The sequence below is a fragment of the Chryseolinea soli genome (assembly GCF_003589925.1).
In the GTDB taxonomy this organism is placed as follows: domain Bacteria; phylum Bacteroidota; class Bacteroidia; order Cytophagales; family Cyclobacteriaceae; genus Chryseolinea; species Chryseolinea soli.
In genome coordinates, this window is sequence record NZ_CP032382.1 from 2,648,988 (window position 1) to 2,764,330 (window position 115,343).

88 protein-coding genes and 1 riboswitch (2 of these 89 cut by a window edge) are annotated in these 115,343 nt (G+C 51.6%); of the genes, 40 read left to right on the forward strand and 48 right to left on the reverse strand.

Annotated elements, in window-relative coordinates:
* The 3 genes from D4L85_RS11480 to D4L85_RS11490 all read left to right on the forward strand — a co-directional run.
* A protein-coding gene (locus tag D4L85_RS11480) for a tail fiber domain-containing protein (protein WP_160143672.1) crosses the window boundary here: on the forward strand, positions 1 to 1,156 show its 3' portion. 959 nt of this gene lie to the left of the window's left edge; 1,156 of the gene's 2,115 nt are visible here — the last part of the coding sequence; its start codon lies off the left edge, out of view; the stop codon is at positions 1,154 to 1,156.
* 191 nt (positions 1,157 to 1,347) lie between these two features.
* Positions 1,348 to 2,487, forward strand: a complete 1,140-nt coding sequence (locus D4L85_RS11485) for a glycosyltransferase family 4 protein (protein WP_119754443.1) — start codon at positions 1,348 to 1,350, stop codon at positions 2,485 to 2,487.
* Positions 2,488 to 2,827: 340 nt separating this feature from the next.
* On the forward strand, positions 2,828 to 5,527 hold the full coding sequence (locus tag D4L85_RS11490) for a tail fiber domain-containing protein (protein WP_119754444.1): 2,700 nt from the start codon (positions 2,828 to 2,830) through the stop codon (positions 5,525 to 5,527).
* 124 nt (positions 5,528 to 5,651) lie between these two features.
* Here the strand turns inward: D4L85_RS11490 and D4L85_RS11495 are convergent, their stop codons facing one another.
* Genes D4L85_RS11495 through D4L85_RS11520 form a run of 6 tightly spaced genes read right to left on the reverse strand, consistent with a single transcriptional unit; the run spans position 5,652 to position 11,962 of the window.
* Positions 5,652 to 6,563, reverse strand: coding sequence for a flavin reductase family protein (locus D4L85_RS11495; RefSeq protein WP_119754445.1), 912 nt, complete (start codon positions 6,561 to 6,563; stop codon positions 5,652 to 5,654).
* Positions 6,560 to 7,243: a methyltransferase domain-containing protein gene (locus D4L85_RS11500; RefSeq protein ID WP_119754446.1), complete on the reverse strand. Its 684-nt coding sequence runs from the start codon at positions 7,241 to 7,243 to the stop codon at positions 6,560 to 6,562. The genes D4L85_RS11495 and D4L85_RS11500 overlap by 4 nt, the downstream gene beginning before the upstream one ends.
* Positions 7,244 to 7,253: 10 nt before the next feature.
* Positions 7,254 to 8,678 carry a B12-binding domain-containing radical SAM protein gene (locus D4L85_RS11505; RefSeq protein ID WP_119754447.1) on the reverse strand — a complete coding sequence of 475 codons (1,425 nt, stop codon included), beginning with the start codon at positions 8,676 to 8,678 and terminating at the stop codon, positions 7,254 to 7,256.
* Positions 8,679 to 8,714: 36 nt separating this feature from the next.
* Complete coding sequence (locus D4L85_RS11510; RefSeq protein ID WP_119754448.1) at positions 8,715 to 9,512, reverse strand: class I SAM-dependent DNA methyltransferase; 798 nt, start codon at positions 9,510 to 9,512, stop codon at positions 8,715 to 8,717.
* Between the two features lies 1 nt (position 9,513).
* Positions 9,514 to 10,986, reverse strand: coding sequence for a B12-binding domain-containing radical SAM protein (locus D4L85_RS11515; protein WP_119754449.1), 1,473 nt, complete (start codon positions 10,984 to 10,986; stop codon positions 9,514 to 9,516).
* 16 nt (positions 10,987 to 11,002) lie between these two features.
* Positions 11,003 to 11,962, reverse strand: coding sequence for a nucleotidyltransferase domain-containing protein (locus D4L85_RS11520; RefSeq protein ID WP_119754450.1), 960 nt, complete (start codon positions 11,960 to 11,962; stop codon positions 11,003 to 11,005).
* 481 nt (positions 11,963 to 12,443) lie between these two features.
* Here D4L85_RS11520 and D4L85_RS11525 point away from each other — a divergent pair, with 481 nt between their 5' ends.
* Positions 12,444 to 13,076, forward strand: a complete 633-nt coding sequence (locus D4L85_RS11525; protein ID WP_160143673.1) for a class I SAM-dependent methyltransferase — start codon at positions 12,444 to 12,446, stop codon at positions 13,074 to 13,076.
* Positions 13,077 to 13,408: 332 nt separating this feature from the next.
* Positions 13,409 to 15,304, forward strand: coding sequence for an acetate--CoA ligase (gene acs / locus D4L85_RS11530; protein ID WP_119754452.1), 1,896 nt, complete (start codon positions 13,409 to 13,411; stop codon positions 15,302 to 15,304).
* A gap of 80 nt (positions 15,305 to 15,384) precedes the next feature.
* Here acs and D4L85_RS11535 read toward each other — a convergent pair whose 3' ends face one another.
* Positions 15,385 to 16,383 (reverse strand): 2-hydroxyacid dehydrogenase, encoded by a 999-nt coding sequence (locus D4L85_RS11535; RefSeq protein ID WP_119758749.1) that lies wholly within the window; start codon positions 16,381 to 16,383, stop codon positions 15,385 to 15,387.
* A 308-nt stretch (positions 16,384 to 16,691) separates the two neighbouring features.
* Between D4L85_RS11535 and D4L85_RS11540 the strand changes: the two genes are divergently transcribed.
* Together D4L85_RS11540 and D4L85_RS11545 are read left to right on the forward strand one after the other, a co-directional pair.
* Positions 16,692 to 18,722, forward strand: coding sequence for an OmpA family protein (locus D4L85_RS11540; RefSeq protein ID WP_119754453.1), 2,031 nt, complete (start codon positions 16,692 to 16,694; stop codon positions 18,720 to 18,722).
* A gap of 207 nt (positions 18,723 to 18,929) precedes the next feature.
* Positions 18,930 to 20,816: a mucoidy inhibitor MuiA family protein gene (locus tag D4L85_RS11545; RefSeq protein WP_119754454.1), complete on the forward strand. Its 1,887-nt coding sequence runs from the start codon at positions 18,930 to 18,932 to the stop codon at positions 20,814 to 20,816.
* On the opposite strand, the gene rlmB is transcribed toward D4L85_RS11545, so the two are convergent.
* The 9 genes from rlmB to D4L85_RS11585 all read right to left on the reverse strand — a co-directional run bounded on the left by rlmB (position 20,817) and on the right by D4L85_RS11585 (position 28,553).
* A complete protein-coding gene (gene rlmB, locus D4L85_RS11550) occupies positions 20,817 to 21,554 on the reverse strand; it encodes a 23S rRNA (guanosine(2251)-2'-O)-methyltransferase RlmB (RefSeq protein WP_119754455.1) in 738 nt (245 codons plus the stop codon).
* Between the two features lie 13 nt (positions 21,555 to 21,567).
* Complete coding sequence (locus D4L85_RS11555) at positions 21,568 to 21,810, reverse strand: 4a-hydroxytetrahydrobiopterin dehydratase (RefSeq protein WP_073133967.1); 243 nt, start codon at positions 21,808 to 21,810, stop codon at positions 21,568 to 21,570.
* Positions 21,811 to 21,877: 67 nt separating this feature from the next.
* Positions 21,878 to 22,183, reverse strand: coding sequence for a DUF493 family protein (locus tag D4L85_RS11560; protein ID WP_228450860.1), 306 nt, complete (start codon positions 22,181 to 22,183; stop codon positions 21,878 to 21,880).
* A gap of 17 nt (positions 22,184 to 22,200) precedes the next feature.
* Entirely contained in the window at positions 22,201 to 24,309 is a 2,109-nt protein-coding gene (locus tag D4L85_RS11565) for a peptidylprolyl isomerase (protein ID WP_119754458.1), read from the reverse strand.
* A 141-nt stretch (positions 24,310 to 24,450) separates the two neighbouring features.
* Positions 24,451 to 25,725, reverse strand: coding sequence for a hemolysin family protein (locus tag D4L85_RS11570; RefSeq protein ID WP_119754459.1), 1,275 nt, complete (start codon positions 25,723 to 25,725; stop codon positions 24,451 to 24,453).
* Between the two features lie 2 nt (positions 25,726 to 25,727).
* A complete protein-coding gene (locus D4L85_RS34400) occupies positions 25,728 to 25,886 on the reverse strand; it encodes a hypothetical protein (protein WP_160143674.1) in 159 nt (52 codons plus the stop codon).
* A gap of 75 nt (positions 25,887 to 25,961) precedes the next feature.
* Positions 25,962 to 26,558 carry an LPS export ABC transporter periplasmic protein LptC gene (lptC, locus tag D4L85_RS11575; RefSeq protein ID WP_228450861.1) on the reverse strand — a complete coding sequence of 199 codons (597 nt, stop codon included), beginning with the start codon at positions 26,556 to 26,558 and terminating at the stop codon, positions 25,962 to 25,964.
* Positions 26,559 to 26,560: 2 nt separating this feature from the next.
* Positions 26,561 to 27,832 carry a hypothetical protein gene (locus D4L85_RS11580; RefSeq protein ID WP_119754460.1) on the reverse strand — a complete coding sequence of 424 codons (1,272 nt, stop codon included), beginning with the start codon at positions 27,830 to 27,832 and terminating at the stop codon, positions 26,561 to 26,563.
* Positions 27,819 to 28,553 (reverse strand): type III pantothenate kinase, encoded by a 735-nt coding sequence (locus D4L85_RS11585; RefSeq protein ID WP_119754461.1) that lies wholly within the window; start codon positions 28,551 to 28,553, stop codon positions 27,819 to 27,821. The genes D4L85_RS11580 and D4L85_RS11585 overlap by 14 nt, the downstream gene beginning before the upstream one ends.
* 40 nt (positions 28,554 to 28,593) lie before the next feature.
* Here D4L85_RS11585 and D4L85_RS11590 point away from each other — a divergent pair, with 40 nt between their 5' ends.
* Positions 28,594 to 29,670, forward strand: a complete 1,077-nt coding sequence (locus tag D4L85_RS11590; protein ID WP_119754462.1) for an anhydro-N-acetylmuramic acid kinase — start codon at positions 28,594 to 28,596, stop codon at positions 29,668 to 29,670.
* 189 nt (positions 29,671 to 29,859) lie between these two features.
* Here the strand turns inward: D4L85_RS11590 and D4L85_RS11595 are convergent, their stop codons facing one another.
* The 6 genes from D4L85_RS11595 to D4L85_RS11620 all read right to left on the reverse strand — a co-directional run bounded on the left by D4L85_RS11595 (position 29,860) and on the right by D4L85_RS11620 (position 38,302).
* Positions 29,860 to 31,182, reverse strand: coding sequence for an aspartate kinase (locus D4L85_RS11595; protein WP_119754463.1), 1,323 nt, complete (start codon positions 31,180 to 31,182; stop codon positions 29,860 to 29,862).
* Between the two features lie 168 nt (positions 31,183 to 31,350).
* Positions 31,351 to 32,151: a hypothetical protein gene (locus D4L85_RS11600; protein WP_119754464.1), complete on the reverse strand. Its 801-nt coding sequence runs from the start codon at positions 32,149 to 32,151 to the stop codon at positions 31,351 to 31,353.
* Between the two features lie 282 nt (positions 32,152 to 32,433).
* Positions 32,434 to 35,277 (reverse strand): M16 family metallopeptidase, encoded by a 2,844-nt coding sequence (locus tag D4L85_RS11605; protein ID WP_228450862.1) that lies wholly within the window; start codon positions 35,275 to 35,277, stop codon positions 32,434 to 32,436.
* A gap of 144 nt (positions 35,278 to 35,421) precedes the next feature.
* Positions 35,422 to 36,219, reverse strand: a complete 798-nt coding sequence (locus tag D4L85_RS11610; protein WP_073133946.1) for an inositol monophosphatase family protein — start codon at positions 36,217 to 36,219, stop codon at positions 35,422 to 35,424.
* Between the two features lie 221 nt (positions 36,220 to 36,440).
* Positions 36,441 to 37,124: a 16S rRNA (cytidine(1402)-2'-O)-methyltransferase gene (rsmI, locus tag D4L85_RS11615; RefSeq protein WP_119754466.1), complete on the reverse strand. Its 684-nt coding sequence runs from the start codon at positions 37,122 to 37,124 to the stop codon at positions 36,441 to 36,443.
* Positions 37,125 to 37,132: 8 nt separating this feature from the next.
* A complete protein-coding gene (locus tag D4L85_RS11620) occupies positions 37,133 to 38,302 on the reverse strand; it encodes a GWxTD domain-containing protein (protein WP_119754467.1) in 1,170 nt (389 codons plus the stop codon).
* 169 nt (positions 38,303 to 38,471) lie between these two features.
* Between D4L85_RS11620 and D4L85_RS11625 the strand changes: the two genes are divergently transcribed.
* The 10 genes from D4L85_RS11625 to D4L85_RS11670 all read left to right on the forward strand — a co-directional run bounded on the left by D4L85_RS11625 (position 38,472) and on the right by D4L85_RS11670 (position 50,052).
* Positions 38,472 to 39,248, forward strand: a complete 777-nt coding sequence (locus D4L85_RS11625; protein ID WP_119754468.1) for a class I SAM-dependent methyltransferase — start codon at positions 38,472 to 38,474, stop codon at positions 39,246 to 39,248.
* Positions 39,249 to 39,522: 274 nt separating this feature from the next.
* The gene (locus D4L85_RS11630; protein WP_236849111.1) at positions 39,523 to 39,951 is read left to right on the forward strand and encodes an RNA polymerase sigma factor; all 429 of its coding nucleotides are present in this window, start codon (positions 39,523 to 39,525) and stop codon (positions 39,949 to 39,951) included.
* Entirely contained in the window at positions 39,948 to 40,757 is an 810-nt protein-coding gene (locus D4L85_RS11635) for an anti-sigma factor (protein ID WP_119754470.1), read from the forward strand. Before D4L85_RS11630 ends, D4L85_RS11635 begins: the two co-directional genes overlap by 4 nt.
* Before the next feature lie 339 nt (positions 40,758 to 41,096).
* Positions 41,097 to 44,573, forward strand: coding sequence for a tetratricopeptide repeat protein (locus tag D4L85_RS11640; protein WP_160143675.1), 3,477 nt, complete (start codon positions 41,097 to 41,099; stop codon positions 44,571 to 44,573).
* A 284-nt stretch (positions 44,574 to 44,857) separates the two neighbouring features.
* Complete coding sequence (locus D4L85_RS11645; protein ID WP_160143676.1) at positions 44,858 to 45,316, forward strand: thermonuclease family protein; 459 nt, start codon at positions 44,858 to 44,860, stop codon at positions 45,314 to 45,316.
* A gap of 200 nt (positions 45,317 to 45,516) precedes the next feature.
* Positions 45,517 to 45,894 (forward strand): hypothetical protein, encoded by a 378-nt coding sequence (locus D4L85_RS11650; RefSeq protein ID WP_160143677.1) that lies wholly within the window; start codon positions 45,517 to 45,519, stop codon positions 45,892 to 45,894.
* Positions 45,895 to 45,966: 72 nt separating this feature from the next.
* Complete coding sequence (deoC, locus tag D4L85_RS11655; RefSeq protein ID WP_119754474.1) at positions 45,967 to 46,632, forward strand: deoxyribose-phosphate aldolase; 666 nt, start codon at positions 45,967 to 45,969, stop codon at positions 46,630 to 46,632.
* Positions 46,629 to 48,248: an NADP-dependent glyceraldehyde-3-phosphate dehydrogenase gene (locus D4L85_RS11660; RefSeq protein WP_119754475.1), complete on the forward strand. Its 1,620-nt coding sequence runs from the start codon at positions 46,629 to 46,631 to the stop codon at positions 48,246 to 48,248. The genes deoC and D4L85_RS11660 overlap by 4 nt, the downstream gene beginning before the upstream one ends.
* A gap of 102 nt (positions 48,249 to 48,350) precedes the next feature.
* Complete coding sequence (locus tag D4L85_RS11665) at positions 48,351 to 48,620, forward strand: acylphosphatase (protein ID WP_119754476.1); 270 nt, start codon at positions 48,351 to 48,353, stop codon at positions 48,618 to 48,620.
* 34 nt (positions 48,621 to 48,654) lie between these two features.
* Positions 48,655 to 50,052 (forward strand): MBL fold metallo-hydrolase RNA specificity domain-containing protein, encoded by a 1,398-nt coding sequence (locus tag D4L85_RS11670; RefSeq protein WP_119754477.1) that lies wholly within the window; start codon positions 48,655 to 48,657, stop codon positions 50,050 to 50,052.
* Here the strand turns inward: D4L85_RS11670 and D4L85_RS11675 are convergent.
* From D4L85_RS11675 to D4L85_RS11700, 6 genes are all read right to left on the reverse strand, one after another.
* Positions 50,049 to 50,555 (reverse strand): hypothetical protein, encoded by a 507-nt coding sequence (locus D4L85_RS11675; protein ID WP_119754478.1) that lies wholly within the window; start codon positions 50,553 to 50,555, stop codon positions 50,049 to 50,051. The genes D4L85_RS11670 and D4L85_RS11675 overlap by 4 nt on opposite strands.
* Before the next feature lie 113 nt (positions 50,556 to 50,668).
* Positions 50,669 to 51,556: a lipoyl synthase gene (lipA, locus tag D4L85_RS11680; RefSeq protein WP_119754479.1), complete on the reverse strand. Its 888-nt coding sequence runs from the start codon at positions 51,554 to 51,556 to the stop codon at positions 50,669 to 50,671.
* Between the two features lie 66 nt (positions 51,557 to 51,622).
* Complete coding sequence (gcvH, locus tag D4L85_RS11685) at positions 51,623 to 51,997, reverse strand: glycine cleavage system protein GcvH (protein WP_119754480.1); 375 nt, start codon at positions 51,995 to 51,997, stop codon at positions 51,623 to 51,625.
* Between the two features lie 146 nt (positions 51,998 to 52,143).
* The gene (gene sov / locus D4L85_RS11690; protein WP_228450863.1) at positions 52,144 to 59,382 is read right to left on the reverse strand and encodes a T9SS outer membrane translocon Sov/SprA; all 7,239 of its coding nucleotides are present in this window, start codon (positions 59,380 to 59,382) and stop codon (positions 52,144 to 52,146) included.
* Positions 59,383 to 59,387: 5 nt separating this feature from the next.
* A complete protein-coding gene (gene ruvA / locus D4L85_RS11695; RefSeq protein ID WP_119754481.1) occupies positions 59,388 to 59,981 on the reverse strand; it encodes a Holliday junction branch migration protein RuvA in 594 nt (197 codons plus the stop codon).
* Between the two features lie 256 nt (positions 59,982 to 60,237).
* Positions 60,238 to 62,517 carry an NADP-dependent malic enzyme gene (locus tag D4L85_RS11700; protein ID WP_119754482.1) on the reverse strand — a complete coding sequence of 760 codons (2,280 nt, stop codon included), beginning with the start codon at positions 62,515 to 62,517 and terminating at the stop codon, positions 60,238 to 60,240.
* 280 nt (positions 62,518 to 62,797) lie between these two features.
* Between D4L85_RS11700 and D4L85_RS11705 the strand changes: the two genes are divergently transcribed.
* On the forward strand, positions 62,798 to 64,480 hold the full coding sequence (locus D4L85_RS11705; protein ID WP_119754483.1) for a sensor histidine kinase: 1,683 nt from the start codon (positions 62,798 to 62,800) through the stop codon (positions 64,478 to 64,480).
* Between the two features lie 30 nt (positions 64,481 to 64,510).
* Here D4L85_RS11705 and D4L85_RS11710 read toward each other — a convergent pair whose 3' ends face one another.
* The 9 genes from D4L85_RS11710 to D4L85_RS11750 form a co-directional block, all read right to left on the reverse strand.
* Complete coding sequence (locus D4L85_RS11710; protein WP_228450864.1) at positions 64,511 to 66,049, reverse strand: lytic transglycosylase domain-containing protein; 1,539 nt, start codon at positions 66,047 to 66,049, stop codon at positions 64,511 to 64,513.
* 6 nt (positions 66,050 to 66,055) lie between these two features.
* Positions 66,056 to 67,480 (reverse strand): Asp-tRNA(Asn)/Glu-tRNA(Gln) amidotransferase subunit GatA, encoded by a 1,425-nt coding sequence (gatA, locus tag D4L85_RS11715; protein ID WP_119758753.1) that lies wholly within the window; start codon positions 67,478 to 67,480, stop codon positions 66,056 to 66,058.
* A gap of 3 nt (positions 67,481 to 67,483) precedes the next feature.
* A complete protein-coding gene (locus D4L85_RS11720) occupies positions 67,484 to 67,696 on the reverse strand; it encodes a Sec-independent protein translocase subunit TatA/TatB (RefSeq protein WP_073133910.1) in 213 nt (70 codons plus the stop codon).
* Positions 67,697 to 67,956: 260 nt separating this feature from the next.
* Positions 67,957 to 69,141 carry a murein hydrolase activator EnvC family protein gene (locus D4L85_RS11725; RefSeq protein WP_119754484.1) on the reverse strand — a complete coding sequence of 395 codons (1,185 nt, stop codon included), beginning with the start codon at positions 69,139 to 69,141 and terminating at the stop codon, positions 67,957 to 67,959.
* On the reverse strand, positions 69,128 to 69,892 hold the full coding sequence (gene lolB1, locus D4L85_RS11730; RefSeq protein ID WP_119754485.1) for a lipoprotein insertase outer membrane protein LolB1: 765 nt from the start codon (positions 69,890 to 69,892) through the stop codon (positions 69,128 to 69,130). The genes D4L85_RS11725 and lolB1 overlap by 14 nt, the downstream gene beginning before the upstream one ends.
* On the reverse strand, positions 69,885 to 71,654 hold the full coding sequence (locus D4L85_RS11735) for a tetratricopeptide repeat protein (protein ID WP_160143678.1): 1,770 nt from the start codon (positions 71,652 to 71,654) through the stop codon (positions 69,885 to 69,887). The genes lolB1 and D4L85_RS11735 overlap by 8 nt, the downstream gene beginning before the upstream one ends.
* Before the next feature lie 2 nt (positions 71,655 to 71,656).
* Positions 71,657 to 72,661 (reverse strand): sugar phosphate nucleotidyltransferase, encoded by a 1,005-nt coding sequence (locus tag D4L85_RS11740; protein WP_119754487.1) that lies wholly within the window; start codon positions 72,659 to 72,661, stop codon positions 71,657 to 71,659.
* 44 nt (positions 72,662 to 72,705) lie between these two features.
* The gene (locus D4L85_RS11745; RefSeq protein ID WP_119754488.1) at positions 72,706 to 74,148 is read right to left on the reverse strand and encodes a lipopolysaccharide biosynthesis protein; all 1,443 of its coding nucleotides are present in this window, start codon (positions 74,146 to 74,148) and stop codon (positions 72,706 to 72,708) included.
* Positions 74,149 to 74,246: 98 nt separating this feature from the next.
* Positions 74,247 to 75,026 (reverse strand): enoyl-CoA hydratase/isomerase family protein, encoded by a 780-nt coding sequence (locus D4L85_RS11750; RefSeq protein ID WP_119754489.1) that lies wholly within the window; start codon positions 75,024 to 75,026, stop codon positions 74,247 to 74,249.
* Positions 75,027 to 75,091: 65 nt separating this feature from the next.
* On the opposite strand from D4L85_RS11750, the gene D4L85_RS11755 reads away from it, so the two are divergent.
* Positions 75,092 to 76,426 carry a T9SS type A sorting domain-containing protein gene (locus D4L85_RS11755; protein ID WP_119754490.1) on the forward strand — a complete coding sequence of 445 codons (1,335 nt, stop codon included), beginning with the start codon at positions 75,092 to 75,094 and terminating at the stop codon, positions 76,424 to 76,426.
* Between the two features lie 11 nt (positions 76,427 to 76,437).
* Here D4L85_RS11755 and D4L85_RS11760 read toward each other — a convergent pair whose 3' ends face one another.
* Complete coding sequence (locus D4L85_RS11760) at positions 76,438 to 77,394, reverse strand: NAD-dependent epimerase/dehydratase family protein (protein ID WP_119754491.1); 957 nt, start codon at positions 77,392 to 77,394, stop codon at positions 76,438 to 76,440.
* An 89-nt stretch (positions 77,395 to 77,483) separates the two neighbouring features.
* Here D4L85_RS11760 and D4L85_RS11765 point away from each other — a divergent pair, with 89 nt between their 5' ends.
* A complete protein-coding gene (locus D4L85_RS11765) occupies positions 77,484 to 77,864 on the forward strand; it encodes a hypothetical protein (RefSeq protein ID WP_119754492.1) in 381 nt (126 codons plus the stop codon).
* 15 nt (positions 77,865 to 77,879) lie between these two features.
* Positions 77,880 to 79,076 (forward strand): glycine C-acetyltransferase, encoded by a 1,197-nt coding sequence (gene kbl, locus D4L85_RS11770; protein WP_119754493.1) that lies wholly within the window; start codon positions 77,880 to 77,882, stop codon positions 79,074 to 79,076.
* A 99-nt stretch (positions 79,077 to 79,175) separates the two neighbouring features.
* Here kbl and D4L85_RS11775 read toward each other — a convergent pair whose 3' ends face one another.
* The 4 genes from D4L85_RS11775 to folP all read right to left on the reverse strand — a co-directional run bounded on the left by D4L85_RS11775 (position 79,176) and on the right by folP (position 84,765).
* On the reverse strand, positions 79,176 to 79,628 hold the full coding sequence (locus tag D4L85_RS11775) for a hypothetical protein (protein ID WP_073133889.1): 453 nt from the start codon (positions 79,626 to 79,628) through the stop codon (positions 79,176 to 79,178).
* 85 nt (positions 79,629 to 79,713) lie between these two features.
* Positions 79,714 to 82,926 carry a caspase family protein gene (locus D4L85_RS11780; RefSeq protein ID WP_119754494.1) on the reverse strand — a complete coding sequence of 1,071 codons (3,213 nt, stop codon included), beginning with the start codon at positions 82,924 to 82,926 and terminating at the stop codon, positions 79,714 to 79,716.
* A gap of 39 nt (positions 82,927 to 82,965) precedes the next feature.
* Positions 82,966 to 83,829: a diadenylate cyclase CdaA gene (cdaA, locus tag D4L85_RS11785; protein WP_119754495.1), complete on the reverse strand. Its 864-nt coding sequence runs from the start codon at positions 83,827 to 83,829 to the stop codon at positions 82,966 to 82,968.
* 60 nt (positions 83,830 to 83,889) lie between these two features.
* Entirely contained in the window at positions 83,890 to 84,765 is an 876-nt protein-coding gene (folP, locus tag D4L85_RS11790; RefSeq protein WP_119754496.1) for a dihydropteroate synthase, read from the reverse strand.
* 59 nt (positions 84,766 to 84,824) lie between these two features.
* Here folP and D4L85_RS11795 point away from each other — a divergent pair, with 59 nt between their 5' ends.
* Genes D4L85_RS11795 through D4L85_RS11805 form a run of 3 tightly spaced genes read left to right on the forward strand, consistent with a single transcriptional unit; the run spans position 84,825 to position 86,990 of the window.
* Positions 84,825 to 85,364, forward strand: coding sequence for a DUF1599 domain-containing protein (locus D4L85_RS11795; RefSeq protein WP_119754497.1), 540 nt, complete (start codon positions 84,825 to 84,827; stop codon positions 85,362 to 85,364).
* Between the two features lie 2 nt (positions 85,365 to 85,366).
* Positions 85,367 to 86,479, forward strand: coding sequence for a BT_3928 family protein (locus D4L85_RS11800; RefSeq protein ID WP_119754498.1), 1,113 nt, complete (start codon positions 85,367 to 85,369; stop codon positions 86,477 to 86,479).
* Between the two features lie 10 nt (positions 86,480 to 86,489).
* A complete protein-coding gene (locus D4L85_RS11805; protein ID WP_119754499.1) occupies positions 86,490 to 86,990 on the forward strand; it encodes a shikimate kinase in 501 nt (166 codons plus the stop codon).
* Here D4L85_RS11805 and D4L85_RS11810 read toward each other — a convergent pair.
* Both D4L85_RS11810 and D4L85_RS11815 read right to left on the reverse strand, forming a co-directional pair.
* The gene (locus D4L85_RS11810; RefSeq protein ID WP_160143679.1) at positions 86,980 to 88,521 is read right to left on the reverse strand and encodes an OmpP1/FadL family transporter; all 1,542 of its coding nucleotides are present in this window, start codon (positions 88,519 to 88,521) and stop codon (positions 86,980 to 86,982) included. The genes D4L85_RS11805 and D4L85_RS11810 overlap by 11 nt on opposite strands.
* Before the next feature lie 26 nt (positions 88,522 to 88,547).
* Entirely contained in the window at positions 88,548 to 89,690 is a 1,143-nt protein-coding gene (locus D4L85_RS11815) for a hypothetical protein (protein ID WP_119754501.1), read from the reverse strand.
* Between the two features lie 147 nt (positions 89,691 to 89,837).
* Between D4L85_RS11815 and proS the strand changes: the two genes are divergently transcribed.
* The 4 genes from proS to lspA all read left to right on the forward strand — a co-directional run bounded on the left by proS (position 89,838) and on the right by lspA (position 93,569).
* Positions 89,838 to 91,316, forward strand: a complete 1,479-nt coding sequence (proS, locus tag D4L85_RS11820; RefSeq protein ID WP_119754502.1) for a proline--tRNA ligase — start codon at positions 89,838 to 89,840, stop codon at positions 91,314 to 91,316.
* A 98-nt stretch (positions 91,317 to 91,414) separates the two neighbouring features.
* Positions 91,415 to 91,882, forward strand: a complete 468-nt coding sequence (locus D4L85_RS11825) for an NfeD family protein (RefSeq protein ID WP_119754503.1) — start codon at positions 91,415 to 91,417, stop codon at positions 91,880 to 91,882.
* A 13-nt stretch (positions 91,883 to 91,895) separates the two neighbouring features.
* Positions 91,896 to 92,891, forward strand: coding sequence for a flotillin-like protein FloA (floA, locus tag D4L85_RS11830; protein ID WP_073133866.1), 996 nt, complete (start codon positions 91,896 to 91,898; stop codon positions 92,889 to 92,891).
* 204 nt (positions 92,892 to 93,095) lie between these two features.
* Positions 93,096 to 93,569: a signal peptidase II gene (gene lspA / locus D4L85_RS11835; protein ID WP_236849101.1), complete on the forward strand. Its 474-nt coding sequence runs from the start codon at positions 93,096 to 93,098 to the stop codon at positions 93,567 to 93,569.
* Between the two features lie 10 nt (positions 93,570 to 93,579).
* On the opposite strand, the gene D4L85_RS11840 is transcribed toward lspA, so the two are convergent.
* Positions 93,580 to 95,493 carry an adenylate/guanylate cyclase domain-containing protein gene (locus D4L85_RS11840; protein WP_119754505.1) on the reverse strand — a complete coding sequence of 638 codons (1,914 nt, stop codon included), beginning with the start codon at positions 95,491 to 95,493 and terminating at the stop codon, positions 93,580 to 93,582.
* Between the two features lie 83 nt (positions 95,494 to 95,576).
* Positions 95,577 to 97,700, reverse strand: coding sequence for a WG repeat-containing protein (locus tag D4L85_RS11845; protein WP_119754506.1), 2,124 nt, complete (start codon positions 97,698 to 97,700; stop codon positions 95,577 to 95,579).
* Between the two features lie 111 nt (positions 97,701 to 97,811).
* Between D4L85_RS11845 and D4L85_RS11850 the strand changes: the two genes are divergently transcribed.
* From D4L85_RS11850 to D4L85_RS11865, 4 genes are all read left to right on the forward strand, one after another.
* Positions 97,812 to 99,188, forward strand: coding sequence for an MBL fold metallo-hydrolase (locus D4L85_RS11850; protein ID WP_119754507.1), 1,377 nt, complete (start codon positions 97,812 to 97,814; stop codon positions 99,186 to 99,188).
* A gap of 186 nt (positions 99,189 to 99,374) precedes the next feature.
* The gene (locus tag D4L85_RS11855) at positions 99,375 to 102,809 is read left to right on the forward strand and encodes a transglutaminase family protein (RefSeq protein ID WP_119754508.1); all 3,435 of its coding nucleotides are present in this window, start codon (positions 99,375 to 99,377) and stop codon (positions 102,807 to 102,809) included.
* Between the two features lie 13 nt (positions 102,810 to 102,822).
* Positions 102,823 to 105,384, forward strand: a complete 2,562-nt coding sequence (locus D4L85_RS11860; RefSeq protein WP_119754509.1) for a circularly permuted type 2 ATP-grasp protein — start codon at positions 102,823 to 102,825, stop codon at positions 105,382 to 105,384.
* Positions 105,385 to 105,394: 10 nt separating this feature from the next.
* Positions 105,395 to 106,273 (forward strand): transglutaminase family protein, encoded by an 879-nt coding sequence (locus tag D4L85_RS11865; RefSeq protein ID WP_119754510.1) that lies wholly within the window; start codon positions 105,395 to 105,397, stop codon positions 106,271 to 106,273.
* A gap of 73 nt (positions 106,274 to 106,346) precedes the next feature.
* Here D4L85_RS11865 and D4L85_RS11870 read toward each other — a convergent pair whose 3' ends face one another.
* Complete coding sequence (locus D4L85_RS11870; protein ID WP_119754511.1) at positions 106,347 to 107,483, reverse strand: ABC transporter substrate-binding protein; 1,137 nt, start codon at positions 107,481 to 107,483, stop codon at positions 106,347 to 106,349.
* Between the two features lie 57 nt (positions 107,484 to 107,540).
* Positions 107,541 to 107,754: riboswitch (cobalamin riboswitch) on the forward strand.
* 94 nt (positions 107,755 to 107,848) lie between these two features.
* On the opposite strand from D4L85_RS11870, the gene D4L85_RS11875 reads away from it, so the two are divergent.
* From D4L85_RS11875 to D4L85_RS11885, 4 genes are read left to right on the forward strand one after another with little or no spacing between them, the layout of a single operon-like run.
* Positions 107,849 to 109,717, forward strand: a complete 1,869-nt coding sequence (locus D4L85_RS11875) for a TonB-dependent receptor domain-containing protein (protein WP_119754512.1) — start codon at positions 107,849 to 107,851, stop codon at positions 109,715 to 109,717.
* Between the two features lie 59 nt (positions 109,718 to 109,776).
* Positions 109,777 to 110,820, forward strand: a complete 1,044-nt coding sequence (locus D4L85_RS11880; RefSeq protein WP_160143680.1) for a DUF5074 domain-containing protein — start codon at positions 109,777 to 109,779, stop codon at positions 110,818 to 110,820.
* 44 nt (positions 110,821 to 110,864) lie between these two features.
* A complete protein-coding gene (locus D4L85_RS34405; protein WP_236849112.1) occupies positions 110,865 to 110,993 on the forward strand; it encodes a DUF5522 domain-containing protein in 129 nt (42 codons plus the stop codon).
* Entirely contained in the window at positions 110,950 to 111,678 is a 729-nt protein-coding gene (locus D4L85_RS11885; RefSeq protein ID WP_119754514.1) for a Dph6-related ATP pyrophosphatase, read from the forward strand. The genes D4L85_RS34405 and D4L85_RS11885 overlap by 44 nt, the downstream gene beginning before the upstream one ends.
* Here D4L85_RS11885 and meaB read toward each other — a convergent pair.
* The gene (meaB, locus tag D4L85_RS11890; protein ID WP_119754515.1) at positions 111,651 to 112,667 is read right to left on the reverse strand and encodes a methylmalonyl Co-A mutase-associated GTPase MeaB; all 1,017 of its coding nucleotides are present in this window, start codon (positions 112,665 to 112,667) and stop codon (positions 111,651 to 111,653) included. The genes D4L85_RS11885 and meaB overlap by 28 nt on opposite strands.
* Before the next feature lie 56 nt (positions 112,668 to 112,723).
* Here meaB and D4L85_RS11895 point away from each other — a divergent pair, with 56 nt between their 5' ends.
* The 3 genes from D4L85_RS11895 to D4L85_RS11905 all read left to right on the forward strand — a co-directional run.
* Positions 112,724 to 114,025, forward strand: coding sequence for a CHASE2 domain-containing protein (locus D4L85_RS11895; RefSeq protein WP_160143682.1), 1,302 nt, complete (start codon positions 112,724 to 112,726; stop codon positions 114,023 to 114,025).
* A 49-nt stretch (positions 114,026 to 114,074) separates the two neighbouring features.
* Positions 114,075 to 114,971: a hypothetical protein gene (locus D4L85_RS11900; protein ID WP_119754517.1), complete on the forward strand. Its 897-nt coding sequence runs from the start codon at positions 114,075 to 114,077 to the stop codon at positions 114,969 to 114,971.
* A 133-nt stretch (positions 114,972 to 115,104) separates the two neighbouring features.
* Positions 115,105 to 115,343, forward strand: partial view of a hypothetical protein gene (locus D4L85_RS11905; protein WP_160143683.1) — the 5' end (the start) only. 646 nt of this gene lie beyond the right edge of the window; only the first 239 of its 885 coding nucleotides appear in the window; it begins with the start codon at positions 115,105 to 115,107; the stop codon falls past the right edge of the window.

Below are 115,343 nucleotides of genomic sequence, written 5' to 3' on the forward strand. Positions count from 1 at the left end.
GAGTGGAAGTTTTAACACTGCGGTTGGCTTTGAAGCCTTATATTCAGGAACGGATATTGGTTGGAGTACCGCGATTGGATTTAAGGCCCTTCATTCGATATCCACAGGAGAGGGAAACACCGCAGTTGGATATACATCTCAATATCTGACAAACATAGGTTACCACAATACATCCGTAGGTCATGCTGCGCTATACACGAATGCATTGGGTTATTATAATACAGCGATGGGTTATACCGCCTTATTTTCCAATTCTGCTGGTGTTCATAACACGGCTGTTGGGAACAATGCATTGTATAGCAATACAATTGGCTCCGCCAATAGTGCGTTTGGCAGCCTAGCGGGACCGACATCTACTTCCGGGTTGGAAAACACCACGGCTTTGGGATATAATGCAATTCCTACGATAAACAATATGGTTGCAGTAGGTAATACTTCTGTTACTAGAATAAGTGGGCAGGTTTCATGGTCTACTTTTTCGGATGGACGTTTTAAAAAGGATATAAAAGAGGATGTGGCAGGTCTTGATTTCATTAATCATCTCAGACCTGTCAGCTATTCAATTGATTTCGAGTCGCTGGATCGTTTTCTTGGTGCTACAAAAATACCGGCACAGAGTCAGTCGGCTAAAAAGGAGAAAATAGTTAGACAGACTGGTTTTGTCGCCCAAGAAGTACAGGACGTAATAGAAAAGTTGGGCGTTACCTTTAATGGCGTGGATTTGCCTCAAAACGACAATGATCACTACAGCATTCGATACTCTGATTTTGTAGTTCCTTTGGTTAAGGCAGTTCAAGAACTCACTCAAAAATTGGAGGACCAGCAACAAAAAATGGATATTTTGATGAATAAAATTGCCACAGCAGACTCAAAAGCGAATGATAGCGTATCGGTTGAAGCTGTTCTATTTCAAAATGTGCCGAATCCATTTTCAGTCGACACAGAGATCAAAATGAAATTGCCGGAATCGACGCTTCGCGCTGATGTTATGATATATGCGCTGGATGGAAAGGAACTAAAAGCGATCAATGTAAGAGAGCGGGGTGACGCGACGGTGAGAATTTCGGCTAATGAACTAGGAGCAGGCATGTATATATATGCCCTTTTATTGGACGGAAAAATTATAGACACGAAAAGAATGATTCTAACTAAGTGACCTTTGAAATGAGGGGATCGTTTATTTTCATTCGATCCCCTCATTGCTTTTTTGTGATTGATTCCTGATCTTGGAAAAAGTGCATAGTCCTCCCTTTGGGGACGAGCTGCCAGCCTGAAAATTGCGCGACGAGTGTCGCTTAATCCCTACGCGGGGCGATGTAACAAGCAGCGCACTTATGGCCCCAAATAATGGAATCACAGAAGCAAAAACCACGTATAGCGGTATTTGGCTTAGCCACCCTGGGTGGCGGCGCCAAAGGCATGGGAATCCCCGTTTTGGTCGATCTTTTTGAACGGCTTTCTATTCACTTTGACATTTGCTTCTACTCCCTTATCAACCACAACGCTGACGTCGCTTCTTCTTCCATCAAAATAAAACAACCAACTTCCTGGCGGATACCGGGACGGTTGAAATACTTCCAGGTGATGATGAAATGTTTTTTCGATCACCTGCATCAACCATGGGATGTGATTTTTGCGATTTCGCCCTATCCCGCAGGAGCGTACGCCGTCCGTCTTGGAAAATGGATCAGGCGTCCGGTTGTAGTTCAGATGATTGCTTATGAAGCGGCATCCCTACCCGGACTCGGTTGTATGGATCTCACCATTCCGTGGCTCGCAAAGGTTACGAGAAGAGTTTGTCACGAGACAGACTATCTCGTCACCGTGGCCCACATCCAAAAGGAAATTGCCAAACAGTGCTTGCCGACGCAACGTGATATTGACGTGCTTCCCCTCCGGATAAACAGCGAACGATTTCCATTTGTCCGCAAGTCCGTTTCTTTCCCCGTACATTTTATCCATATCGCGTACTATAGTTTGCTGAAGGACCAGGATACAATGTTTCGAGCGTTCGCCAAAATTGCTGACAAGATTGAATGCACCTTGACCATTATTGGTAGCGGATATGATATTCCCAAAGTTCAATCACTTCTTCAATCACTGGGAATCTCGACGAAGGTTCATTTTGTTAAGTTCGCAGCGCAGTCCGAACTACCAGGGTACTTTGACAAGGCACATATCCTTTTCCATCCCGCCAGATTTGAGACCGGCTGTGCCGTTATTCAAGAGGCAATGGCGAGTGGCGTTGTAGTATGTGGAACATCGGTGGGTATCTTGGCTGACCTAGGTGAAGACTATGCCGTTGCCGTGCCGCCGGGAGATGATGTTGCATTGGCGACGCAAACGTTGCAGCTGATAGCGGATAAGGCGCGTTATTCAGAATTTCAGCAAAGGGGACATCAATGGATTACCACCTATGGAGCAGTTTGGGCGGCAGACAATTATTTGCAATATCTTGATTCCATTGTAGATAAAGATTCGTCATGAAAAGTGGGTCAAGTCGTCCAACGCCTCACTGATCGTTGGCAATTAATGTTATTGGTGAACGTAAGCGCGCCGATTGTTGCGCGCTGACCCTCCCCATTGCATTTTTTATGTACCGTGCGCCGAACGACAAACATAATGTTGCTTTAGGATATTTTTGTCTTACGAGACACAACTACTGGTGTTCTTATCGATGACTTAATGTTAATACGATAACTATTTAATATACAGTTAAGATGGCAACTTGTGGTCGGTAAATAGAAATTACCTAGTTTAGTTGCACCAGCTCCGCTGGCGGTTACAATCGTTTTTTGAAATACGTTAATCTTAAACAAAACCCCTTATGAAAAAACTGAAACTTTCTATTGCATTCGCGCTTTTGTGCTTTTTATCATATGCACAAAACACAAATTATGGCACCTCGTCTGGGACGCTAGGTATTAGCAACAGCTTCTTTGGCTATTTTTCCGGTAACGCTGCGACAAGTACAAGTGAAGATAATTCTCTTTTTGGAAAATCTACGGGAAAATCTTTGACGACCGGCATTCGAAATACAGCAATGGGATCGGAAGCCTTCTTCTCAAATACCACCGGTAACTCAAATAGCGGATTCGGATATCGGTCACTTTATACTAATTCGTCAGGGTACTATAATTCTGCAATAGGAGCGTATTCTCTTTATCTCAGCACCACAGGACACGACAATACTGCGTTAGGTTATACATCACTCTACAACAATACGTCGGGAATTGGCAACGTGGCAGTCGGTACTTTTTCATTGTTTGCAAATACAACGGGATCCAACAATACCGCGTCAGGCACCAATTCACTTCAAAATAACTTGGCTTCAAACAATACAGCACATGGATCCATGTCATTATTTTCCAACACAACAGGAGCAGGAAATACCGCGATAGGATACCGTGGCCTGTACTTTAACACTGTAGGAAATTCAAATACTGCAAGTGGACAAGATGCACTATACTCTAACTCAACAGGTAGTTATAACACGGCCAGTGGACAGGAAGCGCTTTACGCCAATACCGCATCTAACAATACGGGAATTGGATACCGGGGATTATACTCCAACACCACCGGCACTCGTAACACGGCCGTTGGCTACCAGTCATTGTATTTTAATGTAAGCGGCAACGACAATACGGCTATCGGTATGAGTGCCCTTTCTAGCAATACAGCGGCGGCCAATACGGCGATCGGGTCTCTGGCCATGACGGTAAATACTACCGGTGCGGGTAATAGCGCTGTGGGCTACTGGGCTTTAACTTCAAACACAACGGGATCATACAATACGAGCTTGGGTCATCAGAGCTTGAAAGCGAACGATGTCGGATACCAAAACACTGCCGTTGGATATTTCGCGTTAGGCTCGAATACTGGCGGAACGTTTAACAGCGCGGTGGGTAATCAGGCGTTACAGGCAAATCTAGTTGGATCGAACAATACAGCCATTGGAAACTTCGCCCTAAAACTAAGCACCGCTGACCGTAATACGGCATTGGGAGCTTTTGCCCTATCCGCTAATTCAACGGCGAGCGATAACACGGCAGTGGGTTATAACGCGCTGACGTCAAATACCACCGGGATACACAATGTTGCCGTAGGGGCCAATGCCCTTAGGACCAATGTTACGGGGCAAGATAATGTGGCATTTGGTTTCAATGTATTGTGGCAAAGCACGGGCTCCAATAATACCGGTGTTGGTTCCAATGTGTTGCAAGCGGCTTCATCGGGGGCACACAACACAGCTTTGGGCAACAACGCACTTTTAGGTATTACCACAGGTTCTTTTAATACTGCGAGTGGCTCCGGAGCGCTGCGAACCATTGGCGCGGCCAATTATAATACGGCGTTCGGATATGAAGTTCTGGCCGTTAGCGTCGGCCACGACAATACCGGGTATGGAGCATTAGCGCTAAGCAAGAACACTTCCGGTTTGAACAACACCGCCAATGGAAAAGATGCCCTGCTGAACAACACGACGGGGTCAAGCAATACGGCTTTTGGAAAGTCTTCCCTGAGTGCGAATAGCATAGGCTCGGCGAACACGGCAGTTGGGAACTTAGCGCTGGCGGTGAATACAACGGGTTATAATACAGCCGTGGGCAGTGAAGCACTCAGTACGAATACCGGTGGCTCTTACAATACCGCCATTGGATATATGGCCATGACCGCCAACACTTCGGGTGTTAATAATACCTCTATCGGAAGCATGTCCAATGCCATTGGGGCCTCGGGGATCACTAACGCTACCGCGCTTGGATACCAGGCCACCAATACAGCATCAAACCAGGTAGTCATTGGAAGCCCGGCCGTTTCGGTGATTGGCGGCGCCGTGGGTTGGAGCGTAATTTCAGACGCACGGTTCAAAAAGGATATTCAGGAAAATGTAGCGGGTCTTCAATTTATCAACCAACTAAGACCTGTAAGTTATTATATGGATATGGAGGCCTACCGTAAATTTTTGGGTCTCACGAACGATAATAGTGGGGCAGAAAAGCAAGATCAAAAAACCAAACCTGCGAGACGAACCGGATTTATCGCGCAAGAAGTGGAAAAAGTCATTGATAAGATGGGTTTTGAATTTCAGGGCCTGCAACGCCCCAGCGGAGAAGCGGATCACTACCGGATCAGCTATGAAGCCTTTGTTGTGCCCCTGGTAAAAGCGGTTCAGGAATTGTCGACGAAAGTAGAAGAACAGCAGAAAACGATTGATCTACTGGAGAGCAAGCTTCAGGGATCAGAAAATGTGACAGCATCTGAAAGCGTCGAGCTTTTTCAAAATGTGCCCAATCCTTTTTCCGCTAGCACCGAAATTAAAATGTCATTGCCGGAAACGGTTTTTAAAGCGACTGTAATCGTATACGCGCTCGATGGTAAGCAAGTCAAAAGCTTCCCTGTAAAAGACCGCGGCGATGTTAGCATAACGATCGCCGGCAATGAGCTGTCGGCAGGAATGTATTTGTATAGCCTGATCGTGGATAACAAAGTTGTGGATACCAAGAGAATGGTTCTGACTGACTAAACATCTAATCCATGAGCATTGAGGGTTTTTCTACCGGCCCTCAATGCTCATGTAATCTTTCTTGCTGGCGGTTTGCGTTGACACAACACGAATTCTTCATCTGATCAAACCATATTTTTGATTGCTAAGCCGAAGTGTAATGCATTCCCAGGGACTGCAAGAAGCTAATGTGATAAAGGTAGCTTTGCTTTTCCCTCACTTCCCGGGCATTCACAATTTCCCCCACCAACATCGTATGCGTCCCCAGATTATAATGCCCGATTAGTCTGATCTCTTTGTATGATGCCGAGAAATCGGGAACGGGAAAATGAAATGCTTCACTAGCCGACACCGTAAATGGAAGCTGTTCTATGGAGGGCGGCTGAGAACTGTGGTTATTACCCAGCGCATAGATAACACTCAATTCAGCGCCGTCGGTGTCGCCGATGACAATTTTCTCAGATTGAATAATTTTTTGCAGCGTGATGTTTGTGGTTCGCAATCCCAGAACGTACAGGCCGCTTTGCGGGATATGACACTGAAAATCCATAGGAAAAATGTTATAATAAGATTCGTCCCGGAACGAAACCGCGATAACACGACGAGGATAGGAATACGCTGCCGCGTAAAACTTGTCCTCTTCTGCCGAATTTTTGTTTTTGAAATAACGTCGTATAAAATACTGAAACCATGCACTCTTCTGATGACAAAAAGCCTTTTCAGCTTTCACGACGACCAAAAAACCATTCGCAACATCAATTTTTTTTACAACCGCGGTGATCAACTCTGCATGGATCTTTTCCCCGGTGGTTACGGAAATCGTGGGGACGTTCGTTTCTACCCTTCTCCACTCCTCAGGGGTTAGCCAAACCGACAGGCAAAACGGCGCGTGGCATACGATGCAATGTCTTTCGCTTATATCGAGCCGGCCATCTGGCCACGACAAGAAAACTTTTTCTTCCACTTTTCCGATGGGGATCCTGACTGCGGGAAAACTCTTTGCCACGCGGTTCCCAAAAAGTACACGTTTTGCAATGGACTTCAGGAGGGCCTTCATTTTCTCGCAAAGATTACCAAAACAAAATCGGATGAAGGGATCGCTGTGGACGAAAGCATATCGAAATAGGGTGAAGAGGCGTTTTTGAGTTTTCGCAGGGTATGGACGAACGTCTTATGAAGGACACCCTCGCGTTGGTGGTGAATGGTTAACGTGTCTGACACCAGAATGCGCAGCGCAGAAAATACAGAATTCTTTTTGAGAATATGGTTCACGTGCGGATCCAGCAGGGCGGCCACCAGATGACATTGCCTGGAGGTGACCAACGCAAGCTTTTCAAAAAACGCTGGCATATTTTCGATGCAATTGAGCACTGCAAAATTGGCGAGGATGCCGTCCACCTTTTCCGGGAAAGGAAGCCGCTGCTCCGACCATTCAGTGAAGTCCGTATCCTGATCAACAAAACGAACATGTTCGGACGATGTCATTTTTTTCCGTGCTTCTCCTCTCATTTTTAATGAAGGTTCTAAAAACAGCACGGTTGAATAATGTTCCTGAAGCCAGGGAAGGTCCAGCCCGGTGCCGCCACCAAAATCCAGCACGACACCGCGGGGCACGGTTTCTTTGAAAACCTGCGCGATCACTTTGCGCGCTTTTGCATCGTGGTCGGTCAGAAATGCATCGTACTGCCCAGCGATGGCATCATAAAAAGAAGTGATGGTCTCTGTGCGTCTGGCCATAGCGTGAACGTTATTCTGTTGAGTTGCTGTAGTGAAGGGTCTTCGCCGGCCGTTGGCGGTGCCAGATCATGCCCAGCTTGGCCGTGACCGATTTTACTTTGAGGAGCATGTTGCTAATGTTCAAAGCATGCTGCGATCCCTTTGCCCACTGAACTTCGTTGATCACATGTCGCACTGCAAAATCATAATACCGCCTCGAATACGACCGCTTGAAATCGATCTCCCGGTCCGTGCTGGTGGCCCATTCCAAAGAAGTGGTTTGATCGGCTTCCACCTCCTGGTAAAGCTCCGTGCCCCGGATGGGATAAGCAACGGTGATGGTGAAATGATCCGGGTTGGATTCTTTGAGATGATGAATGGTTTCCTCGATGTCGGCTTCCGTTTCGCCGGGATAGCCCAACATGATGAAGGTGCCCGTTTCGATGCCATAATTTTTGGTGAGCCGGATCATGTCGCGCACCTGGTTCACGTCCACGCGGCGGTCCATGAGGTCGATCACTTTTTGGGAACCGCTTTCGGCGCCAATCCATACGCGGAAGCATCCCGTTTCTTTGAGCAACCGGATCACTTCATCGTTCATGCGATCGGCGCGCGTAATGCATTCGTAAGGAATGACGAGCTCTCTTTTTTGCAACTCGTCGCGAAAAGCGGTCAGCCATTTGTGACTGATGGTAAAAACATCATCTACAAACCAGAGGCTGTCAGGCCGGTACTCGCGTTGCAGCGTTTCCAGTTCGTCGGCAACTTTTTCAGGTGACCTTCTCCGGTAACTTAAGCCATAAACGGCACGGCTGCACCACTTACAGGTATACGGACAACCGCGCATCGTGCTCACCGAGATAGCATTGGTGCCATGCCGTTCCTTCCAGGCCTCGAGATAGCGATGAAGATCTATTTTGTGACGGGCCGGTACCAGCTCGTTGATGTCTTTGATCTTGTCGCGTTCCGGATTTTCAACAAAGCGATCGTCCTGAAGAAAGGCAATACCTTTTATGTCTTTAAGAAATGAGCCAGGAATGTACTGGTGTTCAGAAAGTGTTGTCACCAACTCCCTCATCGTTTCTTCGCCCTCGCCGATGGCGATGATGTCGGCGCCGGCACGCAGGAAATTCTCGGCGCTGTGTTTCACTTCGGGGCCGCCGAGGATGACGCGGGTAGCGGGTAAATTCTTTTTTACAAAGCGAATGGTCTCCAGGATATTCAGCTTGGTCATCAGATTCACATAAAGCGCCAGCAGGGGTGGCTTCGTATGCAAGAGGTGGTCCTGAAAATTTCTTTTAGAAGAGAAGGTGGTGTCGTAGACTTCGTTTTTGATCGCGTGCCTTTCCAGGTACGCCGCGATGTAGAGGATGCCCAGCGGCGGGTAGGGTCGCATGATGCGCTGCTCTTTCACATCGTCTTCTAAAAAATATCCATGCGAGAGCAGTACGTCCATGGCGGTTCGGTGCTTATGCTGCGGAGGAAGAAAATTTCATAGAAGCCGGAGGTCTATGAGGAAATGATCGGCCATGCTTCCCAGGAAAGAGAACCGGTCCAGCGCTTGCTCCATCCGGTTGAGTTGGAGCAGAAGTCCTTTTTTGCGCGAAAAGAAATTTTCAAAATAGGAGGGTGGAATGGCAAACCCCACTGGTTTGGTGGTCACGTGACGGAAGGCGTGCTTCGACCATTTTTTTATTTGCGCGGGGGTGTAGTACCAGGTTTTCATCTGCGTGCCTTGCAGATCGGCCATCACTTCTTTCTGGGTCATCCGGCGGAAAGCCCGCAGGAAACGGAGCTTCATCAGGAAGTAGTTGGTCTCCCAAAGACAAAATTTTGGCATGACCACGGCAACAAAGCGACCGCCGGGTGAAAGAATGGATGGAATTTTGGCCAGCAGCTTTTGCATGGCTTCGGGATTGATACAATTCAAACCGCCGAAGTTGGAGAAGACCAGGTCGAATTTTTTATCAAAAAGCGTATCGTCAAAACTATCGAGATCGAGGTATTGGGAGCTGATCTTGTTTTGCATGGAATATTGCTGGGCCTTTTGCATGGTCACCTTCAGCATTTCTTCCGAAACATCGGTGGCCACGATGTTGAAGCCCTTTTCGCTAAACAGCAAGGCATCTTCCCCCGTACCGCAATTCAATTCCAGGATTTCCAGCCCGTTCAATTCGGGGGTGATCTTTTCCAGGTACGACCAAACCCTTTTTCTTTGCAATTGGCCAATGGCGCTCCGGGTGAACTGGGAGTCGTAGGAGGTGGCGATATGATCGAAGGGGGCTGCCATGTTACCGCGAATTTGGGATGGTAGAGTCTTTTAAGATACGAAGTCTTTTGGATAAAAGTGTGACACGGGCTCCGAAATAAAACGTACCTAGGCCTTGTTTGAGGTCCTTATACGTAAGACGCAAAGGACTGCGCATAAGTTTCTTCAAACTGGCATAACCTTTTTGTTTTCGATACACGTAGTGCACGTACCGGTGTAACGCTTTATAATACGCATTGTTAAAAGTGCTTTTAAAGAGCATGGCCAAATCATCGGAATCGGACCAATTTTGCTTTTCCAGGAGCTGCCCTTTCACGTTTTCATAAAATTTTGTGCCCGGCAGGGGGTAGGAAATGGAAATCCCCACTTCTTCGGGCATCAATTCCAGCACCATCCGCAGGGTTGCCTGGATGTCGGTTTCCGTTTCGCCGGGGTAGCCGAATTGCAGAAAGAATCCCACGGCGATGCCATGCGTCTTTAACAGCCGGGTTGCCTCATAGATCTGTTCTACGGTCGTGCCCTTGTCCATGGCATCCAAAACGCTCTGTGACCCGGATTCAGCGCCCACCCAAACCGTTCGGGCGCCCGAGGCCGCCAGGGCGTCGATCACCTCGTCTTCCAGCAAGAGGTCCACACGGGACTGGATTTTGTAGGTAAAAGCCAGCTTTCGCTCCTTTACAAGGCGATTAAATTCCCGCACCCAACCCGGTCGCAGCCCGAAAATATCGTCGCTCATCCAAAAATGGTCAGGATGGTGGTGCTCCAATAAAAAAGCGATCTCATCCACTACATGTTGCGGCGACCGCGAGGTGTAGCGGTTTCCATAGATCGGTTTTGCGCACCAGTTGCATTTGAAAGGACATCCTCTGGTGGTGGCCAGGTTTAGCGAAAAATAGCCATGATGTTTTAGCCACAAGGCGCGGTAGGATTCCATATCCACCAGGTCCCACGCCGGCAGGGGCAGGGCATCCAGGTCGCGCAGCACGGGTCGGGCCGGGGTTAGGATGGTCGTTCCGTTTTCGCGAAAGGCCAGTCCTTGTACAGCCGACACGTCGCCTTGTTTTTCGAGCGTGTCGATCAGTTGTTTTAAGGTTTCTTCTCCTTCGCCACGGATCACGTAGTCCACGTGATGTTGAAAATATTTTTCGTAATGATCCGTTGCGTCAGAGCTGCAGATGATCACCGTGCACCCGCGCTTCCGGCTTTCTTCGGCCATCACAAAAGCGGCCTCGCGCATCACGGTGAGACACATTTTGGTGAGGTAGTTAAAACCGTCGTCATAGATCACCACATAGTTGGGGCGGTGCTCGGTCAGGGCCGGCACGATCGCGTCCGGGCCATCTTTCAAATTGTTGTCCAACAATGCGACGTCATGCCCTTGCGTGCGCATCACGGCTGCGGCCAGCAGGGTGCCCAACGGTGGGTATGGTTGTTTGAAGCGCCACTGTTTGGGGTCGCGCTTGTAGAAATATGAATGCGTGAACAGGATCTTCATGCGCCACTATCTTTTACTAGCCTTGTTCTTCTGCGCAACTCCGCAAGGGCGACAGGCCAAAGGCTTTCACTTTGTCGGCATACAGCTCCAGGACCTTGCGCTGATAATTGCGGGGATGATTTTTAGAAGCATGATCTTTCGTCTTGAACGCTACCTTGAAATCGGCATCGGAATATTCGCGCCGGTACAATTTTTCCCAGCGTTTCAACGTCATCCTTTTGAGATGATGGTCTAGCCTGGAAAACGGTGCGAGGTTGAAAAATGCTTCGAGTATCTTTTTTATGCCGCGACGATTCGAGCGCGCTACGTCTTCGGTTGCACGTGGCCGGAAGTTGGGGAAGAAGCCCGTCAGCCAGGGATTGGCCTTCAGAAGATGGTGGTAATGTTCCGCGCCATACAACGGCAGCGCGGTGGCCAGCTCGGTGGCCGTGAATAGATTTTTTTCCTCAATCTCCAAATGCTGCTCGTCAACAAAATAGTTCACACAAAAATATTTGTGCGAGTTGAAAAGAAAGATCCGCTTATACATCACCAGCAACGTCCGGGCAATCCATAGCCGGCCTGGCGCCGTGACGATAAAGAAGTCCAGGTCGGACTTCTCATCCATATAGCCTTTCGAGAGCGAACCGGAGGCCATGACACCACGAACAAACGGGAAGCTACCAATAAAGCGCCCCTTTTTGCGCGCAACGACCGTGAGCCGCTCGGCTTCCGCATTGCCTTTGGCCCGGCGCTTGGCATCGTGCTCGTTGTCCTGAATGCCAAAAAAATCTCCGAACTGTGAAATATAGCGATGCGCGGTAAGGGCTTTCAATCGCGAGTGGATATAGTCTTCGTGCTCCAGCGGTGCACCCAGGAAACGGTGGACTTCATCCGCCTTCAGTGGATAATGGAAGATGTCATAATAGAGCAGGGTACGCAGGATGTGTTCATCCACTGCGTTCAACACCATGCGGTCCGGCAGAGCTACGGTCATACGACGCAAGTTTTGAGTTTCTATCCTTCGTCCACGGGTGAAAACAGTGCAAACTACACAACTGTTATCCAGACCATGGAATAAGAATGTAAAAAACTAAAATGGGGTAAAACGTCAGGGGAGTTGACGGACGGTTTAAAGGTAATGAAATTTACGGCATAGCGGCGAGGCGAAAAGACAATATTTTTTCGAGAAAAGAGCAACTTGAGTTGTAACTTGACATAGCGACTCCGATAACGTTACGATTTTTCTTGTTATTGTTTCAAAACCTTTACAATAGTTAAACTAAGTTCCTGGTTCTTCCTTTTTCATTCCAATGAGACTTGCGGATATTCTTATAGATCCAGACCATTTTCGTGAGGAAGACAAATTGTATGTCACCAGGAACCCATCCACCTTTAATGACTTTGAAAGGTATTATAGTAAAGTAAGACATCAAGAGAAAAGGATATTGTCAATTGAGACCATTCGTAGACTTCCCATGGTACCAACGTCACATCCCCATTTTAAAGAGTGGCAAGTGCGGCAATTTTCTTCGCAAAAACTCATCTTCTATTTAAACAAGAAAAATAACTCCGTCGTACTGGAGTTGGGGTGTGGTAATGGCTGGCTCTCCGGCACGCTGGCAAGAAGTTTAGATGCCATGGTAGTCGGTGTCGATGTGCAACAGACTGAACTCAAACAAGCAGTCCATGCTTTTGGTGAGCAGCAGAATTTATATTTTATGTATGCCAATATTTTAGATGATCTGTTTAAAGAGCAATCGATAGATACTATCATTCTGGCGGCCTCGGTCCAGTATTTTAAAGATTTTAATAAACTGATTTTAAAATTACTCTCCCTCCTAAAGAACACAGGTGAAATACACATCATCGACAGCCCGTTTTACGAATCCCTAAACGATGTTTTGCTTGCCAAACAAAGAAGCGACCGTCATTTCTCTCTCATGGGCACGCCCGAAATGTGTGACAAGTATTTTCATCATTCGTTCCAACAACTGGCGCAGTACAATTATCAGGTCTTTTATAATCCCAAGTCTGTAATTTCTCGGGTCAAGAGAAGGGTACTTAAAATGTCGCAAGGCGTATTTCCTTGGATTTGCATTCGGAAATAGAAATCTTTTTTTGCGCCAGCTTTTCCATACACGAGATCAACTCTACTTCCCTGGTCAGTCAGACTTCGTCCGATAGATACCCAAGTCAAGTACATATGACAGGGTCAAAAAATCGGTGTGCGATGTGCGCGAGTTTTTGTGCCTGGGGAACCGGGACAAGGGGAGCTTCAGGTGAAATACGGAGGGGACAGCCCTGGAGCGTTGCCTGACATTAAAAAGATTTAAAATTTTCTAAATGTGCTCGCCACACATGAAAACAATATTTGAATTTCCAGAAAAAGAGTAGAATTTTATCACCCGTGTCTTTACAACATAAATCCGGACGCAACCCTATGAATACAACCCTTTCTTCCTTCGACGCCTACGCAGAACAGTACCAGAAAAGTATCGCAAACCCTGAAGATTTTTGGAGCAACATCGCCGCCGACTTCAAGTGGCGCAAAAAATGGGACAAGGTATTGGAGTGGGATTTTCACAAGGCCGAGGTGAAGTGGTTTGTCGGTGGCAAGCTGAACATCACTGAAAACTGTATCGACCGCCACCTGCCCCAGCGCGCAAACCAAACGGCCATTATCTGGGAACCCAACGACCCCAAAGACGAAGCCAAGCACATTACCTATAAGGAGCTGCACGAGCAAGTGAGCAAAGTCGGCAACATGCTTCGCGCGCAAGGCGTGAAGAAGGGCGACCGCGTGTGCATCTATATGCCCATGATCCCCGAACTAGCCTATGCAGTGTTAGCCTGTGCCCGCATTGGTGCTGTACACTCTGTTGTGTTTGCCGGGTTTTCGGCCGGCTCCATTGCCGACCGCATCCAGGATTCCGGTTGCAGCGTGGTGATCACCTCCGACGGTTCGTTCCGCGGTGAGAAAAAGCTCGACCTCAAAAGCATCGTCGACGAAGCCCTGGAGAAATGCCCCACGGTGAAGACGGCCATCGTTTTCCAAAAACTGAAGCTCGGCGTCAAAATGAAAGCCGGCCGCGATTTGTGGTGGCATGAAGAAATTGCCAAGGTCTCTGCCGACTGTCCGCCCGAAGAAATGGACGCCGAAGACATGCTGTTCATCCTTTATACTTCAGGCTCGACCGGCAAACCCAAAGGCATGGTGCATACCTGCGGTGGGTACATGGTCTATATAAACTATACGTTCCGGACCGCCTTCCAATACCGCGACGGCCAGGTATACTGGTGCACGGCCGACCTGGGATGGATCACGGGCCATTCCTATATTCTATACGGCCCGCTGTCGGCGGGTGGCACTACCGTGATCTTCGAAGGCATTCCGTCGTGGCCCGATATGGGGCGCTTCTGGCAGGCGATCGAGCGGCATAAGGTGAATATTTTTTATACGGCACCCACGGCCATTCGCTCCCTGGAAAAAGCGCCGTTGAGCTTTGTTGAGAAATATGACCTGTCTTCCCTGGAAGTATTGGGCTCCGTGGGTGAACCCATCAATGAAGAAGCCTGGCATTGGTACAACAAAAATATCGGCAAAGAAAAATGCCCCATCATCGACACATGGTGGCAAACCGAAACCGGCGGCTTCATGATCTCGCCCATTGCCAACGTAACAAAACTGAAACCCGCCCATGCCACGCTGCCCCTACCGGGCGTGCAACCGGCGGTGATGGACGAAAACGGAAAAGAGTTGACAACAAACGGCGTGGAAGGACGTCTCACCATAAAATTCCCCTGGCCCTCCATGGCCCGTACCATCTATGGCGACCACAAGCGTTTTTTTGAAACGTATTTTTCAACATTCCCCGGCAAATATTTCACCGGCGACGGTTGCAAACGCGATGAAGAAGGCTACTACAGAATAACGGGACGGGTAGACGACATCATCATCGTTTCCGGCCACAACATGGGCACAGCCGAAGTGGAGAGCGCCATCGACGAACATCACGAAGTATGCGAAACGGCCGTAGTGGGCTATCCCCACGACATCAAAGGTCAAGGCATCTATGCGTTCGTCATCCTTTATCATCCGCCGAAGGACGAGGAGAAACTTCGCGGCGAGATCAAGGAAACCGTTTCCAAGATCATTGGCCCCATCGCCAAACCGGACAAGATCCAGTTCGTGAGCGGGCTGCCCAAAACGCGTTCGGGGAAGATCATGCGCCGCATTTTGCGCAAGGTCGCGGAAGGCGATACCTCCAATTTGGGCGACACCACAACCCTGTTGGATCCGGCCGTGGTGGACGAGATCAAAGCAGGGGCGTTGTAGGTTTTACTGCAGTTAAGAAATAAAGTCCCTCGAATGGGTGCACAGAATTTTTAAACCGCAGAGCAAAACGCTTTCTAATTTTATTTATTCGGACGGACCGCGTTCGTCAAAGGTTTGCCTTCCGTGAAGGCTTTCAGATTGCCCAGGGTGACTTGGGCAATTTGCGTTAGGGCCTCCTGGGTGAAAAAACCCTGGTGGGCCGTGATCAACACGTTGGGGAAGCTCATGAGGCGCATGATCATGTCGTCGGTCACGATGTGGTCGGAGAGGTCGCGGAAGAAAAGGGATTCTTCTTGTTCATAGACATCCACACCCAGCGCGCCGAGGTGGCCCGATTTCAATGCCTGGATAACACTCCGGGTATCGATGAGCCCGCCGCGACTGGTGTTGATGAGCATGGCGCCGGGTTTCATGCGGGCCAGCGTTTTGTCATTGATCAGGTACTTGGTGTGTTCGTTTAGCGGACAATGGAGCGAGAGTACGTCGGCCTGGGGGAGCAAGGCATCGAGGGGCATGTAGATAACACCGGCTTGTTTCAGGGCATCCTGCTCAGCCACATCATAGGCCAGCACCCGGCATCCAAAGCCCAGCATGATCCTGCAGAACACCTGGCCAATGTTGCCGGTGCCGACGACGGCCACGGTCTTTCCAAAGAGGTCGAAGCCCAGCAGGCCGGCCAGGGAAAAATTTTGTTCGCGTATGCGGTTGTAGGCTTTGTGGGTTTTCCGGTTTAGCGTCAGCATCATGGCCACGGCGTGTTCGGCCACGGCATGGGGTGAGTAGGCCGGCACGCGCACCACGGGCAGGCTGTGCCGGGCGGCGGCTGCCAGGTCCACGTTGTTAAAGCCCGCGCAGCGCAGGGCAACGATGGCCACGCCCTGGGCGGCAAGCTTTTCCAATACCACGGCATTCACCCGGTCGTTCACAAAAACACAAACCGCCTGGGCGCCGGCGGCCAGGTTCACGGTTTGCTCGGTGAGGGGAACTTCAAAGAAATCGATGGCAAAATCAAAGTCCCGGTTGTGGTCTTCAAAGAAGGATTTGTCATAGGACTGCGTGCTGAAGAAGGCGATTTTCATAGTGGTAACATTAAGATCATGTGAAGCTGCCGTTCCGGGTTCCAAAGTGAAGCGCGTTTTGGTGATCCGCGGGATTTTCAGAATAAGATAGCGGTTTCCACCCGATTTTCGGGGGCTTCGTGTTGGTTTAGGATGATTATGCAAAATTCTTTGGGATGTATGATTTTCCCTGATTCTAAATAAAAGCGATTTCAACAGATGTTGCCGGCGCGTTACTTTTGAAATCGGTAAACGCACTCCACGTCGGACAGGATTTGTTTGGTTGACGCGATCGACGTGAATGCAAAAAAACCTCCCTCGTCGATCTTATGAAAAAAAATATATACGCTGTCTCCCTCTTCCTTTTGCTCACCGGCGCTGCGTGGGCACAATCGTCGTTCATCCCGAAGAACCTCGGACCCCAGATCAACTCCAATTACGATGAGATCAACCCCGTGCTCTCGGCCGACGGGAAAACACTTTACTTCTCACGCGTCAATCACCCTTCCAACACCTTCGGCGCCACCGACAGCCAGGACATCTGGTTCTCAACGCTTCAAACAGATGGTAGCTGGTCCGTTGCCGAACGCTTGCCCCGGTTCAACCAGGGTCGCTACAATGCCGTGCTGTCAACCTCCGCCGATGGCAACACGCTTTTGATCAATGGCGTGTATAGCGCCGACGGCATGACCTGGAAGAAGAACGGACTCTCCACCGCGTCGAAGACGGCCGATGGATGGTCAATACCCATGCCGTTGAAAGTATCCACCCGCGGCGCAAAAAGTCCCGCATCGATGAGTGCCGATGGCAAGTCGATCGTGTTCAGCTTTGCGAAAGGCAAAACCAGCAAGCTCTACGTGAGCGAACTCAACGAAAAAGGAAAATGGACCAAGCCGAAAAAGATCGAAGCCCTTTCGTCTGCCACCGCCAGCGAAGAAACGCCTTTCCTGCTGGCCGACAACAAGACAATGTATTTTTCCAGCAACCGCAGCACCAACGGTAGCTATAACATCTATAAGACCACCCGCACCGGATCGGACTGGATCACCTGGTCAGCACCCGTTGCCTTGAACGACACCATCAACACCGCTGGCTATGAGTCGTATTTCAAAACCAACGCCAACGGCAGCATGGGTTATTTTTCTTCTAATAACCAATCGCTGGGCGGCGCCGACATTTATAAGGTGAAAATTTATGAGGACAATCCTTTCATCATCGCCTCCGGTAAGATCCAAAATCAAAAGAGCAGCCGTACGCTGAAAGGCAAGGCCGCAAAAATTCTCGTAAACGGCCAACCCGCCGACAGCGTTTGGATAAATGCTGACTCCGGGACCTACCGGTTGAAACTGCCGATGCGCAAACGCTACGAGGTATCGGTGGTGGTGCCCGACTATAAAGAAGTGAAAGACGTGATCGATGCTTCCGAAATAAAAGAATACACCGAACTGAACAAAGATCTGAAGGCCGAACCGCTGACGTTCGTGACGGTGAAGGGTAAGCTGTTTATCAAAAACACCAACAGTATGCTTCCCCCAAAATCCAATGCAAAGATCGTCATCGACGGCGAACTGGTGGATTCTGCGCGCGTGGATAAAGACGCGGGAACCTATGAAGTGAAGCTCCCCCATGGCACACTCTATTACATGCAGGTGAGCGCCAAACATTTCGAATCCTTCCCCGAGCCCCTCGACCTGAACACCGTCGACGAATACCGAAGCATCACCTTGGATCTACTAGCCGACGCCGAAAAAATGGCCATCGTCTCCGGCAAAGTGATCAACAAAAAGACTGGCCGCCCCTGGTCAGGCAATCCTGGCCTGAGGATCATGGTAGAAGGCATCGACAATTCCGCAGCCGCCATCGATTCATTGTTGGGTACCTACGACCTGCGTGTGCCCCTGAAGGAAGCCTATGTGATCAGTGCTACCGCCCCAGGTTTTTACCCCATCGCCGAAACCATCGACGTAACACACGAAACCAACGAAATAACACTGAGCCGCGATCTGTTGGTAGTGCCCATCGAAGTGGGCCAATCCGTTCGCCTCAACACGATCTCGTTCGATCCGGATAAATCCGAACTAAAAGAAAGATCCTTCGCCGAACTTGACCGCCTGGCCGCGCTCCTGGAATCCGACAAAGCCATCCGCATCGAAATAGGCGACCACAGCGACAAAGCCGGAAAAGGAAAACTCTCCTCCGCCCGCGCCAAGACCGTCACCGAATACCTGATACAAAAAGGCATCGCCAAAGACCGCATCGTCTCCAAAGGCTACGGAGGATCCAAACCCCTGGCCTCCGCCAAAACCGAAGAAGGCAAAGCAAAAAATCAACGCGTAGAATTCACCATCCTCCGAAAATAACCTTTCGACAAGAGTCCACTTTCCGATTTTTTCAAATACACAAAACCCCGGCAGGCACCGGGGTTTACTTTTTATATCTATTCCCAAATTATTGACAACCGACTACTAATACTGGCTCCTGGCTTTCTGGCTCCTCTTTTTTTTTAACCCTCCTTATGGAATCCGACCGAACGCTGCATCCTAGCCATACACTTTAATCCCACGGCCATGAAAAGAATCTACACCATCGCCCTACTCTTCGTCTCCCTGATCCCCGCAGCGGCCCAGGAAGCTGAACAAAACGTTTCCTCCAAAATAAATCAAGTCGCCGTCTTTCTACAGGGCGCCCAGATCACGCGCCACGCTTCGGTTCCTTTGAAAGCCGGTGTCTCCATCCTGACCCTGACCGGAATTGCTCCAGCCATTCAGCAGCAAAGCATCCAGGTGGACGGCCCGGCGTCTGTAAAGATCCTTTCGGTTTCCTTCCGCATCAACTACATGGAAGAACACAAGAAACCCGAGAAGATCAAGCTCCTCGAAGGAGAACGCAAACGGCTTGCGGCTTTGATCACGCAGGAAAAATCCATCCAGGAAGTCTACACAGAAGAAGAAAATATTTTAAAAACAAATAAGTCCATTGGCGGCACGGAGAAAGGTGTGGAGGTAGCCGAGTTGAAGGCCGCCATGGACTATTTTCGTCAACGCTTGCTGGACATCAAGCAACAACTGATGCAGTCGGAGCGCACCATCCGTTCGTACCAGGAAGAGCTCGCCAAAGTGGATGCGCAATTAACAGAGCTTCGCGCCATCAAGGGACAACCCAGCGGCGAGATCGTGGTGAAAGTATCGACAAAGGCGGCCACCAACGCAGAGTTGGATGTGAATTATTTGGTGAACGAAGCGCGTTGGTTTCCTTCGTACGACATCCGCGCGAAGAACGTCAAAGCACCCGTTGGCATCACCTACAAAGCCAATGTGAGCCAGCAGTCGGGTGAAGATTGGGAAAATGTGAGCCTCACCATTTCGTCGGCCAATCCTTCGGAGCAAGGCGTGCGCCCGATCATCAAGCCTTGGATCGTGGGCTACAACAATGCTTTGTCTCGGCGAACGGTCTCCAATGCCATGATGGCGGTAACGGCCAACAATGAGGTACATGGGCGAGTGGTGGACGATGCAGGTCAACCCATTCCCGGTGTGAACATCGTCGTGAAGGGAACGAGTGTAGGCACGGTAACGGACGTGAACGGCAACTATTCAATACCCTTGACGTCCGACGCCGAAGTGGTCGTGTTTTCGTTTATCGGCTATAATGCCATTGAGAGAAGACTGGACAGGGCAAGCGAGGTCAATGTCCAAATGCTCCCGGACGTGTCTGCCCTGAGTGAGGTTGTGGTGATGGCCTACGGTTATACTAGCGATGCTGCTCCTTCAGAAGCGCGATCCGGAATTTACGGATCATCTGCGCAAAAAATGAAACGCGCCCAGGTGGCCACAGAGGTCATCCGGCAAACCAACGTGGAATTCAAATTGGACGAGCCATTCTCCATAAAGTCAGACGGCGAAGTGCGCGCAACGGATATGATAGAGTACGAATTGCCTGCGATCTATGAATACTACTGCGTGCCCAAGCTGGAGGAAGACGCGTTTCTTACAGCCAAGATCATGGACTGGGATCAGTATAATTTTCTGGAGGGTGAAGCCAGCCTCTTCTTTGAAGGTAAATACATCGGCAAGAGCATACTCGACACGCGCAACACATCCGACACGCTCATTGTTTCACTGGGCCGCGACAGCAACGTTTTGGTGAAACGTGAAAAGAAAAAAGAATATTCGTCACGACAATTCGTTGGATCCAATCAGAAAGTTGCCCTGGCGTATGAGATCTCCATCCGGAACAAAAAGGGATTGCCCATCAGCATCGTCATTGAAGACCAAATTCCCATTTCGAACGACAAAGAGATCACCGTGGACAAACTGGAAGACTCGCATGGCGAATACGATCACAACAGCGGCACGATCACCTGGAAAAAAGAAATTGCCTCGGGTAAAACGGAGATCATCAACCTGAAATATGCCGTGCGCTACCCGAAAGGAAACCGGATGTTTCTGGAGTGATCAGTTGCCGTGTTGACGGAGCACTTCATAGATCGCTACACCGGCAGCCACCGACACGTTGAGTGAACCGATCTTTCCTTTCAACGGAATGCGGGCCAACTCATCGGCTTCTTTCAAAAAGGCATCGCTGATGCCATCTTCTTCTGAGCCGAGGATGAGGGCGATGGGGCCAGTAAGCGTGAGGGAGTACAAGCTCTTCTCGGTTTTTTCCGTGCAGGCTACGATGCGGATACCATTGTCGTGCAACAACTGGATGGTTTTCTTCATGTCCTTCTCACGGCAGATCGGCAGGTGGTTCAACGCCCCTGCCGATGTTTTCATGGCATCGCTTGTTATCGGGGCACTTCCTTTTTCACCGACGATGATGCCCGTCATGCCGGCACATTCAGCAGTGCGCACGATGGCACCAAAATTTCGTACGTCGGTGATGCGGTCGAGGATGAGGAAAAAGGGTTCGCGTCCTTCCTGGTATGCTTTGTAGATAAGATCGTCAACGGAAGAATAGCTCACCGCGGAAAGAATGCAGATCACACCCTGGTGATTTTTCGTCGACAGGCGTTTGAGCTTTTCGGGAGGCACAAAGAGGATGGGCACATTGTTGTTGCGTGCCACGGCGATGAGCTCTTTCACCAGGTCGTTGGTGAGGCCCGACTGGATCATTACTTTGTCAATATCTTTTCCTGCCAGGATCGCCTCGATGACGGCCCGGGTGCCATAGATCATATCTGTTTTTTCCATTGCGAAATGTTGCTCAGCGGTTAGTGGCCAGCCGGTCGATCTCCTTGGCCAGCTTGCGGTCTTTGTCCGTCACGATGTTGCCGGCATCGTGGGTGGAAAGCGCAAAGCTAACGGTGTTGTAAGTGTTCGTCCAGGTGGGATGGTGATTCATTTTTTCGGCCGTTATAGCCACTTTGGTCATAAAGGCGAAGGCCTCCGTAAAATCGGCGAAGGTGAACGTCTTCTTCAGGGTGTTGTTGTCGGTAGTCCATTCCATAAGCCTTTGCATTTTTTTGTGATACGAAATTCTTTTTGCGCCGTCCGCCTGTGATCCACACAAGCGATCAAAGCGCCACGATACCTTCTATTTCCGCGGCCAGCTGGTATAATTCGATCACGGCATCGCTGGAGGGCATCATGGCCTGTATGGTAACGCTGGTGTAGTTGCCTTGTTTTGACAATTTTTCGGTGGCCGTGTTGTTCGGGAACAACTTCTTCACTTGTTCTTCCTTGCCGGTGGGTACGATGAATTTAAACACGTAGATCTCGGGCCAGGCATAGTGCTGGTCAAGCTTTTCCCGAAACGAATCGACCCAGTTTTGGTCCATATGAAATGGCAACGCCCCCCAATGGCTCGGGAGGCGTGGCATAAAGATTTTTGCAATACTTAAAAGAACCGGTAGCGCTTGTCTACAATGTCGGCATTTTCTTTAATGGCATCGGCGATGCCCGCGCTATTGCGATTCACGGCATTTTGTTCCAGTCCGGCTTTGTAGGTGGCGTAATCGCCAACGGCAGGAGCGATGGTCTTGTTTTGCAATTCCACGATCACCACACCGTTCTCACCGGCCAGGGGCTTGGAACGTTTTCCGTTCTCCAGTCCGAAGGCAACACCTACGGCTTGCGGATCGAATCCGACAGTAGGCAATGAGTTGCTGTTCAATTTCAGATCGCTGCTGGAATAAACATTGGCGTCGGTGCCAAAAGAAGCGGCGATCTCTTCCAGCGTGCCTTTGGCGGCGCTGAGTTTATCGATAATAACTTTTCCTTTCAGTTCATTGCGAACAGCGGGTGTGATCTCCGCTTTCACCGAGGCCAGGGGCTTGTAGCCTTTCTTGATCTCGTTGGTCATCACCACCACCACGTTCTCTTCCTGCAGGTCGAATACTTGCGAGATCTTGCCGACAGAAGCTTCTCTGAAAAGCCACTGCACGATCGAGCGGGCTTCACCCAGTGTGCCTATGCGACGGTCGCCGGCCACTACGTTCTTGGCTTCCTGCAACACGAGGCCTTGTTCTTTTGCGCGCTTCTCGAAATCGGCAACGCCACTCAGATCCGATGTGAAGGCTTCAGCCTTGCGGAAGGCTTCGTTCAGCGTGGCATCGGTCGGCACGATCTCGCGCTCGATGATGGCCAGCTTATAGGCTTTGTTGGTTTTGGGTTCTGTTACGGAAATGATGTGATAACCAAATTCGGTTTCCACCACGTCGTTCAGAACACCGGATTTGCTTGCACTGAACACGGCATCCTGGAAGGGCTTCACCATTTGTCCACTGCTGAACCAGCCCAGGTCGCCACCGCGGCTCGCGGTTCCGTCTGTACCAAATTCGGCAGCTTTTGCACCGAAGTTGGCGCCGGCTTTAATGTCTTTCAAAATGCCTTGGGCCTTGGCTTTGGCTTCTTTCTTGGCGGCTTCGCTGGCGTCGGCCCATTTAATGAGAATGTGGCTGGCGCGGGCGCTATATACGGTGTCGTTGAAGACCTTGGAAACTTTCACCACTTTATACACCTGGCCATCCAGGAAGGGTCCGATCACTTTGCCTTGCACGAGGCTGTCGGGCGAAAGAAATACCGGCATGGTCACCGCATTGTAAGTAGCATATGCATTTTTGCTGTCGGAGCTTTTTGCAGCATAAACCGAGTCTTCAGAAGAAGTTTTGAACTCGTTCACATCGCGGGCCAATTCTTCTTTCACGGTGAGGCTATCGGAAGCCGAGGCTACTACCGGGATCGACACAAACTTGATGTCGCGGCTTTCTTCAGTTTTGAATTTCTCTACATTCTTGTTGTAGTAAGCTTTCAACGCATCTTCGGTCACGTTCACGGCCGAGTCGCTTACGGCGAAATAAGGAACGTAAACATAACGCACTTCAGCAACGTCAGTCTGCTGATGATATTCGCGTTCGGCCTCGGCGGCAGTAACGTAAGTGCTTTTGATCAACAGGTTTTCGTATTTGATACGCTCACGACCGGGCTTCAGGTCGCGTTGGAACAGTTCCCAGCGGATGCGGGGTTCAGACTCCAAAGGCATGGTCTTGAGTTGGGCGGCATAGGCCGACACTTTATTGGGATCGAACTGGCCGGTGGCCGGGTCGGTGAAAGCCATTTTTACGTTGGGGTCAACATTTTTTCCTACGAGCATATCCAGTTGCTCGTCTTCGGAAACTTCAACACCCACTTTGGCATATTCGGCCTGAATGGCATTGCGGGCAATGAGCAGATCCCAGGCTTGCTGGCGAATGCTGGGCATCTCGCGCTCGCCGGGCTCACGACCGAAATTGAGGAAATAATTTTGTTCGCGTTCGCGGATCACGGACTGATATTCGTCGTAGGAGATCTCCTTGCCGGCGATCTCACCCACGGAATTTTTTCCCCAGTTGAGGATAGAAGACTTACCGCTAAAAATGTCGTTCAGAGTAAAAGCCGCGATCGCAATAAACACGAAAATTACCACCCAGGTACCCATCTTATTGCGCAACGTTCCAATAAATGCCATAATGTAAATTTTAAAGAGCCGCAAATTTAACCCGTTATCTCTATTAGAAAAATAGCGCTGAAAAAAAGACGGGGTTGGACGGCAAAAAGTTAATAGAATGGCCCTGAATAGCAGTATTTTAACCCTTTCGCGGGGGCCGTTTCAGGCCGTTTCTTCCGCTTTTTCCAGGGTCACCTTCACCGTGCCGATGCGGTTGTCTAAAGTGGACTGAATGGTGAAGGTATAGGGGGGCATATGGAAGGCCTGGCCGGTCTTCGGAAAGTCCTCCGCCAGGGCCAGGATGAGGCCGCCCAGCGTTTCATACTCGCCCTCGGGCAGCTTCCAGCCATAGGTCTCGTTGAGATAGTCTATTTCCAGGCGGGCGCTCACCAGGTAGGTGTGGTCGTCCTGCTGTTGCTCCACCAGCGTGTCTTCGTCGTGCTCGTCTTCGATGTCGCCAAAGATCTCCTCGATCACATCTTCCATGCTCACAATGCCCGAAGTGCCGCCGAACTCGTCGACCACCACGGCCAGGCTTTTGCGTTCGTTGATGAAGCGGATCATGAGCTCGTTGGCCAGCGAAGTTTCGGCGACGATGATGATGGGGGTGAGAATGTCGCGGATGTGTTGTGGCTTTTTGAAAAGCGATGAGGAGTGACAATAGCCCACCACGTCGTCGATCACCTGGTTGTAGATGATCACCTTCGAGTGGCCGCTCTCCACAAAGGCTTCGCGCAACGTGCCGATGCTTTCGTTTATTTCCGTGGCGGTGATCTCCGTGCGGGGGATCATGCATTCGCGCACTTTCACGGTTTTAAATTCCAGGGCATTGTAGAAGATCTTCTTGTCTACGTGCAGCACTTCGGCGTCGGGCTTCACGTTGTAGATCTTTTTCAGGTATTGATTCAGATCGGTAAAGCCAAAGACGGGCCGCTGGTCGTTGTAGGGCAAGTGCAGCACGCGGAGGGTGATCCATCGCGAAAGCGAAACCAACGGATACATGAGCCAGAAGAGTAAAACAAAGCAAAGGCCAAACAGCGGCGCCAGCGCAAAGAGGATGCGCTCGGGACTGAGCCTGAAAATACGATGCGATAAAATGTCGGACGTGAACGTGAGCAGTGCGGTGGTGATCAGGGTTTGCAGCAGCACTTGCAGGGTCATGTACTGCGGTCCGAATTGTGCGCCAAATGCCGGCGCCATCCACAGGGCCATGCCAAAGCTGAAGCCGGCCAGGGCCAGGGTGTTGCCCACACGGGTGGTGCCCACAAACCAGGTGGGACGTTTCATGAAATAGGAAATGATGTCGTAGGGGAGCCGTGGATATTTTCCTACGGGAACGCGGTCCATGTGCACGTGGCGAAAGGCCGTCTCCATACCCGAGAAGAAAAACGAAAACGCCAAGGCGATCATACTACCCGGGAAGAGGAGAGCATTCATGGTTATTTCTTCTTCTTTCTCAAAATATACAGAAAATAGAAAATCGTGGTGAGCATTATGGCCCAGTAGCCTTTTCCCAGGCCCAAGGTCATGATTTGGTGGATGCCGATGATAAAAAAAGCTATCGCAAGCGAAAACAGGAGAACGTCGATCAATTTCATGCTCCTGCAAAAATAGCGATTTTTCAGACGGGTCGGGAAAACAATGATTATACCGGCCAACGGCGCAGCAGGAGCCTAATCCTTTACTTCGATCTCGCCGGTGGGCCGGCGGATGGTATAGTCCGAAAGATCTTGCTTGGCGTCCAGCCCTTCCCCATAGATCACATCGCTTTGCTGGCGGATGGTGACAAATTTTTCGGTGAATATTTTCTTTTCGGCGGGTTTCCAGAACAGCTCTTCCGTGTTGAGCTGTTCATTTTTTTGAAGATTTTTTACTTCCACTTTACCACGGCCGCGCCATTGGTTTTCGGCCTTAAAAAAATAGGCATGGTTGGCGCGCAACGTCGACTCCAGGCTGCCGTCTTCTTTGTAAAATTCCATGTAGATGCCCTTGGGAAATTCGCGATCGCCGGTTTGGAATTCGTAGAGCACGTCGGCGAGCATCTTTATTTTCACCTTGTCGTTTTCCGTGTAGTAGAGTTCTACTTTCTCGGCCTCGCTGATGGGGCCGGTGTATTCCACGGGTTTCTTCACTTCCGCTTTATTGCAGCTACACGCCAACGCGGCCAGGGCGATAAAAAAAATATGACGCGAAAACGAGGAGATGACGACGCTCGGGAGGATCAATGATGCTGAGCAGAGGCCGGTCATCGTTTTCGGGCGTGTTGTCATGCTTAATCGAACTTTCGTTTAATGAACCACTGGTCGTTGAAGGTGATGCCGAAATATATTTTGAAATAGGTTTCTTCTAAAATGTTATCGGCCTTGTTGCCGCGTTGCCCGATTTTTCCACCGAAGTCAAGGCTGGATCTTCCTGCCGGTAGCGAAAACCCAAAATTGATGCCAATATCCTTCACGTCTTTGTTGTTGGCCATGTAGGGATAGTGTTCATAACTCACCCCCAAACGGTAGGTGATGCGTTTCAGATAGCTTTCGAGCGCCGACGGATCGGGGGTGATCTCTCCCCCTAAAGCTGCGCGCCAGGCTTGCGATAATCCTGCGCCATTGTCAATGAGACTCGAGTAGTTCGACCAGTTTTGATAACTGAATTCCGTGCCCACATACCAATGCAGGTCACGACCGTATGAAAAACCTATCGTCGACGTGGCAGGCAAGTGAACGTGACCCGATTTATTGTCGACGTCCATGCGTAAGATGGTGTCGTTCGCGAGTGTGGTCAGGTAAGCCAGTTGTCTATTCTTCGCCCTCAGGTTGGCGGCAAAAGTATAGACCGCCCCCGCACTGAAGCGATGATCATGCTTCCGGCCCAACGAATCCTTGCTGAAGGAATAGCCCAATCCAAAACTGAAGCCATTCACATTCATCTTGTCCTCCACATTGCCAATGTAGGGAACCCCGGACTGGATGCTGGACTGTACATTCGATACGGGGCCGAACAAATAGGAAGCTTTTAAGCCCACGGACATTTCTTTTGTGAGCCGCACACCATTGGACCAGTACACTTGCGTGAGCCCACCGCTTCCGGTTTCAATCACCGTGGAGGTGTCTACCGGTGCGCCGGTTTGATCGGGTATGGCTTTGGAATATTGGAGACCGTAGTTCACGTTGGTATAGGGCATGAGACCGGCAGATGTGGTCCACTTGTTGATCTTCACGGGGAAGGCCATCACCAGGTAGTTCAGGTTTCCGCCGGTGCTTTTTTCATTGGTGGTGTCGCCTTTGATGGTGCGGCGCTCGCCGAGGATGCCCACCTGGAAGACGGTCAGCGTATTATAGACCAACAGTGCCGGGTTTTGGTTGTTGAGGTACCACACCTGCGGCTGGCTCACGCCGATGCCGCCGACACCCTGATTTTGGATGAGCGCATTGCCATAGGGCTCTCCGATACCAAACCCTGTGAACGGCGAACGGGCGGCCTGTCCCCACACGTTTGCCGCGGAAATGACCACAACAAACACCAAAAAACACTTTTTAACGACTGACATTATAAATCAAAATGCTGTTTAATCCGCTGAGTACCAGTTCAGGGACCGCAAATATGGACCCTTTCAACTGGTTTTCAAAAAATAGGGCATCACCGCCGCACAAAATCACCTTCAAACCCTCAAATTTCTCCCTGTACTGGGCAATTATGCCATTCAACTCGGCCACTACACCATTTTCGACCCCGCTTTGAATGCAGGTTTCGGTGCTGTTGCCGATCAGTGGCGGGTGATCTACGGGAGCTATCAACGGCAATTTTGCCGTGAACGTATGCACGGCCTGAAATCGCATCCGCAGTCCCGGGGAAATGCCGCCCCCATAATACACGCCATCCTTATCCAGGAAATCGTAGGTGATGCAGGTGCCGGCGTCGATCACCAGGCACGGAGCGCCCGGATGCAAACGCAGGGCGCCACATACGCCGGCGATGCGGTCCACACCCAACGTGGCCGGCGTGGCATACCGGTTTTGGATGGGCAATGGGAGCGAAGGGCTCAGAATAAATTTTTGTTTTGCGTTCTGGGCCCAATCCGCCACGATCGCCGCGTCCCGGTTCACCGAACTGATGATGAAGCCCGATGCCGAAAAGTTTTGAAGAAAGGTTTTCAATTCTTCGGCCTCCGCAAACACATGGCGCGCCATCAGCGTGTCACCGTTAAAAATTCCTACCTTGGCAGCAGAGTTACCGTAATCTACCACCACATTGCGCGGCTCAGTGTTCATTCTATTTTTTTACAAGCGATAGTGCTCATCGATCAAAAATATGGATTCACCGCAGAACTTTAAAGTTATTGGCCTCATGTCGGGCACTTCCCTCGACGGCCTCGACATGGCGTATTGTCATTTTAAGAAAAATGAGAAAGGTTGGTCGTACGCCATCAAAAAAGCGACCACGGTAAAGTATCCCGCGACCTGGATCCAGCATTTATCGACCGCCCAGAACCTGCCGGGGGAGGCGCTCATTGCCCTGGATGCGGCCTACGGCCAATGGTTGGGCAAGACCTGCGCTGCCTTCATGCAGCAACACAAAGTGCGCCCCGACTTTATTGCCTCTCACGGCCACACCATCTTTCATCAGCCACGCAAGGGGTTCACCTATCAGTTGGGCAACGGCAATGCCTTGCACGCCGCGTGTGGCGTACCCGTGGTATGCGACTTCCGGAGTTTGGATGTGACGCTTGGGGGCGAAGGAGCTCCCTTGGTGCCGGCCGGCGACAAGTTTTTGTTTCAGGAATATGACGTATGCCTCAATCTGGGTGGCATTGCCAACCTCTCGGTGGATGTGGACAACGTGCGCAGGGCCTACGATGTTTGCTTCAACAACATGGGCTTGAACTATCTCGCCCTCAAGACCGGCAAAACATTCGACAAAGACGGCGCCATGGCTTCCGACGGCAAGATCAATGCCCCCATGCTCAAAGCTTTGAACACGGTGAATAATGCCTTGAAAAAGAAACGTCCATCCCTGGGCCGCGAGATCTTCGAACAACGCATCCAACCCATCCTCGACATGCCGGGCATCCCCACAAAGGATAAGCTCCACACGTTCGCCTTCTCCAGCGCCCAGGAAATCGCCGAAGCCATCCGCACCTCCACCCGAAACGCCCGGGTACTCTGCACGGGAGGAGGCGCCTTCAATGCCTTCTTCATCTCCCAACTCCTCGACGCCTGCGCCGACGACGCCCAACTCGTCATCCCCGAAGACGACATCATCAAATTCAAAGAAGCCCTCGTCTTCGCTTTCCTCGGCGTACTGCGCACCCTCAACGAAGTGAACTGCCTCCAAAGCGTTACCGGCGCCAAACGCGATTCATCTGCCGGAATAAAAATCGGATTTTGACTCTTGGGGCATAAATCATATCCCGCCACATTCAAGCATACCCATCACGGTTGTTGGTGTCCCACCAACAACGTCATTCGATGTGCCCCTCCCAAAAAAGAACCACAAATAAAAAAGAAAAGCTCCTTTCCAGGAGCCCCTCTTCGTAAACTATTATCGTTATCGACCGGCAACCCGGTCACATGACTACTATTTCAACCCAAACAACTTCTCATTGAGATCGTTGAGAGCCTTCTCTTTGTATTGCTTATCCACCAACACCGACACATTGTTGGTGCTGCCCCCACAAGAAACCATACGCACCGGCACTTCCGAAAGCGCATCAAAGATTTTTTTCAACACACCTTTCTGCTCCGTGATCTTCTGACCAACGATACAGATGATGGTCTGATCTTTGTCCACTTCGATGTTGCCAAATTTTCTCAATTCGGTCTCGATGGAAGGAAGTTGCGTATTGCTATCGATCGTCAACGACACGGCGACTTCGGAGGTCGTGATCATGTCGATGGACGTCTTATGATTTTCAAACACTTCGAAAACGCGGCGTAGGAATCCATACGCCATGAGCATGCGCGACGAGCGGATGTTGATGGCGGTGATGCCGTCTTTGGCGGCGATGGCCTTGAACGAGCCTTCGGTGCCTTTGCTGGTGATGATGGTGCCGGGTGCTTTTTCGTCCATCGTGTTCTTCAAGCGCACGGGTACGTTGTATTTCTGTGCGGGCACGATCGTGGAGGGGTGCAGGATCTTGGCGCCAAAGTAAGCGAGCTCTGAGGCTTCATCGAAGGTGAGCTCCGAGATGGGCACGGTTTTTTTCACGATGCGCGGATCGTTGTTGTGCATGCCGTCGATGTCGGTCCAGATCTGGATCTCTTCGGCGCGGATGGCAGCACCCACCAATGATGCGGTATAGTCGCTTCCGCCGCGTTTGAGGTTGTCGATCTCGTTACGGTTGTTGCGGCAGATATAGCCTTGCGTGATGATGATGTCGATGTTGTTGAGCGAGTTGACCAGCGGCTTGAGGCGTTCGGAAATTTTTTCCAGTTCCGGCTCGTCGTTCTCGTCGATGGACATGAAATACAGTGCGGGCAAAAGCCGCGCGCTGATCTTACGCTCCTGCAGGTGCTGATAAAATAATTCGGTGGAGATCAGCTCGCCCTGGGCCAGCAATTCGCGATAGCTCTTGTTGTCGAACTGGCCGGCCGCCAGCAGGCGGATGAAAATAAAGAAACGGCTCACCAGCTCCTGGCCGATGGCCTGGAAGGAGTCGCTGCTATAGAGTTCTTTGATGAAAGCCTGGTAGTGTTTTTCAAGGGCAGCGATTTCTTCTTCTGCCTTTGCCTTCTGTCCCAGCAGGAGATGATCTCCAATGGCCACCAACGTGTTGGTGGTGCCCGACAGCGCGGAGAGGACCACAATCTTCTTACCCGGAGTGCCTAACACAAGTTCGGCGATCTTCTTCATGCGTTCGGGTTTACCGACTGACGTTCCTCCAAATTTTAGTACGACCATAGCTTCTTATATTTTTTAAAACGGGCAAATATAAGTATCGTGAAAAATAAATTAATACTTCGCGCCCGCTTTTATCGAGGTTCTTTTACGCCCTTGCAGCAAACTAAAGTATGTTAGCAACTGTGAGGGCAATGGAGGTGGTCTCACCCTAGGCCAGACCGAATGGCTTCAATATTCGAACACCACCATCATCTTGGTCTCCACGTCCTGGCTGGGATACGATTTGTACGTGATGGTCTGCACGAGCGGCAGGCGGTCTTCGTTGTAGGTATACTCATAGGTTGTCGGCACCGAGGTGGGCATGTTGGTGTAGTAGGCGCTCTCGGTCTTTATCTTGTTGCTTTTCGACAAATTGGAGAACAGGATGTCGGTATAGCCCAACAAACTGTAGGGATTGATATGGCCGTCAAATTCGTTCGTCACGACGCTGGAGAGCGCATGCGAATCGTTGAGGGTCTTTTCATAGCGGATGTTGCCCTCGGGTGCGTGAAATACATACGTGAACGACCGGCCATTGGTGTGCTGATAGAAAGCCTGTATGGTGTCGCCGGGCAAATATTGGATGGTCACTTCCGTGGTGATGTCCTCGCCGTTGCGCACCATTTTTGTGAGCTTGTCGTCCGTGTAGGTGTAATGTGTGATGTGCCGCTGAACGCCACTGATGATCTCGTCCATGGTCTTCAGCTTGTTGGATTGGTAGGTGAAACGGGTGACGGTAATCAAATTGAATTTTTGGGAAACGATGTCGTAGGTGGAGTATTCCTTCAACGACAACCTGCCGTATTCGTCGTAGGTAAACACATTTTTGTCGCCCGGCCGGAAGCCGTTCTTTCCAAGGAAGTGCGTCGTCGCCGATCTCAGCTTAGGACCCAAAACCGGGACGGGTGTTTCCGGGACAACGTCATCATCGTTGTTGCAACCGATGAACACAACGGCCATGAACAACACAGGCAAGAGATAGATTTTCATAACAGAGGGGGTTTTTGAATGGGGTAAATTGTATTGCGAGGGAGAAGTCTTCGCACATTCATCCTGCAGCCAGCAAAAGACGAACGGTAAGGTTCGGTTCAATACAGACACTCAAATGCTCCTGCCCGTTGGAACGTCGACAGAAAAAAGTAATCAGCAGGCATCACGACAACGTAATGGTCAGCGTCAAGGTTGCCGTCCGGGCGGAAATGGACGATCCCCAAAAAAAGAAAGCCTTCCCGTTATTTCGGGAAGGCTTTCTGGAAATTAGCATCACACGATCTATTTCTCCGGGTAAAGCACTACCTGAACATAGTTGCTCATGTTGAGGTATTTGTTGGCGGCATCTTTCACATCCTTAGGTGTGATGGCCGCGATGCGTTTTTCATAGCTCAACACTTCGCCGCCGGTGCTGCCGAGTTCTGCGCTTTGCAGCAGTTGCCGCGCCCAGAAGGTGTTGTCTTTGATGTTCACTTCGTATTGCTGTTTCCAGGTTTCCTTCACCTTGTTCAGGTCGGTTTCGGAAGGGCCATTAGTTTTCATCTTCTCAATTTCGGCGAGCGTAGCCTTGATCAGCTTGTCGACATTCTCCGGGCCACAAGGAAGCGATACGCCTGCGGAATAATAGTTGTAGGGGTACTTGTTCAGATTGCCATACATGCCTCCGCCGTAAATGCCACTCAGGTCTTCGCGCAGTGTTTCGATAAGCTTGATGTTGAGCACTTCCGTCAGGGCCTCGAGCTTCAGGTGTTCTGCTTCCGAGTAGGACGCTTCGCCATTCCAGAACATGCGGATAAAACTCTTCGGCTCCGTGCCTTTCCGGATCTCCTTCTTCACGCTGCCCTTCACCGGGCGCAAGCCGACGTCTTTAAAAGTTGACTTTTGTTGTGTGGAGGGAAGGCTGGCGAGGTAGGTGGCCACCAAAGGCTTGATCGCGGCCAGGTCGAATTTGCCGACGAGTACAAACGTGAAGCCGTTGGCATTGCCAAAGCGTTCTTTGTAAATATCCAGCGCGCGTTGCTCGTCGATCTTTGAAAAGTTTTCGGGCTTCGGCAGCTTGGGTGCCCAGGGCTGATTTTTATACAAGATGGAGATCACCGAATCCTGGAAGGTGAACTGCGGATCCGACGCCATGTTTTGATACAAGGCTTGTTGCTTGGAGATAAACGACTTGAACAGGTCGTCGTCTTTGCGCGGTTGTGTGAAATACAGATACGTGAGCTGCAGCATGGCTTCTACATCCACGGCGCTGCATTGTCCGTTCAGGGTTTCCGAGATGGGACCGATGCGCGTCGATACGGTGGCGGTTTTTCCGGCGAGCACTTTGCGCAGGTCGAGGGGTGAAAATTGTCCAACACCCATTTGCCCTACTACAGTCGAGGCGAACTCGGCGTTGAAGCGGTCTTTGGTGGGATCGAACAAGTACTGGCCACCAAAACGCGATCCGTTCATGATCACCTGATCGTTTTTGAAGTCTGTTGATTTCAGGATCACTTTCACACCGTTGCTGAGCGTGAGTTCGGTCGTGCCGACGGCTTTGTTTTCTTTTTCGGAGGTGATGGTGCCAGGAGCGGGTGCTTTGTCGAGCAACGCGGCGGCTATCGCTTTTTCCTCATAGGCTCCAGGATCTTTCTTGGAAGCTTCGTCGGCCATGGCGAGCAATTCGGCGTTGGTGGGGATTTTGAAACCCACTTTCTCCGGGGTGCTCAACACCACCAGGCGATGGTCGGCCGGCGGCGGAATGGTTTTGGCTGCGAACGCGTTCACTTCATCTAGTGTGATGCCGTCGAGGTAGGCTTTGAAATATTTGTATTCGTTCTCGATGCCGGGGATCGGTTCTTTCTCTAAGAAGTTCCGCACGTATTCGGAAACGATGTTCGACGATTCGGTTTTGTCGCGCTCGTTGTAGCTGCGTTCAATGCCTTTCATCATCATTTTTTTCAAGCGATCCAGTTCGGTGGCCGTGAAGCCATAGCGACGGGCACGTTCGTTTTCCTGGATCAGTGCATTCATGGCTACGTCCACGCCACTCTTTCCGACATAGGCAAACAACTGATATCCTTCAAAACCGCGGGCAAAACCGCCGATGTTGCTGGCGCCAAAAATGAAGGGAGGCTCGGCCTTCTGTGTCAGCTCCTGCATGCGCGTACCCATCAGGGCCGTGAACAGCGAACGCACGAGATAGTCGCGGTAGTCGCCCACCGTAGTTTCGTCTTTGGTCTTTTTGCTGGAATAGAAGATCTCGATCACGGGGTTTGTAGCCTCGGGGTCGGTCACCACCAGGCCTTCGCTGGTCGTGCGTGCCGGAACGTCCGCATAAGTGCGGGCTTTGGATGACGCGGGCGCTTTTATTTTTTCAAAATGCTGTTTCACGAGGCGCTCGGCTTCTGCCGGGTCGATGTCGCCCACCACGATCACGGCCATCAGGTCGGGGCGGTACCAGTCTTTGTAGAAGCGCTTGATGGCATCGTACTTGAAATTTTTCAGGATGTCGTCTTTCCCGATGGGGAGGCGGGTGGCATATTTGGATCCTTCAAACAATTTGGGATAGACCACGCGGAACATCCGGTCTTCGGCGCCTTTGCCCAGCCGCGATTCTTCCAGGACCACACCGCGTTCTTTGTCGATTTCTCCGTTCTCGAAGGCTACGGTAGTTGCCCAATCTTCGAGGATCTGAAATCCTTTTTCAATGTTCTCCTTTTTTTCGGTGGGGATCGGCAGAATATAAACCGTTTCATCAAATCCGGTATAGGCATTCAGGTCGGCGCCAAACTCCACGCCGATCGATTGCAAAAACGAGACGAGATCGTTCTTCTTGAAATTTTTTGAGCCGTTGAAGGCCATGTGCTCCGTGAAGTGTGCCAATCCTTGCTGGTCGTCCTCCTCGAGGATCGAGCCGGCGTTAACCACCAGTCGAAGCTCTACTTTCTTTTCCGGTCTTGAGTTTTTCTGAATGTAATAGGTAAGGCCGTTGGCCAGTTTGCCCACTTTCAGCCGGGGGTCGACGGGAAGTTTATCGGTGAGCTGGTCTTGTGCGGCGCCGGTGAGCGCCAGCAACAGGAGCATAAAAAAAGCGCTAAGCCTTTTCCATGACGATATGATAGGGTTGATGGATGTCATCCTCATACAACGAAAGGTTAGTTGTTTTGTTTACAATGAAAGTAATGAAGCAGTGAAGGTAGATTGATTTTTTCAGAACGGAAAGCGTGCAACCAAGACCTTTTCTACAGGCAGGTGCGGCTTACCCCACGTGACGTTACATCCGGCAGTTCAATACCATTTGTTCTTGATGAGCTTCAGCATTTCGCCATGCATATTGCCGTTGGCGGCACACAGCTCGCCACCAAATACGAAATTGTTTCCACCTTTGAAGTCGGTCACTTTTCCACCGGCCTGCTGTACGATGAGGGTACCCGCCGCCACATCCCAGGGGTTGAGATTGTATTCAAAAAATCCCTCCAGGCGTCCGGCCGCTACATACGCCAGGTCAATGGCCGCACTGCCCAGCCGGCGAATGCCATGGGTGTGTTCCAGGAATTCTTTGATGATGTCCAGGTACACTTCGCCTTTGTCGAAATGATAGTAGGGAAAACCCGTGGCCAGCAAACTCTCGTTCAGGGTTGGGATGGTCGACACGCGGATGATCTGGTTGTTGCAATACGCGTCGTCGTTTTCGATAGCGTGAAAACATTCTTTGCGCACCACGTGAAAGATGGCACCCAACACCACTTTGTCGCCCCGCGACAACCCGATGCTGATGGCATAGATGGGCAGGCCGTGCAGGAAGTTCGTGGTCCCGTCCAAAGGATCAATGATCCAGTTGTATTCTTTGGTCTTCGATTGCTCTACCGTGCCCTCTTCGGTGATGAAGCCGGCCTGCGGCAGGATGGCGTGCAACACTTTGACAAGCCGCCGCTCCGCTTCTTTGTCCACATACGACACAAGGTTGTTAAATCCGGTCTTTTGTTCAATGCGTGAACGGTCGAAGTTGGCTCCTTCCGTGTAAATAAATTCTCCCACCTCTGCGCAAACTTCCCTTACGCTCTTTTGGATTTCCTTTAGATTCATGTCGCTCGTCCTTAATTTAATTTCTCAGAATAACGGGGGCTCATCGTTTTCCGGTATCCTTTCCAGCAGGTGAAGATAGCGAACCGGTCCGAAACACCGCATGACCATCTCATATTAATTCTTGTATCGACGCCCTGGAACAATTTATTTCTGTGATGCGACCGGGTGGACGATGAACGCGCTTCACACGGTCGTTTGCATCACCCCGATTTCACCGGTGTTCATTCCTCATAGCCGGCCACCACCATCACGATCTCTCCCTTCACTTCCTTGGATTGGAAATGAAGCGTGATCTCCTCCAGCGTGCCGTTCACCGTCTCCTCAAACATCTTTGAAAGCTCGCGCGAGACGGATGCCTTGCGTTGGCTTCCGAAATATTCTTTGAAGTGCTCCAATGTTTTCACCAGGCGATAGGGCGACTCATAAAAGATCATGGTGCGTTCTTCTTTGGCCAGCGCCGTGAGCAGGGTTTGTCTCCCTTTCTTCACCGGCAAAAAGCCTTCGAACACAAAGCGGTCGCAAGGCAAGCCCGACTTCACCAGCGCCGGCACAAACGCCGTGGGCCCCGGCAAGCATTCCACTTTCAAACCGGCTTGCAGACAGGCACGGATGATGAGAAAGCCCGGATCGGAGATGCCCGGCGTGCCCGCATCCGAAACCAGCGCCATCACCTCACCTTTTTCCATGCGCTGAATAAAGACATTCACCACTTTGTGTTCGTTGAAGTTGTGAAAGCTTTGCAGCGGTTTGCTGATGGCATAGTGTTTCAATAGAAAACCCGACGTGCGGGTGTCTTCTGCCAGGATCAGGTCTACCGACTTGAGAATATCGAGTGCGCGCAGCGTGATGTCGGCCAGGTTGCCGATGGGGGTGGGCACAATATAGAGTGATGTCTTTTGCTCCATGCCACGCGTTAGTTAAAGCGGGCGTTACGCCAGAGGTCGATCACGTCGTACCACGTCTCTTGAAATTTTTTGTCGCGGATCAGTACAAAATTATCGGGGTCAAAAAGTGTGCTCGATTTCACGAAGGTGAATTCTATCTTTTTGAACATCGCATCCTTGTAGTCCCACACTTCACGATCGTTGAAGCGGAAGATCTGGTTGGGCAACCCGAAAATAATGTAGATCATGCCGCGATCGGTTTTCCACCCTTCTTTATAGGAAGTGAAGTATTGATTGGCCAATTCCACGCGACGGAAGTAGGTGCGCATAAAATGTTTCGCACGCTCGGTGTCGCCGGTGATGCCCAGGATCACCCGGTCGAAAGCTTTCTTGTCGCCCTTGGCGGCTTTTACGCGATCAAATTCCTGACGCGTGCACACATAGATCAACGGATCGGCCAGGCTCTGAATTCTCGCCAGCCGCGGGTAATCGTCCTCGACGCGAAAGGCAACGCCCTCGGCACTCAGGGTATCTTTCTGCACGAGGTATAATCCCTTTCGGGGAAAAGATATTTCCTGTCCGTCGGTCATGGTCATCGTGGTGTCGACGTGCAGACCACGCGATACACGGGCCATCCCTTCGGAGAAGGCCGGCACAGCGGCGGGGAAATCGTCGCCGTAATAAGAAACGATGCGGGCCCCCTCGTCACCGCGGAGCGTTACGGGTGTGTTCACTTTCACATAAGGCGTGGTCACGGGCTTTGTGCCGGTGGTCAGGAATCCATTGGTGGGATAGTTGGGTTCCAGGATGCGCCAGAAAAGCCACGCGTGTTTCAGGTTGTTGTTGAGTACTTTGGTGGTTAGGATGAGGGGAGAGCTCGAGAGGGGCACCTTCAGTTCACCCTCCACCTTAAATTTGTCCAGCGTTTTAGCGACGCTTTCACTCGTGACGGGGGTACCCTCCTTGTCACCCAGCGAGCTGCGCGTGTCCCACTGCACGAGGAACTGGTCTGCGCGTTGGGTGGTGTCGCGTACGGTGAGGGAATAAAAGGCCGTCCAGCCGGTCGCGTTGCGGGTCACTTTCACATCGAATGTGAAGGGCTCTGCCGGATTGTAGAGGAAGGTATAATTAATGTCGCGGAGGGTCTGGGCTCCGGCGTTGAGGGTGAGCAATAAAAGGACGATGAATGGGTATCGCATAAGTCACTTGAAAATTAAGAAGCTTTTGTAAAAGTACGAGCGCGAAGGTGAATGAAGTACGGCTTTTTGAGGGTTAAACGATAAAATCTGTTGCATACGCGGGGTCATGCTTTAAAATTGTGCCAAACCGGCGATCCGGCAAGCTCAAATCCTTATTTTTGCCGCCAATATGGCCAAAGTATATACAACGGAAATCACCAGCGAAGAGATCGTCTCCGACAATCCCATCCATCAACGTCTTTTCAAGGCCTATGTTGTGGCGCAGGACTACGTTGAGGGCGATGTGCTGGAGGTAGGTTGCGGCGAAGGCCGTGGTGTAGGCACCTTGATCGAGAAGGCTAAGACCTTTACGGCCGTAGACAAGATCAAACCACTCATCGACCAACTGCAGCAGAAACATCCCTCCGGAAAATTCATCAGCATGAATATCCCGCCGCTGAACGGCTTGCTGGATAACGCATACGACCGCATCTTTAGTTTCCAGGTGATCGAGCATATTGAAGACGACTTTCTTTTCCTGAAAGAAATACACCGCGTGCTCAAACCCGGCGGCACGGCGCTGGTGACCACCCCAAACCGGAAGATGTCGCTGTCGCGGAATCCCTGGCACATCCGTGAGTATTTGCCGCAGGAGTTGAAAGCCTTGGCGGCAAAGATCTTTTCTTCGGTGGAGATGAAAGGCATCACGGGCAATGACAAGGTGATGACCTATTATGCCGAAAACAAAAAATCTGTGGAGCGCATCACCCGGTTCGATATTTTTAATTTGCAATACAAACTGCCGGCGTCGCTCTTGCGCATTCCTTATGAGATCCTCAACCGCTGGAACCGGAACAAGCTGCAGTCCACTGACAATACATTGGTGACAAACATTCATCATTCCGACTATGTTGTGGTGGATGATGCATCGGAGGCGTTGGATCTTCTGCTGATCGTTCGGAAATAGCTTAACCGCCCACACTTTCGCTAAAGCTCCCGCCTTCGCTAAAGCTACGACGGGCAAGCGAAGTTTTTCGGAGACGAAAACCGTCCATCCCAACCTTGCTTATTCCGTTCTATTTAATTTACTTTCACAAAATACCCTCTGAAGTACCATCAGTCCTGCGCGTCAACATATCGAGGAGTCAGAACTTGTCAGCCGGCTGCGGGGGAAGGACCGCCTGGCGCTGGAATATCTCTACGACCATTATTCCGGTGCGCTCTATGGTGCGATCCTCCGCATTGTCAGGAAAGAAGATATCGCCGATGAAGTGCTGCAAGACGTCTTTCTGAAGATCTGGGACAAATTCGATAGCTACGACAACACCAAGGGCAAGCTCTTCACCTGGATCTTGAATGTGGCCCGCAACCAGGCCATCGACAAAACACGGTCGCGCGAAATAAGTAAGGAAAAGAAAACCACCGGTATCGACAACGTCGTAAATAGGATCGATCGCTCGGACTACCTGGAGCAGGGCATCGACGACATTGGTGTAAAGGATATCCTGAAAGACCTTCCGGAGGAACAACGTTTCGTAGTGGAATACCTTTATTTTAAGGGCTATACGCAGTCAGAGCTGGCTGATGAACATAATATTCCCCTGGGAACGATAAAAACACGCCTGCGTTTGGCGATGAAACAACTGAGAACAACATTGGGAGTCACGTGAACATACACGACTACATAGCGACCGGTATCCTGGAGGCCTACGTGCTGGGAGAACTTTCTGAACGGGAACGCGCGGAGGTGGAGAAAAACCTTGCGCAATATCCTGAGCTCCGGGAAGAACTCGCCCGCGTGGAAGAAACCCAGGAAAAACTTTTGATGGATGCGGCCGTTGCGCCGAAAGCGTCTGTCAAAACAAACCTGTTTGCCCAGATCGATAAAGCAGCGTCCCCGAAAGCCAAAGTGGTGGCGATGCCATCGTCGTCCGCCAACCTCCGCATCTGGAAATATGCGGCGGCGGCTTCCGTCACGATTGCGTTGATCGCTTCCTTCCAGGCGTATTACTACTGGAACAAGTGGCGAGCATCCGAAACCAACCTTACCGAACTGACCGCCCAAAATCAGCGCATGGCGCAGGACTACAACCGGGTGAACCAGCACCTCGAAAAAATGGAGAACGACCTGAAGGTGGTAGATAACCCCGCTTTCAAGCGCGTGATGATGATGGGCACGCCCAACGCTCCGCAGTCGATGGCCTATGTATATTGGAACGAATCCTCCAAAGAAGTGTACCTCAGCATTCAAAGCCTGAAGCAATTGTCGAAAGACAATCAATATCAATTGTGGGCCATCATCGACGGCAAACCGGTGGATGCCGGGGTGTTTGACGGCGACGTGGCGGGGCTGCTCAAAATGAAGGACATCGCCTCCGGGGCGGCCGCTTTTGCCGTGACCATCGAGCCCCGCGGCGGAAAGACCACCCCAACCCTGGAAACCATGCAGGTGATGGGCAACGTGGTGAAGGTCTAGCTCAAAAAAAATTCCCAAAAAAGTTAAAATCCATAGATCCGGCGGGCCGGTCTGCTTCGTACGTAGGCGACAGGCCATCCTGATCTATGAAAACCTTACTACCCATCCATTCCTATTACGAACGGGCTCAGGACTTGCTTTTGATCCTTTTTTTGGATGCGGCCATCGCCTTTTTCATGCACTGATGTCTATGTTGGAAAGACCCTCTCAAATCCTTCCCCGCCACGGGAAGGATTTTTCTTTTTCAGGGGCGCACCTTACATGAAGGCGTTTTTTTCGGGCCTTGAATCATGACGAGATTTAATAACTTTGTTTCGCGTCATTTTTTCCAAAACAAACATGAGAGAAAAACTTTTAGCCGTAGGCCTGCTGTTCCTGGTTTCCACCGCATGGGCACAAAAGGCAGACTCCCTGATGCAGGTGCAATGGGAAGCCGGGCAGAAAAAATTAAAGGCCGGCAACTTCGACGATGCCGCGCTGCAATTTACCCAACTGATCAACTCCGGTTTTGGCGACAAGCAGGTCTATGTGAAACGCGGCGTGGCCTACTACAGTCTGAAACAATACGACAAAGCCAAAGCCGACCTGGATGAGGCATTGAAAGCGCGCATCAACACCGCTGAACTTTTTGAATACCGCGGCAATGCCAAGTATCAACTGGACGACTACCAGGGTGCTGCCACCGACCTGGACAAGGCCGTGACCATGGGCGCTACCGGCTATGAAACCTTTGCCAACCTCGGCAACGCCAAGTTTCGCATGGAAAACTATCGCGAAGCTGTGACCTATTACGACAAAGCCATCGCCTCCGGCAAGGCCGACGCCACGCTATATAACAACCGCGGCAAAGCAAAATTCAATCTCAGCGATTTCAAGGGCGCGCTTCCCGATTTTGACAAGGCGCTGGAATTGAAATCTGGCTACGACAAGGCGATTGAAAACCGCGCCGAGACCCGCTACAAACTTCAGGATTGGAAAGGCAGCGTCGCCGACTTCGAAAAACTGATGGCCAGTGGCCGGGCCGATGTGGAATTCTATCAAAAAGTAGGTACCGCCAAATTCATGTTGAAAGACGACAAAGGCGCGGCTGAGGCGCTGGACAAGGTTGCTCAAAAAGGCGTGAAGGATAAGGATGTGTTCCGAATGCTGGGGTTGAGCCATGCCACCCTGGGCAACTGCACCGAAGCGGCCAAAAGTTTGTCGGCCGCTGTCTCGATGGGGGTGAACGACAAGGATGTGTTTTATGCCTTGGGTTCGTGCCAATATAAAAACAAAGAATATGCTCCCGCCATAGAAAGCCTGAACAAGGCCATCACCGCGGGCGTTGCTTCGAAGGAGGCGTTCCTGTACAAAGGCAATGCGGAGTTCATCCAAAAAGACAATGAGAATGCTTTGAAGGATTTAGAGAAAGCCGTCACGCTTGGTGCCTCCGATGTGGAGGCCTTCAAGAACCTGGGCGATCTGAAATTTTTGAAGAGCGATTTCGCGAACGCCATCAAATACTACGACAACGCGGTGAAAGCAGGCGCTACCGACGCGGTGTTGTTCAATAACCGTGGCAAAGCGAAAATGAATATGAACGATCTGCCCGGTGCTGTGGCCGATTTCGATAAAGCCATCCAAGCTAATGCCAGCTACGGCAAGGCATTCCTCAACCGCGGCACGGCCAAATTTGCACTGAAAGATTATGCCGGGGCAGCGACCGACCTGGAAAAAGCAAAGACCACCGAAGGCGAATCGGCCGATGTGTTGAAGATGCTCGGCATCGCCAACTATTCCCTCGCCAAAAAAGACCTCGCCCAAACCTATCTCGACAAAGCCTTGGCTGCGGGCGTGAAAGACAGCAAAGTGTCGCTGTACGCCGGCTACTTGCGCTTTGATGCCGCAAACTACAAAGGTGCAACGGAAGCCCTGAATGCCGCCGAACTTGCCGGAGAAAAAGAAGATGACATTTATCTGAAACGGGGAAAGGCATTGTATCAACAAAAAGAATACACCACAGCCATCACCGATCTGGAAAAAGCGGCCCTGAAGAACAAAGCCGACCTGCCTGCCTACGAGGCGCTGGCCATTTCCTACATGGTCGTGCAAAAAGACAAGGAGGCGCTGCCCGTGATGGAAAAAGCGATGACGATGGGCAGCAAGAACAAGGAGCTGTATTATCAAATGGGCAATCTCCGCTTCAAACAAAATAACTTCAAAGGTGCTATCGAAGCCTACGACCAGGCCATCACGCTGGGCGCCAGCGATGAAGTGGTCTTTAACAACCGGGGCAAGGCCAAATTGAACGCTAACATGCCCAAGGAGTCCATCGCCGACTTTGATCGCGCGTTGGGCATCAAGAAAGATTATACGCAGGCATTGAAAAACCGTGCCGCGGCCCGCTATCAGCTGAAGGACTATGCCGGTGTCATCGGCGACCTGGCCATCCTGGCTTCGCGTGGAGAAGCGGGTGCGGAAGAGTTTGCCGTGCTGGGGATTTCGAAATATTACACAAAAGATTATCAGGGCGCTGTGCCCGATCTCACCAAGGCCATCGACGGCGCGAGCAAGGAGAATTTTGTTTTTGCAGCGCGCGCGTATTCCTTGTTCGAATTGAAAGAATATGAAAAATCCATTGCCGATTTCACCAAGGCGATCGAGAAGGGCATAACCGACAACGACCTGTATTTCAAGCGCGGCGCTGCACGCTATAACCTGAAAGATTACAAAAGCGCTTTCGCGGATCTGGACAAAGCGATCACCGGCGGAACCAAAGACGCCGCCGCCTATGACATGCGCGGCTATTGCCGCTACGACAGCAAGAATTTTGACGAAGCCATCAAAGATTATGATGAAGCCATCGTCAGGGACGCCACGCTTTCGTCGGCATTCTTTCATCGCGGCGATGCGAAATTTAGCGTGAACAATTTGCCGGGTGCCGTAGAAGACTATTCGAAAGCCATTTCGCTGGGGTTGAAAGACCCGGTGCTCTTCAACAACCGGGGCAAGGCCTATTTCAAACAAGAGAATTATCCGTCGGCCATTGCCGATTTCAGCGCAGCCATCGATAAGAAACCGGACTACGTGAAGGCCTTCGAAAACCGCGGGCTCGCCTACTACAACACAAAAAAATACGAGGAGGCGGTGAAGGATCTCCGCGAGGTTGAGAAACTCACCGAGAAGCCCGATCCTGAATTATACCGGCTGCTGGGAAATACCTATTACAATCTGCAGAAATTCCCTCCCGCGCGGGAGTACTATGACAAGCTGATCGCTGCCGGTGTGAAAGACAAGGAAGTGTTTTACAAACGCGGCCTCATGCAATTGGAAGAAGATGAGTTCCAAGCCGCCATAAGCGACTTTAACGATGCACAAAAGGCAGGCGAAAATACCGTGCAGCTCTACCTCAACAAAGGTCGCGCCTACATCGGGCTGGAAGACACCAAGTCGGCCGTGACCGAATTGAATAAGGCCATCGACCTGGATCCGAAGAATGCGGATGCGCACTTTAACCGGGGGTTGGTGAAAGAAGGGCTGGAAGATTATGAGGGCGCCATGCTGGACTACAACAAAGCGATCCAGTTCAACCCCAACGACGGCCTGGCCTATTACAACCGCGCCACCTGCAAGTCGCAACTGGACGACTATGGGGCGGGCATCTCCGACATGGATGAGGCCATCCGCATCGAGCCTAAAAACGCTACGTACTACAAACAGCGCGGCAATTTTTATTACCAGATGAAAGATAAAACCAAGGCCTGCTTCGACTGGCGCAAGGCGGTGGAATTTGGCGACGCAAAGTCGCGGTTCCAGATCGATCAGTATTGCAAGTGATCTCATTCTGATAGCGGACTTATCCCGTATTGAAACGAAGCAGCGCTGAAAACCGGCGCTGCTTTCGTTTTTAGGGCAAAAAACCACTCTTTCACTTTTGGTAAAGAATTTGCATTACCCCGCGTGCGCACGGCTTGGGAGTTGTAAGAAAATCTTACATGCGACAGACCCCTCCGCGAAGCGCGCGACACAACATGATTCTAAAGCACAATTTTGAACAACCAAAACGCAATAATGCCGCGTCGTATGTGATAAGGCTGGTGGTGGCCGCAATCTTGACGGTTATGTTCTGGGGAGTCGCCCTGGCCGAAGAGGAAGTGAAAGGAAAAGTGATCGAGGTGATCGACGGCAACACGCTGAGCGTTGTCGGCGAAGATAACCAAACGCACAAAGTGATGCTGGCCGGCATCGACAGCCCCGAACTGGAACAGGAATATGGCGACAAAGCCAAATCGGCCCTCGAGAAGATCGTATTGAAGAAAACGGTTGTCGTAAAGTTTACGGGCCGCGACCGTCTGGGCAACTACCTGGCGGAAGTGCTGGTGAATGGAAAAGAGGATCCCCGCGTGGAACTGCTCAAGCAAGGCTATGCATGGACCGCCGAAAAGAACCCGCTGCCCGACCTGGAGTCGTATCGCACGCTGGCGCAAGAAAAAGGCAAAGGACTCTGGAAACAGGAAAATCCCACGCCGCCGTGGACGTTCCGCCGGCAGCAGACCATGCTGGTGGCCAAAGGCAGTTAAAAGTTTAGAAAGTTAAAGTTTAGTTAAAGTTTGAAGTTAGGTTAGTTAGGTTTTTAGGGTTTAGAGAACTGCCCCTGAGCAATCGGGGGCAGTTTCATTTCGACAACGCCTGGCTTAGGTTGGGCGATAATTCCGGTCGATTGAACCCGGCGAAAACAATTTTAATAGCGCCGGATAGTTAATATATTTGACTAACGCTTATGCGAGCACTCCTTATTATATTGTTTTTACTGATCGGCTTTGGGGCCTTCGCCCAAAAGTCCAAAAAGAAAAAGCGCGATAAAGACGCGACCGAGCAATCGACGGTCGAGCCCAATTCGTTGAGTCCTTACCAGGGGGCCGAATCGATGCCCCGTGAGCCCAAGAAGAAAAAATCGAAATCCAAAGGGCCTACCTACGATAGTCAGCAAGACTACTACGACCGCATGATGGCGGTGGCCAAAGAACGCGATAAAGCGGAACGCGAAATGGCCAAGCCCCAATATTCCAACCCCATGTATTTCGGACATAAACGTCCGCCGAAGAAGCACAAGGCCGGCAAGCTGAAGTATTGCAAGGAGTGCGGCATCCGCCACTAGTCAACCCCAAATCCTTTTTTTGCATCGCGACGGATAACGGTGTGCGTGTGCACTTTTCTGTATCTTGTACCGATGAATCTCGCCGGCTACATCGAGCACACCAACCTCAGTCCCACGCTGACCATCCGCGACATCGACCAACTGGTGGACGATGCCAAGCAGTTTGGCTTTCTGGGCATCTGCGTGCCGCCGTTTTGGGTGAAGCGCGCCAGTCGTGAGATCGGCACAGCCAAGATCACCCTGGTCACCGTTGCGGGATTTCCCTTTGGCTACACCATGACGGAGACCAAGGTCGACGATGTGCGTCGCGCAATCGATAACGGAGCTAATGAGATCGATGTCGTGTGGAACATCAGCGCCTTCAAGACCGGACTTCCCTGGACAAAGATCGAGATCGCCAAGTGCAGCCACCTGGTGCATGCCAGCGAGCGGCTGTTGAAAGTAATTGTAGAGACGGCGTATCTTTCTGATAAAGAACTGGAGCAAGCCTGCAAACTCTGCGCCGACGCCGGTGCCGACTACGTTAAAACGTCGACAGGATTTGCGCCGCGTGGAGCAACCGCCGAGCAGATCGCGATCATGAAAAAAAGTTTGCCAGCACACGTTGGCATAAAAGCGTCGGGTGGAATTAAAACACGCGAGCAGGCGTTGGCTATGATAGATGCCGGCGCCACCCGCCTCGGTACATCCTCCGGCATCTCTATGTTGCAAACAACCAACCCCAATCCAATACAATGAGCGAACGCTTAACAAATGTTTTCCCTGCGGAGGCTGACATCCCCGAAGCCTACCGGATCTCGGAACCCATCGATCAACGGGAGTATCTCATCAACGGCGAATTGAAAACGTGGCCCGGAAGCCTCAACCCCATCCTGAGCCCCGTGTATGTGAAACAAGGAAATGAAATTGTTCCCAAGAACATCGGCAGCACCCCGTTGCTCACTTCGAAAGAAGCCCTCGAAGCATTAGACGGTGCCGTGAAAGCTTATGACCTCGGTCACGGGGTGTGGCCTACCCTGAGCGTTACCGCCCGCATCGAACACGTGGAGAAATTTCTCGCCGCCATGCGCCTGAAACGCGCCGAGGTGGTGAAGCTGCTCATGTGGGAGATCGGCAAGACCTTGAAAGATTCTGAAAAAGAATTTGATCGCACGTGCGACTACATCGTCGACACCATCAAGGTATACAAAGAGATCGATCGCAATTCTGCAAAGCTGGTGGAAGATCAAGGCTTCATGGCGCAGATCCGCCGCGTGCCTTACGGCGTGGCGTTGTGCATGGGTCCTTATAATTATCCCTTGAACGAAACGTTCTCCACGCTCATCCCGGCGCTCATCATGGGCAACACCGTGGTGTTTAAACCCGCGAAGTTTGGTGTGCTGCTGATCCGCCCGCTGTTGGAAGCTTTCCGCACAAGTTTTCCTCCCGGTGTGATCAATATCATTTACGGAAGAGGTCGCGAAACCGTGGGTGCCCTCATGGAGACCGGCCTCATCGATGTGTTCGCCTTCATCGGAACGAACAAAGGTGCCAACGAGTTGAAAAAGCTTCACCCGAAATCACATCGTCTCAAAGCAGTGTTGGGGTTGGATGCCAAGAATCCTGCCGTCGTGCTTCCGGATGCTGACATCGATAATGCCGTGAGTGAATGTATCACAGGTTCGTTGTCGTTCAACGGTCAGCGCTGTACGGCACTGAAAGTATTGTTTGTGCACAAGAGCATTGCCGATACGTTCATCACAAAATTCAACAAAGCTGTTGCTACGCTCAAACCGGGCATGCCTTGGGATCCCGGCGTTTCGCTTACACCGCTTCCGGAACCTGGCAAAGTGGACTATCTGCGCAACCTGGTAGAGGACGCAAAACAGCATGGCGCCAAGATCGTGAACGAAGGCGGCGGAGAATACTCGCATTCCTTCTATTACCCGGCGGTTGTCTATCCCGTCAACGACAAAATGAAATTGTATACCGAAGAACAATTCGGCCCCGTCATTCCCATCGTTCCGTTTGAGAACGACAGCGAAGTGATCGACTACGTGGTGAACTCCAACTTCGGACAACAGATCAGCATTTTTGGCAAAGACTCAAAACGCGTAGCGCACCTGATGGATGCTTTTGTCAATCAGGTAGGCCGCATCAACCTCAACACACAAAGTCAACGCGGACCCGATACGTTCCCTTTCAATGGAAGAAAGGATTCGGCCGAAGGAACGCTTTCCGTTTCAGATGCACTGAGAGTATTTTCCATCCGCACGATCGTGGCCACGAAGACGACCGATGACAATAAGCAGATGATCAGCAACATCATCCGTAATCATGAGTCGGCGTTTTTGAGTACGGATTATATTTTCTGATCGCAGATTCTTTCGAGTAATAAAAAAGAGAACCTGGGTGCTGAGAGAAGCAACCAGGTTCTTTGTATTTTAGAGATAGGTTATCGCAAAACAGGAAAGAAAATGAAACACCTCGCCATCCATGTCACCGGCAAAGTGCAGGGCGTTTTCTATCGCGCTTCCACGGTCGAAAAAGCCAGGGCGCTGGGGCTGAAGGGATTTGTTCAAAATGAGCGCGATGGGAGTGTGTACATCGAAGCCGAAGGTGACGAGGGGGCGCTTCAATCATTGGTGGAATGGTGCCGCCAGGGACCACCCCACGCCCGCGTTTCCGGTGTAACGGCTACCGAAGGGCCGCTCCAGAACTTTGCGGATTTCAGACAGTATCGGTGACCGTAAATTATTAACATTCCTCTATCTTTCGTGCATGGACGTAAAGGCACAATTCTTAGGCGCGGCCAAAAGCGTTACCGGCTCGCGCCACCTCATCGACATTGGAGGAACCTACATTTTGTTGGACTGCGGATTGTTTCAAGGCTTGAAAGAATTGCGCCTGCGCAACTGGGATAAATTTCCCGTGGATCCGAAAAAGATCCACGCCGTGGTGATCAGTCATGCCCACATCGATCACACAGGCTACCTTCCAAAACTGGTGAAGGACGGCTACAGCGGCCCCATCTATTGCACGCCCCCTACCGCCGACCTCATGCAAATCATGTTACTGGATTCTGCCAAGCTGCAACATGAAGAAGCGCAGTACGCCCGGAAGAAAGGCTACTCCAAGCACGCGGAACCCAGTGGCCTCTATGACGAACACGATGCGCGAAAGGTGTTTTCACTTTTCAAAACGTTCGACTACAAAACAAAATTCAGAATACACGATCGTGTTGAGATCGTCTATCACGACGCCGGCCATTTGTTGGGATCGGCCATTACCGAAGTTTTCATCCAGGGTGACACGCAAGCCAAAAAGATTGTTTTTTCCGGCGACCTCGGCCGCTACCAGCAGGCCATGCTTCGTCCACCCGAAACCATAGCCCAAGCCGATGTGCTTTTCATCGAGTCCACCTATGGCACCAAAGACAATCCCTACAACGATCCGGAAGCGGAGTTGGCGCGCGTGGTGAACGACGCTTTTCGTCGCGGCGGTGTGCTGGTGATCCCGGCGTTTGCCGTAGGCCGCACCCAAAGCCTGGTCTACTATTTCAGGAAACTGATGAAGGAAGATAAAATTCCCGACGTGCCGGTCTACATCGATAGTCCCATGGCGATCTCTACCACCTACCTGTTTTATAAGTATCCAAAATACCACGTCCTCGAGTCTTCGCGTGATGAATTGGCGCATGAAATGGAAACCAACATGCTGGTGTTTGTGAAAACCGGCGAACATTCCAAGTCTTTAAATCAATTGAAAACCAATGCCATCATCATTGCCTCCAGCGGCATGATGACCGGCGGTCGAATCTTGCACCACATGTTCAACCGGTTAAGAAATCCTCAGGACACTTTTCTCATTGCCGGATATCAAGCCGAGGGAACGCGGGGCCGAAACCTGCAGGATCACGCGCCGTCTATACGCATCTTTGGCGAAGATGTGCCGGTCAACTGCAAGGTCGAGCAGATCGCGTCGATGTCAGGCCATGCTGATCGCCGCGAGTTGTTCCAATGGATGGGGGGCTTCAAGGAAAAACCCAAGCTCACCTTTTGTGTACACGGTGAAGGAGAGGCCCAGGAAAAATATGCTCAGGCCATTCGCGACACGCTTCAATGGAATGTGATGGTGCCCAAACCGTTGGACCAGGTGACGCTGTTTACCGGAATTTAAGCGACGCTTTTTTTGATGATCCCTTTCTGAGGGTCGATCTTCACTTCGAAGAATTTGGTGATGAAGGCGCTGAGGCGCATGCCGGCCATTTGCGGCGTGTAATCATCGGGATAGAACACCGTGAGCTCCAGCACGGCGCGGGTAAAATTTTCGTGCTTGCAAAACTCTTTGATCCAGCGCTTGAACATGAGGCTCCACTCTTCCTGGTATTTCCGCGAATCGTCGCGGCCATCGAAGAGGAACTCCAATTGGTTGTCGCTATAATATTTGAACCGGAACAGGCCCGCGAGGCTCAGGTAAAATTCGTGGAGGTGTTCGAATTGGGTGGCCTGGTGTGACTGGATTTTTTTGGACGTGTCGTCGGCCAGGCCCAATGGGTTGCAACGCATCAGGTATTCCACCTTCACAAAGTCAACCAGATAGTGCAGTAAACTGGTTTCCAGGGAAAGTTGTGCCTCTTCCAGGATGTAATTCTTGTCGCGTGGGAAGAATTTTCGAAGCACAGGGTTACGATGGGGTTTCGCAAAAGTAAAAAGAAAAAGTGAAAACCGGGAGAGGCTTTCACAACGGAGTATTCAAAAACACAAAGAAAAATCGTTAACGGGAAGATCCTGCCTTATGAAAGGGGCACATTCACGTGACGCTCGGCGTGATAAGAAGATCTCACCAGCGGACCGGATTCCACATAGCGGAGGCCGCGCTTCAGTCCCTCTTCCTTATACATGTCGAACGTTTCAGGGTGAATGAATTCGGCCACTTCCAGGTGCATCTTGGTGGGCTGCAGGTATTGGCCCAGGGTTAGGATGAGCAAGCCGTTTTCCACCAGGTCGTCCATGGCTTTGAACACTTCCTCTTTTGTTTCGCCAACACCCAGCATGATGCCCGACTTGGTGCGCATGCCGGCTTCGCGGATGCGTTTGATCTGCTCCAGGCTGCGTTCGTATTTGGCTTGGGGACGCACCATGCGATAGAGGCGCCCAACGGTTTCCATATTGTGCGACACCACTTCCTGGCCGCCCTCGATCATGCGGTACAGCGCATCCCAATTTCCTTTCGTGTCGGGGATGAGCGTTTCAATGGTGGTTTCGGGGCTTATTTTCTTGGTCTCCACAACGGTTTGGTACCAAATCTCGGCGCCACGGTCTTTCAACTCGTCGCGGTTCACCGATGTGATCACGGCGTGTTTCACCTGCATCAGCTTGATGGCCTCGGCCACGCGCTTGGGTTCGTCGGCGTCGTATTCGGTGGGCCTTCCCGTTGCCACGGCGCAAAAGGTGCAGCTGCGGGTGCACACATTGCCCAGGATCATAAAGGTAGCCGTGCCCGCTCCCCAGCATTCGCCCATGTTGGGGCAATTGCCGCTCTCGCAAATGGTGTGCAATTTATAGTTGTCCACCAGCTTGCGCACCCGGGCATAGTCCGGGCCTACCGGCAGCTTCACGCGCAGCCAATCCGGCTTGCGTTTGCGGGTTTGTTCTGAGGATATAACAGGCAGCTCGATCATGACAGAATGTTCACGTTTGAAGAAAGGACCGGTGAATACAGCGGTTTCACTGTATCCAAACGTGCCCTACTTACCGATAAGTTCCTTGTATTGAGCAGCCGAAAGCAGATCGTTCGTGCTGCCGCTGATCTGGATTTTGATCATCCAGCCGTCGCCATAGGGGTCTTCGTTCACTTTTTCAGGGCTGCCGTCCAAAATGGGATTCAGTTCCAGCACTTTGCCGCCAACGGGCATATACAGGTCGGAAACCGTTTTCACGGCCTCTACGGTCCCAAAAATTTCATGTGCAGCGATTTCCTGGCCCACGGAAGTAATGTCGACATACACAATGTCACCCAGTTCGCCTTGTGCGAAATCGGTGATGCCTACCGTGGCTGTGTTGCCTTCGATCTTAACCCATTCGTGGTCTTTGGTGTACTTCAGTGAATCGGGGATATTCATGTTAAAAGGAGATTTTTAGTGGTTAAGGAGATTTTTCAGTGGGCCAAAAATAGGTGAAAATCGGAAGATTGGGAAATGGATAAACCAGGGAAAACCGGGCTGGGATGGACAATTAAAGCAGGAAAACGGCCGGGAACGGCCGGAATCTATTGCGCCAGGCTGAACCGTACCTGCACCCCGAATCGCGTGGTGGCCCGCCGGTAGGAATTCGAAACCTTCGGGTCGTTGATGGTCCGTTCGAAGTAGGCCTGGATATTCAGCTTCTGGTTCACCACATAGCTGATGTTGGGCCGCAACTGGATGTTGACGCTGCCGTTGGTGATCATATTCAACTCGTTCACCTTCCGTTGAATGGTCCGTTGATCCGACACCGTGGTGTTCAGGCGGAAGGTCACGTCGTTCTTCAACACGATGAGCCTGCCCTCGGATTTGAATGGCAGCTTCAGGTTGTTTTTGGTGAAGCCGATTTCGAGCGAAACGTCTTTGCTCAGCATCTCGGTGATCTGCGCGTTGGAGATGGTCAGCGAGACGTCGCGTTTGGTTTTGTATTGGAAGTTAGCCGTCACCCGGCTTTTTGTCCGCACGTTGATACCGATGAGCGGCGCAAATTGTTCGGAGAGCATGACCTGGCTGATCACATACAACGGAACATATTTGCCGTCGGCATTGGTCTCCCCAAAATAACTCCGGTTATAGTCTTCTATCGGCCGGTTGATGGTCAGGTTCGCCAGGTTATCGCCCGTGTTCGCCAACGAGTCCAGCGAGTTGGAATAATTCAGAACCGAATACGTCGATTGATAAGCATGCGAAATGGTGATGGACTGGAACGCGTTCTTAAAGATTCCTAATTTATTAAGTCCTGTATAGTCGATGCGCCAGTTTGGCATCGGGATCTTGGGGAAGGGCGACAGGCTCTGGGCCTTGGCATCTTTTCCGGAATAGGCCGCCAGGAATGCCGGGATCACCACATCCTGCATGGTGGTGTCATACTCACCCTTGGAGTGGCCGGGCAGCGAGCTGAACCGTTCGCGAATGGTCAACAGGTTCTCCTCAAATTTTTGGAACACCGCCGATGTGACTTCACCATTGCTGCTGTTGAACGCTGTGCGAATGGTGTTGAACGAAATGCGATACGAACCGCTGCGACTGGGACTGAGATCGGAAAAGCTGTTGATGTTTCCCTCTTCGCTGGCGCGGAAAATGGATTGATACGAATTGGTAGTCTCTTTCCTAAAATCGACCTGCACCTTCAGGTCGGGCGACGGCTCTATGTTTGCCCGGAGGTTGATGGTCTGATTTCGCTGTTGCGTGAAGGGCATGGTGAGGCTCGTGTTGGTGGTGAGCCAACCCTTGGACGCAGCTTTATAGCGGATGTTGGGATCCTGGCTTCCGAAAATAAAACCCCATCCCGGCGAATCCCAGGCATCGTCCATCCCGAATAATTTGGGATCGGGGACGAACCCGGGCAAGATCGTTCCCTCCGATAGGGTATACGTACCGTTGATAGAACGAAGCGACATAAGCAGGCGCAATATTCCTTTAGCCAAACCAGGCATGGATTTTTCTTTAACGCTGTCGGCCTTTGTAGGCTTTGGTGGGAGTTTTGGGTTGGTGGGCCGGGTGCTCACCTTGGGTGCTGCATTGAGTTCCTTGAGGAACTTCACTTTGTTATACAGCTTGATCATGTCTATTCGACCAGTATAGTTCTGTTCACGCAAATTCTGGATAGTGTTTTTAAAATTCAAGTCGTCGGGCAGTCCATTCACAATGGGTGGATTGCCCGGGGTGTCGGGCGTGTCGCGTGGCCCGGCGCGCCAGTTGTAGTTCACCTGATAGCGATAGTCGGCCCCCAGCCAGTCCGTGGCGGGAATTTTGTCGAGGGGTACCGTATAGTTCAGGGTCATGCTCTGATCGAAAAGCTTGGCACGACCAAATTTTTTCAAATTCTTTTTGATCTCGGTCGACACCGAATCGCCTTCACCGTCGGGCTCATCGATGATCGCATTCATCCGCGCGTTATAATCGAACGACAGGTTCTTGGAGAGATTCCAATGCACGGCATACGTTCGGTTAAAGGTGAAGAACTTCACATAATTCGGATCGGAGATGAAACCGGAGTTGCGATACACGTTCTTCTGGAACGACCGGTCAAGGTCCATCCGCACGCTGATGTTAGAGGGCATCAGGCTGAAGTTGAAATCTTTGATCACCTTCAACCAGGGCGAATTCAACCCCTTCGAATCTTTGAAGGGTTCGATGCCGGTAGCTTTTGGTGAAAACGTGTAGGCAATGGAACCCTTATATTCTTTTTGCAAAGCTTGTTTGGTCGTGAAGTTCGACCGGTTGGCTTCGCTATAGGCGTAACTGAAGGCAAAGTTCTCGATGTCCCATAGCCGTACCGGTGCATCCGCTCGGGTCTTCACCTTTCGCACGTTGATGAAGTTCAAACTTCGTCGCGTTTCCTGGTCTCGAATGAGCTTGATGTAGTCGCTCCTCTCCTGGTCGGTGTTGAACGACTGCAACGCGGCACTCAGCTTCATGTCCGGGTTGGCGGGGTCGTATTGTGGATTGATCGTCGTGTTCTGATAACTCATGAACATGGGGATCTTGATGCCGGTGTTGCCGGGCAAAAGTTTATCCACATTCACGTTGGCCGAAATGTCGTAGGCCGTGGTTTCATCGCGTGTTCGTTCAAAGATCTTGGAACTCACAGGACCAAAACCAAAGGTTGTGTGACGGAACGCGCCCGTCACCGTAGCAAAGTCAGCAAGCTTTGCGCTGACGGTGGAGTTTACCGCCCAGCCCGGCGTTCGATTGAAATCCGTGACACGAAGTTCGTTGGCCCAGATACAGGCCGAGATCGTTCGCTTGTCGGCTGTTTTTGGATTGCGTATCCCGATCATCATCACCTGCACGCTGCTCAGGTCGGGGCGTCCGAAGATCCGGATCAAGTGGCGGTCCTCCACCAGCTTGGGGCCCTCGCGCGGATACAACTCCGTTAACGGAAAACCTTCGCGATCGCGGGCGGCTTTCAGCGCATAAAGATCATCCAAGGCCAGGTCGATATCGTTTTCCGCGGGCCAGATCACATCGGGATCGTTGGAGTTGGTGGGCCGCGTGATCTTCAACGGGAGCGCTATCTCATAATAGTTTTGATCGAAGTCCGTACCCAACCGCAGGAAGCCTTGCAGCTCACCGTCGTTGGCCTCGCTGTTGGCGTGGAAATACATTTTGATGCGGCCATAGTTGAACAAATCCACCGCACCGGTCTTATAGATCGCCCGCGAGTCGCCGTCATTGAGATTGTCGACGCACACCTGCACCGATTGCTCGTTCAATTGGCGAGGCACCGCCGATGTATTGTCGCGGTCGCGGACCACGCCGGGAGGGATCACATAGCCCGATTTGTTTTCAGAGGCCGCGGCGTTTTCTTCCAGGTTCACCACGTTCACTGTAAAGTTGTTGGGATCGAGTTCGGGATCTTTCACCAGATCGCTTTCCAGCAAATTGTCGGTGTATCTTCTCCAGCGGCTACCCACCATGCGGAAGTTCGCAAAACGCAACACCACCGGATCCTTGAACCCCGTGAGCAACATCCGCGCATACTTGATGGACTTGAAACCATCGATGGCGCCGACCTTGTTCTCGAATTGCCGCACGGGAATACGGAACAAATACCAGGTCACCTGCTCCGGCGAGTTGGTGCCTTTGGTCAGGATCTTGTCCACGATATAACCTTTGTTGATGTCGAGCTGGCCAGGTCGCAGGTCGAGGTTGTATTCGTAATATTCTTCCAGTTCGCTCAGCGTGTTGTCGGCATTGATATCTTCGTTGTCGGGGATCGTGCTGCCCGATGGCGTAACGGCGTCGCTACCCGTGATCACCGGAGAGTTTCCATCCTGCCCGTTGATCTGTTTGTAGCGTTCCAGGATCTGCGCGTTGTTGGCATCCAGATCCGAACCTAAGAAATAATGGAAGTTATCCGCAGACGGATCCTGGATGGATTTATCCCGTGCTGCACCGCCCAGTTGGTTGATGTAATTTTGGAAGAAGGACACTTCCTTGTCGGTTGGCAAACCATCCAACCCCACATCCTGGTTGACCCGCGTGCTGGGATCGTTGTTGAAGGCATTGGTGAGGTATTGTTGGGAAGTAACATAACCCCAATTGTTTTTTGTGGCCTCCCCGTCGAGATTTCCGGTTGGGGGAAGTCCGTTCTCAAACGCGTGCTTGGAATCGCGGATCACATCTTCGGAAATACTGCCGAGTTGAAAGGTCACCTTACCACCCGTCCGGTTCGGTTGTGGTGTGTCGGTGATCCCATCGTCGACGTAGCCGTATTGGCTGTTGATGAAGGGATCGAGCAACCAGAATTCAACGTACTCGATATTGGCTTTGTCGAAATCCACTTCGGTCCGGATGGCGTTGGTAATGGCACCCCAGTTCTTTTCCGGGCTGTTCAGAAAACCGTCGGACGTTTGCAGCGGGTTGTAGTTGTAAGGTCCCCGTTCTTTTGGATAGTAAGCCACGTCGAAGATCTGTTCATAAAAAATACCTTGTGTGAGCTGGCGCAGCGGGAAGATTTCTTTCGGGTCCACGGGCCGCACATAGTGGTTCTTCAGATCGTTGTCCGTGATGTTGTCCGGCTTGAAGCGGCCCACGTTGCGATAGAGTTGATTATCGACCGTATACCAGGCAATTTTTGCGCGCAGGTACCCCGCAGAGAGGTCGTTGCCCAGGCCGTTGCTGGGGTCGAACCGGTAGTCGTCCGTTTTGGGGACGGAAGAGAGTTTCCAGCCCGCCGGGCTCATGAGCGAATAGGGCGTGGCCGTGTTCTCGAAGTCGTCGATATAGGCCGTTCCCTCGCCGTTGATCTTGTTGGAGGTGCCGGGAAGCAACTGTGCAAATTCACCCGTCACAGCCACCGACGATTGTTCCTTCGTTTCCAGGAAGGGCAATGCGTCCACCAACTTGGTGAGCATGCGGCTCTTTTTGTTGACGTTGAAATCAAGACCGTACTGCAAGTTGCGCGCCGGCTCGGTGCCGATCTGGTTGCGGCTGATGAGCGGCCGCTCGTTGTAATACAGCGCCGTACCACCCAGGTTCACATCTTCGCTGAGGTGATAGTCAAACCGTGTGCCCAACAAGCTTCGCGTCTGAAAAGCAAACGGGTCCGACTGTTCATACTTCACTTCAATATTTTTACCCGAGTTTAAAACCGATTCGTTCAAGATGGTCACCTTCCCGAACGTGTAGTCCACGACGAAGTCCGTTCCTTCGTTCAAGGGGATGCCGCCGGCATACAACTTCACCGAACCTTGCGACACGCCGAAGCCCGGTATCAATATTTCCTTCGATGACCCTGCACTGTACAAACCCTTCATGTAGAATTTGTTCTTCGTGGCAAACAATTCGGCATCGGCCTTCGTGGTGTGATAGAGCGTATCGTAAGCGTATTTCTGAATAAGGTAGGCCTGCTGCGGATCCCCGGCGAATGCCTGTCGCAAGGCGTCGCTAAAGGGATGGAGGTAGGGATAGATGATAAGCCCCGTGGTGGAGTTTACGGTGATGCCTTCGATGTAGTCGAAGTTTCCGTCCTTTTGGGGGTCGTTCACGGGGTTGAGTTTATCCAACCCCATCACTTCTACCAACTGCCGCGTCCGCACTTTTGTGCCTTCCTGCAATTGCGGGTTGTCGATACCGGATTTGTCATCGCGGTAGATCACCCGAAGCTGAAAACCATCGCGCGTGAGTTGCGTCACGTTCAGGTTATAGATGTTCTTCATCATCAGGTCCCAAGTGGGGATGATCACTTTGTTTGCATCGCGGATGGCGATCTTGCGGGGGCGCAGCAGCTTCAGGAAGATCACTTCGTTGTCTTTCAGGCTCGCATAGTCGTCGGAAAGTTCACCCACGCGGTAGGCGCGGCCGTTATACGTGTATTCGTAGGCTACGGCGAGGGCTTCGTCGTTTTGAAGCTTGCGCGTCAGCGTTACATAGCCCAACTGTTGGTGGAAGGTATATTCGGTGGTAGCGAGTTTGCGGGCACCGGTGATTTTTTCGTAGTCAGTTCCGTTTATCAGGGCCTTGTTGAATTGAGCGTCGAGGACGCCGGTGATTCCATCGGCATCACGGGGAAATGTTTTAAGCTTGTCGAAAAGATCATTTGACGCGTTGCCGTTTGGTGCATTGGGATTGTTGCTATGCACGGCTGAATTGTAGATGCGCCGGGGTTCCGCGAGATCCATAAATCCCATCACGTTGCGCAGTGTTTGCGTGTCGTTGTTCCGGTTCAAAATGTACACCTCCACACGGGTGATGTTTACCCCGGAAATGATCTGAGGTGGGTTGCCGATCCACTTTTGGTAGTTATCACGGAAAAACTGGCCGAGGAAAAAGTGACGGTTCTCGTCGTAGTTGGAGGCAATGATCTCGAACGGCCGCCCCTGCCCGGCATTGTTGCCGCCCCCCAGGTTAATGGACGCCGTCTTTCCCCGTTGCGTGGTGGCAATGGAGGTGACGTCCAGTTTGCCGAACTGCATTTTGGCTTTGATACCAAAAAGGTTTTGCGCACCCTGGATCAGGGTGTTGTTCAGGGGCAAGCTCACGTTACCGATCTCCAGCTTTTGCAAAATGTCTTCCTTGAAACCGGTGTATTCCACCTTCATGTTGTTCTGGAAGTCGAAGGAGTTGTTGTTGTCGAAGTTGGCGGTGACCTGCAGCTTTTCGCCCACTTTGCCCACCACGCTCATGTTGATCTGCTGGTCGAACTCAAAGCCGCCGTTGCGTTGCTGGCGGATGGGGATGTTGGGGTTGTTGAGGCGCTGGAAGGCGGCCCCGAAGTCCAGTGTCACAAATCCGCGGGGTACGAGCTCCACGTAGCTGCCCCCAAAGATGCGGTCCAGCACGGGACTGATAAAGATCTTGGGGATGAGGCTTCGGCCGGTCACGGCGCTCTCGCCGTCCTGGGCGCGGGCGCGTCCCTTCCAATAGCTTTTCAGGATCTGGCGGTCCTGGTATTGCTTGAACTCCTCGAAGCTCATGCTCGAGGTGGGGCGGTAGTTCAGGTCGCCGATCTTTTCATAGATGGTATAGTTCAGGGCCGTGTCGATGTCCACGTCCAGCTTCATCTGGTTGGGGTCTTTCAGGTAGAGGGGCGAGGCCGTGGTGGTGTTGGAGAACGGATCGCCATAACGGTCGGTGGCCCGGTATGTGGGTCGGCGAGTGGGTTTGTAACTGTCACTCTGGGTCGTGTCGGAAGGGTTTTGGCGCGTAGGTCGGACTTGCCCCGATACCGTCTGGGGTACGAGCAAAATACTCAGCCATGCTACAAACAACTGGCCAAGCGTTAGAGCAACCTGATTCTTCCGTGTAGAGACAGTCAAACGTACTATGCGTTTTTTAGGGCCTGCTTAACTAAATCTTCTAAGGTAATGGTATTTCCCGATTTTTTCAGGACGGTATCAACACTTTTCTCAGCGGCTGCTTTGGGCAGGCCGAGCGTAAGCAAAGCAGATAACGCTTCCTTGCGCAGGGTATTGTGAGGACCCACTGAAATAGACGGCTGAGTTTCGTCCCAGCTTTCCTTCTTCAGCTTGTCCTTCAATTCGATGATGACCCGTTGTGCGGTCTTGCCCCCGATGCCCTTGATGGATTGCAAAGCGGCGGCATCCTCGCGCACAATGGCACTCTTCAACTCCTGGCTGTTCATATACGACAACATCACAATGGCCGTGCTGGGCCCCACCCCGTTCACCGACACCAGTTGTTGAAAGAGCTTCTTTTCCGTCTCGTTACTAAACCCGAACAATACATGCGCGTCCTCGCGAATGCTGAGGTGTGTGTGCAGCATGATGTGCTCTTGTTCTTTGATCTCGGAAAACGTCTGCAGCGAAATATGCAGGAGATATCCCACGCCGTTAACGTCCACGATCACGTGGGTAGGGTCTCGCTGCACCAGCCTGCCTTTGAGAAAAGCGATCATTTTTTTGTACGCTAATTTAGGATGAAAGAACGGTAGGATAAAACGAAAAAGTACAACGCCACAAAGAACCCACCGTGATCTTTGCGTTAAACTTTCGTGCCTGCCCGCCGAAGCTTTAGCGAAGGCGGGCTTGCTCGCCGAAACTTCAGCGAAGACGGGCTTGCTCGCCGAAACTTCAGCGAAGGCGGCTTGCTCGCCGAAACTTCAGCGAAGACTGGGCTCGCCCGCCGAAGCTTTAGCGAAGGCGGGCTAAAAATTACAAGTGCCCGTTCTGCTCGTGTAACTGCGCATCCACCACGGCAATCGCCGCCATGTTCACGATCTCGCGGATGGAGCTACCCAACTGCAGCACATGCACCGGCTTTTTCATCCCCAACAGAATGGGTCCGATGGTTTCCGCTCCTCCAATTTCCATCAGCAGCTTGTAGGCGATGTTGCCCGACGCCAGGTTGGGGAAGATGAGCGTGTTGGCTCCCTCTTTCGCCAGCGCGCTGAACGGGAAGGTCTCCTGTTGCAACGTGGTGTTCAACGCCACGTTCGCCTGGATATCGCCCTCCACCACCAGGTCGGGATTCTTCAGCTTCGCCAGGCGCACAGCTTCTTTCGTTTTCTCCGGCACCTCGCCCTTGGAAGATCCGAAGTTGGAATACGACAGCATGGCCACGCGGGGTTCTATGTCGAAAAATTTCACACCGTGAGCGGTTAGCTCAATGATCTCGGCCAGTTCTTGGGCGTTGGGTTCTACGTTCACCGTGGTGTCGGCGAAAAAGAATGTGCCGCGTTTGGCCAGGACGATATACATGCCCGCCACGCGGTTCACACCGTCGGCCGTGCCGATGATCTGCAGGGAGGGGAGGATGGTTTTGGGATAATCTTTCGTGAGACCGCTCACCAGGGCATCCGCATCGCCGTGCTCCACCATCATGGCGGCAAAATAATTGCGCTCGCGCATCAGGCGCTCACAATCCTGGTAGTTCATGCCCTTGCGTTGGCGTTTCTTGTAGAACTCCTGCGCATAGCGCTTTACGGTTTCTTCTTCCTGGCGCGGATAGAGGATGGGACAATCGTGCAGGTCGAGTTTGTACTCTTCCATCAGTTGCATGATCCGCTCTTTATTCCCCAGCAAGATCGGGAAGGCAATGCCTTCGTCTTTCAGGATTTGTGCCGCCTTCAGCACCTTATGATGATCGGCTTCCGTGAACACTACGCGTTTGGGCTGCTTCTTGGCGCGGTCGATCACGCGCGACATTAATTTTTGATCGATACCAATGCGTTTTTGCAAGATCTCGTGATAGGCGCCCCAGTCCGTGATGGGATTTTTTGCAACGCCCGAATCCATCGCTGCCTTGGCGACCGCCGGCGATACCGTTGTGATGAGGCGTGTGTCAAGGGGTTTGGGAATGAGGTAGTCGCGACCGAACCGGATCTTGTCGGCACCGTAGGCTTTTACCACGATGTCGGGCACGGGCTCTTTGGCCAGCTCGGCCAGCGCTTTGACGGCGGCCAACTTCATGGCTTCGTTGATTTCGGTTGCCCGCACATCGAGGGCGCCTCGAAAAATGTAGGGGAAGCCCAGCACGTTATTCACCTGGTTAGGGTGATCGGAACGGCCCGTGGCCATAATGATGTCGTGGCGCGTTTTCATGGCCAGGTCATAGGCAATCTCAGGGTCGGGATTTGACAGGGCAAACACGATGGGATCTTTTGCCATGGCATTCAGATCGGCAGGCGTGATGGCGTCGGCCACCGAGAGCCCCACGAATACATCGGCGCCCTGCATGGCCTCTTGCAGGCTGTTGATATTTTTTTTGGTGACGAACTGTTGTTTGACCTCGTCCAGACCGGTGCGCTGGGTATTGAGCACACCCTTACTGTCACACATGATGATGTTCTCCGGGCGCGCGCCCAGGGCGATGTATAATTTGGTGCAGCTCACGGCTGCGGCACCCGCGCCGTTCACGACGATGGAAATATCTTCTATTTTTTTACCGACGATCTCCAGGGCATTCAACAAGGCCGAGCACGAGATAATGGCCGTGCCGTGTTGATCGTCGTGCATGATCGGAATATTCATTTTCTCTTTCAGCACCGTCTCGATCTTAAAACATTCGGGTGCCTTGATGTCTTCCAAGTTGATGCCGCCAAACGTTGGCTCCAGTGACTTCACGATCTTGATAAACTCATCGGGGTCTGATTCGTCGATCTCGATATCGAATACGTCGATGCCTGCGAATTTTTTAAACAACACACCCTTTCCCTCCATCACGGGCTTTGACGCCTCGGGACCGATGTTGCCCAATCCCAACACGGCCGTACCGTTGGAAATAACGGCGACCAGGTTTCCCTTGGCAGTATACTTGTAAACATCTTCTTTATTGGCAGCGATCTCCAGGCAAGGTTCGGCCACACCCGGTGAATAGGCCAGGGCCAGGTCCAATTGTGTGCTCAACGATTTGGTGGGAACAACTTCGATCTTTCCCGGTTGTCCCTGCATGTGAAAATTCAGGGCATCCTGTTTTCTGATTTTGATGGACATGTATGAATGTTAGTTAGGTGGGCAAAGATAACAAGCCACGGCAAAAGTTACAGGATTATATCGTGAAGAACCGTTGCCTTACCGGCCCGAAAACAGGTTGTGCATGGCAAAGGAAGCGCCTTGCCAGGGTTGCGGTTCTGGGTTACGGAAGGCAGAATAGTCTGTTTGTAAAATGCAAGCCGGGCTGAAATAAAGTGAACAAAGTTTGCGCTGAATAACAAAGGTTTACCTTTTTCTTCTGAACTTCATACACATTCCAGGTTTGGTTTAAATCTGTTCTATGACGGCAGTCTCATGGCTCAAAGGAGCTGTATTGTACGGCGTGGTTTGTCTCGTGGCGGGGCTGATGCTTATTAATGTTTATCTGATCTATCGCAACAGCCAGGTCATCGAGTTCAACAAACGACAGCAGGAGGAGGCCGAACGAATCAAGGTAAGCGCAACGGATGTGGTTCGCGGCCTGCACTTGCTCGACATGGCGGTGAGAAGTTATGCCATCGTGGAAAAACTCTCCTTCCTCGATGCGCGCGACACGGCCATCTACGATATCAACCAAGCCTTCAACCGGCTGGAGACCGCCTTGCACGCACAACAATACGACCTCAACGAGGTCTACATACAACGCGACTCCGTGAACCACTACATCGAGGTCACCGGTGTGATGACAAGGTATTTACAACGCGGACAACACGATAAATTTGCGGCCCTGCTCGATCTCGATCCGGGCTTTCCGGTGTGGTTGCAATTCATGGAATTCAAAAAGCGCGTCGAAAATTTTGAAGACAATATTTCCGCGCAGGCCAAGGTTCGCTACGAAAACGCGTTGCAAAACAGCTACATCCTGCAAATCGTGCTGTTCCTGTTCACCACGCCCTTGCTGGCCTACACCGCGTTCCAAACCAATCGCAGCCTCGGCTTCTCCGAGCAACTGCGAAAATCCGAAACACAACGGGCCCTCCTGCTGGCCGACCAAAACCTCGTGCTGGAGCGCACGGTCTACGAACGAACCCGCGAGATCCTTGCTCAGAACGAAGAGATCAGCGCTCAGAATGAAGAGATCGTAGCGCACAACGAGCAGTTGGTGCTGCAGCAAAAAGAGATCGAACGCCAGCGCAACGTCCTGGCCGAGCAGCATGAAAGCGTACAACTGGCCAAAAAGATCATCGAAGAAAAGAACGACCTCATCCAGCGCAAGAACCGCGAGCTCGTCATCGAGGTGACACGACAAACACAAGATCTCAAGGAGGCCAACCTGGAATTGATTGAACACAACAGCCGCCTGCAACAATTTGCTTTCATCATCTCGCACAACCTGCGGGCTCCCATGGCGCGGCTCGTCGGTCTTTCGGATATCCTCACGTTTGCAAAAGACGAAAAAGAAACGGCCGAAATGGTGCAGCTGATGGTGCGCTCCACCCACGACCTCGACCAAGTGATCAAAGACCTTACGCACATCCTGGGCATCCAGAAAATGAACACCCAGGTCTTCACGGATGTGAATCTGGAAGCGGTGTTGGAGAAGGTGACGCAGTTGTTGGAAGATGAGATCAAACAGACCGGCGCATGGGTTGGCATTCAGCTGACCGAAGAGAAAACGATCCATTCGCTGCATCCCTACATCGAAAGTATTTTTTACAACCTGCTGAGCAACGCTATCAAATACCGGAACCCGCTAAAGCAACCCATCATCCGGATCCAATCCGCCATCGAAAACGACAAACTCGTCGTCACCATTCGCGACAATGGTCTGGGCATCGATCTGGAGCGGTATAAAGACAAGATCTTTAATTTGTATAAACGTTTCCACTATCACGTGGAGGGAAAGGGCATGGGATTGTACCTCGTAAAAACACAGGTTGCTGCCTTGGGCGGACGGATCGAGGTAGAGAGCGTGGTGGGGGAGGGAACGACATTCCGCGTGTCGTTGCCGCGCGAACATCCTTCAAAAAACAATGCGTGGTGATCCGCTTCACGAATCACCACGCTGATAAGGTTACATGCCGATGATCAACTTCTGGCCGGGCTTGAGCTGGCTGTTGTTGAGGTTGTTCAGGCTCTTGATCTTTTCGATGGTGAGGCCTTCAAATTTCTTAGAGATTTCCCACAGCGTGTCGCCGGGTTGAACCGTATAGGTCTTTGAATCCGGAAGGGCTACGGGCGCTGCCGCCGTCTTGGTTGTGCGGGCCGAAGCCATTGCCGTGGTGGCACGTGCCGGCTCGTGCAGCCAGATGTTCAATCGTTGGCCTGCGCGAATGTTGTTGTTGTGCAGGTTGTTCCATTTTTTCAGATCGGCCAGGCGAACACCATGACGCATGGCAATCGATCCCAGCACGTCGCCGCTGCGCACTTTGTAGGTGATGCGGTCGCGGCCATAGGTTGAGCCTGCTGTATTTTTTGCCAGCAACTCTAAGTCTTTCTTGCCCACTTTCGCCGCGGAATCCAGGATCGATCGGCGATCGGCCAACAACTTTTCTTTCGAACCTACAGGGACGTATAGGGTATACGTTCTGCTGGTTTCCGGAATAGCGTTGTGCTGAATCGAGGGATTGAGCTTTTGCATGTCTTCCAGGCAGGTACCCGTGAGGTTGGCAAACGTTTCGAAGTGGAGGAATTTGGTTACTTGCACCGTATCGTACTTGGGCAGCATCTCTTCGCCTTCGTCGAAGAAGTTATGCTCGTCCAGGTAGTTCATGGCGTAGGTGATGGCTACGAATTGGGGAACATATGAACGCGTTTCGCGGGGGAGGTTGGGATAAATTTCCCAGAAAGTATGCTTGTATCCGGAACGGCGAATGGCTCGCTTCACGTTGCCGGGGCCGGTGTTGTAGGCCGCCAGGGCCATCTCCCAGTCATGGAACATGCTGTAGAGATCACGCAGGTAGCGGCAGGCTGCTTCCGTGGCTTTCTCCGGGTCCATGCGGTCGTCGATGTACCAGTCGTTGTTCAATCCATAATGTCTGCCGGTGGCCGACATGAATTGCCAGAGACCCACCGCACGTGCACGCGATACGGCGCGGGGATTCAACCCCGATTCGATGATGGAAAGGTATTTCAACTCATCGGGCAAGCCGTATTTGGCAAGACATTTTTCAAAGATCGGGAAGTAAAGATTTTTGCGGCGCATCATCATGCGGGTGTACTCGCGGTCTTTCACCGTGAAGTAGTTGATGAAGGCATGGATGCGTTCGTTGTACACCAGCGGCATGGTCTTTTGAATACACGCCAACCGGTCGGCAATGGTGGCCGGATCGTCGTCGCCGGGAATGTGCTCCAGCTCGCTGGGCAAGGCGAAATAAACGAAGTCGGCGGTGTCCTCTTTAAAGAGCATGTCCTCTTCTGCCACGGCCACTTCCAGGGAGTCGACCACCGACAAGGAGTCGAGTGCCGCCACCGGAACTTGGCTGAGGGCCGGGAAGGCGGTCAGCGATAAAAATAGCGCAGCAAAGAGACAAGCTTTTTTGCCGACAGGGGCCGAGGGCATGATCGTTTGATCAGCGACGGAAAAAATGGTACAGCGAAGACCGTTTCTCATGAGGGGTCACGTCAAGAGTGTGTTTGAAAAATGCAACAATTTCGATTCCTCGAAATCATCGGCGATCACTTGCAGTCCGATGGGTAAGCCTTGTTTGTCCGTACCACACGGTATGGCAATGGCCGGCACACCCACCACATTAGCCTGAACGGAAAAAAGATCCGCCAAGTACATTTCCAAAGGATTGTCCGTATGCTCGCCCAGCTTGAAAGCTGTGGTGGGCGTTATGGGCATCACGATGAAATCATAGTGCTTCAATATTTCTTTTGTCTTGTCGCGAATGAGGCGACGGACTTTCTGAGCCTTCGTGTAATAGGCGTCGTAGTAGCTGGCGCTCAGTACGAACGTGCCCAGCAAAATGCGACGCTGCACTTCTTTCCCGAAACCCTCCGAGCGGCTCTTTTTGTAGAGCGATCCCAGGTCGGTGGCCTGCTGGCTTCTGTAGCCATAGCGCACGCCGTCGTAGCGGGAAAGGTTGGAGCTGGCTTCGGCCGTTGCCAGAATGTAGTAAGTTGGTAAAACAAATTCCTGTAATGGGAAATCAATTACCTCCACACTGTGGCCGTCGGCCTTGATGGCGTCCAGCTTGGCCAAAATACTCTCCTTTATTTCGGGTTGCAGGCCTTGAGAATCGTCGATCTCGCGGACATAGGCAACCCTGTATTTCTTGTTGTCGGACGCTTGCAGGGCCTTGGAATAGCTCGGCACGGGCAATTGCGAGACGGTGCTGTCCACCTCGTCCGGGCCGGCAATCACTTCCAGCACCAGGGCAACATCTTCCACCGACTTTCCGAATATACCAATACAATCAAAAGACGAGCCATAAGCGATCAACCCAAACCGGGAGATGCGCGAATAGGTGGGTTTTAGTCCCACCAGTCCGCAAAACGCTGCGGGTTGACGCACCGAACCACCCGTATCCGAGCCCAGCGAAACCTGGCACATATCGGCCTGAACGGCAACCGCCGAGCCGCCGGAAGAACCTCCAGGGACACGGGTATTGTCGGCGTCGTTCAGCACCGGGCCAAACGCTGAGTTCTCGTTGGAAGAACCCATGGCAAATTCGTCGCAGTTTTGGCGGCCGATGATGATGGCGTCTTCGTCGAGAAGGCGCTGCACGGCCGTACCATTGAATTGGGAGATGAAACCATCCAGCACGCGGCTGCTGGCTTGCAGGGGGTGGTCTTTATAGGCGAGAACGTCTTTCAGGCCCACGACGAGCCCGGCAAGTTTTCCCGCCGTACCAAGTTTTATTTTTTTGTCGATTTCAGCAGCTCGCGCGAGCGCTTCATCTTCATACACGCTCAGAAAAGCATTGAGGTGCTTTTTTTTCTTAATGTTGTTCAGATGAAAACGGACAATATCCTGACAGGAGCGTTTTCCGTGCTGCAGATCGTTTTGAGTTTCCCGAAATGTAGCTTGCGTCTTCAACACTTATTTTCCGTCGTCAAGTTTTGCAGAATCGCCCGCGTCTTCAAGATCCTTCTTCACGTCTTTCACGGAATCCTTGAATTCACGAACACCTTTACCCAGTCCTTTCATGAATTCGGGAATTTTCTTTGCGCCGAAAAACACGAGGATGAATAAACCGATGAGCAGAATCTCTTGGAAACCAACCCCACTTAAAAACAAAAATGTAGCTTTCATGGCCTTTAATTTTAAACGTAAAGGCAAAAGTAGGGTAAAAAAGGATAGTATCAAATGAATGGGACCGGGATGTTGGCGGCTGGTTACCAGCGGTTAAAGGGCTCCCTTTTCAGGTTAAATACTGGGACCGTTTTCACCCCTTTTTCGTCAGACATTACATACCCGAACAAGCGTTCACTTTCGCTTGCTGCAACATCACAAAATGCGCGCCGGGCTAAGTATTTTTTAAGTAAAAAAACGGAGTCTTCAGGGATTTACACTCACATGTTTTTCAACCACGAGGAGGGGTCCAGCGCTGTGGTGTTCTTGAAGATCTGAAAGCGCAGTTCGGACACGCCTTCATTGTTGGAAAGCACTTTGCCGATCTCTTGGTTGGTGGTCACTTTTTGTCCGCTCCGAACGAATACTTCCTTCAGGCCGGCATACACCGTGAGATACTCGCCATGTTTGATGATCACCGTGCTACCCAGTCCTTGAATAAAGGCTACGCGACGTACCTCGCCTTCGAAAATGCTCTTCACTTTTTCGTTCTCCTGCGTCTGAATGTTCACGCCATTGTTCTGCACCACAACGCCTTTGAGCACGGAGTGATTTTGCCGGCCAAACCGTTGCGACACAAAGCCCGAAGACACGGGCCACATGAATTTGTTCCGGTTCTCTTCAAACGAATTGGACAACGTCACGGCAACCTCGGATTTCTTGGAGCGGGCGGCGCGTTCCATTTCTTCTTTGATGAGGTCTTCGATGAGCTTGTCGAGTTTGGCTACGGCCTTCTTTGTTTCCTCCAGGTCTTTGCGCAGTTTCTTCTCTTCCTTCTCCAGCGACTTCACCAGTGAATTTTGCTTTTGCTTTAACGAGATCAGGTTCGTGCCTTCCCGCTGTTCTTCGTTCAGGAGTTTGTTCTTCTCCTCGCGGCGCACGCGGATTTCGGCGACGTGGCCCGAAAGTTCTTCCTGCACCTTCGTGATCTGTTCGGCTTGCAGCTTGCGGGTTTCGGCATATTGATCCATGTAGCGCAGGCGCATGACCAATTGATCGAACGATTTTGAAGAGAAGAGAAAGGTCAGACGAGTGGTACTGTTGTTGGCCTTTTGTGCGGCGAACAGCATGGCGCTGTATTCTTTTTTGAGGTCGTCGAGATCTTCTTCCAACACCACGATGATGTCGTTGTTGTCGCTGATCTCGCTGTCGAGAAAATTGACTTCGCCTTTGATGGAGCCGACCAGTTTTTCCTGTTCGTGGACGCGCTGGTTCAGGGCGTTGAGTTCGCCCAGGGAATTTTTCTTTTGGGCAGATGTTTCTTCGATGATCTTTTCAACCTCTTTGATCTTCTCCAGGTTCTGCTGTTTTTCCTTTTGAAGCTGGGCCTTTGACTTTTGGGCCACAGCAGGAAAAGAAAGAAAACCGAAGATCAGAAAGAGCCACGCACATTTACCGGCGTTCATATCGCTTGGGTATGTTGAATGGAAACTTCAGCTCTTTGTCACCCACCTCGGCCTTGTTGTACTCAAAGATGATGGTCGTGTTCAGCAATCCGCCCAAGGTCTTGTAAAATAAATTGATCGTACCATTGTAGGGGAACAACGCGGGACCTACCGGTTGAAAATTCGAATAATTGACGATGAGTGAGTTGTCGCTGTTACCTTCTTTCATCTCCACTTTTTCCAGTTTTTTGCTGGCGCTGTTAATGAAGTTGTCCACCATAACGCCGTTGGTTGCAGCCCGTTGCTTCAATACGAAGTAGGAGCTTTCCTGTTGCACCTGGTCCGAGTCGCTGCGGGGCATGATGAGGTTGCCCAACATGGCCGCCTGGATCACCTTGTAGTTGATCTCGAAATTGTAGCGCTTGGAAAGCTCGGCGTAGTCGAACACATAGTATTCTTTGTCGACGTTGCTCACTACCGTGATGGAGTCTTTGTTGATGAGGGCTTTGCCGCCTTGCACGCCGATCACGGAAAATGTCATCCAGATCACGCTGTCTTTGCGCACGCGGATGTTGGCCTTCACTTCGCGTTCTTTCTTGGCGTCTCTCAGGATCATACGGGCCTTGCCGTGAAAATATTCGAAATCAACTTCCTGCACATCGAGCGCGGGCTTCGCGACGGCGGCGGGAAGGGTTGTGGGAGCAACCTTTTTACTACAGGACATTATCAGCGCGGAGAAGCCGATGAGCAAGATCCAGAGGCGTTTATTCATAGATTTTCCGGTTCGCAATTTTTTTGTTTAACAATTCACTGTTGGCATTCAATCCGCGGGCCTTCTCCCATTGCTGCACCGCGCCGGTTACATCACCAAGTTGAAAAAGTATATCGCCATAGTGCTCAAAATGCGTGGCATTGGCATTGCCCGTCGAAATGGCCCGCTCGATGGCCTTGCGCGCCTCTTTGTATTTCTGGCGTGTATAGAGCACCCAGGCATACGTATCCAGAAACGTTGGATTGTCCGGATTATTCTTCATGAGCGACGATGCCATTTTTTCGGCCTTCTCCAGGTTCACTTTCCGCAGCGCCAGAAAATAGCTGTAGTTGTTCAAGACGGCGTCGTTGTTGGGGTTGATGGTCAGCGCGTCGTCGTAGGCCTTGTCCGACTTGTCGTAGGCTTTCATGGCGTTGTAGGCATCGCCCAACATGCTGTTGAGTTCGCCTTGCAGGTTGGTGTTTGAGGTCGTCAGCTTTTTGGCTTGCTCCAGGGAGGCAACGGCCTCGGGATATTGACGCTTGCGCAGGTTGGCGTAGCCGTTGAAATAGTGCACCATGCCCTGGTTCGGGAACATGATGAGCGCTTCATCGCTGTGTTTGATCACGTTGTCCCATTGCTCCATCTGGGTTTCGAGGAACAGCAGGTTCTCCCACACTTCAAAGTTCACGTTGCCCAGCTCGATGGCCTGGGAATATTCGCGTTGGGCATCACGCGGCTTGCCGGTGGACAGATAGAGATCGCCGCCGAGGATGTGTACGTTTGGATCGGAGGGGTTGCTTTTCCCCAGCTTTTCCAGCAGGCTGAGCGCAAATTTTTCTTTTTCCGGATCGGCAATGTTCTTGGTCTTGTTCTGATTAAGCTCGGTGTTGTAGGCGCCGAGCATGATCAGCTTGCTGCTCAGCTCCACCGAGGGGTCGTCGAACAAAGTAAGCAACAGGGCGCGGGCTTTGTCTTCCTGGCGGCTGTCGCGGTAGAGACCGGCCAGCAGCATTTTTACGTTGCCCGAGTCGGGATTGGTGACCAGGAATTTTTCCAAATATTTGATGGCATCGGGCCGCATGCCCTTTTGCGACAGCACGTCGGCAAACCCCATGACGTACCGTTCTTCATCGGGGAAGGCGTTGATGAGTTTTTCACCTTCGGCAATACCCTCTTTGGTTTTTCCCTGCTCCAGGTAGATGCGCAGCTTTTGGATGGACGACACCTCGCTGATGCCCAGGGCGCTTTCGGCCCGGTTATAGGTCTTTACAGCGTCGTCGAATTTGTTGGCGTATTGATAGACGGCGGCCAGCTCGTAGAGGTATTCCTCCGATCCTTTCACCTCTTTGATCAGGGCTTCATAGGTTTCGGCAGCCTTGTCGAACTTGGTGAGGCTGCCATAGATGTTGGCGGCCAGCAGGTAGAAGTATTTGTTCTTCTTTTCAAGCTTCAACGCATTTTCCATGCTGAGCGAAGCTTTCAAAAGATCTTCCTGTTTGTTGCTTTGGGAGAGCACTTCGGCCACTTTATAGTGCACCGTGGCGTTGTCGGGTGTGATCTCCAGCGTGCGTTGATAGTAGAGGAGGGCTTTGGCATAGTCCTCGAGGATGAAGAATTTTTCGCCCTCGGTAAAATAGAACTCCGCTTCCCGGAGCCGGATGCCGGAAGCCTCCACTTCCTCGACGTTTTTCTTTTTTCGCTGGGCAACTGCTGTCCCGGGTGCTGTCCAGGACAACGCCGCTAATAAGGCCAAAACCGTATATACTCTTCTTCCTCTCAATTTCACGTTATTGCATTGAAGTCGCCTAGGCTCAAGTCGAGCTTAGAACCTTCAAAAATAATGAAATTCCCCAACATGCTGTTCTCCAGCATGGCGCTTCGGATGGTCGATTCCCGCTGAATAATGGAGTTTTTGATCCGACTGTCATAAATCCGGGTGTTTTCCCCTACCGAAACATGGGGCCCGATGACGGAATTCTCGATCACAGCCCCCTCGCCCACGAAACATGGGGCGATGATCACGGAATTGACCAATGTGGCCTTTTCCGACACCAGCTTCTGGTCCTTGATGAACTCCAGATAGCGCTGATTGGTCTGCACGGTCACATTTTTGTTGCCACAGTCCAACCACTCCGTCACTTCACCGGTCATGAATTTTGCGCCTTTTTTGGCGTAGCCCTGCAGGGCGGAGGTGAACTGAAACTCGCCCTTGTCTTTAATATTGTTGTCGATCAGGTATTGCATCTCACGCGCCAGGGCGGCGCCGTCCCTGAAAAAGTAGATGCCAATGATGGCCAGGTCCGAAACGAATGTGGAGGGTTTCTCCACCAACTCTATGATTTCTTTTTTATCGTTCAGCTTCACCACGCCAAACTGCGAGGGGTCGTCCACGCGTTGCACCCAGATGATACCGTCCTGGGTGGTGTCGAGCTTGAAGTCGGCCTTGAAGAGTGTGTCGGCGAATGCCACGATGACTTTGCCGGTGAACAACTCCTTGGCGAACAACAAGGCGTGCGAAATGCCAAACGCTTCCTCTTGGTAGTAGATCTTCCCTTCGGCGCCCACTTTGTTGGCGATGGCCTTCAAACTCTCCTCGACTTCTTTTCCAAACGACGGGTGAATGATGAAACCGATGTAGTCGATTTTCTCGGGCGTAACTTTGGCGATGTCCTCCACCAGGCGATGCACAATGGGTTTGCCGGCGATGGGTAAAAGAGGCTTAGGAACCGTGAGTGTGTGCGGGCGCAAGCGTTTGCCCAGTCCTGCCATCGGTATGATTATGTTCATGAAAGGAGAGTTTGTTTTTTGATTCGAGTAAAGCTAAAAAAAAATTACGTCGCAGGCTTTCGGAACGCCGTCTTTTCGAGCGCATAGATGCCCAGTAAGTAAATTCCGATTATCAAACCATGAAACGCCGTGGCCACCCAAATGTTCTCCAGAAAAATAGAATTAACGGCATACACCAGCGCCGTGGTGAAAACGATGTAGGCCATGCTTTTTCCTACATTATAAGGAATGGGATAGAATTTTTGTCCTAACATATAACACACAACCGTCATGGAAAAATAACAGATGAGCGACGCCAGACTGCTGCCGAGATAGCCGAGTATGGGGATCAACAAATAGTTGGCCGCGATCGTCACGATGGCACCACCCACGGTGATGAGCGTGCCAAAATAGGTTCTGTCGGTAAGCTTGAACCACACGGTGAGGTTGTAATACACCCCCAGAAACAAATAGCTTAGCAAAAGGATAGGTACCACATAGAGTCCTTCCCAATACGTCGAATTCCCCAGAAAATATTTCAGAATATCGAGATTGATCCCCGCCCCCAACAGCAACACACAACACACAATGATGAAGTAGTGATTGACGCGTGCAAAAAGCTGGGGAGAATTTTTATCGACGGCATTCGAAAAAAAGAACGGTTCGGCGGCATAACGGAACGCCTGTACGGTGAGGCCCATGAGCATGGCCAGTTTGTAGGATGCGCTGAAGATCCCCAACGCCCGGGCTGGACTTTGGTCGGGATAGAAATCGGCGGGCAGCCACCAATCCAGCGTTTGTCTCGAAAACATTTCGTTGGTCATGCCGGCCAGGCCCATCAGCATAACGGGGTAGCCATACGTGAGCATGGCCAGGGAAATGCTTCGGTTTATGCGCGGTTTCCACGACAGCAACGATTTAGAAAAATAGATCAGGTAAAACGAATTGGCCAGCAAGTTGGCCAGCACCACATAGCCCACGCCTATGGAGGGTTGGTAGGCTATCCTCAGAAAATAAAAGTTCAGCAACATGAGCAAGCCGATGTTGGTGATTTTGCCGATGGCAAATTTCACGGGCTTCCGTTGCAGCCGCAGCCGCGCAAACGGGATGGCCACGGCCGCGTCGATAAACATGATGGCAGCCAGCCACATCACGAGGTCGCCATGACCGGGAATGCCCATGATCCCGGCCAGCGGCCCGGCCGTTAGGAACAAGGTCCCCGCCAGGATAAAACTAATGGAGACAATGACGGTTTGGGCCAGGTCGAACACTTTCTGTTCGTCGGCACCCTCCTTGGTGGAAAACCGGAAATAGGCCGTTTCCATACCAAACGTGAAGAGCACGTTGAGCGCGGCCACATATGCCAGGAGCTTCGACAGCACGCCGTATTGTTCCGGTGAAAATGTGGCAGTGTGGAGGGGCACCAAAAGGAAATTGAGAAAACGGGGAACGATGCTTCCCATTCCATAGAGTACGGTTTCGCCGGCCAGTCGTTTTAGTTTACTCATGCGTAGTGCTGTAGCCTGCAAACATCGCGAGGGGTGGAATCGGTTCTCATCTTTGTGAGCAAGTTTTTAGCGTTTATCAAACCGAAAGGGTTAGCCCCTTATTGGCCTGTGAAATTGGGTTTACGTTTTTCCAAAAAGGCGGTTGTGCCCTCCTTAAAATCCTGAGTGGTGGTGCAGGCGGCGAAGTTTTCGGCTTCAGCGCGGTAACCGTCGGTTTCAAAGCCATAGCCGGCGTTCACGCTTTGGATGGCGCGGGCCACCGCCAGTGGAGATTTGGTCGTTACCTTACCCAGGATATTGTGGGCCAACGCCATCATTTCCTCGCGGGTCGCCACCACATGATTCACCAGGCCGAGTTCTTTGGCTTCCTGGGCCGAGAGGGTGTCGCCGGTAACAATCAGCTCCAGGGCCTTTCCACGGCCGACCAACTGGGCCAACCGTTGCGTGCCGCCATAGCCCGGGATGATTCCCAAACTGATTTCCGGTTGTCCAAATTTGGCATTTTCGGTGGCTATTCTTACATGGCATGCCATGGCCAATTCACAACCCCCGCCCAGGGCGAAACCGTTTACGGCCGCTATGACGGGCTTTGGGCAATCGGCAATCAGCTTGAATAATTGTTGCCCTTTTTCGGCCAAAACCAAAGCCTGTTGGGCATTTAAGGCTGAAAGTTCGCGAATATCCGCCCCGGCAACGAAGGCTTTCTCGCCTTCTCCCGTAATGATGATCCCCCGGGTTTTCACGGATTGGTAGGCTTCTTGTATAATCTCGCGCAGCCCATCCAGAGTTTCGTTATCCAAAGCATTTAGAGCGGCAGGTCTTGACATCGTCACGGTTAACACGTGAGGATGGTCGAAGTGTGTGCGAATATTCTTCATGGGCTTCGTGTGACTAATTTTTGACGAGCGCAACTTATTGACCTTTTGAATAAGGTACAAAGAATATGAAGAAGAGTTTTTTTATCCTGATCCTCACGGTAACGGCCAACCTGGCTCTCGCACAAACCTACACTTCCATTGCCGACGGTAACTGGTCTACTTCCACGAATTGGAGCGGTGGTTCCGTAGCTCCCTTAAGCGGTGGCGGTGGAACGGTTAACGTAAACAACAACCTCACCATTTCAGGCAACTACGCTGTTCCCAACGGAACCATCAACATTGCCGCCGGAAAAACGCTGACCATAAACGGCAACTTCTCCAAAGGTGTTAGCGGTGGTGGTGGTAACGTGAATGTTTACGGCACATTGCACATCACCGGCGACGTCACCCTCAATGCCCCCTTCACGGTTCAGCCCGGCGGTTCTGTTGTCGTCGATGGAAACGTCACGGTGATCAACTCAAGTTACCTCACCATTGGAACGAACGCCGCCGCACCGCCCTATGCCGATATGGTGATACGGAAAGATCTTATCTCTCAAAGCAGTGGTGATATCACCGTGGAGAAGAACGGACGGTTCGCCCTCTTTGGAAATTTTACCGACGATACTTCAGGCGGCACGAAACTGACCATCAAGAGTGGTGGCCAAGTCTATATTGACAAGACGATCACCTTAGTCGGGGGTGGTGACAACGTGAGCAACGCCAACGGCACAACCCCTATCGGCTTTTATATAAATGACCCTAATCCCACCGTGAACACTTCACAAGGTGCCACGTTGACCTCCAACCGGGGCGACAAGGCTTCCATGCAAACCAACGACCCTGCGTTCTATGCGTGGGTGGCGGGCATACCCAACAGTCCACTGCCGGTGAAGCTGGTGTATTTTAAGGCGCAATCAGCGGGTGCTTCCATTCAGCTTACCTGGGCTACTTCGTCGGAAAAGAATTTTCGTTACTTCCAGGTGGAGCGCGCTGCGGAGGATTTGATCTTCAGCGCTGTTGGCGTGGTGGATGCCAAAGGATCGAGTACACTGACGACCTATGCGTTCACCGATGAGAAGCCTTTGAACGGAAAGAATTACTATCGTCTGAAAATGATCGACCTGGACGAATCCTTTGAATATTCTCCTGTCGTAACGGCCACCGGCAAATCTTCATCGAGTGTAAACGTGTATCCAAACCCGATCACGGACAAACAATTCACCGTTGAGTTGAACGATGTGATGGATACACCGGCGCAAGTTGCCGTTTTGGATGGAGCAGGCACGATCATCTTGCGAGCGGAATTGGAGTCCAATACCACGACATTCCAGTTGCCGCAGCATATTTCTTCCGGACTCTATTATCTCCGTATCTCCTCTGGCCACGGCCAGCAGATCATCAAGGTAGCGGTGAGATAAAAGCCGAGCGCTTAGTAGGCCGCCAGGAATTCAGGAAGATGTTTCAGAATATCGGCCGTCATTTCTGGTAAACCAAAACGATGTTGCCAGCCCCAGTCGGTGCGCGCACGCGAGTCGTCGATGGAGCGCGGCCATGAATCGGCGATGCTTTGGCGGAAGTCGGGTGTGTAGGAGATCTGAAAATCAGGGATATGTTTTTTGATCTCTGCCGTGATTTCCTGGGGACAGAAGCTCATGGCGGAGATGTTGTAGCTCGATCTCACTTTGATTTTTTCCGCTGGCGCTTCCATCAGGTCGATGGTGGCCTTCACGGCGTCGTCCATGTACATCATGGGCAGGTAAGTGTCGGACTTTAGAAAGCACTCGTATTTTTTTTCCGTCAGCGCCTGGAAAAAAATGTCTACGGCATAATCCGTGGTGCCGCCGCCGGGTTTTGTTTTGTAGCCGATGAGACCGGGATAGCGGAGGCTGCGCACATCCACCCCGTGTTTTTTGTGATACCAATCGCACCACCGTTCGCCAGCTTGTTTGCTGATGCCGTACACGGTTGTGGGATCCATGATCGTATCCTGCGGCGTATTATTTTTTGGTGTCGTGGGCCCGAAGGCAGCAATGGAGGAGGGCCAATACACCTTCTCTATTTTATAGGCAACCGCGGCGTCGAGCACCGTGATGAGGCCATCCATGTTGAGGTGCCAGGCAAACGCCGGATTTTTTTCACCGGTTGCCGAGAGCACGGCCGCGAGGTGATAGACCTGGGTGAATTTGTTTTTACGGACGAAGTCGACAAAAGCGTCGCGTTTCAATACGTCCAGTATTTCGAAATTTCCTTCGCCTAAGACGCCTTCCGGTTCTTTGATGTCGGTGGCGATCACATTTTCTTTTCCGTGGAGTTTCCACAGTCCTTGCGTCAATTCGGACCCCAGTTGGCCTCCGGCGCCGATAACAAGAATTTTTTGTTTACCCATGTCCTTCCTCTAAATCCGGGGCGAAATTACCAAAATTTACCATTTGGCTACCATGTGTTAGGGCTTGCATTTTAATTAACTTAGCGCCTGTGAATTTTGAAGCCTATTTAACATCGAAAAAAATAGATTCTGCCGCTTTCCAACGCGCGGAGCCGGTCTTGTGGGGACAATGGCAAACCCAGTTTGAGCAAATGCACCCCAACAGCTTCACGATCCAGAAGCTGAACCTGATCAACCCGATCCGCCGGAAATACCAATTAAAAGAGGAGGCCGTAAAAGTTGAGCCGAAACCTCCGGTCATAAAAACCACCGCGGCTGACCCACTCACGGCCGAAAAAGCCGCTGCCGGATCGAGCACGCCAACGCCGGACGCTACGACACCGGATACACCCGAAGCACCTCCGGCTACACCTCGCCCTAAACCTGCAGTGCCCAGACCTGTATTCAAGCCCAAACCAAAACTAAGCTAACGACGCCCTTGTATTATGTATAAAAAACTACAACCTGTTTTGCAGAAAGAACTCGCGTCCATACGCGAAGCCGGCCTTTTCAAAAAGGAAAGGATCATCACCACGCCTCAAGGCGCCGACATCAAGACCGCCGACGGACGCGAGGTCATAAATTTTTGTGCCAACAACTACCTCGGACTTTCATCGCACCCCCGTGTGGTGGCCGCCGCCAAGCGCGCCATCGACACACACGGATTCGGCATGTCGTCGGTGCGCTTCATTTGCGGCACACAGGACATTCATAAGACGTTGGAAGAAAAGATCTCCGCCTTCCTGGGCACAGAAGATACCATTCTCTATGCCGCCGCGTTCGACGCCAACGGTGGCGTGTTCGAGCCTTTGTTTGGAGCACAAGATGCCATCATCTCCGATGAGTTGAACCATGCCTCCATCATCGACGGCGTGAGACTGTGCAAAGCCATGCGCTACCGCTACAAGCACAACGACATGGCCGATCTGAAAAAACAGCTCGAAGATGCCCGCAGCGCGGGGGCCAACCAGATCATCATCGTCACCGACGGCGCCTTCTCCATGGACGGCACCATCGCGCAGATGGACAAGATCTGTGCGCTTGCCGATCAATATGAAGCACTGGTAATGACAGACGAATGTCACTCTACGGGGTTCATTGGCAAGACCGGTCGGGGTGTGCCGGAGTACCGGGGTGTGATGGATAAAGTCGATATCATCACGGGCACGCTGGGGAAAGCCTTGGGTGGTGCTTCCGGTGGATTTACTTCCGGGAAGAAGGAGATCATCGAGTTGCTGCGTCAGCGTTCGCGGCCTTATTTGTTCTCCAACACGTTAGCGCCCTCCATCACGGGAGCGTCCATCGAAGTGTTCAACATGCTCTCGGAGACCACGGCTTTGCGCGACAAGCTGGAGACCAATACAAAATATTTTCGCAGTGAGATGACAAAGGCCGGTTTTGATATTAAGCCAAGTGAACATCCCATTGTTCCCATCATGCTATACGAAGCGCCGCTTGCGCAGCAGTTTGCAGACAAGCTGTTGGAGAAGGGGATCTATGTGATTGGATTCTTTTTCCCCGTGGTGGCCAAAGGGCAGGCACGCATCCGGGTGCAGATCTCGGCGGGGCATGAGCGTCATCATTTGGATAAGGCGATCAAGGCTTTTACCGAAGTTGGGAAGGAGCTGGGAGTGCTCAAGTAGATGAGGAACATTTAACCGCAAAGGCACTAAGACACAAAGAAGGCGCAGAGAAACTCTCTCTGCGCCTTCTTGTTTATGGCGTTGATGAATGTTGTCGGGTTATTTTAGGCCGAGTTCTTTTTTTCGTTTTTGCACGATGTCACCCATCTTGGAGGTGTCTTTGGATAAGAGCCCGAAAGCCGGATCGATGTTGTGTGATGGGAAGAAATAGATGCAGCCTTTCTTCCCCTTCAGTTTTAGTCTGTAGAGGTTGAAGAAGGGCACGATGGTGAGCGACTTCACTTCGGGCCAGGCGAAGCGAACGTTGCGATCGCCTTCGATGACCACGATCTTGTTTTTGCCCACGGCCACTCGTCTCATTTTCTCGGTGAGGATCAGAAAGGCAAAGAAGGCCAAAAGACCCACCGTGATGAAGATGAGGGCAAAGAAAAAAGTCTTCGCTGAAAAAGGGTGCCGGAAGAAGATCGTACCGGCTGCGAGCCATTGCAGGAAACTGAAGGCGAGGAAAAAGTATTTCGCGAAGTAAAATTTAACGGGGTTAGCTTCTACCATGTTAGTACAGTGTAGGAAAAAAGTAATTGAATATACGATTTATTTTAGTTCAGTGTTAATTTTTGCCCTCCTTTTTGGTTTCTCCCTATTCTTCGATCACCACGGGGAAGTCTTGTCCTCGTGAGAACGTGTAAGGATATTGTGGGTTGCCTTTCATTTTCCGGGTCATCTCCGGCACCTGGTCGTCGATATATGACTTCAGCTCGTAGATGGTAACCTTGCCATCTTTCGGCGCGCCGTCGGCTTCGCCCTGCAGGCCTTTGATGAGCACGTAGGTGAACAAGCCATGGCCCAGCTCGCGGAATTCGGTGGCAAACTGCTCGCTGCCCGCCGAGGCCATCACATGGATGCCGGCACTGCGCGAGAGTTGGGCGATGGCCTTTTCTTCGCTGGCGCCCCGTGTCGCCAGCAACTCCACCGAGCCTCCCGACTGGCAGGCGTCCATCACGATGAGCTGCTTCAGCGCCTTGATCTGCTTCAGCTTGTCTTGCAACACGCTGGCGTCAATCGCCTCTTTTGTCAGCGAGCTGGCGTCATAGAGTCGCGGGCTCTCAGTGGGCACGAAATAGAAACGATTGTCGACCATGCTTCCGTGTCCGGCATAGTAAAAAATAAAAACGTCCTCCTGGCTGATCTTGTTCGACAGGTCGTCGAGCGCGCTAAGAATTTTTGGGCGCGTGGCGTCGCTGTCATAGAGCGTGACGAGCTCCAGGTTTTTGAAGAGCGCGCTCTTGTCGTCCATGACCTTGCCAAATGACTCCGCGTCGGTGCGCGCGTAGTTCAGGTTGAGCTTGCTGTTCTTGTACTGGTTGATACCTACAGCGAGAACATAGCAGGTGCTGCTTTTGGTGGCATGTTCTGAAAACAGCTCGACGCTCTGTGGATCGGATTCTACATTGTCTTTATTGCTGGCCGTGGCTGTGAAGGTGTTTTGCCCCCCGATGAGATTCACTTCGTGCTTGTAGGTAGTCGCTTGCCCGCGCGAGGAGGGGAACGTAAGCGCGTCGCGGTTGAGGGGGATGTTCTTGCCGTTGTGAAACAACTTCAGATTCTCGACGCCATTGCCGTTGTCGACGATGCGCACATACACCTCCGCCTTACCTGGCTGGCCTGGGATGACGGCCACTTTCACCGTGGGAGGCGGCGAACTTTTCAGCTTTCCCTGGATGCTTTTGGATTCTTCTTTGCCCCCGCGATTCTGAAAAATTTTCGGCAGCAGGTCGGGGCGATAAAACTCGTTGAAGAATTGGTCTACCGCATAGGTCTTCATGCCGCTCACGAAATGGATGTATTGCCGTGCGTCGCCGGTGCTGTTAAAATAGCCTTCGGGATTTTTCACCATCCAGTCTTTCTCCCCGATGTGAATGTGCTCGAAGAATTCTTTGCCGGTGGCCATGTCCCAAAATTTGGTCACCCCGTCGAGGCTGAGGCTGATCAGCATCCTGTTGTCCGGGCTAAAGGCCAGGGAAGTCACTTCGGCGTTGTGTCCTTCGAACGTGCGGATCACTGCTCCCGTGTTGATGTCCCACACGCGGATCGTGCGGTCGGCTCCGGCAGAGTAAACCGTTTTTCCATCCATCCCAAAAAGCGCGGTGTGGACAGCACCCTTGTGGCCCTTGAATTTTTTTGTCATCAATCCCGTGCCGATATCCCAGAGGCGGATGGAACCATCCCAACTCGCGCTGAGCAATGTTTTTTGATCGCTGCTGAGTCGAATCACCGAAATCACGTCGGTGTGGCCGGTGAAATTGCGCACTTCTTTTTTTGTGTCGAGCTCCCACATCTGCAGGGAATTGTCGAGGCGTGCCGAGAACAGGTACAGGTCGTTGGGATGAAAGACGATGCTGTAGGCGGAATAGCGCTCCAGATCAAGATACGTGAGCAGTTTTCCGTTGGCCAGGTCGTGCACTTTCATGGAAGCATCCCAACTGGAGGATACCGCTTTTGTTTCGTCGCTGCTGAAGTGAATGTCGAAGATGGGTTCGCGATAGGTTTGGATGGACTTTAGCGAGTCCCCGGTTTCAACATCCCACAGCATGATCTTGCCATCGCCACCACCGGTGAGCAGTCGCCGGCCGTCTCGCGAGAGGTCGTAGCACAGCACGGCCTTTTTATGACCGACGTATTCCATAACAGTTTTCCCCGTGGCGATGTCCCAGCGTTTCACCTTTGTGCCGAACTTGCCTTTGATGAGTGTCTTGCCGTCGCGCGAGATGAGCACGGAATTTTTGAAGCGAACGTAGCGCGCAATATTCGACTCCCAATAAAAGTTAGGATCGTAGTTGAGCCCCCCGCGGTCGCGTTGGTTCAAAAAGCCGGTCAAGGGCTCTTCCTTTTTATTCTTTACAAAATCCCAGATCAGGGTGGTGTTGTTATCGCAGGGCACCAACAATTTTTTTCCATCGCGCGAAAAAGTGATCTCGTGAAATTCGCCATCCTCGGCGGGAAGTGTAGCCACCACGCGGCCGCTGGCTTCATCCCAAACCTGCACTTCCTTTTCCGTGGCGCGCGCCAAAATTTTCCCATCCGCACTCAAGGCAATGCCGGTGACGTCTTCCACTTTCTCTTCGTAGGTCTTTATCAGCTTATAGGTAGCCAGATCATATTTGCGCAACGGGCCGTTTTCGGAGATCTGGTAGAGGGTTTTACTGTCTGGGCTAAATACCGTGCGCGTGCCACAACCGCCGCACGTGCCTTCTTCATAGGGAAACGTGTGAATATTTTTCCAATCTGAGCTTTGGTACAGGTTGGCTACCCGGTTGTCTTCCCCGAAGGCCACCCACCGCCCATCGGGGCTAATCGCGATATCCACGCCGCTGCCCGATCCCTGGTCGGCGGAGGTTGGAATTTTAGCCAGCACTTTTTTAGATGTAAAATCGTAGACGGTGGCCGAGTCGGTGCGATCATAGCCGGCCACGACAAAGTATTTCATTTTCGGATCGATGGCGACGTCGGTGATGTACTCCTCGGTGGCCAACGAAAAAACTTCGCGGCCCGTGCTCACTTCCCACAGCCGGATGCTTTTGTCGTTGCTGCCGGTGAGCAAAAATTTTCCGTCTTGCGAAAACTCGACGCTGGTCACCGTGGCTTCGTGGCCCAGGAAGCTGCGCACTTCGCGGCCGGTACTCATTTCCCAAAGCTTGGCCGATTTGTCCTTGCTCGCGGTGGCGACATAGTTGCTGTCGGCGCTTACGGCCACGGCCACCACGGCCAGTTCATGACCTTTTTGTATGATGGTTTCCAGGGATTGTGAAAATGCAACGAAAGGGAGAAGGAGAAGTGCGATGGTGAGCCTCATGCCGGAAATGTATTTGGCACGAAGTTAAACATAAACCGCTTATGCTTTTGCAGGCGAAGATTCGGTGGGCTCGGGTTCTTCATCCTTCACTTCTTCCCAACGCGCCGGTTCGTCGTTGTGGAGGTACTGCAGCACGCGGTGTTCGACCTGCTTCAATTTCAGCGAGCGCAGATATTTGCCGTTGCGGGCCAGGATGAGGCGGCCCGATTCTTCCGAAATGGCCATCACCAGGGTGTCGGTGTTTTCCGACATGCCCACCGCGGCACGGTGCCGCAGCCCGAAATGTGCGGGCAGGTTGTCATTCTCGCTTACGGGCAGCACGCAGCGGGCGGCTTTGATCCGTCCCTTGTGGATGATCACGGCGCCGTCGTGCAATGGACTGTTTTTGTTAAAGATGGAAAGCAGCAGGCGCTTGTTCACGGCCGAATCCAGCGCGTCGCCGGTTTGTACATAGAATTTGAGTTCGGTATCGCGCGAAAAAACAATGAGGGCGCCGGTCTTGGTTGCTTTCAGGGCCTTGGCGGCTTCCATCACCTCGTGGATGTCGAAGTCGTCATGATATTGATGACGCCAGTTGGCGATGGTCTTGAAAATGTTCTCCTTGAATTCGGTTCCCCGCCCGATCACGAGCAGGAATTTCCGGATCTCCGGCTGGAAGAGGATGATCATGGCCAGCACCCCGACACCCATGAACTGTCCGAGGATGGTGGCCAGCAATTCCATCTGCGCGGCGCGCACGATGAGGTACACCAGGTAGAGCGCCAGGATCCCCAGGAAGATGTTCACGGCAATACTTCCGCGGATGAGCTTGTATACCTGGTAGAGCAAGATGCTCACCAATGCGATGTCGACAAAATCGACCCAGGTAACTTCCAGAAATCCTATTTTAAAAAGTAAGACCATTCTTACAAAGGTAACCGACGATTGATCAAGTATGAAGAACGAGGGGATATATAAAATAGGTCAACCGTTGGGGGAGGCTAGGGTTGACGTTATCAATTTTATAGTCTCAACAGCTTCTTTTACATCGTGCACCCGCAAAAGCGTGGCTCCCTTGGCGAGGGCCAGTGCGTTCAGGGCGGTGGTGCCGTTCAAAGCTTGCTCCGGTGCAATGTTCAGCGTTTTCCAGATCATCGACTTACGAGATAACCCCACCAGCAGCGGTTTGTTCAACAGATGAAGATATTCCAACTGGTGTAACAACTCAAAATTTTGCGTGGGCCCTTTGGCAAAACCAAATCCGGGGTCGACGATCACATCTTTAATACCACGAAGCTGCAATTGGTAAATTTTTTTGTGAAAATAATTCAACACTTCCTGCAACAGGTTTTCGTATGACGCAAGCTTGGTCATGGTTTGCGGATCGCCCTTCATGTGCATCAACACATACGGGACTTTCGCGGCTGCCACGCAGTCGAACATGAGGGGGTCCAGTGACCCGCCGGAAATGTCGTTGATCAGCACGGCCCCTTCGTTCACCGCGGCGTGGGCCACGGCGCTGCGGTAGGTATCGATGGAAACAAGCGCTTCGGGGAAATTTTTCAGGATAACCTTTATCGCCAGCAAGGCCCGGCTCATTTCGGCTTCTTTCGAAATGTCGGGTGCACCGGGACGGGACGAGGCGGCGCCCACGTCGATGAGGGTGGCGCCTTCCTGGAGCATTTTTTCGGCCTGCCGCACGATGGCGTCTTCGGTGGTGTAGCGGCCGCCGTCAAAAAAACTGTCGGGCGTCACATTCAAAATGCCCATCACTTTGGGCGTGTGGAGGTCGATGAGCCGGCCGCGGAGGTTCAGTGTTTTGTTTGTGGAAAATAATCTATTTTCAGGCGCAGATTTCATGCGGGGCGTGCTGGAATTATGAGCCAAATTAAGAAGTTTGCCACCTAAAGTATATTGCCTTGATTGAAAAAACAGCCCAGGAGTACAAAGAAATAATTGCCCGTTGCAAGGCTTTGTTCGAGAAAAAGACCCGGGACTACGGCACGGCGTGGCGGATCCTGCGTTTACCGTCCATTACAGACCAAATCTTCATCAAGGCCCAGCGCATCCGCAGCATCCAGGAAAAAGGCGTGCAGAAAGTGGACGACCCCATCAGCGACGAGTTCGTGGCCATCATCAACTATTGCATCATGGCCCTCATCCAGATGCAGCTCGCAGATTCCGCTTCCCTGGAGATGACGGTAGAGGAACTGGAACCGCTGTATGACGGGGCCGTGAACGAAACGTTCAGCCTGCTCCAAAACAAGAACCACGACTACGGCGAAGCCTGGCGCGACATGCGCGTGACGTCCATCACCGATATCATCCTCATGAAATTGTTGCGGGTGAAACAGATCGAAGACAACCAGGGAAAAACTTTAGTGAGCGAAGGGGTGAAGGCCAACTACCAGGACATGATCAACTACGCCGTGTTCGCCATGATATTATCGAAAGCATAACTATGATACAAAAAATTGCAGATCAGGCCAGCCGGTATTTTGTGGGGGCACTTTTTATTTTCTCGGGGCTCATCAAGCTCAACGATCCCATCGGCACCGAGATCAAAATGGAAGAATATTTCGAGGTGTTTGCCGAAGACTTCGGGTCTTTCTTTTTATGGCTGAAGCCCTATGCGTTGGAGATCGGGCTCTTCCTCATCGTGCTGGAGCTGGCCTTGGGCGTGGCTGTGCTCATTTATTACCGGATGAACCTTACCACGAAAGTGTTATTGGGATTGATGATCTTTTTTACGTTCCTCACTTTCTATTCTGCCTTTTTCAACAAAGTGACCGACTGCGGTTGCTTCGGCGACGCCATTAAGCTGACCCCTTGGCAATCGTTCTCCAAAGATGTCATTCTCATGTTGCCGGTGCTGCATTTGTTCTGGTATCGCAAGCGTTACAAACCCGTGTTGTATACAAAGGAGGGGCACGCTGTGATCGGCGCTGTAGTGGTGATCTGTTTTGCGTTGGGTATTTATGCCATACGCCACCTCCCTTTCATCGATTTCAGGGCCTACAAAATAGGGAACAACATTCCCCAACAAATGCAACCGCAGGAGCAGGCTATCTTTGAATATACTTTCCAACAAAAGAAAGACGGCGCGCTCATCAAGTCTGACAAATTCCTGTCGGATACCTTGACCTATAAATATGTAGGCGTCGAGCAATTGAACGCCGACAAGACCATGGCCAAGATCACCGACTATTCGGTTTCGGATCCCGATGGCAACGACATGACCCAGGAGACCTTCAAAGGCGCCAAACTACTTTTCATTATCTACGACGCCAGTAAAGCCTCCACCAAAAACATCGACAAGATCGGCCAGCTCATCAAGGACCTCGACGGCAAGGTGGACATGATGGTGCTCACGGCCTCCGGCGCCGAGCAATTCGAAGCCTTCCGCCACGAGCATCAACTGGCGGTGCCTTACTATTTCGCCGATGCCACGGTGTTGAAAACGATCGTCCGGGCAAATCCGGGGATCACCCTGTGGGTAGACGGCACCGTGAAAGGCATGTGGCACGACAACGACACACCCGATGCCGCCGAGGTGACGGCCCTGGTTCATTAATCCTGTGCTCATGAAGATCTATCTCATCGGCATGCCCGGTTCGGGCAAAACCACGTTGGGCAGGCAATTGGCCGAAGAGCTGCTGTTGTTGTTTGTCGACCTGGATAAGGAGATCGAAAAACACGAAGGCAAGTCGATCTCACAGATCTTTGCCGAACAGGGCGAGGATTATTTTCGCCAGCTGGAATCGCGACTGCTCACGGAGTGGGCTTCGTCGGCAAAAGGTTTTGTGATGGCTACGGGGGGAGGGGCGCCTTGTTTTTACAACGGCATGGATACTATCCTCAAAACCGGACGCAGCATTTTTTTGGACGTACCGGTTTCCGAATTGCTGGCCCGTCTCGATCGTAAAACTGACCGACCCCTGTTGCACGCCGCCGATGTGGACGAGCGACGCGAAAAGATCACTACCCTGAGTCATAACCGCCAGCCCATCTATGCGAGGGCTAACGTTACGCTCCATCACGCCGACCTGCCGGCATTATTAAAAGCGGTGCATTTTAAAAGTTGACGCCGAGGGTGACGAGACCCGTAACAATTTTGTTTTGCAATTCAACGATGGGCCCCGAGCCGTCATTCAAGAAATAGGGAGCATAAAGACTGTTGCCCTTGCTCTGCACCCAGGCAAAATCGACGTGAAATTTGTCGAGCTTGATCCCAACTCCCCCGCTAATGGTCTTGATGCTGTTGTCATAATCGCTGCCGCGATAAGGATTGGCTTGAATGCCATAGCCGAAGCGCAACCGGAAGATCTTGTAACGTCCCTCAACACCACCCCGGTAATTCAACACCGACTTATAGGTGCTGTTGATGCCCTTGTTGGTGTCCGTGAAGTCAATATAGGAATTGTAGGAGGTTGAATATTTTGCTTTCGAATAATTCCGCATCTCCACGTCACCCGTAATCAGACCATACTTCGAGATCAGGGCCAATCCGGCGCTGAATTTGGAGGGAGCGCTAAGACTGTATTCGGAAATAACCTGATCAGTAGCCGAGCTTTCGTTGTTCAGCTCAGGCTTGTTGGGGTCCCCACCATAGTTGGGTTTGTTTGAATAATAGAGGAAATCCTTCCAACTGGAGTTCATGGAAGCGTCGGAGGTTTCTGAAAGCTGATAGAATGTTGGGGTGGTGTATGACAATCCGATTTGCATAAAGTCCACCGGCCGTACCGTGGCACCCAACGTCGCGTTGACGCCGGTTCCGGTGATCTTTAAATTTTCGGCCATGTCCCAGCCATTGACAAATTCATCGTCGGTAAAGCTTTCCGAGAATGTCTTGGTCGTTTTGTACCGGAGCGAGCTCACGCCAATGCTGGCACCAAAGAACAAAATGTCTTTGTAGTTGCCGCCATAGGAAAAACTCCATTGATTGATGATGCCGTCGGTTTGGACGGTTTCGCTCTGGTGGGGGAGTTTTTTTACATCCGTGAAATATTCGTCGTCGGGATAGTTGGCATCCAGCAAATTGGCGGGGCCGATAAGGTAATTAAAGTAGGCCAGTCCGGTAGGGCTGTTGTAGCGGTTGTGATCCGTTGTGCCGCTGGGATCGAATTGATCGGTCGTGTAGCCATAAGCGTCGTCGATGAAACTCTGCAGCTTCGAGGTGTTGGGATTGCCATTGTAGGAGAAGGGCGCGTTGAAGTCGTTGACGCGGGTCATGCTAATACCAAAGGCACCGCCCTGAAAGCCACTGTTGCCACGCGTCGGTATGTGCAGCACGAGGCTAAAACCAGGGACCACGAATTTGGACCGGGATTCGTCTTGCGAAACACCAAAGTAGTGCGATTGTGTGCTGTAGGTGCTAAACCCCGGCGTAAGCGTTACCTCCGAACGGTTGAACATGCCCAGGCCGGCGGGGTTGGAAAGGGCCGAACTGTAGTCGCCGCCCAGCGCGATCTGGCTGCCACCCATGGCCTGGATGCGGGCGCTTCCTCCGGGCATTGTCTGGCTAAACGTGAGCGCCGATTCCACATAGCCTTGGGACCATACTATGGAAACTGTGAACAATAGAATTCCCGTGAGGGCTGATATTTTCCTCCACATGATCATGCTTCTTTAGAAATGAATGATTAGTCTCTGCCGCGTGATCTGCCGTTTGAGCCACTGCTGTGGAACGATCCGCCACCGGCCGTACCACCACCGCCACCGCCGAATGAAGAACGGGAGCCGCCGCCAAAGGAATCCGAACGACCACCGCTGTTGTAGTGCGATTGTCCTGACGAACTACCCCAATCCGAACGGGAAGGGCTGGAGTACGTTTGCTGTATTTGCTGTTGCTGCTGTTGTTGACGGTAGCTGCGGTTATAGTAGTCTTCCTGACTCTGTATCCTGCCTTGCGTGCTCACCCGGCCATTGGTAGTTCCTCCGTTTGTAGTCGAAGAAGGCGACACGTAATTAGGACGTGTGCGGCCATTGGTGGCGGCGGTGGTCATGGTGCCTACTCTGCCGCTGTTGCTGGTGGCACGGGGACCGTAGGCGACGGCGCGACCTTCGCTGGTACCACCACCGTTGTTGACGATGATCACGTTGCTGGGATATCCATATCCGTAATAGCTGCCAAAGTATCCGGCGCCATAGCCATAGGAAGGACCCCAGAAGGAGCTGTAAGGGCTGTAGCCGTATCCACCATAATAAGGATTGCCATAAGAAAAGCTCATGCCAAAGCCGCTACCCCAACCGTAGTTCCAGTTGCTGCCCATATAGTAGCTATACGAACTCGACCAGCCGGATTGATAATAAGGATTCATCCACGGGTTTCCGTAGGCGTCATAGTAGCTGCCGTAATAAGGGCTGTTCCACGAATAGATGGAGGGGCCGAAGTACGTAGAGCTGTACCAGGGGTTGTTATAGGCGCTGTTGAAATTGTTGTTCCAGCTGTTCAGCTTGGCAGCGTTGTTGTATTTGTAGTCGTTGACGAAATAGTCTTGCTCGTCGGCCTTGGCGGTTTGGGCGTTTGACCGGGCGGCATATTCGGGGTTCACGTTGCGGGCCGAATAGCTGTCGGTGGGATTGAGGGCTTCCTCATCCTGATATTTTTGGGATTTCTTGGCGCTGGCCGAGTAGGCCTGCTCTTCCAGCTTGGCCGTTTGGGCCTTCAGTTTCGCTCGGTCCTTTGCATTGAAATACATATCGTCGTTTTCGATGCCTTGTGCGAATGCTGTTCCGGCCAGAAGCGCGGCAGACAGACTGAGCATGATGACCTTGGTTTTCATATCCCTTCGTTTTTTTAACACTTGTCCACTAAATAAACGTAAATACATCTTAAAAGTGCTTATAAAGCTACAAAATTTCACCTGTATTTGTTGTTGTGAAATTATATTTGCGGTCTATCTGGAATTTCAACAATAATTATACCAAGCATGGGCAAAGAAATACCTACCCGTAGTGAAGACTACTCTTCGTGGTACAACGAATTAGTAAAAAAAGCTGACCTGGCCGAGCACTCCGACGTGCGCGGTTGTATGGTCATCAAACCCTATGGGTATAGCATTTGGGAGAAGATGCAACAGGCGCTGGACAAAATGTTCAAGGACACCGGCCACGTAAACGCCTATTTCCCGCTTTTTGTGCCCAAAAGCATGTTCGAGGCCGAAGAGAAGAATGCCGAAGGCTTTGCCAAGGAGTGTGCCATCGTGACACACTACCGTCTGAAAAGCGATCCGAAAAACCCCGGCAAGCTCATCGTCGATCCGGATGCGAAGCTGGAGGAGGAACTGGTGGTCCGTCCCACCAGCGAGGCCATCATCTGGAGCACCTACAAGAAATGGATCCAGTCCTACCGTGACCTGCCCATCCTGGTGAACCAATGGGCCAACGTCGTGCGATGGGAAATGCGCACGCGCCTCTTTTTGCGCACCGCCGAGTTTCTTTGGCAGGAAGGGCACACCGCCCACGCCACCTCGAAGGAGGCCGTGGACGAAACCGTGCAAATGCTGAACGTGTATGCCGAGTTTGCGGAACGCTTTATGGCCATGCCCGTCATCAAGGGAAGAAAATCGGAAGGTGAAAGATTTCCCGGCGCCGTGGATACCTATTGCATCGAAGCGATGATGCAGGACGGCAAGGCGCTGCAAGCCGGCACATCGCACTTCCTGGGACAAAATTTTGCGAATGCGTTCGATGTGAAGTTTGCGACCAAAGAAGGCAAACTGGACCACGTTTGGGGAACTTCGTGGGGGGTGAGCACACGCCTGATGGGTGCCCTCATCATGGCCCACTCCGACGACGACGGACTGGTGCTGCCACCTAAGCTGGCGCCGATCCACGTGGTGATCGTGCCCATCTTCCGCAACGAAGAAGAATTGAGCAAGCTCACCGTGGAAGTAGATAAAATGGCCAAGTCGCTGCGCGATGCCGGCTACACCGTGAAATTCGACAACCGCGACACGCAGAAGCCGGGCTTCAAGTTTGCGGAGTGGGAGTTGAAGGGCGTGCCTGTACGCCTCGCCATCGGTCCCCGCGACCTGGAAAACGGCACAGTAGAAGTGGCCCGCCGCGACACCAAAACGAAGGAAGTGATGAAACTCTCGGACGTGGCCACCGCCATCCCGAAGTTGCTGGACGACATCCAGGAAAACATCTACAAAAAAGCGCTCTCTTTCCGCGAAAGCATGATTACCCGTGTGGACACGTACGACGCGTTCAAACAGGTGCTCGACGAGAAAACCGGTTTTGTGCTGGCCCACTGGGACGGCACCCCCGAAACAGAGGCGGCCATCAAGGAAGAAACAAAGGCCACCATTCGCTGCATTCCCCTGGATGCGCCCGAAGAAGCCGGCAAATGCATTTATTCAGGCAAACCCTCATCGCGTCGCGTGTTGTTTGCGCGGGCGTATTGAGCGATTTTGGCGCGTCTTCCCGTCCGGGCGGTTAATTTTTGCCGCAAAGACGGGAAGACGTTTTGTTTATTTGTATTTTTGAATTTCCCCCTGCCTCTATGATGTGGATAATTGTTATAGCGCTCCTCTTAATAGGCATTGCGCTCCTCATTGCAGAGCTGATCTTTATTCCAGGTACCACCGTCGTCGGCTTGTTGGGTTTGATCTTCTCGATTGTCGGCGTTGTTATCAGTTATCAGCATTTTGGAAGCACAGTCGGATTCTATGTCCTCATGGTCACCATCGCCGCCCTGGTGGTAGCCGTTTTCTACAGTTTTCGCACCGGCGCGTGGACCCGCTTTTCATTAAAATCGTCGATCGACAGCCGGGTAAATGAGGGCATCATGTCAACGGTGCACATAGGCGATGAGGGCGTTACGCTTTCTACCCTCCGGCCTATGGGGAAAGCGCAGTTTCATGACAAGACTTTCGAGGTAAAGACCTCCGGCAATTATATCAATCAAGGCGAAAAGGTAAAGATCGTTCAGATCGAGTCACACCAAATCACAGTAGAAACTATCAACTAATCAATACATACTCATGGAAGCTGCGTCATTACTGATCCTGGTCTTTGGCGGGATCATTCTCTTTTTTGTGTTTCTTTATTTTGTTCCGGTCAACCTCTGGATCACGGCCCTGTTTTCGGGCGTGAAGGTGGGCTTGTTCGAACTTATCTTTATGCGGATCCGCAAAGTGCCACCCCGCATTGTTGTGGATTCACTCATCACGGCTACGAAGGCCGGTTTGAAAATCTCTTCTAATGAATTGGAAACGCACTACCTCGCCGGAGGAAACGTGCCCAATGTTATTCGCGCGCTCATTTCGGCCGACAAGGCCAACATCAGCCTGAGCTTTAAACAAGCCACCGCCATCGACCTGGCAGGTCGCGACGTGTTTCAGGCTGTTCAGATCTCGGTAAATCCCAAAGTGATCACTACCCCGAAGGTTGCGGCCGTGGCTTCGGATGGTATTCAGCTTATTGCCGTGGCCCGTGTTACGGTGCGTGCCAGCATTGCCCAGTTGGTGGGGGGTGCCGGTGAAGACACTATTTTGGCTCGTGTCGGTGAAGGTATCGTGTCGTCTATCGGTTCTGCTAAGTCGCACAAAGACGTGCTTGAAAGCCCCGACAAGATCTCGAAACTCGTGCTATCGCGCGGGCTGGATGCCGGAACCGCTTTTGAAATTCTCTCTATTGACATTGCCGACGTAGATGTTGGAGCCAACATCGGTGCCAAACTCCAAATTGACCAGGCCTCGGCCGACTTGAAGGTGGCCGAAGCACGTGCAGAAGAGCGCCGTGCGATGGCTGTGGCCCTTGACCAGGAAATGAAAGCGAAAGCGCAAGAGGCACGCGCGAAGGTTATTGAGGCGGAGGCTGAAATTCCGAAGGCTATTGCGGCTGCATTTGTTAATGGAAACCTGGGCATCATGGATTATTACAAGATGCAGAATGTGCAGGCGGATACGGAGATGCGGCAAGCGATTTCGGGGTCTGGAAAGGGAACGACGGGTTCGCCTAAAAAAGAGCAGCCGTAAGGATTGAGCGTGTTGTTGGGATATTGATTTGGGCTGTTGGAATGAACTTTCAATACCTTCATCTAAAGATTGCCGCATCCTTGGGGTGCGGCAATTTTTTTTGGAATGATGGGTGTTATTTTTTTCGATGTAAAGTCTTTAAATTGAAATAGGTTGGTCACGCAAAAGGCAAGTATTATGACAGCGAAACGATTTTTTAATATCATGTTAATCTTGGTCGTGCTGGTATCCAATGTGGGATGCGACCAGGTATCGAAGGCGATTGCCAGGAATTCGTTGGGTGAAAATCAGACCGTGAGCCTTGTGAACGATCATATCAAATTGATGAAAGTTGAGAATAAGGGTGCGTTTTTAAGTCTTGGTAGCGCTTTGCCGGTTTTTTTGAGGATTGTTTTGTTGAATATTCTTCCCCTCGTCGTACTTGGGCTGGCCGGTTTTTACGTGTTCACAAGAACAAACCTTTCCCGCATCACCACCATCGGCACCTGTTTCGTTATCGGTGGGGGTCTTGGTAATATTTACGACCGCATGGTCTACGGATCGGTAACGGATTTTTTGCACATCGACTTTGGGATCTTTCAGACCGGGATTTTTAATCTGGCCGACGTTTCCATCATGGTGGGTGCGTTTGTGATCACAGTCGACGTTGTGCGTCACCGGAAGATCGAGGTGGGATAATACGGCATCTTCATTGTTTCAATTTCAACGCTTCCAGCCGCGGATCGCCGGCCAATCCCCTGAACACCGGGTATTGCAAAAATAAATTCACCGGCACGGCACGTTTCGCTACGCATTGCTCGATATAATAAAAAACTTTCTCGAGGTTGCCCAGTGCAAACCAGACACCGACAAAATCAGCGTCGAGCACTACGTCGGGTTCCTCGCGTTGGCGTTGTTCCATTTTGCGAATGCACTCCATCGCCTTTTCGGTTTGACCGAGTTTTGCATACGCATAGCCCAATCCCATCAAGCCTTTCAAGGGATGGTTTGTTAAGCGATAAACTTCTTCAAAGAGACGGCAGGCTTCTTCCCAATCGCCTTTCATACCGGTGGCCCAGGCTTTCAATTCCAGGTTCTGGCGGATGTGTGTGTTCAGGTCCAGCAATTTGTTTGCCTGGCGAATAGCGTCATCGTAGCGTTCGGCAAACACATACATATTTCCCAGTGCGTGATTGATGGCTGGCGATAGCGGATCGATCTTTACGGCGTCTTCGAGTATCGCGACCGCTTGCGCTTTCTCACCCATCAGCACGTGATAGTAGCCGAGCAGGGGATAGGCCGCCGCCGCGCTGGGGTTGAGGTGAATAGCTTTTTGCAGCGACTCATAGGTTTCTTTCCATTTCCATTCATAGAAAAGGTAGGCACCGGCCTCGGCAATGTAGATCTCGGCAATGGAACTGTCGAGTTGCAAAGCTTTGGCGGCGTATTCGTGTACCAGCGCGAAAGCTTTGTGGGGCGTCAGCTGTCCGCTGGCGCCAAGCTGGCTGTAGGCCGTGGCGATCATGGCATACGCTTGCGCATAGCCCGGTTCCAATTGTAGGGCTTCTTCAAAGCGTTCGATCGACTTGCGGAGATCGGCCGGGGTGGTCTTGTTGAAGAAATGAAGTCCCTGCAAATAGGCCGTGTAGGCGGCGATGTTTTGTGTGGGCGCTTTCGATCCCTGGCTCTCCCGTTGTGCGCGGCTGAGGTTTTCACGCAACTTGTTGGCGATGATGCCGCTGATCTCGTCCTGCACTTCAAAGATGTCGGTGAGTTGCCGGTCGTAGGTTTCACTCCAAAGATGATAGCCATCGGCGGCGTTGATCAATTGGGCGGTGATGCGTACGCGGCTGCCTGCCTTGCGCACGCTGCCTTCGAGCACTTTGTCGACGTTGAGCTTCACGGCGATGTCGCGGATGTCGTCGTTCTTGCCTTTGAAGGCGTAGGCCGATGTGCGCGACGTCACTTGCAGGCCGTCCACTTTGGTGAGGGCATTGAGGAGTTCTTCGGTGATGCCGTCGCTGAAATATTCGTTTTCCGCGTCGGCACTCATGTTCACAAACGGCAACACGGCAAGACGATTGGACGGCTGTTTTGTTTTGCCGCGGATCTCGTCGCGCGAGGGGATCACGAGGCCACCGCTGGTGATGGCAAAGATGCGTACGGGTTGTTTCACATTTTTTAATTCGAAGTAACCCAGTTCGTGTGAGGTGATGTTCTCCTGGTTGCGGATCTCGTCGTATACTTTTTCGGAGATAAAGACGCTTCCCGGCACGGCAAGCGATTCCACACGCGACGCGAGATTCACGCCGTCGCCGTAAATAGATCCGTCTTCGACGGTGACATCGCCCGTATGAATGCCGATGCGAAGGTCCACGGTAGGCGCTTCGCGAAGTTGTTGCTGGATGCTCACGGCGCATTGCACCGCGTTGATGGCACTGGCAAAAATACTAAGGGAACCGTCGCCGTAATATTGGAGGATCTGTCCTTGATGGAGGTGCACGGTGCTTTCGAGAACGCTCTTTAGCCGGTTGCGTTTTTGACGCGCCAACTGTTCGTTCTCCTGCATCAGGGCGGTGTAGCCCGCCATGTCGGCAAACAAGATGGCGGCTAGTTGACGCATACTGATTTTGTTTCGCAGTGATCCATGTTACAAACTACGGAAACAAAACGGAAAAGGTCAGGTACAGTTTGAATTTTTGAAGATTATAGTGGCACCGCCTGCCATTCGGATTTTTTTCGGGCGATAAAGGAATTGTTATAGGCATCGTAGACGATGTAGTCGTACATCAGCGGCACCGTGCTGATCCCCTGGAGTGTGATCACCCCATACAATCCATCGCGCTCCACGATCACATAGTTGTTGTTCAGATCCTGGAGGGTATGATATTTCGGGTTGATGATCACGCGACCCGTGTTGTCGGCAAGGCCCATGAGCTTGTCCTGGCGGATCAGCAGGTTGCCATGCGGCAAGATGGTAACCGACTCATACCGTGGCGGCAAAATGACAGCGCCTTTTATATCGATAAGCCCTTGCAGCCCTTTTTGTTTTACCAACGAAAATCCCTTCTGGAAAGACATCACTTCTTCATACACAGGCTGAATGATAATTTTATCCTCGCGGCTGATGAATCCCCACTTGCCGCGGATCTTCACGGCCGCCAGTTGCTCGCTAAAGGCCTGGATGCCATCATAACGATTAGCGACGCGCAGCCTCCCCTGGGGATCCACAAAACCATACTGTCCATTCTTCTTGATGCCGCGTAACCCTTCAGATTCGGGATACACTTTTTCGACGGCGCCTTCGGGTTGCACCTGGCGGTTCACGATCACCCCATTCAAATCCACTTCCCACGAGGTGCCCGACGGCAAACGCTCCACGATGCGCTGCTCGTTGATCTCCATCGGATTTTCGGAAAAATAGATCACGTTGTTGTCAAACGATTTGAGATAAGTGTTCCTGCCGGCGGTTTCCACATAGCGATCGGCAGAAACCAGCTTGAGTTTGGTTTGGCGTGGCGTGACCAGCCACTCTTCGTGCTGGTTGATGATGCCGTATTGGCCATGGAATTTCACCACCAGGTTTTGGTGCAGTTGTTGAAGAATGGAATCATACGTGCAAGCGATCACTTCTTTGCCCGATGGATCGAGGGCTCCCCAGTAATTGCGGAGCACGACGGGGAACAATTGTCCGTTAAAGCGATGGATGTGTTCGTAAGGCTTGGTGTGAATGGGCTTCCCTAACGAATCGAGCACGATCCAATTGTCTTTGCCGTTCTGCCGCGTGTTTGAGATGTAGTAGGGATAATCTACAACAAGGTTATCGTACTTCGCCTCGATCAGGATTTTTCCATCCTGACTGATGATGCCATATTTTTTTTCTTTCGTGAACAAAGCTTTGCCGCGCACGAATTTGCCCAAGGACGAAAAATTAGAAGCAAAGAAAGGTTTGAGCGAATAATCTTCCAGTTGAATGAGACCGGCCGTGCACACTTTCAGAAGATTTTTTCCCAACGCGATGATCGAATCGGCCTGAACCTTTTGTTGCAGTTTGTTCTGTCCATCGAGGAACAACCATTCATCGGTTTGCCGCGCTTTCACCGTGCCATCATCCTCGAGGCGGATCTCGCGATACGTGGGCTGCAACTTCACTTGTCCTTCGCGGTCGATGAGGCCTTGCTGCATGCCCTGGTAGATCACCGCATAGTTCTTTTTGAAAATGGAGAGGCTGTCGATGGTGAAGCCTGTCACCTGTTTCCCGCTTTCGGTGAACAGCGCGGTCTTGTTGTCGAAATTCTCCACGGCATAGCGCAAGCTGCCGATGGAGCGGATGGCATAATACTGTTGGGGAATAATGGTCTTGTTCTCCAGGTCGATCAGACCATAACGATATTGATTACCGACCTTGGTAAACACCACAGCGCGGATCCCCGACAGGGCAATGCCGTCGTATTCAAAAGGAATAATTTCTTTGCCCGACGATGCAACGAGGCAACCGGTGACGATGCGCATCGAAATGGGAGATTTTTTACGCGCATAGACCAGCGAAGCATCGGCAGGGAAGACGTCTTCAAATTCGGCTTTGGTCACCAGGTGATTTTCCAGGGAGATAAGCCCCCATTTTCCATCGAGTTTATAGCCCGTAACGGCGTTCAGCGTGGAGAAATTTCCATCGCTCCAGCCCAGGGCCTCATAGCGCGCGGGGATCAGGACTTTGCCCTGTTCGTTGCGGAGGCCTACTTTTCCGTTCTCTTCGAAGACACTAAGCCCATTGGCGGCGGCGAAAAATGTTGTCAGCACCAGCCAAAAAAAACAATACACACCCTTCATCTGCCGGTAAAGTTAGGGCCAGAAAATGAAATCAGGGGAATTTTCGTGAACTTTGTGCCCTGATTTAGGGTAGATAAACTTACATCGCCCATTCAACTTTTATCGCGAAACATGTACATCGAACAGCTTTACACCAATTGCCTGGCGGAAGCCGCCTACTACATCGAATCCAACGGGGAAGCCGCCATTATCGACCCCCTGCGGGAAACCGAACCCTATGTGGAGCTGGCCGAGAGGAGAGGCGCCAAGATCAAATATGTTTTCGAGACCCATTTCCACGCCGATTTTGTGTCGGGCCACATTGACTTGTCGCGCAAAGTAAAGGCCCCCATTATCTACGGTCCCGGCGCCGACACGGACTATGCCGTGTACAATGCCAAAGACGGCGAAGAATTTCCCCTGGGCGAAGTAAAGATCCGCGTGCTGCACACCCCTGGCCACACCCCGGAATCGTCCTGCTATTTGCTGATCGATAAAAACGGCAATGAATACGCCTTGTTTAGCGGCGACACCTTGTTTGTGGGCGATGTGGGACGTCCCGATTTGCTGGATGGCATCATGACCCAGGAAGAACTGGCCAGCCTCATGTATGATTCGCTTACCCGGAAGATAAAAACCTTACCCGACAACGTCATGGTCTATCCGGCGCACGGGCCTGGTTCGGCGTGTGGAAAAAATATCGGCAAGGAAACCTTCTCCACCATTGGCGAACAAAAGAAATTCAACTACGCCCTGCAAGAGATGTCCCGGGAGGCATTCATTTCGAAAGTGACCGACGGCATTTTGCCGCCACCCCAATATTTCTTCGAAGACGCCCGCATCAACAAAAGCGGCTACGATCCCATCGAAGACGTGATCGCCGGCAACACCACGCCACTTTCACAGGAAGCGCTTGAGAAAGCCGTTGCCACGGGCGCCATCCTGCTCGATACCCGCCCCGCCGACATTTTTGAAAAGGGCTTTATCCCCGGAGCCATCAACATTGGTCTCAATGGCCAGTTTGCCGTGTGGGTAGGCACGCTGATCGACATCCGCAAAGACCTGGTGCTGATCACCGAGCCGGGAAAAGAAAGCGAAACCGTGCTGCGCCTGGCCCGCGTAGGCTACGAAAAAGTAGTGGGCTACCTCGAAGGTGGCATCGCTACCTACAAAGGCAACCTCGACAAAGTACACTCCATCACAGCCGATGCCGTGGAAAATGAAATGCGCCAGGGTGCCCAAGTGCTCGACGTACGCAAACACGGCGAATGGGACATCAGTCATCTCAAAGGTGCGGCCTTTTTGCCGCTCGGAGATTTTCCGGCCGTCACAACCACGCTGGATAAAGACAAACCTTACATCGTGCATTGCGGCGGCGGCTATCGTTCCATGACCGCCATCTCGCTGATGAAGACCTATGGCTTCACCGACCTGATCAATGTCTACGGTGGTTTCGGTGCCATGCAAGAGGCCGGCCTCAAGATCGTGACGGAAGCCATCGAGGCTTAGCAGGCTTTTTTTGCCGCGTCGCGTTGTTTTGCGCCCTGTGGTCTCAGAATCGCCTGCCCATAAAAAACTTTAGGGAGCACAATCGTTTGAAAAGACGACGGTTTGGGAACGCCTAAACTATCGCCGTCCACACCATGCATCTGGTTTTAAAATGAAGTATTTTAACATTTAATCACTTCATTTTTTATGTCCATCAAAGTTGCTATCCGGCACCAGACCTCCTATCAATACGATCGCCCGGTAAACCTGTCGCCGCATACGTTCCGTTTGCGTCCCGCAGCCCACTGCCGCACCCCCATCTTGTCCTATTCGCTGAAGGTGAAGCCCGGAAATCATTTCATCAACTGGCAACAGGATCCGTTTGGCAACTTCCTCGCACGCGTGGTGTTCCCCGAACAGACAACCGTGCTGGAATTTGAGGTGGAGGTGATCGCCGAGATCATTGTGATCAACCCCTTCGACTTTTTTATTGAAAGTTATGCGGAGGAATTTCCCTTCGCCTACACCCCGCAGCTCGAAAAAGAATTGCTGCCCTATTTCGAGGTCGCAGAGACCGGTCCTGTTTTTTCGCAGTGGCTCGAGACGGTAGACCCGACTAAAAAAAAGATGCGCACCATCGACGTATTGGTCAGCCTGAACCAAGCGGTGCAGCAGTATGTAAGCTATACCATCCGCTTCGAACCCGGTGTGCAGACATGCGAACAAACATTGACGCTAAAAAGCGGCTCGTGCCGCGACTCGGCGTGGCTGCTGGTGCAAGCCTTTCGCCGCCTGGGTCTTGCCGCGCGTTTTGTGTCCGGATACCTCATTCAGTTGAAGGCCGACACAAAAGCATTGGATGGACCTTCCGGCACCGAACATGATTTTACAGACCTGCATGCCTGGGCCGAAGTATACATCCCCGGTGCTGGCTGGATCGGACTCGATCCAACGTCTGGTCTATTTGCCGGAGAAGGGCACATTCCCCTGTGCTGTACGCCCGACCCTGTGAGCGCTGCGCCTGTCACGGGCATGACCGATGTTTGCGAAGTCACGTTCGCCTACAAGAACGAGGTCTTCCGCATACACGAGGACCCGCGCGTCACACAACCCTACAGCGAAGCGCAATGGGCTACCATCATGGCGCTGGGCAACAAAGTGGAGGAGGACCTGCAACGCGGTGATGTGCGCCTCACCATGGGCGGCGAGCCCACCTTTGTTTCTGTCGACGACATGGAAGCAAAGGAATGGAACACAGCCGCCGATGGTCCCCACAAAAGAGCGTTGGGTGCCCAGCTGATCAGGCGATTGAAGAACGCTTTTGGCAAAGGTGGTTTGGTGCACTACGGTCAGGGAAAATGGTATCCTGGCGAGCCCCTGCCGCGCTGGCAATACACTGCACTGTGGCGAAACGACGGCCAGCCTATCTGGAAGAATGACGCACTGCTGGATCTGGAGGACAACGCTTCGTCATTCACTATCAAAGATGTGCATAGCCTAGCCGTTGAGATCACCCGCTTTCTGAATATTCCTGCCGACCATGTCCACCCGGCTTTGGAAGATGCATTCTTTTTTCTTTGGGAGGAAAGCAAAGTACCGGTAAACATCGATCCCTATAGCGCTAATCTTGATGATCCGCTGGAGCGCAGAAAGCTGGCGGAATTGCTGGTCAACGGCATGGCCACACCGGCCGGGTATGTCATTCCCATGGAATGGAATCACTGGAACAATCAATGGCTCTCGTGCCAATGGGAGTTCAGGAACCATCATCTCGTGCTCATTCCGGGGAACTCACCCATCGGTTTGCGTTTGCCGCTCAAATCATTGCTCTACACCAGCCCCAAGCGAACACAACGGCCGGTGGAGCGCAGCACGTTCGAGAGCTTGCCGGCGCTGAAAGATTTTCACCAGCACGTTCAGCACCGTTTTTTCGACGAAATAAAACCCGGTGCGCTCCCTAAGGAATTTTTTGCGACTACGGTTTTGGATGAAGAAGAACCGAAAGACCTCAAAGAAAAGCTGGAGAAAAAAGAAGTATCGAAAGAGCCCGATACCACCTTCGATGGCTATACGGTGAAAACGGCATTGTGTATCGAGCTGCGAAACGGCAAGATCTACCTCTTCATGCCGCCGCTGCAATATGCAGAACACTACATGGACCTCCTGGCTTCGATCGAGGCCGCTGTAGAAAAACTAAAACTCAAAGTCGTGATCGAAGGCTACGAATGCCCGCGCGACAACCGCCTGACCAAGCTGGGGCTTTCGCCCGACCCCGGTGTGTTGGAGGTAAACATTCATCCCGCGAAGAACTGGAAGGTGTTGGTCAATCACTACGATATTCTTTTTGAGGAAGCACGTCTCAGTCGTCTGAGCAGCGAGAAGTTCATGCTGGACGGAAAGCATACGGGAACCGGCGGCGGCAATCACATCACCATCGGCGGCATCACACCGTCGGATAGTCCGTTGCTGCGGCGGCCTGACTTGTTGAGAAGTCTCATCACGTATTGGCAGCATCATCCCGGCTTGTCCTATTTGTTCTCCTCTCAATTCATTGGACCTACCAGCCAGGCACCCCGCGTGGATGAAGGACGGCAGGAGATGTTGTACGAGTTGGAGATCGCCTTCAACCAAATCCCGGAGCGAGGCGACGTGCCCTTCTGGCTGGTGGACCGCATCTTCCGGAATTTGTTGATTGACATTACCGGAAATACACATCGCGCGGAATTCTGCATCGACAAACTTTATTCGCCCGACAGTTCCACGGGCCGTCTCGGCATCCTGGAGTTTCGCGCCTTCGACATGCCGCCAAACAAACAGATGTGCATCGTGCAGCTCTTGTTACTGCGAAGCCTCGTGGCCTGGTTCTGGAAAATGCCCTACAAGCGCAAGCTCGTCCGTTGGGGCACGGCGTTATACGACACGTTCATGTTGCCGCATTACGTGCAACAAGATTTGGCGGAGGTAACACGCGACCTGGCCGAAGCGGGCTATCCCTTCGACCTCGCGTGGCTGGAGACATTCTTTGAATTCCGTTTCCCGCTCCATGGAAAAATTACTTTGTTAGATATGGAGTTGCAGTTGCGCATGGGGATCGAACCGTGGCATGTGCTGGGTGAAGAAGCCGTCAGCGGCGGCACGGCGCGTTTTGTGGATTCATCGGTGGAAAGGATCGAAGTGAAAGTAAAGAATTTCAACAAGGACCGCTATATGATCACCTGCAATGGCACACCCGTGCCGTTGTCGGAGACACCCGTGAAAGGCGAGTACGTGGCAGGCGTGCGCTATCGCGCCTGGAGCCCGCCTTCGGCATTGCATCCCACGTTAGGCAAAGATGTGCCTTTGGTATTTGATATCGTGGACACCTGGAACAACCGGGCGATAGGAGGATGCACGTATCACGTCGCGCATCCGGGAGGAAGAAATTACGATACGTTTCCTGTCAACGCGTTTGAAGCGGAGGGGAGAAGGATCAGCCGTTTTTGGAGCGAGGGCCACACGCAAGGGCCGGTCACGCCGCGCGAAACGTTCGTGGCGGGCGTTGGCCGATATTTGGAAAAGAACGAGATTCCAAGGAAATTTGATCCGCCTGCAATAAAAGTAAGCCCCGAGTATCCACATACACTAGATTTACGGCAATTCTGACGCACCTCACCGAATGGAAAGCATAAACCCCAACACCCCGCTGCAAACCTGGACGCGAGGTTACTTTGCAAACCGCACACAGCTGGACGAGTGCTTTGGATTTGAGGGTGAGGTAAAGGACCATTGGAAAAGATTGCTCCACAACATCGAGCAACTCGATCCCCAGGAATTGAAAAGCCGGCAGCAGGAATTGCTAAAGCTCCTCAAAGAAAACGGCGTCACCTACAACGTCTACGGCGACACCGACGGCCTGAACCGGCCTTGGTTGCTCGACACGATGCCCCTGCTCATCCCGGCTGCCGAATGGCGCATCACCGAGCGTGGCATGAAGCAGCGTGCCTATGTGCTAAACAAAGTGTTGGAAGATCTATATGGCGAACGCAAACTGTTGAAGGAGCGGATCATTCCCCCCGAACTGATCTATGCACACTCCGGATTTTTGCGTCCGTGCGATAAAATAAAATTACCCGGTGCCAACCAATTGATCCTCTACGCCGCCGACTTGTCGCGCGGCCCCGATGGAAAAGTGTGGGTGTTGAAAGACAGGACCCAAGCCCCTTCGGGCATGGGCTATGCGTTGGAGAACCGGAGCGCCTTGAACCGCGTGGTCCCCGAACTTTTCCGCAACCACCAAACCACCAAACTCGGAGGCTTCTTCAACAACATGATGCAGGCCTTCCTCGACATTGCCCCGCAAGGCAAGGAGCAACCCCGCGTGGTACTGCTCACCCCAGGCCCGCGAAACGAGACCTACTTTGAACATGCCTTCCTGGCCTCCTACATGGGCTTCACGCTGGCGCAAGGCGAAGACCTGGTGGTGAGGAATGGATTTGTGTGGATAAAAACGGTGGAAGGCCTGGAGAAAGTAGACATCATCCTCCGTCGTGTCGACGACAGCTATTGCGATCCGCTGGAGCTTCGCGAAGACTCGCACCTGGGCATCCCCGGTTTACTGGAAGCCATCCGCAAGGGCAATGTGTCGATAGCCAATCCGTTGGGAAGCAGCATCCTGGAGAACACAGGATTGATGGCCTTCATGCACAATGTGTTCAAATATTTTCTAAACGAAGATCCCGTTTTCAAAATGGTGGCCACCTGGTGGTGCGGGCAACCCAAGGAGATGGGCTTTGTGATGGATAATATCGATAAGCTCGTCATCAAAAAAATTGATCGCACGACCGGATCGGGAACGGTCATGGGCAGCCAGCTTTCCAAACAACAAAAAGAAGATTTGATCCGGCGCATGAAAGCGCAGCCGTATTTATATGTAGGCCAGGAAGAAGTTGGTTTTTCAACATCACCGGTTTTCACAAAGGGCAAATTGGAACCGCGCTACACAGTGTTGCGTACGTTCCTGGTGGCGGCCAATGGCGGCTACGATATCATGCCCGGTGGTCTCACACGTTGTTCGCCCGAGAAGGGTAGTTTTCTGGTGTCGAACCAGGACGGTGGCATCGCCAAGGACACTTGGGTAGAAACTTCGGTGAAGAGCAACACCCCGTCGTTGTTGCATCATTCTGATTTAAAAAGAAAAGCTGTTTTGCCCAGTCGTGCGGCAGAGAACCTTTTTTGGGTAGGGCGTTATGCACAACGGGTAGTCCGTACGTCGCGGTTCATTCGCATCGTATTGCGCAACCTGGGTCAAGGCGGGAATGCCAGCAACGGTCAGGAGTCCGAAGCGCAAAGTGCGCTGCTGCATACCATTACGCACATCACCGGTACGTATCCCGGGTTCCTGGAAGAAAATGAGACGGCTACCGTGGAGGACCGGCTCAACGAGATCCACAAGCTGATCTGCGATCAGAACCAGCATGGAAGCATCGTTTTTACGGTGAATAATTTGTTGAAAGCCATGTACGCCGTGCGCGACCGCTGGTCCATCGACAACTGGCGTATCATCGACGACATGGAGGACACCAAGCGCAAGCTCGCCGTGCTGGAGCCGCAAGGCATACGCCATGTGTTCACGCTGTTGGATCAGCTGAACGGAAGCCTGCTGTCATTTTTGGAGATGAACCGTCAGAGCATGTACCGCGGCGAAGGTTGGTTGATGTATCGCATCGGTCAGCTCATTGAAGAGATATCGCTGGAGTTGACGCAATACCGGGCGCTTCTCACATTTCAATATGAAGAGCACATCGAGTTCCAGATATTGGAAGCCCTGCTGGTGAGCAACCAGAACCTGTCCAACTACAGATCGGTGTATCGCACCTATTTCGATATTGCGCCCGCCATCGACTTGTTATTCCTGAACAAACAGAACCCCATCTCCATACTGTCGCAGCTGGAACAGCTGCTGAAATTCGTGGAGCAGCTTCCGCAAAAAGAAAAGGGCGCTCATGATAGCGAGATCTCCAACATCGTGTTCGAGTGTTACAGCCTGGTGCGCCTCATCAATGTGGAGACGCTGATGGCGGTGGACAAAGAGCTGGAATTCAGGTTAGAGCTGGATCGCGTGTGTGAAGTGCTCAACTCGAAAATATCATTGTTGTCGGTGAAGCTCACGGCCTGGTATTTCAGTCACTCTACGTATCAATACCAGGGCACAAAAGACAATTTCAAATTGGAAGTATAAAAATTGGTGTATGCGATACAAAGTAAAACACGTGACCGAATATACTTACCAGGACCCTGTTAGTCTCTGCCACAATCGCGTTTGCCTCACGCCTTTGAACCTTCCCCAACACACCTGCATTTCTTCCCAGATAAAGATCCAGCCGCCACCGGATGACCTCACCTATCGCAAAGATTTTTTTGGTAACACAGTCTTGTTCTTCTCATCCTATACCGACCATGATCATTTGGAGATCGTCTCCGAAAGTGAAGTAAACCTCGAAGGCCGGCCCAACGCCGATCGCGCCTTGGATTCGCCCGTGTTGTGGAAAGACATGCAGCAACGCCTGGCGTCGCAGGATGACGAACTGTTTGACATCATTCAATACACATTGCCGTCGACTTACATTCCCTACAGCGAAGAGATCAAGAAATTTTCAGAAGACTGTTTTGCAGAAGACGCCACCTTATGGTCGGCTTGCCACGCGTTGATGCAGAAAATTTACAAGAACATCGAATTCAAGCCTGGGTTCACCACCATCAATACCCCGGTGGAATTTGTGGTGAAAGCAAAGAAGGGTGTGTGTCAGGATTTTGCTCACCTCATGATCAGTTGTCTTCGAAACATGGGGCTGGCCGCACGCTACGTAAGTGGCTACATCGAGACCTTGCCACCACCAGGCAAAGAGAAGCTGGTGGGATCGGATGCATCGCATGCCTGGGTATCGGTTTATTTTCCTTCGATCGGCTGGGTGGAGTTCGATCCGACAAACAACTTGTTGCCAACATACAATCACATCACCGTAGCTTTTGGCCGCGACTATCACGACGTGGCTCCAATAAAAGGCATTGTCTTCAGCTCAGGCAAACAAAACCTATCGGTAAAAGTAGACGTCACTCGCCTCGACTAAGTCTCAAACGAAAGCACCTTTGCGCTGACTTTGCCTGCTCGCCGAAGCTTTAGCGAAGGTGAGGTGGTTCAACCTATTCCAAGGCCCGATAAAAAAACAACGCATACCCCGGCTCCAATTCCGGATGCGCGATCTTCACCAGGTCCTTCAAAATGATATCCGGCCGCAAGTAGCCCAACTCCAGATATTCACTTCCACCCTTTGCACCTTTTCGTGCATCATAATTATAGACCTTCTTCTGAACAAAAGATTCGAATTTTGCATACCGCCGGTCGGCCGCCGCGATCTCGCGAAGCGACGTGTAACTGCCCAGCCCAATCCAAAGATCGGCATCGTGCGCCTTTTCATAAACCGACTCAAAGCTCAATTGAAGCCACCCGCTGGAGGGATCGTCTTTCCACAAATAGTCACACCCCGCGTCGTTTAAGATGGTGGAGGCATAATTTTTTCCTCCCGGTAGAAACCACGCATCGCTATACACCACACCGCTCAACACCGAAGGCCGTGACGTGGCGCGATCGGCCATGGCCTTCGTTTCGAGATAGCTTTGTTCGATGGTTCGAAACACGGAATCGGCGAGCTTCTCCTTATCAAAGAACAGCGCCATAAACTTGATCCACTCCGCGCGCCCCAAGGGATGTTTCTCCAAGTATTCTGCATTCAACACGACCGGCACGCCCAGCTCTTCCATTTTTTTAAACTGACCGTAGTCCGAGTTCATGCTGTAGCCCATCACCATGTCGGGTTTCAACACGGCCAGGCGTTCGAGGTTCATGCCCTGGTCAACCCCCAGCTCCTGTATTTTTCCAGCGTCGATGCGCTGCCGCATTTTTTCAGAGCTGATATAGTCGGTGGTGGGGAAGCCTGTCAGCTTGTCGCTTTCATTCAGATAGTCGAGTAACGGAATATGCGTCGTCGCCGTGCACACGATCGATTGCAAAGGAATGCGGATCACTTTTTCATCATCGGCATGTGCCGGGATATTCTCGTTGCGCGGCACGAGCAAATATTTGTAGCCGGACGTGGCACCCTGAAACGGCTGGGTAACTTCCACATGCTTCACATGGCCTTCATAACGAACGGTGAACCCTTCTGCGTAATGCAAGGTCGTGGCCGAAGAGGTGCTGATGGGCGCAGGAGGTGTTTCTGTTTTTCGGGTTGAACAAGCAACCAGTAGGAGAAAAGGAATAAGGATAAAGGTCGATCTCATGCCGCAAAGATAGGAGAGGAATGGAGAGGTCCTTTGGTTTTACAGAATTGCATAGTATGTTTGTCTCGGATTCATGGTTCTCTTGCTGCACCAGCATCAGGAGATTAAAAGGGAATACCGGTACGACCCACGTCAATTCCGGAGCTGTCCCCGCAACTGTAATTCACATAGTTATCGCTGACTCTCTAATTAGCCACTGTTCGCCGCCGGCGGATGGGAAGGCGTCAGCGATGTGAAAAGCCAGGAGACCTGCCATCAATCCTTACAAACTTTAATTTTTGACTTTCGGGTGAAAGGTCAGGAGTGTTCGAAAGCCCTTGCTTCCGGCTCTGTCTGGTTTTGCATCCGTCGCCATCAAACGCGCTATGCTTTTGCGATTGGGTATTTTTCTGGGATGTGTCAGCGTCGGTTTTCTCGCGAAAGCCCAGGGCGACTCCGTTGTGCTGAAGCCGGTAACGGTCTATGGCCTCCCCGACGAAAAATACTTGGCCGGCGGTCAATTCTATGGCCTGGACTCGGCGTTAAGATCGCAGCAAGAGTCACGTCACCTGGGAGAGATATTGGCGTTTCAATTCCCGGTCTATTTTAGAAACTATGGCAACGGCATGCTGTCGGGCATCAGCATGCGCGGCACATCGCCCTCGCATGTGGCCGTGCGATGGAACGGCATCAACATCAACAGCTTCTCGCTTGGCCAGGCCGATTTCTCCATCTTGCCCACGATAGCCTTCGACGATGTGAAGGTGCATGCGGGTGGGGGAAGCGCGCGCTTTGGCAGTGGTGCCTTTGGCGGATCGGTGTTGCTGTCGTCTACAGGTTCGACAACCAACATCTTGTCTGTTAGCCAGGAGGTGGGAAGCTTTGGCCGCTATTTCACCTCGTTGAAAGGATCGTTTCGCGTTGGAAGATTTTCTTCCTCATCATCACTCTATCGCGTGCAAGCCAAAAACGACTTCCCCATTCCCGGGTATGGCGAACGACAACCCCATGCCGCCTATTGGCAACAGGGCTTTGTGCAACACGCGCAATATTCTTTTTCCGAAGCCCGCCGCATCACCCTCGACTACTGGTTCAACGACTCCCACAAAGAGATCCAGCCCACCATCGGCAACAACAACAGCACCGACGAGCAAGACGACCGCAATCATCGCCTCAGTGTTTTCTACGAACAAAACACCACACAAGGATTGTCAAAGATTGGTGGTGGTTTTGTCGACGACAAGATCATTTATAATGGTACCGTGAGCGAAATTGTCCGCTGGATCGCTTCGGCCAGCCATCAGTATACCTTTAAAAATCAGTGGAACGTTTCCGGCAGCGCCGAGTGGAATCACATCATCGGCAAAGTGAAAGAATACGGCCCCACTTCGCCGGAAGAAGATCGTGTGGATCTGGCCGCCGCCGTTCAAAAGACCTTTAAAAAAGTTTCGGCGTCATTCAATTTGCGACAGCCCTTCATCACGCACGTCACGGCCCCTTTGCTGCCCTACGTCGGCGCCGATGTGGTGTTGTTCGAAAATTCCGCACAGCAGTGGTTGCTGAGTGTGAACGGTTCCAAAAATTTCCGCGCCCCCACATTCAACGATCGCTACTGGCAAGAAGCCGGCAGCCGCGACCTGCAACCCGAAACCAGCTACGCCGCCGAGGCTGGACTGGGATGGCGCTATCATATGCTGAAGATCAATGCCCGCGGATTTTACCAGCACATCGACCAATGGATCCAGTGGATCCCCATGGAGCAGGGCATATACCGCCCCCGCAACGTGAAGCAAGTGAGGACCGATGGCATAGAGACAAGCGTAGAAGACCAGGTGAACATAGGAATAGTGACGGTTCGTGCAAAGCTGTCCTATCAATTTACACAGGCGATAACACTGGAGACGGATGATACGGACGCGGCCGCAGTAGGCAAACAACTGATCTATACTCCCCTTCACACGGGTTCGGGCACCGTGAGTGCTGTGTATAAAACATGGTCGGCCAATGTGTATTTGCAATATTCGGGTAAACGCTTCACAGAATCATCCAATTCGTCGGTGTATGCGCTCGATCCGTTTGTGTTGACCGATTTGTCGCTCAATAAATTGTGGACACAAAATCAACATGATTTCATGCTCTCTTTCCAGGTGAAAAACCTGTTTGATAAAACCTATCAACTCTATGCCGGTCGGGCCATGCCGGGCCGCAACTTTAACTTGAAAATTTCCTATCACTTAAATCGTAAGAAACAATGAACATTCACTACAAAACGGAACCGTCCGGAAACCCCTCTTTTTTTAATGTGACGAAAAACATGCGAAGAATTTTCGCCGTGCTGTTCGTAGCGGTATCGCTATGGGCCTGTAACGATGACGACGACAAGCCCCAGGGCAAATACGAACATGGCGCTTTCGTGTTGAACGAAGGAAAGTTTTTGTCCGGCACGGGCACGATCACCTATTATAATGAAACAGCCGATACCCTGCAGCAAAATATTTTTAGAAATGCCGCCGGACAGTACGCAGGCGACGTCGTGCAATCCATGATCTTTCACGACGATAAGGCCTACATCGTGGTGAACGGCGACAACAAGGTCGAAATCGCCAATGCCAATACCTTCGAAAGACTGGGTTCGATCACCGACGATCAGATCATTCAACCGCGCTACATGGAAGTTGTAGACAACAAGGGATACCTCACGGTACAGGGACCTTACGACGACAACTACAATCTGGTGGACTCCTATGTTTTGGTGATCGACCTGTCGAATAACACCGTAACAAAAAAGATTCCCACCGAAGAAGGAATTGAAAACATCGTGTACGTGGGCAATAAATTGTTTGTAGGAGCCTCAGGCTACAGCAGTAACCACAACGTGGGCGTGATCGATCCCTCGAACAACACACTCGTCGACAACATAGAATTGGACGGCGTTCCCGTGGGCATGGTGGTTGACAACAACAATAAGCTTTGGGTGCTCGCCAACGGCGATGCCGATGCCAAACTCTATCGCATTAACCCATCCACATTCGAGAAAGAGCAAACCATCAACCTCGGCACTTCCGTCGATACGGACCTCGCCATTACACCCGATAAAAGTGGTTTGATCTATAGCGCCTCTGGAAGCTTCTACAAGATTTCTACCTCGGCCACTACCGCGTCTACAACACCTTTGTTCTCGGCCGAAGAGATCATAACTCAATATGCCATGAACGTAGATCCCGACAACGGTGAAATATGGATTGGCGATGCCTTGAACTATAGCTCGGAAGGAAAAGTTTATATTTACACCAGCGATGGCAAGCTCAAAAAGACATTCACCGCCGGCATCAGTCCTACCAATTTTGTTTTTAGATGAAAGACGAAGAACATGAGGAAAAAGACGAACCTGTATTATACTACATGGAAAACGGCTTTGTCGTGTTCACGGAAGCCTATCACTTAAAACGAGGTTATTGTTGTAAGAACGGATGCCGTCATTGTCCTTATGGATTCAAAAAGAAAAGTAACGATAAGCTGGAGCGGAGGTAAAGACTCCGCTTTCGCTTTATATAAGATCCTCACGTCGGGCGAGTACCACGTGGTGGATCTTCATACCACGTTGAACGAAGAGACCCGGCGCGTGGGCCTGCACGGCGTGCACGAAACGCTCATCGAACAACAAGCTGCGGGCCTGGGCCTGCCACTGACAAAATTGTACCTGCCGTCCAGCGAAGATCACGACGCCTATGAAAAGTTGATGATCGCATACTACAAACAATGCGCCCGACGCGGCATCGAACAGGTTGTTTTTGGTGATATTTTTTTGGAAGACCTTCGCTTGTTTCGCGAGAAGCTGTTGCAGAACACAGCCTTAAGCTCTCTTTATCCGCTGTGGAAAATAGATACGCAAAAGTTATTGAATGACTTTATCGCGATCGGATTTAAAACAGTGATCTGTTCGGCCGATGCGGACAAGTTTTTGCAAGACCAGCTAGGCAATACGATCGACACGGCCTTTGCTGAAAATATTCGGCCTGGCGTGGACCCGTGTGGCGAGAACGGAGAGTACCATACATTGGTGTATGACGGTCCGATTTTTAAGAAACCGGTGCCATTCCAAACCGGCGAGGTGGTGAAGAAGCAGTACAGTTTTCAAAAGAAAAATCAGCAAGGCGAAAACGAGCGGGTGGAAAAATCTTTCTGGTTTCAGGACTTGCTTCCGCGGATCGCCTGATGATAGGCCTCCAATAATTTTTGTGCAGCATCCTGGGCCGACAACTTCATGGCTTCCACGTCACGCTCCAGCGTTTTGCGTAATGTTTTGAGCGTCGGGTGCCGCTGGAGATCGGCTTGCAAAGCGTCCTTGAAATATTCACGAAACCACTCCACATTTTGTTGTCTGCGGAGGCTGTCGAGAAATCCAGACGCTTGCGTGTGCCGGTGATGCTCTTCGATCATATGCCATATGCCTTCAATGCCTTCGCCGGTCAAGGCAGAAGTCGTGACCACGCGGGGCGTCCAGCCCGAAGCACCGGGCGGAAACAAATGAAGGGCGTGTTGATATTCGGCCCGCGCTTCTTGCGCGCGCGAAAAATTGTCACCCTCCGCTTTGGTGATGGCAATCGCATCGGCCATTTCCATGATGCCCTTCTTGATGCCCTGCAGCTCATCGCCGGCCCCGGCCAGCATGAGCAACAGGAAAAAGTCTACCATGTTTTTTACGGACACTTCCGACTGTCCGACGCCCACGGTCTCGACGATGATCACATCAAACCCCGCGGCTTCACACAAGAGCATCGCCTCCCGCGTTTTGTGAGCCACACCGCCCAAGGCATTGCCCGACGACGACGGGCGAATAAAGCAGTTTGGATTTTTTGAGAGCTCTTCCATGCGGGTCTTGTCACCCAAAATGCTCCCCCGCGTCAGCGGGCTGCTGGGATCGACGGTGAGAACGCCAACCTTCTTTCCCTGTTGAATGAGATACAAGCCCAAAACCTCGATAAACGTACTTTTTCCAACGCCCGGAACCCCGGTAATGCCCAGCCGGATAGCGCCACCGGTTTTTGGGCTGATGGCCGAAAGCAGCCGTGCCGCCAGCGCTTGGTCGTCGTGAAGGGTGCTTTCAATGAGCGTGATGGCCTGTCCCAACAGCACGCGATCGCCACGACGGATTCCCTCCGTGTATTCGGTGAGTGTGCGTTTCGATCGGGGTCGTGGCTTCAAGGGCTATGGTAATGCAAGGTAAATTTCTAAATTTACTTCATACATTCTTATCCATCATGAGAAAATTCTGGCTCGATTGCTTCATCGCAACGGTCTTCGTCTTCCTTGCCATGTGGGGCATTGTGAGGATTACACAGTTGACTATATTCGACGCGTTCGACTCCATCGGCAAAGCCATTGGCGATGTGGAGCTGACTGATTACGTCTTCTGGGGGCTTCGCGTAGACCCGCCGGTAGACACCAGTATTGTGGTTGTCAATATAGGCAATTTGTCGCGCCGGGAAATCGCACAACAAATCCAGATCATCAGCAAGTATAAACCGAAAATTATCGGCATCGACGCATTCTTCGACTGCAGTGGATTCCATAGAGATACCGTTAGTTGTCCACCCCTTCGGGATGAGCTTGGCAATCTTATGCTCGGCGCAGCGATTACTCAAGCGGGCAATGTCATACTGGTTAGCCAACTAGAGCGCGCTGATACGCTGCTACCGGCCGACAAATTTGATTCGTTGCGACGGTCCGACCCCATATTCTCAGAAAATGCATCGCGTGAGGGATTTGCCAATCTGGATACCGACGCGGCATATCAGGACGATGTAAAAACATGCCGGCAGTTCACACCAAAAGCCGACGTCGCCGGTAAACCGCAGTATGCTTTTGCGGTCGAGATGGCCCTGGCATACGATTCGGCAAAAGCGCGCAAATTCTTAAGACGAAACAATGAAACCGAAATTGTCAACTACCGTGGCAACGTGGTTGACGTTTTTGGACAGACGAAATATCCACAAATGTTTTTCACGCTTGACGCTAACCAAGTGCTGAACGAAGATTTTGTGGAAACGCTTTTGAAAGACAAGATTGTGATCATGGGTTTCCTCGGTGACCAATTGGGCGATCCATCTTGGGCTGATAAATTTTATACGCCGTTAAATGGAAAAATGGCTGGTAAAGCAAACCCTGACATGTTTGGCGTCGTTGTACACGCCAATATCGTGTCCATGATTTTGAAGGAAGACTATGTGAACAAAATGGCTGCCTGGCAGGAAGTCCTCATGGCGTTTATGTTTTGCATCCTTAATGTGGCACTATTTTCGCTAATCAATACCCACTTGCCAAGTTGGTACGACGGTATTACAAAGCTGCTGCAGCTCTTGCAATTGTTGTTGTATTCCGTGCTCATGGTAAAGGTATTCGAATGGTATTCGTTCAAGCTCAATGTCACGTTGACGCTCGCCGCCGTGGCCCTGGTGGGGGATGTGTATGAAGTATATATGAGCGTAATTAAAAATCTTATTATTAAAATTGGAAGCCTCTTGCCGTTTACCCGGCGTAAGGAAGGAGTATTAATACCATAGATCCCGCTAAAAAGCCTTATCTTTAATATCTCTCCCAATACACAAGACCATGAAAACGTTAAAATTGACACTTCTTTTCGCTTTGCTCGCCTCCTTTGTCTCGGCACAGGACTATGCCTTCAAGGTATTGGCCACCAAGGGCAGCAATGAGGTAAAGTCTGGCAATGACTGGGTGCCCCTGAAAACCGGCGCCAGCCTGCACGACACCGATGAATTGAAGATCAGCGACAACGCCTATGTAGGCCTGGTACACAGCAAGGGCACGCCCCTGGAACTGAAAAAGGCCGGCAACTACCCCGTGAAAAAACTGGACGATGAAGTAAAAGACAAACCAACCACCGGCGTACTCAACAAGTACACCGACTTCATCCTCAGCAGCAACTCGGCCGAAAACAAAAAGAATCGTCTCAGTGCAACGGGAGCGGTGAGCCGCGGCGAAGCATATGCCATAAAGCTCATGCTCCCCGAAAATCAATACTCCGGCATTTTCAACAATGAAGCCATCATCACATGGGACAATGGAAAAGCCACAGGCCCTTATGTCGTAACGCTAAAGAATATGTTTGAGGACGAACTTGTGAAATTTGAAACCCCCGAAACGAGTTTCAAAATCAATTTGTCAGACGCGCGATACGCGAAAGAAGGAGCCATTCTGGTGGAGGTGCATTCAAAGGCTGATCCCAAACTCGTTTCCGACCGACACCTCATCAAGCGACTGACGCCCGCGGAGCAGGCTGGCCTTAAAACTAAGATTGACAATGAAATGGGTGGAACCATGGAGCCCACAGCATTGAATAAATATTTGCGTGCCGGATTCTTCGAAGAAAATAAACTGCTCATCGACGCCATTACCGCCTACGAGGAAGCTATCCAACTCGCGCCCGATGTGCCTACCTATCAGGAAGCATTGGATGAATTCCTGGTGCGTAACGGCATAAAGAAATAGTAGCCTCCCACTATTATAAAGAGAACACGAAGGCCGCACAACGCGGCTTTCGCTTTTTCGGGTATATGCTATTCGTTAGGATTGTATTAGTTTTGCTAAAGTAAAACCTTAACTCTCTTATACTGTCTATATTATGAAATCCTCTAAGTTGGCATTGGTCGTCATGGCGCTGGTAGGTTTCGGCCACATCTATGCGCAAGAGTATGCTTTTAAAGTGCTTGTCAGCAAAGGCAAGAATGAAATGAAATCCGGTTCCGGGTGGCAACCCCTTAAGGTGGGCGCCAGCCTCAAACCCGCCGACGAACTGAAGCTTTCTGAAAACGCTTACGTCGGTTTGGTGCACGTCACCGGGAAGCCCTTCGAAGTGAAAAA

Excerpts from the sequence above, each read along its gene's own strand:
- D4L85_RS11485 (WP_119754443.1), top strand. The coding sequence starts at position 1,348 with ATGGAATCACAGAAGCAAAAACCACGTATAGCGGTATTTGGCTTAGCC.
- D4L85_RS11490 (WP_119754444.1), top strand. The coding sequence starts at position 2,828 with ATGAAAAAACTGAAACTTTCTATTGCATTCGCGCTTTTGTGCTTTTTA.
- D4L85_RS11495 (WP_119754445.1), bottom strand. The coding sequence starts at position 6,563 with ATGAAGGCCCTCCTGAAGTCCATTGCAAAACGTGTACTTTTTGGGAAC.
- D4L85_RS11500 (WP_119754446.1), bottom strand. The coding sequence starts at position 7,243 with ATGGCCAGACGCACAGAGACCATCACTTCTTTTTATGATGCCATCGCT.
- D4L85_RS11505 (WP_119754447.1), bottom strand. The coding sequence starts at position 8,678 with ATGGACGTACTGCTCTCGCATGGATATTTTTTAGAAGACGATGTGAAA.
- D4L85_RS11510 (WP_119754448.1), bottom strand. The coding sequence starts at position 9,512 with ATGGCAGCCCCCTTCGATCATATCGCCACCTCCTACGACTCCCAGTTC.
- D4L85_RS11515 (WP_119754449.1), bottom strand. The coding sequence starts at position 10,986 with ATGAAGATCCTGTTCACGCATTCATATTTCTACAAGCGCGACCCCAAA.
- D4L85_RS11520 (WP_119754450.1), bottom strand. The coding sequence starts at position 11,962 with ATGACCGTAGCTCTGCCGGACCGCATGGTGTTGAACGCAGTGGATGAA.
- D4L85_RS11525 (WP_160143673.1), top strand. The coding sequence starts at position 12,444 with ATGGTACCAACGTCACATCCCCATTTTAAAGAGTGGCAAGTGCGGCAA.
- acs (WP_119754452.1), top strand. The coding sequence starts at position 13,409 with ATGAATACAACCCTTTCTTCCTTCGACGCCTACGCAGAACAGTACCAG.
- D4L85_RS11535 (WP_119758749.1), bottom strand. The coding sequence starts at position 16,383 with ATGAAAATCGCCTTCTTCAGCACGCAGTCCTATGACAAATCCTTCTTT.
- D4L85_RS11540 (WP_119754453.1), top strand. The coding sequence starts at position 16,692 with ATGAAAAAAAATATATACGCTGTCTCCCTCTTCCTTTTGCTCACCGGC.
- D4L85_RS11545 (WP_119754454.1), top strand. The coding sequence starts at position 18,930 with ATGAAAAGAATCTACACCATCGCCCTACTCTTCGTCTCCCTGATCCCC.
- rlmB (WP_119754455.1), bottom strand. The coding sequence starts at position 21,554 with ATGGAAAAAACAGATATGATCTATGGCACCCGGGCCGTCATCGAGGCG.
- D4L85_RS11555 (WP_073133967.1), bottom strand. The coding sequence starts at position 21,810 with ATGGAATGGACTACCGACAACAACACCCTGAAGAAGACGTTCACCTTC.
- D4L85_RS11560 (WP_228450860.1), bottom strand. The coding sequence starts at position 22,183 with ATGCCACGCCTCCCGAGCCATTGGGGGGCGTTGCCATTTCATATGGAC.
- D4L85_RS11565 (WP_119754458.1), bottom strand. The coding sequence starts at position 24,309 with ATGGCATTTATTGGAACGTTGCGCAATAAGATGGGTACCTGGGTGGTA.
- D4L85_RS11570 (WP_119754459.1), bottom strand. The coding sequence starts at position 25,725 with ATGAATGCTCTCCTCTTCCCGGGTAGTATGATCGCCTTGGCGTTTTCG.
- D4L85_RS34400 (WP_160143674.1), bottom strand. The coding sequence starts at position 25,886 with ATGAAATTGATCGACGTTCTCCTGTTTTCGCTTGCGATAGCTTTTTTT.
- lptC (WP_228450861.1), bottom strand. The coding sequence starts at position 26,558 with ATGACAACACGCCCGAAAACGATGACCGGCCTCTGCTCAGCATCATTG.
- D4L85_RS11580 (WP_119754460.1), bottom strand. The coding sequence starts at position 27,832 with ATGTCAGTCGTTAAAAAGTGTTTTTTGGTGTTTGTTGTGGTCATTTCC.
- D4L85_RS11585 (WP_119754461.1), bottom strand. The coding sequence starts at position 28,553 with ATGAACACTGAGCCGCGCAATGTGGTGGTAGATTACGGTAACTCTGCT.
- D4L85_RS11590 (WP_119754462.1), top strand. The coding sequence starts at position 28,594 with ATGGATTCACCGCAGAACTTTAAAGTTATTGGCCTCATGTCGGGCACT.
- D4L85_RS11595 (WP_119754463.1), bottom strand. The coding sequence starts at position 31,182 with ATGGTCGTACTAAAATTTGGAGGAACGTCAGTCGGTAAACCCGAACGC.
- D4L85_RS11600 (WP_119754464.1), bottom strand. The coding sequence starts at position 32,151 with ATGAAAATCTATCTCTTGCCTGTGTTGTTCATGGCCGTTGTGTTCATC.
- D4L85_RS11605 (WP_228450862.1), bottom strand. The coding sequence starts at position 35,277 with ATGAGGATGACATCCATCAACCCTATCATATCGTCATGGAAAAGGCTT.
- D4L85_RS11610 (WP_073133946.1), bottom strand. The coding sequence starts at position 36,219 with ATGAATCTAAAGGAAATCCAAAAGAGCGTAAGGGAAGTTTGCGCAGAG.
- rsmI (WP_119754466.1), bottom strand. The coding sequence starts at position 37,124 with ATGGAGCAAAAGACATCACTCTATATTGTGCCCACCCCCATCGGCAAC.
- D4L85_RS11620 (WP_119754467.1), bottom strand. The coding sequence starts at position 38,302 with ATGCGATACCCATTCATCGTCCTTTTATTGCTCACCCTCAACGCCGGA.
- D4L85_RS11625 (WP_119754468.1), top strand. The coding sequence starts at position 38,472 with ATGGCCAAAGTATATACAACGGAAATCACCAGCGAAGAGATCGTCTCC.
- D4L85_RS11640 (WP_160143675.1), top strand. The coding sequence starts at position 41,097 with ATGAGAGAAAAACTTTTAGCCGTAGGCCTGCTGTTCCTGGTTTCCACC.
- D4L85_RS11645 (WP_160143676.1), top strand. The coding sequence starts at position 44,858 with ATGTTCTGGGGAGTCGCCCTGGCCGAAGAGGAAGTGAAAGGAAAAGTG.
- D4L85_RS11650 (WP_160143677.1), top strand. The coding sequence starts at position 45,517 with ATGCGAGCACTCCTTATTATATTGTTTTTACTGATCGGCTTTGGGGCC.
- deoC (WP_119754474.1), top strand. The coding sequence starts at position 45,967 with ATGAATCTCGCCGGCTACATCGAGCACACCAACCTCAGTCCCACGCTG.
- D4L85_RS11660 (WP_119754475.1), top strand. The coding sequence starts at position 46,629 with ATGAGCGAACGCTTAACAAATGTTTTCCCTGCGGAGGCTGACATCCCC.
- D4L85_RS11665 (WP_119754476.1), top strand. The coding sequence starts at position 48,351 with ATGAAACACCTCGCCATCCATGTCACCGGCAAAGTGCAGGGCGTTTTC.
- D4L85_RS11670 (WP_119754477.1), top strand. The coding sequence starts at position 48,655 with ATGGACGTAAAGGCACAATTCTTAGGCGCGGCCAAAAGCGTTACCGGC.
- lipA (WP_119754479.1), bottom strand. The coding sequence starts at position 51,556 with ATGATCGAGCTGCCTGTTATATCCTCAGAACAAACCCGCAAACGCAAG.
- gcvH (WP_119754480.1), bottom strand. The coding sequence starts at position 51,997 with ATGAATATCCCCGATTCACTGAAGTACACCAAAGACCACGAATGGGTT.
- ruvA (WP_119754481.1), bottom strand. The coding sequence starts at position 59,981 with ATGATCGCTTTTCTCAAAGGCAGGCTGGTGCAGCGAGACCCTACCCAC.
- D4L85_RS11700 (WP_119754482.1), bottom strand. The coding sequence starts at position 62,517 with ATGTCCATCAAAATCAGAAAACAGGATGCCCTGAATTTTCACATGCAG.
- D4L85_RS11705 (WP_119754483.1), top strand. The coding sequence starts at position 62,798 with ATGACGGCAGTCTCATGGCTCAAAGGAGCTGTATTGTACGGCGTGGTT.
- D4L85_RS11710 (WP_228450864.1), bottom strand. The coding sequence starts at position 66,049 with ATGAGAAACGGTCTTCGCTGTACCATTTTTTCCGTCGCTGATCAAACG.
- D4L85_RS11720 (WP_073133910.1), bottom strand. The coding sequence starts at position 67,696 with ATGAAAGCTACATTTTTGTTTTTAAGTGGGGTTGGTTTCCAAGAGATT.
- D4L85_RS11725 (WP_119754484.1), bottom strand. The coding sequence starts at position 69,141 with ATGAACGCCGGTAAATGTGCGTGGCTCTTTCTGATCTTCGGTTTTCTT.
- lolB1 (WP_119754485.1), bottom strand. The coding sequence starts at position 69,892 with ATGAATAAACGCCTCTGGATCTTGCTCATCGGCTTCTCCGCGCTGATA.
- D4L85_RS11740 (WP_119754487.1), bottom strand. The coding sequence starts at position 72,661 with ATGAACATAATCATACCGATGGCAGGACTGGGCAAACGCTTGCGCCCG.
- D4L85_RS11745 (WP_119754488.1), bottom strand. The coding sequence starts at position 74,148 with ATGAGTAAACTAAAACGACTGGCCGGCGAAACCGTACTCTATGGAATG.
- D4L85_RS11750 (WP_119754489.1), bottom strand. The coding sequence starts at position 75,026 with ATGAAGAATATTCGCACACACTTCGACCATCCTCACGTGTTAACCGTG.
- D4L85_RS11755 (WP_119754490.1), top strand. The coding sequence starts at position 75,092 with ATGAAGAAGAGTTTTTTTATCCTGATCCTCACGGTAACGGCCAACCTG.
- D4L85_RS11760 (WP_119754491.1), bottom strand. The coding sequence starts at position 77,394 with ATGGGTAAACAAAAAATTCTTGTTATCGGCGCCGGAGGCCAACTGGGG.
- kbl (WP_119754493.1), top strand. The coding sequence starts at position 77,880 with ATGTATAAAAAACTACAACCTGTTTTGCAGAAAGAACTCGCGTCCATA.
- D4L85_RS11775 (WP_073133889.1), bottom strand. The coding sequence starts at position 79,628 with ATGGTAGAAGCTAACCCCGTTAAATTTTACTTCGCGAAATACTTTTTC.
- D4L85_RS11780 (WP_119754494.1), bottom strand. The coding sequence starts at position 82,926 with ATGAGGCTCACCATCGCACTTCTCCTTCTCCCTTTCGTTGCATTTTCA.
- cdaA (WP_119754495.1), bottom strand. The coding sequence starts at position 83,829 with ATGGTCTTACTTTTTAAAATAGGATTTCTGGAAGTTACCTGGGTCGAT.
- folP (WP_119754496.1), bottom strand. The coding sequence starts at position 84,765 with ATGAAATCTGCGCCTGAAAATAGATTATTTTCCACAAACAAAACACTG.
- D4L85_RS11800 (WP_119754498.1), top strand. The coding sequence starts at position 85,367 with ATGATACAAAAAATTGCAGATCAGGCCAGCCGGTATTTTGTGGGGGCA.
- D4L85_RS11805 (WP_119754499.1), top strand. The coding sequence starts at position 86,490 with ATGAAGATCTATCTCATCGGCATGCCCGGTTCGGGCAAAACCACGTTG.
- D4L85_RS11810 (WP_160143679.1), bottom strand. The coding sequence starts at position 88,521 with ATGTGGAGGAAAATATCAGCCCTCACGGGAATTCTATTGTTCACAGTT.
- D4L85_RS11815 (WP_119754501.1), bottom strand. The coding sequence starts at position 89,690 with ATGAAAACCAAGGTCATCATGCTCAGTCTGTCTGCCGCGCTTCTGGCC.
- proS (WP_119754502.1), top strand. The coding sequence starts at position 89,838 with ATGGGCAAAGAAATACCTACCCGTAGTGAAGACTACTCTTCGTGGTAC.
- D4L85_RS11825 (WP_119754503.1), top strand. The coding sequence starts at position 91,415 with ATGATGTGGATAATTGTTATAGCGCTCCTCTTAATAGGCATTGCGCTC.
- floA (WP_073133866.1), top strand. The coding sequence starts at position 91,896 with ATGGAAGCTGCGTCATTACTGATCCTGGTCTTTGGCGGGATCATTCTC.
- lspA (WP_236849101.1), top strand. The coding sequence starts at position 93,096 with ATGTTAATCTTGGTCGTGCTGGTATCCAATGTGGGATGCGACCAGGTA.
- D4L85_RS11840 (WP_119754505.1), bottom strand. The coding sequence starts at position 95,493 with ATGCGTCAACTAGCCGCCATCTTGTTTGCCGACATGGCGGGCTACACC.
- D4L85_RS11845 (WP_119754506.1), bottom strand. The coding sequence starts at position 97,700 with ATGAAGGGTGTGTATTGTTTTTTTTGGCTGGTGCTGACAACATTTTTC.
- D4L85_RS11850 (WP_119754507.1), top strand. The coding sequence starts at position 97,812 with ATGTACATCGAACAGCTTTACACCAATTGCCTGGCGGAAGCCGCCTAC.
- D4L85_RS11855 (WP_119754508.1), top strand. The coding sequence starts at position 99,375 with ATGTCCATCAAAGTTGCTATCCGGCACCAGACCTCCTATCAATACGAT.
- D4L85_RS11860 (WP_119754509.1), top strand. The coding sequence starts at position 102,823 with ATGGAAAGCATAAACCCCAACACCCCGCTGCAAACCTGGACGCGAGGT.
- D4L85_RS11865 (WP_119754510.1), top strand. The coding sequence starts at position 105,395 with ATGCGATACAAAGTAAAACACGTGACCGAATATACTTACCAGGACCCT.
- D4L85_RS11870 (WP_119754511.1), bottom strand. The coding sequence starts at position 107,483 with ATGAGATCGACCTTTATCCTTATTCCTTTTCTCCTACTGGTTGCTTGT.
- D4L85_RS11875 (WP_119754512.1), top strand. The coding sequence starts at position 107,849 with ATGCTTTTGCGATTGGGTATTTTTCTGGGATGTGTCAGCGTCGGTTTT.
- D4L85_RS11880 (WP_160143680.1), top strand. The coding sequence starts at position 109,777 with ATGCGAAGAATTTTCGCCGTGCTGTTCGTAGCGGTATCGCTATGGGCC.
- D4L85_RS34405 (WP_236849112.1), top strand. The coding sequence starts at position 110,865 with ATGGAAAACGGCTTTGTCGTGTTCACGGAAGCCTATCACTTAAAACGA.
- D4L85_RS11885 (WP_119754514.1), top strand. The coding sequence starts at position 110,950 with ATGGATTCAAAAAGAAAAGTAACGATAAGCTGGAGCGGAGGTAAAGAC.
- D4L85_RS11895 (WP_160143682.1), top strand. The coding sequence starts at position 112,724 with ATGAGAAAATTCTGGCTCGATTGCTTCATCGCAACGGTCTTCGTCTTC.
- D4L85_RS11900 (WP_119754517.1), top strand. The coding sequence starts at position 114,075 with ATGAAAACGTTAAAATTGACACTTCTTTTCGCTTTGCTCGCCTCCTTT.